General features: G+C 61.9%; 104 protein-coding genes, 1 tRNA gene and 1 other RNA gene (2 of these 106 cut by a window edge). 66 read left to right on the forward strand and 40 right to left on the reverse strand.

Annotation, left to right across the window (positions count from 1 at the left end):
• The 5 genes from C1J04_RS06430 to C1J04_RS06450 all read left to right on the forward strand — a co-directional run.
• Positions 1-236 carry the final stretch of a hypothetical protein gene (locus C1J04_RS06430; protein WP_254693855.1) on the forward strand. It extends 619 nt beyond the left edge of the window, so 236 of the gene's 855 nt are visible here — the last part of the coding sequence; the start codon falls outside the window, past its left edge; its stop codon occupies positions 234-236.
• Between the two features lie 75 nt (positions 237-311).
• On the forward strand, positions 312-2,066 hold the full coding sequence (locus tag C1J04_RS06435) for a glycosyltransferase family 2 protein (RefSeq protein WP_009826445.1): 1,755 nt from the start codon (positions 312-314) through the stop codon (positions 2,064-2,066).
• A 118-nt stretch (positions 2,067-2,184) separates the two neighbouring features.
• Positions 2,185-3,630: a hypothetical protein gene (locus C1J04_RS06440; protein ID WP_009826446.1), complete on the forward strand. Its 1,446-nt coding sequence runs from the start codon at positions 2,185-2,187 to the stop codon at positions 3,628-3,630.
• Positions 3,630-4,439 carry a hypothetical protein gene (locus C1J04_RS06445; RefSeq protein WP_254655160.1) on the forward strand — a complete coding sequence of 270 codons (810 nt, stop codon included), beginning with the start codon at positions 3,630-3,632 and terminating at the stop codon, positions 4,437-4,439. The genes C1J04_RS06440 and C1J04_RS06445 overlap by 1 nt, the downstream gene beginning before the upstream one ends.
• The gene (locus C1J04_RS06450; protein ID WP_009826448.1) at positions 4,436-6,736 is read left to right on the forward strand and encodes a sulfatase-like hydrolase/transferase; all 2,301 of its coding nucleotides are present in this window, start codon (positions 4,436-4,438) and stop codon (positions 6,734-6,736) included. Before C1J04_RS06445 ends, C1J04_RS06450 begins: the two co-directional genes overlap by 4 nt.
• A 43-nt stretch (positions 6,737-6,779) precedes the next feature.
• Here the strand turns inward: C1J04_RS06450 and C1J04_RS06455 are convergent, their stop codons facing one another.
• Genes C1J04_RS06455 through pcaC form a run of 4 tightly spaced genes read right to left on the reverse strand, consistent with a single transcriptional unit; the run spans position 6,780 to position 9,316 of the window.
• Positions 6,780-7,610: a 3-keto-5-aminohexanoate cleavage protein gene (locus C1J04_RS06455; protein WP_009826449.1), complete on the reverse strand. Its 831-nt coding sequence runs from the start codon at positions 7,608-7,610 to the stop codon at positions 6,780-6,782.
• Positions 7,603-8,208 carry a protocatechuate 3,4-dioxygenase subunit alpha gene (gene pcaG, locus C1J04_RS06460; RefSeq protein ID WP_009826450.1) on the reverse strand — a complete coding sequence of 202 codons (606 nt, stop codon included), beginning with the start codon at positions 8,206-8,208 and terminating at the stop codon, positions 7,603-7,605. Before pcaG ends, C1J04_RS06455 begins: the two co-directional genes overlap by 8 nt.
• Entirely contained in the window at positions 8,208-8,939 is a 732-nt protein-coding gene (gene pcaH, locus C1J04_RS06465) for a protocatechuate 3,4-dioxygenase subunit beta (RefSeq protein WP_005852220.1), read from the reverse strand. Before pcaH ends, pcaG begins: the two co-directional genes overlap by 1 nt.
• Positions 8,936-9,316, reverse strand: coding sequence for a 4-carboxymuconolactone decarboxylase (gene pcaC, locus C1J04_RS06470; protein ID WP_037954272.1), 381 nt, complete (start codon positions 9,314-9,316; stop codon positions 8,936-8,938). The genes pcaH and pcaC overlap by 4 nt, the downstream gene beginning before the upstream one ends.
• Here pcaC and C1J04_RS06475 point away from each other — a divergent pair.
• The 5 genes from C1J04_RS06475 to C1J04_RS06495 all read left to right on the forward strand — a co-directional run bounded on the left by C1J04_RS06475 (position 9,315) and on the right by C1J04_RS06495 (position 14,148).
• Complete coding sequence (locus tag C1J04_RS06475; RefSeq protein WP_009826452.1) at positions 9,315-9,551, forward strand: hypothetical protein; 237 nt, start codon at positions 9,315-9,317, stop codon at positions 9,549-9,551. The two genes, pcaC and C1J04_RS06475, sit on opposite strands and share 2 nt — an antisense overlap.
• Positions 9,551-10,663 (forward strand): S-(hydroxymethyl)glutathione dehydrogenase/class III alcohol dehydrogenase, encoded by a 1,113-nt coding sequence (locus tag C1J04_RS06480; RefSeq protein WP_005852224.1) that lies wholly within the window; start codon positions 9,551-9,553, stop codon positions 10,661-10,663. Before C1J04_RS06475 ends, C1J04_RS06480 begins: the two co-directional genes overlap by 1 nt.
• Positions 10,664-10,839: 176 nt before the next feature.
• Positions 10,840-11,298 carry a (2Fe-2S)-binding protein gene (locus C1J04_RS06485; RefSeq protein ID WP_005852225.1) on the forward strand — a complete coding sequence of 153 codons (459 nt, stop codon included), beginning with the start codon at positions 10,840-10,842 and terminating at the stop codon, positions 11,296-11,298.
• Between the two features lies 1 nt (position 11,299).
• A complete protein-coding gene (locus C1J04_RS06490) occupies positions 11,300-13,540 on the forward strand; it encodes a xanthine dehydrogenase family protein molybdopterin-binding subunit (RefSeq protein ID WP_009826453.1) in 2,241 nt (746 codons plus the stop codon).
• Positions 13,537-14,148, forward strand: coding sequence for a hypothetical protein (locus tag C1J04_RS06495; protein WP_009826454.1), 612 nt, complete (start codon positions 13,537-13,539; stop codon positions 14,146-14,148). Before C1J04_RS06490 ends, C1J04_RS06495 begins: the two co-directional genes overlap by 4 nt.
• Here the strand turns inward: C1J04_RS06495 and C1J04_RS06500 are convergent, their stop codons facing one another.
• Positions 14,149-15,663, reverse strand: coding sequence for a malonate--CoA ligase (locus C1J04_RS06500; RefSeq protein WP_037954275.1), 1,515 nt, complete (start codon positions 15,661-15,663; stop codon positions 14,149-14,151).
• A 155-nt stretch (positions 15,664-15,818) separates the two neighbouring features.
• Between C1J04_RS06500 and C1J04_RS06505 the strand changes: the two genes are divergently transcribed.
• The 5 genes from C1J04_RS06505 to C1J04_RS06525 all read left to right on the forward strand — a co-directional run bounded on the left by C1J04_RS06505 (position 15,819) and on the right by C1J04_RS06525 (position 21,365).
• Positions 15,819-15,892: transfer RNA gene (locus C1J04_RS06505), tRNA-Gly, on the forward strand.
• A 137-nt stretch (positions 15,893-16,029) separates the two neighbouring features.
• Positions 16,030-17,829, forward strand: a complete 1,800-nt coding sequence (locus C1J04_RS06510) for an ABC transporter transmembrane domain-containing protein (protein WP_009826456.1) — start codon at positions 16,030-16,032, stop codon at positions 17,827-17,829.
• Between the two features lie 25 nt (positions 17,830-17,854).
• Complete coding sequence (gene lysM, locus C1J04_RS06515) at positions 17,855-18,328, forward strand: peptidoglycan-binding protein LysM (RefSeq protein ID WP_005852234.1); 474 nt, start codon at positions 17,855-17,857, stop codon at positions 18,326-18,328.
• Positions 18,329-18,546: 218 nt separating this feature from the next.
• The gene (locus C1J04_RS06520) at positions 18,547-20,424 is read left to right on the forward strand and encodes an acyl-CoA synthetase (protein ID WP_009826457.1); all 1,878 of its coding nucleotides are present in this window, start codon (positions 18,547-18,549) and stop codon (positions 20,422-20,424) included.
• A complete protein-coding gene (locus C1J04_RS06525) occupies positions 20,421-21,365 on the forward strand; it encodes an alpha/beta hydrolase (RefSeq protein ID WP_009826458.1) in 945 nt (314 codons plus the stop codon). Before C1J04_RS06520 ends, C1J04_RS06525 begins: the two co-directional genes overlap by 4 nt.
• Before the next feature lie 9 nt (positions 21,366-21,374).
• On the opposite strand, the gene C1J04_RS06530 is transcribed toward C1J04_RS06525, so the two are convergent.
• The 6 genes from C1J04_RS06530 to C1J04_RS06555 form a co-directional block, all read right to left on the reverse strand.
• Positions 21,375-22,211: an alkaline phosphatase family protein gene (locus tag C1J04_RS06530; RefSeq protein ID WP_009826459.1), complete on the reverse strand. Its 837-nt coding sequence runs from the start codon at positions 22,209-22,211 to the stop codon at positions 21,375-21,377.
• Between the two features lie 69 nt (positions 22,212-22,280).
• Positions 22,281-23,918: an ABC transporter ATP-binding protein gene (locus C1J04_RS06535; protein ID WP_009826460.1), complete on the reverse strand. Its 1,638-nt coding sequence runs from the start codon at positions 23,916-23,918 to the stop codon at positions 22,281-22,283.
• A complete protein-coding gene (locus C1J04_RS06540) occupies positions 23,915-24,730 on the reverse strand; it encodes an ABC transporter permease (RefSeq protein ID WP_009826461.1) in 816 nt (271 codons plus the stop codon). Before C1J04_RS06540 ends, C1J04_RS06535 begins: the two co-directional genes overlap by 4 nt.
• Positions 24,731-24,863: 133 nt before the next feature.
• Positions 24,864-25,820, reverse strand: coding sequence for an ABC transporter permease (locus C1J04_RS06545; protein WP_005852247.1), 957 nt, complete (start codon positions 25,818-25,820; stop codon positions 24,864-24,866).
• 14 nt (positions 25,821-25,834) lie between these two features.
• Positions 25,835-27,439 (reverse strand): ABC transporter substrate-binding protein, encoded by a 1,605-nt coding sequence (locus C1J04_RS06550; protein ID WP_009826462.1) that lies wholly within the window; start codon positions 27,437-27,439, stop codon positions 25,835-25,837.
• 132 nt (positions 27,440-27,571) lie between these two features.
• The gene (locus C1J04_RS06555) at positions 27,572-29,566 is read right to left on the reverse strand and encodes a CocE/NonD family hydrolase (protein ID WP_009826463.1); all 1,995 of its coding nucleotides are present in this window, start codon (positions 29,564-29,566) and stop codon (positions 27,572-27,574) included.
• A gap of 367 nt (positions 29,567-29,933) precedes the next feature.
• On the opposite strand from C1J04_RS06555, the gene C1J04_RS06560 reads away from it, so the two are divergent.
• From C1J04_RS06560 to C1J04_RS06575, 4 genes are all read left to right on the forward strand, one after another.
• Positions 29,934-33,407 carry an Ig-like domain-containing protein gene (locus C1J04_RS06560; protein WP_009826464.1) on the forward strand — a complete coding sequence of 1,158 codons (3,474 nt, stop codon included), beginning with the start codon at positions 29,934-29,936 and terminating at the stop codon, positions 33,405-33,407.
• Between the two features lie 135 nt (positions 33,408-33,542).
• On the forward strand, positions 33,543-34,850 hold the full coding sequence (locus C1J04_RS06565; RefSeq protein WP_009826465.1) for a TolC family protein: 1,308 nt from the start codon (positions 33,543-33,545) through the stop codon (positions 34,848-34,850).
• Positions 34,847-37,069 (forward strand): ATP-binding cassette domain-containing protein, encoded by a 2,223-nt coding sequence (locus tag C1J04_RS06570; protein ID WP_009826466.1) that lies wholly within the window; start codon positions 34,847-34,849, stop codon positions 37,067-37,069. The genes C1J04_RS06565 and C1J04_RS06570 overlap by 4 nt, the downstream gene beginning before the upstream one ends.
• Positions 37,066-38,256, forward strand: coding sequence for an HlyD family type I secretion periplasmic adaptor subunit (locus C1J04_RS06575; RefSeq protein ID WP_005852257.1), 1,191 nt, complete (start codon positions 37,066-37,068; stop codon positions 38,254-38,256). The genes C1J04_RS06570 and C1J04_RS06575 overlap by 4 nt, the downstream gene beginning before the upstream one ends.
• Before the next feature lie 60 nt (positions 38,257-38,316).
• Here the strand turns inward: C1J04_RS06575 and dtd are convergent, their stop codons facing one another.
• From dtd to C1J04_RS06625, 10 genes are all read right to left on the reverse strand, one after another.
• Positions 38,317-38,763: a D-aminoacyl-tRNA deacylase gene (dtd, locus tag C1J04_RS06580; protein WP_009826467.1), complete on the reverse strand. Its 447-nt coding sequence runs from the start codon at positions 38,761-38,763 to the stop codon at positions 38,317-38,319.
• A 1-nt stretch (position 38,764) separates the two neighbouring features.
• Positions 38,765-39,439 (reverse strand): nitroreductase family protein, encoded by a 675-nt coding sequence (locus C1J04_RS06585; RefSeq protein WP_005852262.1) that lies wholly within the window; start codon positions 39,437-39,439, stop codon positions 38,765-38,767.
• The gene (locus C1J04_RS06590) at positions 39,436-40,566 is read right to left on the reverse strand and encodes a TFIIB-type zinc finger domain-containing protein (RefSeq protein WP_009826468.1); all 1,131 of its coding nucleotides are present in this window, start codon (positions 40,564-40,566) and stop codon (positions 39,436-39,438) included. The genes C1J04_RS06585 and C1J04_RS06590 overlap by 4 nt, the downstream gene beginning before the upstream one ends.
• A 66-nt stretch (positions 40,567-40,632) precedes the next feature.
• Complete coding sequence (locus C1J04_RS06595) at positions 40,633-41,187, reverse strand: cytochrome b/b6 domain-containing protein (RefSeq protein ID WP_009826469.1); 555 nt, start codon at positions 41,185-41,187, stop codon at positions 40,633-40,635.
• A gap of 42 nt (positions 41,188-41,229) precedes the next feature.
• Positions 41,230-42,348 (reverse strand): SPFH domain-containing protein, encoded by a 1,119-nt coding sequence (locus tag C1J04_RS06600; RefSeq protein WP_009826470.1) that lies wholly within the window; start codon positions 42,346-42,348, stop codon positions 41,230-41,232.
• A gap of 33 nt (positions 42,349-42,381) precedes the next feature.
• Complete coding sequence (locus C1J04_RS06605; protein WP_050766222.1) at positions 42,382-43,341, reverse strand: DUF2927 domain-containing protein; 960 nt, start codon at positions 43,339-43,341, stop codon at positions 42,382-42,384.
• Between the two features lie 26 nt (positions 43,342-43,367).
• Positions 43,368-44,543: a toxic anion resistance protein gene (locus tag C1J04_RS06610; RefSeq protein ID WP_009826472.1), complete on the reverse strand. Its 1,176-nt coding sequence runs from the start codon at positions 44,541-44,543 to the stop codon at positions 43,368-43,370.
• 36 nt (positions 44,544-44,579) lie between these two features.
• Entirely contained in the window at positions 44,580-45,467 is an 888-nt protein-coding gene (locus C1J04_RS06615; RefSeq protein ID WP_009826473.1) for a 5-bromo-4-chloroindolyl phosphate hydrolysis family protein, read from the reverse strand.
• Positions 45,468-45,470: 3 nt separating this feature from the next.
• The gene (locus C1J04_RS06620; RefSeq protein ID WP_005852271.1) at positions 45,471-45,701 is read right to left on the reverse strand and encodes a hypothetical protein; all 231 of its coding nucleotides are present in this window, start codon (positions 45,699-45,701) and stop codon (positions 45,471-45,473) included.
• 97 nt (positions 45,702-45,798) lie between these two features.
• On the reverse strand, positions 45,799-46,806 hold the full coding sequence (locus C1J04_RS06625) for a pseudouridine synthase (protein ID WP_009826474.1): 1,008 nt from the start codon (positions 46,804-46,806) through the stop codon (positions 45,799-45,801).
• Between the two features lie 63 nt (positions 46,807-46,869).
• Between C1J04_RS06625 and C1J04_RS06630 the strand changes: the two genes are divergently transcribed.
• The 3 genes from C1J04_RS06630 to C1J04_RS06640 are packed head-to-tail and all read left to right on the forward strand — an operon-like array spanning position 46,870 to position 48,383.
• The gene (locus C1J04_RS06630) at positions 46,870-47,325 is read left to right on the forward strand and encodes a nucleoside deaminase (RefSeq protein WP_009826475.1); all 456 of its coding nucleotides are present in this window, start codon (positions 46,870-46,872) and stop codon (positions 47,323-47,325) included.
• A 6-nt stretch (positions 47,326-47,331) separates the two neighbouring features.
• Positions 47,332-47,952 (forward strand): DUF5671 domain-containing protein, encoded by a 621-nt coding sequence (locus tag C1J04_RS06635; RefSeq protein ID WP_009826476.1) that lies wholly within the window; start codon positions 47,332-47,334, stop codon positions 47,950-47,952.
• A complete protein-coding gene (locus C1J04_RS06640; RefSeq protein ID WP_009826477.1) occupies positions 47,949-48,383 on the forward strand; it encodes a hypothetical protein in 435 nt (144 codons plus the stop codon). Before C1J04_RS06635 ends, C1J04_RS06640 begins: the two co-directional genes overlap by 4 nt.
• Positions 48,384-48,389: 6 nt before the next feature.
• Here the strand turns inward: C1J04_RS06640 and C1J04_RS06645 are convergent, their stop codons facing one another.
• Entirely contained in the window at positions 48,390-49,082 is a 693-nt protein-coding gene (locus C1J04_RS06645) for a metal-dependent hydrolase (protein WP_009826478.1), read from the reverse strand.
• Positions 49,083-49,270: 188 nt separating this feature from the next.
• Between C1J04_RS06645 and gatC the strand changes: the two genes are divergently transcribed.
• From gatC to C1J04_RS06680, 7 genes are all read left to right on the forward strand, one after another.
• Entirely contained in the window at positions 49,271-49,558 is a 288-nt protein-coding gene (gatC, locus tag C1J04_RS06650) for an Asp-tRNA(Asn)/Glu-tRNA(Gln) amidotransferase subunit GatC (RefSeq protein WP_005852277.1), read from the forward strand.
• On the forward strand, positions 49,558-51,045 hold the full coding sequence (gatA, locus tag C1J04_RS06655) for an Asp-tRNA(Asn)/Glu-tRNA(Gln) amidotransferase subunit GatA (protein ID WP_009826480.1): 1,488 nt from the start codon (positions 49,558-49,560) through the stop codon (positions 51,043-51,045). The genes gatC and gatA overlap by 1 nt, the downstream gene beginning before the upstream one ends.
• 38 nt (positions 51,046-51,083) lie before the next feature.
• Positions 51,084-51,830 carry a hypothetical protein gene (locus C1J04_RS06660; RefSeq protein ID WP_037954279.1) on the forward strand — a complete coding sequence of 249 codons (747 nt, stop codon included), beginning with the start codon at positions 51,084-51,086 and terminating at the stop codon, positions 51,828-51,830.
• 5 nt (positions 51,831-51,835) lie between these two features.
• Positions 51,836-52,504, forward strand: coding sequence for an N-acetylmuramoyl-L-alanine amidase (locus tag C1J04_RS06665; protein ID WP_009826482.1), 669 nt, complete (start codon positions 51,836-51,838; stop codon positions 52,502-52,504).
• 100 nt (positions 52,505-52,604) lie between these two features.
• An RNA gene (rnpB, locus tag C1J04_RS06670) (RNase P RNA component class A) lies at positions 52,605-53,016 on the forward strand.
• A gap of 181 nt (positions 53,017-53,197) precedes the next feature.
• Positions 53,198-53,365 (forward strand): 50S ribosomal protein L33, encoded by a 168-nt coding sequence (gene rpmG, locus C1J04_RS06675; RefSeq protein ID WP_005852281.1) that lies wholly within the window; start codon positions 53,198-53,200, stop codon positions 53,363-53,365.
• Positions 53,366-53,492: 127 nt separating this feature from the next.
• Positions 53,493-54,182 (forward strand): VIT1/CCC1 transporter family protein, encoded by a 690-nt coding sequence (locus C1J04_RS06680; RefSeq protein ID WP_009826483.1) that lies wholly within the window; start codon positions 53,493-53,495, stop codon positions 54,180-54,182.
• 332 nt (positions 54,183-54,514) lie between these two features.
• Here the strand turns inward: C1J04_RS06680 and C1J04_RS06685 are convergent, their stop codons facing one another.
• Positions 54,515-55,291: a Bax inhibitor-1/YccA family protein gene (locus C1J04_RS06685; RefSeq protein ID WP_005852283.1), complete on the reverse strand. Its 777-nt coding sequence runs from the start codon at positions 55,289-55,291 to the stop codon at positions 54,515-54,517.
• A gap of 859 nt (positions 55,292-56,150) precedes the next feature.
• Between C1J04_RS06685 and C1J04_RS06690 the strand changes: the two genes are divergently transcribed.
• The 4 genes from C1J04_RS06690 (at position 56,151) to C1J04_RS06705 (ending at position 59,229) form a co-directional block, all read left to right on the forward strand.
• The gene (locus tag C1J04_RS06690) at positions 56,151-56,525 is read left to right on the forward strand and encodes a helix-turn-helix domain-containing protein (RefSeq protein ID WP_005852284.1); all 375 of its coding nucleotides are present in this window, start codon (positions 56,151-56,153) and stop codon (positions 56,523-56,525) included.
• Positions 56,526-56,594: 69 nt separating this feature from the next.
• On the forward strand, positions 56,595-57,389 hold the full coding sequence (gene hisN, locus C1J04_RS06695; RefSeq protein WP_009826486.1) for a histidinol-phosphatase: 795 nt from the start codon (positions 56,595-56,597) through the stop codon (positions 57,387-57,389).
• On the forward strand, positions 57,386-58,726 hold the full coding sequence (locus C1J04_RS06700; protein WP_009826487.1) for an 8-oxoguanine deaminase: 1,341 nt from the start codon (positions 57,386-57,388) through the stop codon (positions 58,724-58,726). The genes hisN and C1J04_RS06700 overlap by 4 nt, the downstream gene beginning before the upstream one ends.
• 68 nt (positions 58,727-58,794) lie before the next feature.
• The gene (locus tag C1J04_RS06705; protein ID WP_005852292.1) at positions 58,795-59,229 is read left to right on the forward strand and encodes a CAP domain-containing protein; all 435 of its coding nucleotides are present in this window, start codon (positions 58,795-58,797) and stop codon (positions 59,227-59,229) included.
• An 81-nt stretch (positions 59,230-59,310) separates the two neighbouring features.
• Here the strand turns inward: C1J04_RS06705 and guaD are convergent, their stop codons facing one another.
• Positions 59,311-60,603: a guanine deaminase gene (gene guaD / locus C1J04_RS06710; protein ID WP_009826489.1), complete on the reverse strand. Its 1,293-nt coding sequence runs from the start codon at positions 60,601-60,603 to the stop codon at positions 59,311-59,313.
• A 117-nt stretch (positions 60,604-60,720) separates the two neighbouring features.
• On the opposite strand from guaD, the gene mgtE reads away from it, so the two are divergent.
• From mgtE to C1J04_RS06730, 4 genes are all read left to right on the forward strand, one after another.
• Positions 60,721-62,124 (forward strand): magnesium transporter, encoded by a 1,404-nt coding sequence (gene mgtE / locus C1J04_RS06715; RefSeq protein WP_005852296.1) that lies wholly within the window; start codon positions 60,721-60,723, stop codon positions 62,122-62,124.
• Positions 62,121-62,681 carry a 5-formyltetrahydrofolate cyclo-ligase gene (locus tag C1J04_RS06720; RefSeq protein WP_037954281.1) on the forward strand — a complete coding sequence of 187 codons (561 nt, stop codon included), beginning with the start codon at positions 62,121-62,123 and terminating at the stop codon, positions 62,679-62,681. Before mgtE ends, C1J04_RS06720 begins: the two co-directional genes overlap by 4 nt.
• Positions 62,682-62,758: 77 nt before the next feature.
• On the forward strand, positions 62,759-63,571 hold the full coding sequence (locus tag C1J04_RS06725) for a TIGR00282 family metallophosphoesterase (protein WP_009826492.1): 813 nt from the start codon (positions 62,759-62,761) through the stop codon (positions 63,569-63,571).
• A gap of 151 nt (positions 63,572-63,722) precedes the next feature.
• Positions 63,723-65,495, forward strand: coding sequence for an SLC13 family permease (locus C1J04_RS06730; RefSeq protein WP_009826493.1), 1,773 nt, complete (start codon positions 63,723-63,725; stop codon positions 65,493-65,495).
• A gap of 79 nt (positions 65,496-65,574) precedes the next feature.
• Here the strand turns inward: C1J04_RS06730 and C1J04_RS06735 are convergent, their stop codons facing one another.
• On the reverse strand, positions 65,575-67,347 hold the full coding sequence (locus C1J04_RS06735; RefSeq protein WP_009826494.1) for an SLC13 family permease: 1,773 nt from the start codon (positions 67,345-67,347) through the stop codon (positions 65,575-65,577).
• A gap of 160 nt (positions 67,348-67,507) precedes the next feature.
• Here C1J04_RS06735 and C1J04_RS06740 point away from each other — a divergent pair, with 160 nt between their 5' ends.
• Complete coding sequence (locus C1J04_RS06740) at positions 67,508-68,248, forward strand: YebC/PmpR family DNA-binding transcriptional regulator (RefSeq protein ID WP_005852303.1); 741 nt, start codon at positions 67,508-67,510, stop codon at positions 68,246-68,248.
• Between the two features lie 143 nt (positions 68,249-68,391).
• On the opposite strand, the gene C1J04_RS06745 is transcribed toward C1J04_RS06740, so the two are convergent.
• The gene (locus C1J04_RS06745) at positions 68,392-68,631 is read right to left on the reverse strand and encodes a hypothetical protein (RefSeq protein ID WP_009826495.1); all 240 of its coding nucleotides are present in this window, start codon (positions 68,629-68,631) and stop codon (positions 68,392-68,394) included.
• 200 nt (positions 68,632-68,831) lie between these two features.
• Here C1J04_RS06745 and C1J04_RS06750 point away from each other — a divergent pair, with 200 nt between their 5' ends.
• The 8 genes from C1J04_RS06750 to C1J04_RS06785 all read left to right on the forward strand — a co-directional run bounded on the left by C1J04_RS06750 (position 68,832) and on the right by C1J04_RS06785 (position 78,042).
• A complete protein-coding gene (locus C1J04_RS06750; protein WP_009826496.1) occupies positions 68,832-69,428 on the forward strand; it encodes a LysE/ArgO family amino acid transporter in 597 nt (198 codons plus the stop codon).
• 37 nt (positions 69,429-69,465) lie between these two features.
• The gene (locus C1J04_RS06755) at positions 69,466-70,368 is read left to right on the forward strand and encodes a DMT family transporter (RefSeq protein ID WP_005852306.1); all 903 of its coding nucleotides are present in this window, start codon (positions 69,466-69,468) and stop codon (positions 70,366-70,368) included.
• A gap of 122 nt (positions 70,369-70,490) precedes the next feature.
• Positions 70,491-71,066 carry a choline-binding transcriptional repressor BetI gene (gene betI / locus C1J04_RS06760; protein WP_037954284.1) on the forward strand — a complete coding sequence of 192 codons (576 nt, stop codon included), beginning with the start codon at positions 70,491-70,493 and terminating at the stop codon, positions 71,064-71,066.
• Entirely contained in the window at positions 71,063-72,571 is a 1,509-nt protein-coding gene (gene betC, locus C1J04_RS06765; protein ID WP_009826498.1) for a choline-sulfatase, read from the forward strand. Before betI ends, betC begins: the two co-directional genes overlap by 4 nt.
• Before the next feature lie 64 nt (positions 72,572-72,635).
• On the forward strand, positions 72,636-73,820 hold the full coding sequence (locus C1J04_RS06770; RefSeq protein ID WP_009826499.1) for a choline transporter: 1,185 nt from the start codon (positions 72,636-72,638) through the stop codon (positions 73,818-73,820).
• Positions 73,821-73,877: 57 nt separating this feature from the next.
• Positions 73,878-75,329 (forward strand): betaine-aldehyde dehydrogenase, encoded by a 1,452-nt coding sequence (betB, locus tag C1J04_RS06775; RefSeq protein WP_009826500.1) that lies wholly within the window; start codon positions 73,878-73,880, stop codon positions 75,327-75,329.
• 261 nt (positions 75,330-75,590) lie between these two features.
• Positions 75,591-77,249 carry a choline dehydrogenase gene (betA, locus tag C1J04_RS06780; RefSeq protein ID WP_009826501.1) on the forward strand — a complete coding sequence of 553 codons (1,659 nt, stop codon included), beginning with the start codon at positions 75,591-75,593 and terminating at the stop codon, positions 77,247-77,249.
• A 106-nt stretch (positions 77,250-77,355) separates the two neighbouring features.
• Positions 77,356-78,042: a thermonuclease family protein gene (locus tag C1J04_RS06785; RefSeq protein ID WP_114865318.1), complete on the forward strand. Its 687-nt coding sequence runs from the start codon at positions 77,356-77,358 to the stop codon at positions 78,040-78,042.
• 4 nt (positions 78,043-78,046) lie between these two features.
• Here C1J04_RS06785 and C1J04_RS06790 read toward each other — a convergent pair whose 3' ends face one another.
• Together C1J04_RS06790 and C1J04_RS06795 are read right to left on the reverse strand one after the other, a co-directional pair.
• Positions 78,047-79,447 carry a helix-turn-helix domain-containing protein gene (locus C1J04_RS06790; RefSeq protein WP_009826503.1) on the reverse strand — a complete coding sequence of 467 codons (1,401 nt, stop codon included), beginning with the start codon at positions 79,445-79,447 and terminating at the stop codon, positions 78,047-78,049.
• A 71-nt stretch (positions 79,448-79,518) separates the two neighbouring features.
• A complete protein-coding gene (locus C1J04_RS06795) occupies positions 79,519-80,736 on the reverse strand; it encodes a multidrug effflux MFS transporter (protein ID WP_009826504.1) in 1,218 nt (405 codons plus the stop codon).
• Positions 80,737-80,914: 178 nt separating this feature from the next.
• On the opposite strand from C1J04_RS06795, the gene C1J04_RS06800 reads away from it, so the two are divergent.
• The 6 genes from C1J04_RS06800 (at position 80,915) to C1J04_RS06820 (ending at position 86,320) form a co-directional block, all read left to right on the forward strand.
• Entirely contained in the window at positions 80,915-82,447 is a 1,533-nt protein-coding gene (locus C1J04_RS06800) for an acyl-CoA carboxylase subunit beta (protein ID WP_005852320.1), read from the forward strand.
• Between the two features lie 62 nt (positions 82,448-82,509).
• Entirely contained in the window at positions 82,510-82,962 is a 453-nt protein-coding gene (locus C1J04_RS06805) for a DUF6497 family protein (RefSeq protein WP_083779636.1), read from the forward strand.
• 214 nt (positions 82,963-83,176) lie between these two features.
• Complete coding sequence (locus tag C1J04_RS19435; RefSeq protein ID WP_005852323.1) at positions 83,177-83,320, forward strand: hypothetical protein; 144 nt, start codon at positions 83,177-83,179, stop codon at positions 83,318-83,320.
• 99 nt (positions 83,321-83,419) lie between these two features.
• Positions 83,420-83,767: a hypothetical protein gene (locus C1J04_RS06810; RefSeq protein ID WP_005852325.1), complete on the forward strand. Its 348-nt coding sequence runs from the start codon at positions 83,420-83,422 to the stop codon at positions 83,765-83,767.
• 184 nt (positions 83,768-83,951) lie between these two features.
• Positions 83,952-84,158 (forward strand): hypothetical protein, encoded by a 207-nt coding sequence (locus C1J04_RS19550; RefSeq protein ID WP_009826507.1) that lies wholly within the window; start codon positions 83,952-83,954, stop codon positions 84,156-84,158.
• Between the two features lie 116 nt (positions 84,159-84,274).
• A complete protein-coding gene (locus C1J04_RS06820; protein WP_009826508.1) occupies positions 84,275-86,320 on the forward strand; it encodes an acetyl-CoA carboxylase biotin carboxylase subunit in 2,046 nt (681 codons plus the stop codon).
• 94 nt (positions 86,321-86,414) lie between these two features.
• On the opposite strand, the gene C1J04_RS06825 is transcribed toward C1J04_RS06820, so the two are convergent.
• Positions 86,415-86,876: a DUF4174 domain-containing protein gene (locus tag C1J04_RS06825; RefSeq protein ID WP_037954287.1), complete on the reverse strand. Its 462-nt coding sequence runs from the start codon at positions 86,874-86,876 to the stop codon at positions 86,415-86,417.
• A gap of 168 nt (positions 86,877-87,044) precedes the next feature.
• Between C1J04_RS06825 and C1J04_RS06830 the strand changes: the two genes are divergently transcribed.
• The 7 genes from C1J04_RS06830 to C1J04_RS06860 all read left to right on the forward strand — a co-directional run bounded on the left by C1J04_RS06830 (position 87,045) and on the right by C1J04_RS06860 (position 93,432).
• Positions 87,045-87,974 (forward strand): hypothetical protein, encoded by a 930-nt coding sequence (locus C1J04_RS06830; protein WP_037954644.1) that lies wholly within the window; start codon positions 87,045-87,047, stop codon positions 87,972-87,974.
• Positions 87,937-90,066: a methylmalonyl-CoA mutase gene (scpA, locus tag C1J04_RS06835; protein ID WP_009826511.1), complete on the forward strand. Its 2,130-nt coding sequence runs from the start codon at positions 87,937-87,939 to the stop codon at positions 90,064-90,066. Before C1J04_RS06830 ends, scpA begins: the two co-directional genes overlap by 38 nt.
• Before the next feature lie 69 nt (positions 90,067-90,135).
• Complete coding sequence (locus C1J04_RS06840) at positions 90,136-90,750, forward strand: VOC family protein (protein WP_009826512.1); 615 nt, start codon at positions 90,136-90,138, stop codon at positions 90,748-90,750.
• Complete coding sequence (locus C1J04_RS06845) at positions 90,747-91,232, forward strand: GNAT family N-acetyltransferase (protein WP_009826513.1); 486 nt, start codon at positions 90,747-90,749, stop codon at positions 91,230-91,232. Before C1J04_RS06840 ends, C1J04_RS06845 begins: the two co-directional genes overlap by 4 nt.
• Positions 91,233-91,264: 32 nt before the next feature.
• The gene (locus tag C1J04_RS06850; RefSeq protein ID WP_037944973.1) at positions 91,265-91,945 is read left to right on the forward strand and encodes a molecular chaperone DjiA; all 681 of its coding nucleotides are present in this window, start codon (positions 91,265-91,267) and stop codon (positions 91,943-91,945) included.
• On the forward strand, positions 91,945-92,970 hold the full coding sequence (locus C1J04_RS06855; RefSeq protein WP_009826514.1) for an endonuclease/exonuclease/phosphatase family protein: 1,026 nt from the start codon (positions 91,945-91,947) through the stop codon (positions 92,968-92,970). The genes C1J04_RS06850 and C1J04_RS06855 overlap by 1 nt, the downstream gene beginning before the upstream one ends.
• 42 nt (positions 92,971-93,012) lie before the next feature.
• Entirely contained in the window at positions 93,013-93,432 is a 420-nt protein-coding gene (locus tag C1J04_RS06860) for a hypothetical protein (RefSeq protein ID WP_009826515.1), read from the forward strand.
• A 6-nt stretch (positions 93,433-93,438) separates the two neighbouring features.
• On the opposite strand, the gene ppx is transcribed toward C1J04_RS06860, so the two are convergent.
• The 5 genes from ppx to C1J04_RS06885 form a co-directional block, all read right to left on the reverse strand.
• Positions 93,439-95,013 carry an exopolyphosphatase gene (gene ppx / locus C1J04_RS06865; RefSeq protein ID WP_037954289.1) on the reverse strand — a complete coding sequence of 525 codons (1,575 nt, stop codon included), beginning with the start codon at positions 95,011-95,013 and terminating at the stop codon, positions 93,439-93,441.
• A 179-nt stretch (positions 95,014-95,192) separates the two neighbouring features.
• The gene (locus C1J04_RS06870) at positions 95,193-97,367 is read right to left on the reverse strand and encodes an RNA degradosome polyphosphate kinase (RefSeq protein ID WP_037954292.1); all 2,175 of its coding nucleotides are present in this window, start codon (positions 97,365-97,367) and stop codon (positions 95,193-95,195) included.
• Positions 97,368-97,419: 52 nt separating this feature from the next.
• The gene (locus C1J04_RS06875) at positions 97,420-98,103 is read right to left on the reverse strand and encodes a hypothetical protein (protein WP_009826518.1); all 684 of its coding nucleotides are present in this window, start codon (positions 98,101-98,103) and stop codon (positions 97,420-97,422) included.
• 4 nt (positions 98,104-98,107) lie between these two features.
• Positions 98,108-99,187, reverse strand: a complete 1,080-nt coding sequence (locus C1J04_RS06880) for an AI-2E family transporter (RefSeq protein WP_009826519.1) — start codon at positions 99,185-99,187, stop codon at positions 98,108-98,110.
• Positions 99,188-99,335: 148 nt separating this feature from the next.
• Entirely contained in the window at positions 99,336-100,697 is a 1,362-nt protein-coding gene (locus tag C1J04_RS06885) for an FAD-dependent oxidoreductase (protein WP_009826520.1), read from the reverse strand.
• Between the two features lie 172 nt (positions 100,698-100,869).
• Here C1J04_RS06885 and proS point away from each other — a divergent pair, with 172 nt between their 5' ends.
• From proS to C1J04_RS06910, 5 genes are all read left to right on the forward strand, one after another.
• Positions 100,870-102,210, forward strand: a complete 1,341-nt coding sequence (gene proS, locus C1J04_RS06890; RefSeq protein WP_009826521.1) for a proline--tRNA ligase — start codon at positions 100,870-100,872, stop codon at positions 102,208-102,210.
• Between the two features lie 86 nt (positions 102,211-102,296).
• Complete coding sequence (locus tag C1J04_RS06895) at positions 102,297-102,809, forward strand: DUF2937 family protein (RefSeq protein ID WP_009826522.1); 513 nt, start codon at positions 102,297-102,299, stop codon at positions 102,807-102,809.
• A 175-nt stretch (positions 102,810-102,984) separates the two neighbouring features.
• Positions 102,985-104,232, forward strand: coding sequence for a lipoprotein-releasing ABC transporter permease subunit (locus C1J04_RS06900; protein ID WP_009826523.1), 1,248 nt, complete (start codon positions 102,985-102,987; stop codon positions 104,230-104,232).
• Positions 104,225-104,908, forward strand: coding sequence for an ABC transporter ATP-binding protein (locus C1J04_RS06905; protein ID WP_009826524.1), 684 nt, complete (start codon positions 104,225-104,227; stop codon positions 104,906-104,908). The genes C1J04_RS06900 and C1J04_RS06905 overlap by 8 nt, the downstream gene beginning before the upstream one ends.
• Before the next feature lie 82 nt (positions 104,909-104,990).
• Positions 104,991-105,737 (forward strand): calcium-binding protein, encoded by a 747-nt coding sequence (locus C1J04_RS06910; RefSeq protein ID WP_037954297.1) that lies wholly within the window; start codon positions 104,991-104,993, stop codon positions 105,735-105,737.
• A 6-nt stretch (positions 105,738-105,743) separates the two neighbouring features.
• Here C1J04_RS06910 and C1J04_RS06915 read toward each other — a convergent pair whose 3' ends face one another.
• Positions 105,744-106,178 carry a DMT family transporter gene (locus C1J04_RS06915; protein ID WP_009826526.1) on the reverse strand — a complete coding sequence of 145 codons (435 nt, stop codon included), beginning with the start codon at positions 106,176-106,178 and terminating at the stop codon, positions 105,744-105,746.
• Between the two features lie 37 nt (positions 106,179-106,215).
• Between C1J04_RS06915 and C1J04_RS06920 the strand changes: the two genes are divergently transcribed.
• Positions 106,216-106,701 carry a c-type cytochrome gene (locus C1J04_RS06920; RefSeq protein WP_254655162.1) on the forward strand — a complete coding sequence of 162 codons (486 nt, stop codon included), beginning with the start codon at positions 106,216-106,218 and terminating at the stop codon, positions 106,699-106,701.
• Here the strand turns inward: C1J04_RS06920 and C1J04_RS06925 are convergent.
• From C1J04_RS06925 to C1J04_RS06935, 3 genes are all read right to left on the reverse strand, one after another.
• The gene (locus tag C1J04_RS06925) at positions 106,698-107,378 is read right to left on the reverse strand and encodes a hypothetical protein (RefSeq protein WP_005852368.1); all 681 of its coding nucleotides are present in this window, start codon (positions 107,376-107,378) and stop codon (positions 106,698-106,700) included. The genes C1J04_RS06920 and C1J04_RS06925 overlap by 4 nt on opposite strands.
• A gap of 418 nt (positions 107,379-107,796) precedes the next feature.
• On the reverse strand, positions 107,797-108,270 hold the full coding sequence (locus C1J04_RS06930; protein WP_009826529.1) for a GIY-YIG nuclease family protein: 474 nt from the start codon (positions 108,268-108,270) through the stop codon (positions 107,797-107,799).
• The gene (locus C1J04_RS06935; protein ID WP_114865319.1) at positions 108,263-110,224 is read right to left on the reverse strand and encodes a DNA gyrase/topoisomerase IV subunit B; all 1,962 of its coding nucleotides are present in this window, start codon (positions 110,222-110,224) and stop codon (positions 108,263-108,265) included. Before C1J04_RS06935 ends, C1J04_RS06930 begins: the two co-directional genes overlap by 8 nt.
• 150 nt (positions 110,225-110,374) lie before the next feature.
• On the opposite strand from C1J04_RS06935, the gene C1J04_RS06940 reads away from it, so the two are divergent.
• Entirely contained in the window at positions 110,375-111,046 is a 672-nt protein-coding gene (locus tag C1J04_RS06940) for a dimethylsulfonioproprionate lyase family protein (RefSeq protein ID WP_009826532.1), read from the forward strand.
• A gap of 24 nt (positions 111,047-111,070) precedes the next feature.
• On the opposite strand, the gene C1J04_RS06945 is transcribed toward C1J04_RS06940, so the two are convergent.
• Positions 111,071-111,943, reverse strand: a complete 873-nt coding sequence (locus tag C1J04_RS06945; RefSeq protein ID WP_009826533.1) for an alpha/beta fold hydrolase — start codon at positions 111,941-111,943, stop codon at positions 111,071-111,073.
• Positions 111,940-113,216: the 3' portion of an alpha/beta hydrolase family protein gene (locus C1J04_RS06950; RefSeq protein WP_009826534.1), read on the reverse strand. Its footprint extends 16 nt past the window's final position; 1,277 of the gene's 1,293 nt are visible here — the last part of the coding sequence; its start codon lies off the right edge, out of view; its stop codon occupies positions 111,940-111,942. Before C1J04_RS06950 ends, C1J04_RS06945 begins: the two co-directional genes overlap by 4 nt.

Genomic DNA, 113,216 nt, shown 5'->3' on the forward strand with positions numbered 1-113,216 from the left:
AGTATGAAAAAGCCAGCGAACGCGAGGTGCTGTATCCGGTGCCGTTCCAGTTGAACGACATCTTCTATGACCCGCATGGCCGTGTCGAAGGGCATTTCACCGATCAGACGCTTTCGGTGCACCTTTATACCAATGGCACGAAACCGTGGTGGGAAAAGAACGAACCTCTGCCCGGTTCCTATGCCGCGCGGATGTGCGAGAAGATCGGGATCGACCCGTCCAAAGCACTGCGCTAAGCCGCGTTACAGAGGGCCTTTGCCATTAATCTGAAACCGCACACCAGCCGGCACGGCAAGCTGCTGGCCATCTCTATGATGAAGGATGAGGCGCCATTCCTGCTGGAGTGGTACGCCCATCACCTTGCCGTGGGGTTCACCAAGATACTCGTTTACACGAATGATTGTTCCGACGGCACCGATGACATGCTGATCCGGCTTGAAGAGCTGGGTCTGGGCTACCACCGGCGCAACGACATCCCCGAAGGGGTGAAGCCGCAGCCATCTGCGATGAAATACGCGCAGGCCGAACCCAAAGTCGCCGAGGCCGACTGGATCTTGATGTTCGATGCCGATGAATTCCTCTGCATCAACTATGGTGACGGCACGCTGGACCCGATGCTGGACGCGGCGGGGGATGCCAACGGCATCGTGATCACCTGGCGCATCTTCGGCTCTGGCAATGTGGTCGACTGGTCCCGCGATCCGGTGACCGAACAATACCTCTATGCGGCCCCGCCAACGTGGAACAAGGGCTGGGGCGTCAAGACGCTGTTCAAGTTCGACCCTGACAAATGGAAGATCGGCATCCATCGGCCGTCGATCAAGAACAAGCATCTGGAGACCGGCTTTCCCGACACTGTGAAATGGCTCAACGGATCCGGCCAGCCGATGGAGGATTACTTCAAGTTTCGCGGCTGGCGGTCGATCCGGCGCACCGTGGGCTATCAATGGGCGCAGATGAACCACTATGCGGTCAAATCGATCGACAGCTATGCGATCCGCAAGTTTCGCGGCAATGTGAACAACAAGAAAGACAAGTATAACGCCGACTACTGGTCGCTGCAGGACCGAAACGAGGTCTATGACGACAAGATCCTGCGCTATACCGAACGGCGCAAGCAGATCATGGACGAACTGCTGACTGATCCGGTTCTGTCGCGTCTCCATTATGCCGCCATCGAAAAGGTCGAGGCACGGCTTGAAGAATACCGCGCGACCGACGCCTATGCAGAACTGAAGCAATCGCTGCTTGAGGCATCCGAGGTGCCGATCACGCAGATCGTGGCCAAACCGCCCAAGGCCCGCGACCCCGAAGAGATCGCCAAGCTGATGTCTCAGGTCGAGAAAAACGTCGCCGACCGCCCCGCCGAGGAACGCCGTAGCGTGCCGGAAGCCGCGTTCGCGGATGTCGCAGAGGGCGGCGACGGGTTCGTTCCGGGCGACATTGACGTATCGGTTCAAACGGCGGTGGACTGGGTGCCCAACCACGATATCGCCCTGCCTGCGGATGTACGTATCTTTGCGCAAAGCACGCTCGAGCTTGTGATGCGCGGCAAATACCAAAGACGTATGGCGCGCATGACCGGGCGTATGGTCGAAGCTGGCCAAAAGGTGCTCGACCTTGGCGCGGGGATCGGTTTTCTGTCGATCCATGCAGCGCAAACGGTGTCAGAGGCGACGGTCCTCGCGCAGGAGGATAACAGCTCGCGGTTGGCGATCATGCGCGACGTGCTGGACCATAACGCGCTTGAACTGGGCGACCGTTTGTCCATGATCGACACGCCGGTGATCTGCGACAACGATGCCGAAACCCTTGCGCGGGTGAACCAGATGATCGCGGACCATCAGCCGGATGTGCTGCGCATCAGCTACGAGGAACTGGGCGGCAGATTGCTGAGCCGGGTGACGCTTGGTCCTGTGACGCGTGTTGTGTTGTTCGGGCCTGCCGTTGCCGCGTTCCACGCGCAACGGAGCAAGGTCAAAGACCCGAGCCTGTCGCCCGACCAGGACCAAAGCATGCCCGAGTTTGTTATCATCGAGCCAAAGCAGGCTGCCCATGCGACCTGAGACGGCTTTGCCGAAGGGGATGGCGGCTGCGGTGCTTTTGCCGCCTCGGGGATGGTGACATAAACGATGCTGAAGGGGGCGCGAAACGGCGCCCGACCCGCCAATAGGAACGTATCAAATGCCAGACCACGCCCCCAGTAAACGCGGTGTCCTTCTTCGGGCAAAGAACGGCGACGTGATCGGCTTTGACGAAACGGGCCTGCGCCTGAACCTCTCGGACAGCGTCATCGCCGACATCCACCGCCGCCTGCCTGCCGGAGGGCAGACGCTGCCCGTCGATGCGGCTGTGTTGGGCGATGTCGATGCGTGGAACCTTCGAGAGCAGGGGGAATGGTACGTGTTTGACGCGAACCTGCCCGGTGCCCAAGGCACGCGGCAATTCCGCCGCAAGATCACCGCTGCCCCGGACGCCAGCGCGCCTGATATCATTGCCGACACGTCGGGCGCGGTCTTTGGTGTTCTGGCCATCGGGGGCACGCGGCGGGCGGTGACTGCAGATGAAACACTGTCCTTCCCCTACCACGTGGTGACCACCGGTGATGACTTGGGGCCCGCTGGGGCTGCGGGGACAGAAACGCTGGCACCCACTGACCTGATGCAGCGCCTGACCGAACAGACCCGCGACAGCCTGATCGCCGACGAAATTCTGCGTCGCAGACACGCGGAGCACCGCGCCCTGCCATTGCTTTATGCGCGCACCGAAACCGACAGCAGCGCCAGCATCACCGCGTTGATCGACGGGGCCGCCTTTACCAGCTTTCATCAGACTGTCGCCAACCTTTGTGCCGCCGCGCGCGCATTGGGTAAACCGGCCAAGGTCCTGTCTGTGGGGCTGGATTTCACGCTCGAAGATGTTCTGAGCGCGGGGCCCGAATGGTGCGCCGCCATGCACGCGCTGATGCGCCGTATCACGGATATCTTCGCCGACCACGGATTGCGTAAGCCGCTATTTACAGCTGTCTTTGATGCAGGGACGCGGGATGTATCGGACTCGGACGTGCTGCGCGCGCAGTGGGATTTGGCATGGAACAAGGGCGGGCACGATCACGTCTACGCGGCACCGGGCTATATGTTCGCGCTGGATGAATTTGGCCGGCCCACAGATATCGCGCGGCTGCAGATGGCCGAGATGGAGGCCTGCGCGATCGAGGCGCGCAACAGCGACCAACCGTGGAACTGTCCCGTTCTTCTGCTGGCAGAGCGTGAGCCCGACAACCCCAGCGTGATCCGTTGCCGCGGGGAGGGGATGGGCCCCTTTGTGCTGGATGCCGCCGACCCGCTGAATGCCGGTCGTGCCTGTGGTTTCCGTCTGGAAGGGGACAGCGCCGGTGCCAAGATTACCAGCGTGCAGCTTGATGCCAAAGACCGTAACGATCTGCTGATCACCTGTGACAAGCCTCCGACGGGGGAGGGGCTGACGCTGTGTTATGCCATCGGGGCCGCACCCAGCGACGACGGGATGCCCGCCAATCGAGGGGCGCTGCGCGACGGGTTCTGCTATGCCAGTCGAACCGGCGCGATGTTACACCGTTGGGCGCTGCCAGCCGCGCTGCCGGTGCACTGATGGAAGATTTCACGCCCCTTTATGTCGATATCGACCTGCCCGAAGGTGTCTTGTTGCGCGATGATGCGGCGCAGGCCAGCGTCGTGGACGCCTGTCACCCCAATGATGCGCAGGCGATCTGGTATCACGCCCATGCCCCTGCGATGACCCTCAATACGCAAAAGGCGATCATCCAATGGGCCGCCGAGAACGGCCTCGGCACCCCCGCGCGCCCTGTCGATCCGAATGACGACAATGGCACGCTGCTGGAGCGCGGCGGGGTGGCATTCACGCGCGGGGTGAATTGCGGCTTTGTCGTTGATGCGGCACTGGTCGAGCAGGACTGCTTTTGCCTTGCCATCCGCGTCACGTCGCCCGACGCAGAGGCGCGTAGCCTCCTGACGGTGAACCCCGACGCCAGCGACAACTACCTGTTTCTCAGCGAAAGCGAGGGCCGGCTGATCTGGCGGGATGATGCGGGTATGGTCGAGGTTTCCATGCCCGCACCGGGCAAGGACTATTGGGTGCTGGCAGGTTTTGACAAAGGGCAGTTGCACCTGACCGCCGCACCGGTCGGGGATGTGTTTCCGATCCCGCAGAAGAGCATCCGACCAAGCGCTGAACTGGCGGCAGAGTTGAACGGTGTGGCTGATCTGTTCATCGGCTGCCGGTCCCACCGCAAGGGGATCCTCAAGACCCTGGGCACATCGGTAGTTCATGATGTGCTGATCTGGCTTGATCACGGTGCCAGCACGCCCGCCGCCCTTGAACAGGTCGCGCGCGCTTGCCGCTATGCCGAAGCGCCCCGAAACACAGGGGAACGCCCATGAGCTTTACCAGAACCGACACCGCTGGCGGCAATATCTGTGTCATCTGGATCGATGATATGATCGATATTTTCACGTGGCGAACGGCCTTCGGGCTGCAGATCAGCACGCCCAATATCGACCGCTTCATGTCCGAGGGGACGCGGTTTTCCAATGCCTATGCCACCGTGCCGCTTTGTGCGCCGTGCCGGGCGGAACTGGCGACGGGCTTGTCACCGTTTCGCACGGGGCTGGTCGATCTCAACCGGTTCTGGCGCGATATCTTGCCGCCAACGGCGGGCTGGCAATACGATCTGCGCCGCAACGGGTTTCGCACGTTCACAACGGGCAAGGTCGACAGCAACTACAAACCCATGCCCCATGAATATGCGCGCATCCTCTTTCATGAACAGCCTGAGGCAAAGGATGCGGGGCGGCGATCCAAGGTCAAGAAATACCTCGACAAGGGGCCGGGGATCGCGGGCGTGAACCATCCCGATGACGATGGCAGCCAAGATGACCGCTTCTACGACAATAGGGTGGCGCAGAATGCCATCGACTATCTGGATCGGGCCGACCCTGCGCGGCGGCACCTGATCCAGCTGGGCTTCAAGCACCCGCATTACAACCTGCAATGCCCCGACCGCTTCTATCAGCAGTATGATCCCGAGCAGATTGTCTGGCCCAATTCTGCCGCGCCGGAAGATTACTTTGGCCCGCAGGAGGGCATGGCCGTCTACGAGGCCGCCTATATCGCCAACGGTCCCTGGACCCCGGAGAAGGCGGGCGATCATGCGTGGCGACAGGTTGTACGCGCCTATTTCGCGGCCATCAGCCATGTGGATGCGGAAATCGGCCGCTTCATGGACGCCTTGCGCGGCTCGGACCTGGCGCAAAATACCACCGTCCTGTTGCTGTCAGACAATGGGTTCAACCTTGGCACCCACGACAGTTTTCACAAGATGAGCCAGTGGGACAGCGCCGCCCATGTGCCGCTGGGGATCTGGCACGCAGGCATGACGCAGGGCCGCGTGGTCGAGATGCCCGTATCGCTGCACAATGTGCCTAAGACAATCATGGACCTGGCAGGGCTGCCATACCGCCCCGACTGGACGTCGGGCCAAAGCCTGCTGCCGCTGATCGACGACAGTTTCGGATCGTATGACCATAGCAAGTCTCCGGTGACGAGCGTTTTCGGCACGCTATCCGTGCGCGCCGCCGATCCCGATCTGAGCCAATACCGCTACTTCCGCTACCCCAACGGCGAAGAGCATATCTATGATCTGGTCGCCGACCCCGGCGAGACGACAAATATCGTGGAAACGGCCCCGCTCGACGCGTTGCGCCGCACGATGGTGGATAATGCGCTCGACCTCGGGCTTGACCTGCGCGGGTTCGAGAACCCGCAGCGCGGGGTCAATGCGATGATGGCGCTGGACGGCTCTGTGGTGCTGGCAGGAGGCACGGCGGATAATGATTATTGGGCCTATGGGGCCAATGCCGAGAAGATTTCGGAAGATGAAGACGGCGGCAATGACACCTTGTGGTATATGGCGGGGCCAGATGACTATGTGCTGCATATGCCCGCCTATATCGAGAATATCCGCATCGCCACTGTCGTCGCCCGGGAAGAGCAAGACCCCTCGAAGGGCAAGCCCATTGCGGTTGTGGCGCATCCCGATACCCCGATGAACTTCGAAACCTCCGAAAGGGTCGCGGTGAATGTCCAAGGAAGCCGCGGGGCCGATGTGATGATCGGTGCAAAATACGCGGGCGCGACCTTCTATGGCGGTGCCGGCGACGATATGTTGATCGCCAAATCGGGGCGCGGCAAGGATGTGCACCTGTTCTACGGCGGCGCGGGCAATGACACGCTGATCGGCGGCAACGGGCGCGACATCCTCGACGGGGGCGCGGGCAACGACGTGATCCGTGGCGGGGCAGGGCGCAGCAAGATCTACGGCGGGCCGGGCAATGACGATATTTCCGACGGCGAAGGCGGGTCCGAAATCCACACCGGCCCCGGCCGTAACCGCGTGAAATCCGCAGGCGGGGATGATACGATCTATATCGGCAGCGGGCACAACACGATTGAACCCGGCAAGGGGCGTGCGACCTTCCACGTGGCCTATGGCGGCGTGACGACACTTACCGGATGGGAGGACGACTATACGCTCGACCTATCCGACTGGCCGGCCGCCCCGACCATCACAATCGACGAAGGCCGTGGTGCGGAACTGAGGCTCGGCGTCGCCGTCGTGCGGATCAACGCCGCCGTCAGCGCCAGTCAATTACAGTCGCAGATCCAGCAAAGCCGATGAAAGCGCTGTCGCCCGCCGAAAGCCCGGGGCGACAGCGGATGTCTTAGGCGCTGCGCAGCCCCAGAATGTCGCGCGCCTGCTGCCAGGTCGCCACGGGGCGTTCGTATTTCTCGCATAGATCCGCCGCGCGTTTGATCAGCGCCGCGTTGGATGGGGCGAGCGTGTTGCGGTCCAGACGCACGTTGTCTTCCAGGCCGGCCCGCGTGTGACCGCCCGCCGCAATCGCCCATTCGTTCACGACGATCTGGTTCGGCCCGATCCCTGCGGCACACCACGCGGCCTCGGGCGCGCGGGCCTTCAACTGCGCGACGTAGAAGTCAAAAACCTCTTTATCCGCGGGCATGGCGTTTTTCACCCCCATCACGAATTGCACATAAAGCCGCCCGAACAGCTTGCCGTCCTTGTGGTGCTGGATCGCCTGCAGGATGTGGCTCAGATCAAAGGCTTCGATCTCGGGCACAACCTCATGGGCGCGCATTTCGGACGCCAGCCAATCCACCAGATCCGGCGGGTTCTCGTAGACGCGGGTGGGAAAGTTGTTCGACCCCACCGACAGCGAGGCCATATCAGGCCGCAGCGACAGCATGCCGCCGCGCGCCTTGCCCGCACCTGACCGCCCGCCGGTCGAGAACTGGATGATCATCCCGGGGCAGTGTTTCTCCAGCCCCTCTTTCAACCGCGCGAATTTCTCTGGGTCAGAGGAGGGCGTCTCGTCATCATTGCGCACATGGGCGTGGCAGATGCTTGCCCCGGCTTCAAAAGCTTCATGCGTGCTTTCAATCTGCTCGGTAATCGTGACGGGTACGGCGGGATTGGCGGCTTTGGTCGGTACGCTGCCGGTGATGGCAACGCAAAGAATGCATGGATCAGACATCTAGGAACACTGTTTCTTTCTCGCCCTGAAGGTAAATATCAAACCGATAGACGCCATCGGCTTCTTTCTCCGCGATCAGGGTCGCAACGCGGTTTTGATGTTCAATACGGGTCAGCAACGGGTCGGCGCTGTTATCGGCATCGGGGAAATACATACGTGTATTCAAGCCGATATTGATCCCGCGCGCGACGATCCACAAGCTGATATGCGGGGCCATCATACGCCCGTCGGGAAAGGGCACGGCACCGGGGCGGATGGTGTCGAACTGCCATTCGCCGGTGTCATAATCGCCGGCCTTGCGCCCCCAGCCGGTAAAGTTCGGATCGGCGGCCCCACGGGGGTCATTGCCCGGATACAGCCCCGCCGCATCGGCCTGCCAGATCTCGACCAGCGCGTCTTTCAGCGGCGTGCCGGTGCCATCATAGATCGTGCCCTTCACCGTGATCCGTTCGCCTTTGGTCTCGGCATTGACCATACGCGCGCCCAGATCCTCGGGGTAGACGCCGGTGATGTCGCAGAAATTCGGCACGCAGCCAATATGCACATAGGGCCCTGCGGTCTGCGACGGGCTTTCTTTCAACTGGGTCAGCTCTTGCATCAGTTCCCCTCCATCCGGTTTTCAAACATGGTGGACCGGCGGCCCCTGAGCACGATGTCGAATTTATAGGCCCGCGCATCCATTGGCACGGTATTGTCCATGTCCAACGGCGCGATCAACTGCTCTACCGCGGCGCGCGACGGAATCGTCTGTACGATGGGGCATTTCCAGATCAGCGGGTCGCCCTCAAAATACATCTGCGTGATCAAGCGCTGCGCAAAACCCTGTCCGAAAACGGAAAAGTGGATATGCGCAGGGCGCCAGTCATTCACCCCGTTGGGCCAGGGGTAGGCACCCGGTTTGACTGTGCGCAGGCTATAGCCGCCGTTCGCATCGGTCACCGTGCGGCCGCATCCGCCAAAATTGGGATCGAGCGGGGCCAGATAGCCCTCTTTCTTGTGGCGATAGCGCCCCCCCGCATTGGCTTGCCAGAATTCGAGCAACACACCAGGCACACCGCGCCCGTTCTGGTCGAGCACACGACCATGCACGATGATCCGCTGGCCAATCGCCATCTCGCCCTCGGCGGCGTAGTTGAGGATCAGGTCATTATCCAACGCCCCCAGCATGTTGTGGCCAAAGACCGGGCCGGTCTGCTCGCTCAGCGTGGTATTCATCGAGATCAGCGCCTTTTGCGGCGACCGCACCACCGATGTCTTATAGGCCGGTGCCAGCGCGGGCGGGTGCCAGCTGCGGTCACGGTGAAAGAACGCTCCGTTCTGATCGGTCATTCGGCGGCTTCCATTTCCTGAAAGGTCTGTTTGGCGAGTTTAAGCGCATGGTTCGCCTTTGGCACCCCCGCATAAATGGCAACATGCTGGAACGCCTCGATCACATCGGATTTGCTGGCACCGGTATTGGCGGTGGCGCGGATGTGCATGGGGATTTCCTCGAAGTTGCCGGTCGCCGCCAGCAGTGCCAAGGTCAGCATCGACCGTTCGCGGCGGCTGATCTTGTCGCTGGCCCAGACGGTGCCCCAGGCGCTTTCGGTGATCAGACTTTGGAACGGCGCGTCCAGCTCGGTCTTGGCGGCTTCGGCGCGGTCCACATGGGCATCGCCCAAAACGGCGCGGCGGGTGGTCATACCGATCTCGGTTCGGTCGGCCATGTTCTTCTCCTCGGTCACGGTGGGTGTTCATTGTCGCGCTGCCGATTGGACAGGAAAAACACGCGGCGCGCAAACGCATATCCGCCCTTCCAAATGGCTGAAAATCCCGGGGGAGGGGCCGCAAAGCGGTGCCGGGGGCAGCGCCCCCTTAGGCCTGTCCGGCATCCCCCTGACCTTGACATCGCAGCGCTTTTTCGTCCTTTTGGCCGAAACAGCAAAAGGACGCTTCTTATGATGAAAACACGCGCCGCCGTCGCCGTTGCCGCAGGTCAACCGCTTGAAGTGATGGACGTAAATCTCGAAGGCCCCAAGCGGGGTGAAGTCCTGATCGAAATCAAGGCCACCGGCCTGTGCCACACCGATGAATTCACCCGTTCGGGCGACGACCCCGAAGGGATTTTCCCGGCCATTCTGGGCCACGAGGGCGCAGGCGTCGTGCTTGAGGTCGGCGAGGGCGTCACCACGCTCGAGGTCGGCGATCACGTGATCCCGCTTTACACGCCCGAATGCCGCGAGTGTGAGTATTGCCTGTCGGGTAAAACCAACCTCTGTCAGGCGATCCGCGTGACCCAAGGTCAGGGGCTGCTGCCCGATGGCACCACGCGGTTCTCGATGATGGATGGCACGCCGATCCACCACTACATGGGCTGTTCGACCTTCGCCAATCACACGGTCATCCCTGAAATCGCCCTTGCCAAGGTCCGCAAGGACGCGCCCTTTGACAAGATCTGCTATATCGGCTGCGGTGTGACCACGGGCATCGGCGCGGTGATCAACACCGCCAAGGTAGAGATCGGCGCGCGCTGCGTGGTCTTTGGCCTGGGCGGCATCGGGCTGAACGTCATTCAGGGCCTGCGCATGGCGGGGGCCGACCAGATCGTCGGCGTCGATCTGAACGACGACAAGGAAGAGACAGGCCGCTACTTCGGCATGACCGACTTTGTGAACCCCACCAAGGTCGAGGGCGATATGGTCGCGCATCTGGTCGAGCTGACCAAAGGCGGCGCGGATTACACCTTTGATGCCACAGGCAATACCAAGGTCATGCGGCAGGCGCTTGAAGCCGCGCATAAGGGCTGGGGGGAGTCGATCATTATCGGCGTCGCACCGGCGGGGGCCGAAATCTCGACCCGTCCGTTCCAGCTGGTCACGGGGCGCGTCTGGAAAGGCACGGCATTCGGCGGGGCCAAGGGCCGCACCGATGTGCCCAAGATCGTGGACTGGTACATGAACGGCAAGATCGAGATCGACCCGATGATCACCCACAAGCTGACGCTGGACCAGATCAACGAAGGGTTCGAATTGATGCACAAAGGTGAATCCATTCGCGCCGTCGTTGAATTCTAGGCGCGAATTCGTAAAACTTGCGACAAACGCCGTCCTCACGGGGGCGGCGTTTTATGTTTTCTGAAACCCCTCGTGACACGATGTTTTGACGTGAGGGCACGAGGGGATGCGGGATAGAGTGGGTTTACCACCCCGTTCCCGCTGGTATTTATAGAGTGAACGTCGGGAGACAAGGCATGAAACTTACAGTGAATGGCGTGACCCATGATGTGGACGTCGAGGAAGACATGCCCATGCTCTGGGTCTTGCGCGACGTTCTGGGGATCACCGGCCCGAAATACGGCTGCGGGATCGCGCAATGCGGGGCCTGCACCGTGCATATGGACGGGATCGCGGTCCGGTCGTGCCAGTTGGCTGCGGGCGATGTCGAGGGCGAGATTACCACCATCGAAGGGTTGGGCTCTCCGGCGGTGCGCCATGCGGTGCAGGAGGCCTGGATCGACCTGCAGGTCGCGCAATGCGGCTACTGCCAATCGGGGCAGATCATGCAGGCGGCCTCTTTTCTCGAGCTGAACCCGACCCCTACGGATGACCAGATTGACGCCGCGATGAGCGGGAACCTGTGTCGTTGCGGTACCTATCCCCGTATTCGCGAGGCGGTGAAATCCGCCGCGATCAAGCTCAAGGCGGTGTGATATGGGACGTGTGAAAACAATTGCGCGCCGAAGCTTCCTGATCGGCTCTGCCGCTGTTGCAGGCGGCGTCGTCTTTGGCACCTATCTTTACAAACGCGAGGGCGAGAACCCGCTGCTTGATGGGTTGAAACCCGGCGAAACCGCGATCACCCCCTACGTTAAAATCGACGCTCAAGGGATCACGCTGATCACGCCGCGCGCGGATGTGGGGCAGGGCGCGTGGTCGATGCAGGCGCATATGATCGCCGAAGAGCTCGACATTGACCCACGCAGCGCCAAGCTGTCGCCCGGTCCGGCGGATGCGATTTACTACAACGGCGTTGTCGGGGCAGAGGCGCTGCCGATCGCCGCGACCTCTGACACGATGCTGGCACGCGGCGGGCGCGGTGCGGTCGATGTCATGGGCAAGCTGATGGGGCTGCATATCACCGGCGGCTCGTCCACCGTGCCTGATATGTATGACCGCCTGCGCATGGCCGGTGCCGTCGCACGCGAGACGCTGATCAAGGCCGCGATGAAGCAGACCGGCCTGCCGCGTGACCAACTGGGGACAGAGAACGGCTGCATCGTGCTGCCCGATGGGTTGAAGATCGAATACATCGACCTTGCCAGCATCGCCGCCGAGATCGAGCCGGTACAGGATGTCACCCTGCGTGATCCGTCGGAATGGCGCTATCTGACCAAGCCGCAGAAGCGGACCGACATCGTGGCGAAATCCACCGGTCGGCAGATCTACGGCATCGACATGCAGATGGACAATATGGTGATCGCCACGACCCGCACCAATCCGGCGATTGGCGGCGGGCTGAACGGTTTTGACGCCGAGGCGGCACGCCAGATGCGCGGGGTCAGCGCGGTCTTGCCCATCACCGGCGGCATCGCTGTGGTGGCGGATAACACATGGCGCGCGTTTCAGGCGGCTCAGGCGGTTGAATGTGACTGGGGCCCGTCGCCCTATATCGGTGACAGCGCTGACCAGTTTGCCGCTGTGGCGGCCTCTTTCACCGACGATCACCGCGACAGCCGGTTCAAGGACGACGGCGATGTAGAAGAGGCGTTGCAAGATGCCTCGGTGGTCGAGGCGGAATACCGCATCCCCTATCTGGCCCATGCCCCGATGGAACCGATGAGCGTCGTGGTCAAGCTGACCGAGGGGCGGCTGGATATCTGGACCGGCACGCAGATCCCCCGTTTCGTCAAGGCGAATATGGCGCGGCTGACAGGGTTGGACGGGGATGACATCCACGTGCATGTGCTGATGTCCGGTGGCAGCTTTGGCCGGCGCCTTGAGGATGATTATATCGCCCAAGCGGTCGAGATCGCGATGCAGATGCCTGACACGCCGATCAAGATGATCTGGCAGCGCGAGGAAGACTTCACCCATGATTTCCCCCGCCCGCTGGCCATTGCGCGCGGGCGCGGTGCTGTGGCGGATGCCGGTATCGCGGCGTTTGATCTGTCGATCGCGGCCCCTTCGGTCGCTGAATCCTCGCTCGCAAGGTTGAACCAGCCCGCCTTCGGTCCTGATGTGGCGATTGTCGCGGGGGCCTGGGACCAGCCGTTCCAGATCCCCAACTACCGCGTCACCGGCTACCGCACGCCAGCGATGGTGCCCATTAGCTCTTGGCGGTCGGTCGGGGCGTCGGGCAACGGGTTCATGCACGAAAGCTTCATGGACGAGATGTGCCACGCCGCGGGGGTCGACCCGTTGCAAGAGCGGCTGCGCCTGTGTTGGCACGACGCATCGCGCAAGGTGCTGGAGGCCGTGGGCGAGATGTCGGAATGGGGCAGCGAACTGGGGCCGAACAGGGGCCGGGGGCTGGCCTTTACGCTGGCCTTTGGCGTGCCCGTGGCCGAGGTGGTCGAGGTCACCAACACCCCAGACGGCATCCGTATCGACAAGGTGTTCGTCGCCGCCGATGTGGGCCGCGTGCTGGACCCCGTGAACTTTGAGGCGCAGCTGCAAGGCGGTGTGATCTTTGGCTTGGGCCACGCGATGAACTGCGAGCTGACCTACCGCGACGGCGTGGCAGAGCAGGATAACTACCACGCCTTTGAGGGGATGCGCCTGCACCAGACGCCGTTGATCATGGTGCGCGGGCTTGAGAATGGCGACAAGATCAGGGGCATCGGCGAACCCGCCGTTCCCCCCGCAGCACCTGCTTTGGCCAATGCGATCTTTGCCGCGACGGGGCAGCGTATCCGCGAGCTGCCGCTGTCCAAGTCGATCGATTTTGTATGATCTCCCTTCGCAGGGCGATCATCGGCGGGATCATTGCGCTGGCCTACGCGGGCGGTGCTTTTGCGCAAGAAGCACCCGATCGCGCGGCGGCGCTGGCGGCGTGGGATGATATCCACACGGTCGTTTCGCATCCGCGCTGTACCAATTGCCACGTGGGCCCCGCTGGCGTGCCGCTCTGGGAGGGGTTGGGCCACGAGGAGGCTGCCGACCAAGCTCCCGTGCACGGCATGAACATCCTTGCCGATGAAAGCCGCATCGGGGCCGAGACGATGCCTTGCCGCACTTGTCACATCAGCGCCGCGTCAGAAAATACCGTCCCCCACGCGCCACCGATGATTGCGGACGCATGGCGGCTTCCCCCGATAGAGATGGCGTGGAAAGGCAAGACCAGCGCCGAGATCTGCGCACAACTGCGTGACCCCGACAGCAACGGTGCCTTTACGCCCGAAGACCTGTCCGATCACCTGCGAACGTCGGCCTTTGTTGCATGGGGCTTTGACCCCGGCGCAGGGCGCGCGGCGGCCCCCGGTAGCCTCCCCGAGATGCAAGAGGCGCTGGCGATCTGGGTGGCAGGCGGCACGCCCTGTGCGGGCGACCCGCACCCCTAGTCAGCCCTTGAACAGATCCGCATAGGTTTCGCGCAGCAGGTTCTTTTGCACCTTGCCCATCGTATTGCGGGGCAAGGCATCAACCAACACCAGCTTGCGCGGACATTTGAACCGCGCCAGCGATTGCGCGACGGTCTGCGACAGTGCTTCCAGGTCCAGATCACGGCTGCCATCGGCGACCAGAACACCAACCGGTGCCTCGCCCAGATCCCCATGAGCCACGCCGATCACGGCGCTTTCCAGCACGCCGGGTTGATCGTCCAGCACCTGTTCGACCTCTTTGGGATAGATGTTATAGCCGCCGGATATGATCAGATCCTTGCCGCGCCCGACGATCTGCACATAGCCGTCTTCGTCAATCAACCCCAGATCACCGGTGATAAAGAACCCGTCCGCACGCAGTTCAGCGGCGGTTTTTTCGGGCATCTGCCAATAGCCTTGGAAAACATTCGGCCCGCGGACCTCGACGACGCCGATCTCTCCCTGTGGCAGGGTCTCGCCGGTATCGGGGTCGCAAATCTTGAGCTCGACCCCCGGCAGGGGCGTGCCGACAGTCCCGCCGCGCCGCGGCCCGTCATAGGGGTTCGAGGTGTTCATATTGGTTTCCGTCATCCCGTAGCGTTCCAGAATACGGTGGCCTGTGCGTTCCTCGAACTGCTTGTGCGTTTCGGCCAGCAAGGGGGCAGAGCCCGAGATGAACAGACGCATATGCGCCGTCAACCCGGCGGTGAAGTCATCAGAGCCTAGCAAACGGGTGTAGAAGGTCGGCACGCCCATCAACGCGGTGGCCTGCGGCATGAAACGGATCAACTGATCGATGTCGAGCTTGGGCAGGAACACCATCGCGCCACCGCTGAGCAGCATGATATTGGTCGCCACGAACAGCCCGTGGGTGTGGAAAATCGGCAGCGCATGCAGCAGCACATCGGCCTTGGTGAATTGCCAGACCTCAACCAGCGTTTCGGCATTGCTCAGCAGGTTGCGCTGGCTCAGCATCGCGCCTTTTGATCGGCCCGTGGTGCCCGAGGTATAGAGGAAGGCGGCCAGATCCTCGGCCGTTCGGTCGACGGTCTCGAATGTGTCGGGCAGGGTGGCCGCCAGATCGCGCAGCGTGCCGCGGCCGGTGTTGTCCATCGTCTCTACCGCAGCACCGGCGGCGGCAGCGACCGGCGTGAGTTCGGTAACATCGGCGGGATCGCAAACCAGCAGCCGCGCGCCCGAGTTGCCGACGAAATAATCCACCTCGGACGCGGTGTAGCCGGGGTTGAGCGGCAAGAACACCAGCCCTGCCTGCACGCAAGCGGCATAAAGCGCCAGCGCATCCGGCGATTTGCCGACCTGCACCGCGACACGGTCGCCCGCTGTCAGCCCCTTGTCCGAAAACGCATTGGCATAGCGCGCGGCAGAGCGGATGAATTGGTCGTGGGTGATGGTGCGCCCGTCCGGCGGGATCAGGAACGGCGTGTTTTGCCCGATGTGGCGACCGAATAAAGCGTCGTAAAGCGGGTTTGGCATCGTCGTCTCCTTCTGACCTTTGGTAGCGCGGAATTTGCGCCATCGGCAGGGCCAGGTAAAGGGCGGCAAATGGCGCATTTTGATCTTTGCTGCATTTCGCGCGTGCAGACGGCCTTGACGACCCGCAGCGTATGACTTACCCCTCCTCCCGTAGCGCGGGCGTTGTGTAATGGTAAGACCTCTGCCTTCCACGCAGAAGACGCGGGTTCGATTCCCGCCGCCCGCTCCACTCCTTTCCCGACATCCTTTTGATTTTGGCTATTTGCGCTGGATCAATGCGCTTTTGTCGCAAGCGCCCTAGGGGTGCAGCCCTTGACCCCGCGCGATGTGCGGGCGATGACATGACAGCACTCCAAAGGATATCTCATGGCACGTACCCCGACGCCCGGCCCCGGCACCGAAGAACGCGAAAAATCGCGTGAGTTGGGGGCCCTGCGCGCGCTGCTGCCGTTTCTTGCGCCCTATCGCGGGCTCATGATCGCGGCCATTCTGGCGCTGGTGCTCACGGCGATGATCTCTTTGACGCTGCCGCTGGCCGTGCGCCGCGTGATCGATACTTTCGGCACCGGCGAGGCCGAATTGCTGGACCAGTATTTCGTTGCCGCCCTGATCATCGCGGCACTTCTGGCTGTAGGCACGGGGCTGCGCTATGCGCTGGTGACGCGCTTTGGCGAACGGGTCGTTGCCGATATCCGCAAGGCGGTGTTCGATCGCGTAATCTCGATGAGCCCGGCGTTCTACGAGAACCTGATGACCGGCGAGGTGCTGAGCCGGATCACCACGGACACCACGCTGATCCTGTCGGTGATCGGGTCGTCCGTGTCCATCGCGCTGCGCAATATGCTGATCGTGACCGGTGGGCTGGTGCTGATGCTGTTCACCTCGGCCAAGCTGACGGCGATGGTGTTGTTGATCGTACCGGCGGTAATTGTGCCGATCCTTGTTCTGGGGCGGCGCTTGCGGGTGCTGAGCCGTGAAAATCAGGACTGGATCGCGGCAAGCTCGGGCAATGCGTCCGAGAGTTTGGGCGCGGTGCAGACCGTGCAGGCCTTTACCAACGAGGCCGCCAGCCAATCGCAATTCGCGCAGATGACCGAGGCGTCCTATGATGCGGCGCAGCGCCGGATCAAGACCCGCGCGCTGATGACGATTATTGTGATCTTTCTGGTATTTGCCGGCGTCGTGGGCGTTTTGTGGATGGGCGCGCGGGATGTGCGTGCCGACCAGATGACCCCCGGTGCCTTGGTGCAATTCGTGATTTATGCCGTGATGGTGGCAGGCGGGGTCGCGGCGCTGTCCGAGATCTGGGGTGAACTTCAACGCGCCGCCGGTGCCACCGAACGTCTGGTAGAGCTGTTGCGGACCGAAGACACCGTGCAAGACCCCGCTGCGGCCATTGATCTACCCAGCCCTGTCGCCGGTCGGATTGCTTTTGAGGACGTGCATTTCAGATACCCTGCACGCCCTGATGTACAGGCACTGGACGGGGTCAACCTGTCGATCAACCCCGGTGAAACGGTCGCGTTCGTCGGGCCCTCGGGTGCAGGCAAAACCACGATCATCCAGTTGATTCTGCGGTTCTATGACCCTGCTTCGGGCCGGATCACCCTTGACGGGGTCGATCTGCGCGATGTTTCGCGTGCGGCCTTCCGCCGGTCGGTGGCCTTGGTGCCGCAAGATCCGGTGATCTTCGCCGCCTCTGCCCGCGAGAATATCCGCTTTGGCCGCCCCGACGCCACAGACGCCGAGATTGACGCCGCGGCCGAGGCCGCCGCCGCCCACGGGTTCATCAGCGCATTGCCCGACGGCTACGACAGCTATCTGGGCGAACGCGGGGTGATGCTGTCGGGCGGGCAAAAGCAGCGTATCGCCATCGCCCGCGCCATCCTGCGCGACGCGCCGGTGCTGCTGCTGGACGAAGCCACAAGCGCCTTGGATGCCGAAAGCGAACGCGCCGTGCAGGCCGCCGTGGATCGGTTGAGCGCGGACCGCACCACCCTGATCGTCGCGCACCGTCTGGCGACGGTGAAAAAGGCCGACCGCATTGTCGTGCTGGAAGCAGGGCGGATCGTCGATATGGGCACCCATGACGAGCTGGTCACCAAGGGGGGGCTCTATGCGCGCCTGGCGCGGCTGCAATTCACCGATGGCCGCACGGACGTATAAAAAACCTTGTGAATTTCACGGTTAAATGGAAACAATCACACCCGAATGGATCCAGAAGGAGAACAACATGGGTTTGTGGAGTTTCGTAAAAGACGCCGGCAAAAAAGTATTTGGCGGCGGTGATGATACCGAAGTCACCGGAGCCGCGCTTCAGGATGAATTGAAAGACCTCGGGCTTGATGCCGAAGGGCTCGATATTTCTGTCGAAGGTGACAAGGTCAAGGTCTCGGGCAAGGCGGCGAGCCAGGAGATGAAAGAAAAGGTCATTCTGGCCGTGGGGAACGTCGAAGGCGTTGCCGCGGTTGAAGAAGACATGGACGGCGGCGAGGGCGACGGCACCTTCCACACCGTTGAAAAGGGGGACACGCTTTGGGCTATCGCGGCCAAGACCCTTGGCAATGGCGCGCGCTATGAAGAAATCTTCGAAGCGAATAAACCCATGCTGACCCACCCCGATAAAATCTATCCCGGTCAGATGCTGCGTATTCCTGCCAAGTAATCGCACCACACATAGGGGGTGTGCCACGCGCTTTTACCCCATAAAAGAGAGCGGCAGGCGGCGTCTGCCGCTCTTTTTCGAGCCTTCCGTTGGGTCAGTGGGCTTGAACGCAGCGTTTGAGCGCCTGCAAATGCTTGCGAAAGCTGGAATTAGCAATCATCTTTGACAACAGGGAATAACGGGATGCGGGCAAACCGCACCACCAAGGGAGGAAAATAATGTCATTTGCCGGTGTAGAAGACCGTAACGCGATCGAAGCAGAAATGCCGTGGGCAGACCGCGACGTGCCCAAAACACTTTGGAGCATGTTGAGCGAAACCGCCGGAAAGTTTCCAAGCCACGACGCAATCAGCTACCAGATTTTCTCTGGGCCGAAAGATCACGCGGAAACCCTAAGCTGGTCGCAGCTGCGGGGTCAGGTGGGCCGTGCGGCCAATCTGTTCCGGTCGCTGGGTGTGGGGCCGACCGATGTGGTCGCCTATGTCCTGCCAAACTGTAACGAGACGGTCATCACGCTTCTGGGCGGTGCCGTCGCAGGGATCGCGAACCCCATCAACCCGCTACTCGAGGCAGAGCAGATCGGATCGATCCTGCGTGAAACCAATGCCAAGGTCGTTGTGACCCTGCGGCCTTTCCCCAAGACGGATGTGGCCGAGAAAACCGCCGAGGCGGTCAAGCTGGCACCGAATGTCACGACCGTGCTCGAAGTGGACCTGTGCCGCTATCTGACCGCGCCAAAGTCGTGGATCGTGCCGCTGATCCGTCCAAAGTTGAAGGTCACCAATCAGGCGACCTACAAGAATTTCAATTCCGAAATCGCCAAGCAACCGGCCGAGCTGACATTCGACGATCCGCAAGAGGATCGCGTCGCCTTCTACTTCCACACCGGCGGGACAACGGGCATGCCGAAAGTGGCGCAGCACAAGTATTCCGGCATGGTCTATAACGGCTGGCTTGGGCACACGCTGCTGTATACGGAAAACGACAACATCATGTGTCCGCTGCCGTTGTTCCACGTATTCGCCTGCCACGTGATCCTTATGGCCGCGGTGAAATCCGGTGCGCATGTGGTCTTCCCGACGCCTCAGGGCTATCGCGGGGACGGGGTGTTCGACAATTTCTGGAAACTGGTCGAGCGCTGGAAAATCACTTTCATCATCACTGTCCCTACGGCGATTTCCGCCAAGATGCAGCGCCCGATCAACGCTGATATCTCGACCGTGAAAACCGCCTTCTCGGGCTCGGCACCCTTGCCGCTGGAACTGTTCCGCCGCTTTGAAAAGGCCACCGGCATCACGCTGATCGAAGGCTACGGCCTGACAGAGGCGACCTGCCTTGTGTCGTCGAACCCGACGGACGGCGTGCGCAAAGTGGGCAGTATCGGCATCACCTTCCCCTATACGGATGTGAAGATTGTCAAAAGCACCAGCGACGGGCTGGTCGAGGCAGAGGTCGACGAGATCGGCGAAATCTGTATCTCGAACCCCGGCGTCTATGCGGGCAACACCTATACCGAAGCCGATAAGAACAAGGATCTCTACTATCAGGGCACGCACCTGCGGACAGGGGATCTGGGCCGTATCGACAGCGACAAATACCTCTGGATCACGGGCCGCGCCAAAGACCTGATCATCCGTGGCGGTCACAACATCGACCCCGCCGAGATCGAAGAGGCGCTTCTGGGTCACGAGGCGGTCGCCTTTGCCGGTGCCATCGGTCAGCCCGATGCCCACGCGGGCGAGGTGCCTTGCGCCTTTGTCGAACTGGTCGCAGGTGCGTCGATCACCGAAGCCGAACTGCTGGAGTTCTGCAAAGAGCACGTGCAGGAACGCGCGGCGCAGCCCAAGCATATGACCATCATGAGCGAGCTGCCCAAAACCGCCGTCGGTAAGATCTTCAAGCCCGACCTGCGCAAAAACGCGATCACGCGCGTCTATGACGAGACGTTGGAAGCCGCCGGTCTGCCCGCGCGTGTTGCCTCTGTCACCGATGACAAGAAACGCGGTCTGGTTGCGCAAATCGCCATGAACGGCGCAAGCGAGGCTGATGTCGGCGCGTCGCTGGACGTCTTTACCTTCGGTTGGGAGGCCGCGTGATCCAACCCGACTACCGCGTTCTACTGGATGAGGAAGTCTGGGCCTATATGGACCGCTCGGACAGTTTCTATCCACCGGACGCGGTGTCACTCACCATCGATCAGCAGCGCGCTGTCTATAACCGGATGTGCGCTGCTTTTCACCAACCCTACCCTGATGGGGTCCGCACATGGGACGTGGCCTTCGGCGGCGTCCCATGTCGCGTTTACGAGGTCGAGACATCCGATATCACGGTCGTCTACTATCACGGCGGCGGGTTTGTTGTTGGCGGGCTCGACAGTCACGATGATGTCTGCGCCGAGATTTGCGCCGCGACCGGCTACCGTGTGATCTCTGTCGACTACGCGCTCGCCCCCGAGGCCGTCTTTCCCGCTTGCTTCAACGACGCATGGGCCGCGTTTCAGGCGATTGCAGCTGCATATGACGGCGGGATTGTATTGGCGGGGGACAGTGCGGGCGGCAATCTTGCTGCTGCCGTTGCCCATACCGCGCGAGCATCTTTTCAGGGGCGCATAGCAGGTCAGGTTCTGATCTATCCCGGACTGGGCGGGGATCGCAGCAAGGGCAGCTATATCACCCACGCCAACGCGCCGCAGTTGACGGTTGCGGATATGGAGTTTTACCAGCAGGTGCGATCCGGTGGGACACCGCCTGTGGATGATCCACGCTACGCCCCGCTGCACGATACAGACTTTACCGACTTGCCGCCTACGGTGATCCTGATGGTCGCCTGTGACCCGCTGTCGAGCGACGGGGAAGCCTATGCCGCCGCGATCAACAGGGCGGGCGGGCAGGCCCATTGGCACGAGGCCGCGGGCCTTGTCCACGGCTGTCTGCGCGCGCGGGTGATGTCACGCAAGGCGGCGGCGTTCTTTGAACAGGTGACAGCGGCGATCGGTGCTGTCGGGGCAGGGGAATGGCCTGCGATCAGCACGGCCTAAGAAACGGCATCATTTCAGGAAAGACTGCGCCTTCATCGTATCGGCCACAGGCGCACCCAGACGGCCAAGGATCGTCGGCGCGAGCTGCAGCTGGTCGATCACCGTATCTTCGGACGGCCCTTCGGCATCGCCAAAGTAATACAGCGCGGTTTCCTGCTGCAACGCACTGCGTCCGCCGTGATGGCCGCGTTCGTCCTGCCCGTGATCGGCTGTGACGATCACCTCATACCCCAGGGCGCGCCATTTCGGGATGAAGGGGGCCAGCATCTCGTCCATGACGGCGCAGGCGTGGTCCATTTCTTGACAGTCGTGGAAGAAACGATGCCCCATGCTGTCTAGCGTGCAGGTGTGCAACATCCCGTAGTTCAGCCCGAACCGCAGCGCCAGATTGGTGAGAGAGCCAAACAGATCCACATCCGAAGGGGTCATCTGGTTCACCAGCCCGTAGCCGGTCATCGTGTGAAACCGCCCGTGGTTGATCGTGTCGCTATCGGGTTCATCATATTCCACGTCGCGCACATAGTCGAAGGGGTGGCGGTTGAAGAATTGCGACCAGAAAGAATGGGCCACGGCCCCTGTCACGCCGCCCGCCGCACGGGTCTGGGCGAAGACATCCTTGTGCTTTATCCGGAACACATTGCCGTTGCCGGTACAGCCATGTTCAGCCGGTGCCACACCCGTGTGTATCGAGGCATAGCAGGAGGCAGAGATCGACGGCAGCACCGCACGCTGAGTCCAGACCCGCGCCTCGCCACTATCGACCCAGCCTTCCAGATTGCCGAACAGCCGACGGAAATTGCGGTAGGGCACACCGTCGAGGATGATCAAAAGCAGCTTGTTCTTCATGTCGATACCTTTTCGGCGGGCCACAGTGCTTGTATTTGTCCGATACAATCCGCTGCGTTGCCCACAGGCTTAATTGCCAGCACTTTCCATTTTGCGATGTGCGATGGTTTCTTCCAGCCAGCCGATCTTCATCTCGGGGACAGAGCTCAGCAGCAGGTCGGTATAATCGTCAAAGGGCGGTGACAGCACCTGACTTTTGGTGCCATACCGCACCACTTCGCCCTGATACATCACAGCGATACTGTCTGCGATGGCTTTTACCGTCGCCAGATCGTGGGTGATGAACAGATAGGCGACATCCTCGATCTTTTGCAGGTTCAACAGCAGCTTGAGGATGCCATCTGCCACCAGCGGGTCAAGCGCGCTTGTCACCTCGTCGCAGATGATCAGCTTGGGCTTGGCGGCCAGCGCACGGGCGATGCAGACACGTTGTTTCTGCCCGCCCGACAGCTCTGCCGGATAGCGGTCCTGAAACCCGTCGCCCAATTCGATCTCGTCCAGCAGTTCCTGAATGCGCTTCTGCTTTGCCTTGCCTTTCAGCCCGAAATAAAACTCGAGCGGGCGACCGATAATGGTGCCTACGGTCTGGCGCGGATTCATCGCGGTATCGGCCATCTGGTAGATCATCTGCATCTCGCGCAGGTCTTCGATGGGGCGTTGCGCCAGGGCGGGGGCAAGCTCGCGCCCGTCAAAGGTGATCGTCCCGTCGCTTGGGGGCAGCAGGCCGGTGATCACGCGGGCCAGCGTGGATTTGCCCGAGCCGGATTCCCCCACGACAGCCAATGTCTGGCCCGGGTGAATATCGACGTTGATCTTCTTGAGCACGTCAAAATCCGTGCCGGCATAGCGGGCGGTGACGTTTTCGACCCGTAGAACAGGGGTATCGGTCGGTGTCTTTTCCTCGTGGCGGATCGACCGGACCGACACAAGCGCTTTGGTGTAGTCTTCCTTGGGCGCGTTGATGATCTGGTCAACGGTGCCGTATTCGACCATATCCCCTTGTTGCAGCACCATAATATGATCGCTGACCTGCGCCACAACCGCGAGGTCATGGGTGATATAGAGCGCGGCAACGCCGGTGGCGGCGATGGCTTCTTTGATGGCGGCCAGCACGTCGATCTGCGTGGTCACATCCAGCGCCGTGGTGGGTTCGTCAAAGACCACCAGATCGGGCTGCGGACACAGTGCCAGCGCGGTCATGCAGCGCTGCAACTGCCCGCCAGACACTTGGTGGGGGTAGCGGTTACCGATGGTTTCAGGGTCCGGCAGACCAAGCTTGCGGAACAGATCAACCGCGCGTTCCTCGGCCTCGGCCTTGGTAAACTTTTTCTGATAGATCGCGGCTTCGGTCACCTGATCCATGATCTTTTTCGCGGGGTTGAAAGACGCCGCCGCGGATTGCGAGACATAGGTCACCTCGGCCCCGCGTAGGCGGCGCACGGCGCGTAGACGCTCCTTGAGAATGTCGCGCCCGTTGACCCAAACCTCGCCGCCGGTGATCTCTACCCCGCCGCGGCCATAGGCCATCGCGGCCAGCCCGATGGTGGATTTGCCCGCGCCGGATTCCCCAATCAACCCCAGCACCTTGCCGGGTTGCAGATCAAAGTCGACGCCGTGCACGATTTTGATGTCAATCGGCTTTTCGCCGGGCGGATAGGCGGTCGCGCCGATTTTCAGGCCGCGTACCTTGAGAAGTGGCTCGGTCATCCACGGCCCCCTTTCAGCGATGTGGTGCGGTTCAAAATCCAGTCCGCAACAAGGTTGATAGAGATGCAAAGCGTGGCGATGGCATAGGCCGGATAGAGCGCCGCCTGAATACCATAGTTGATGCCTTCCTTATTCTCTTTCACGATGCCGCCCCAGTCGGCTTGAGGGGGCTGCACGCCCAGACCCAGAAACGACAGCGTCGACACAAAGAGCACCGCAAAGATAAACCGCAAACCCATCTCGGCGATCAGCGGCGACAGCGCGTTCGGCAGGGTTTCACGGAAAATGATCCAGCCGATCTTCTCGCCGCGCAGGCGGGCGGCCTCGACATAGTCCATCACGGTGATGTCCACGGCCACAGCGCGCGCCAGACGGTAGACACGGGTGCTGTCTAGCAGACCCATCAGGATAATCAGGATCGGCACGGTGGTCGGCATCACCGACAGCACGACAAGCGCAAAGATCAGCGACGGGATCGACATGATCAGATCGACAAAGCGCGAAATGGCTTGGTCGACCCAACCGCCGGAGACGGCTGCGAAGAAGCCCAGAATGGACCCCAGCGTAAAGCTGAGGATGGTGGCTGCAGTGGCGATAAAGATCGTGGTGCGCCCACCGTAGATCATACGCGACAGCAGATCACGCCCGATGCTGTCGGTGCCCAGCAGGAACTCCGACGACGAAGGCTCCCACACGTCGCCGACGATTTCAGCCATGCCATAGGGGGCGAGCCAAGGGGCAAAGACGGCCATGATGAAATAGACGCTGGTAAAGAACAGGCCGATCATGGCGGAGATTGGAATGTTTTTCATGAGTTCGCTCCCAAACAAATGAATGGGTCAACGTCAGGTGGCGATACGGGCCTGCGGCAGGGGGTCGCGTTGATGCGAAGCTGAACTGCGGCCCCGTGCGTCGCGCATTGCCTCGGGGGGAGATGCGCGGCGCTCATTTGGGATGCCTCAGGCGCGGGTTGGCAAGGATCGACACGATGTCGGCCACAAGGTTCAACCCGATATAAACGGCGGCAAAGATCAGACCGCAGGCTTGCACCACGGGCACGTCGCGCTTGGAGACGTGATCGACCAGATATTGCCCCATGCCGGGATAGGCAAAGACGACCTCTACCACCACGACGCCGACGACCAGATAGGCGAGGTTCAGCATCACCACATTGACGATCGGGGCGATGGCGTTGGGGAAGGCGTGCTTGCGGATAATCTTCAGCATGCCTAAGCCTTTAAGCTCGGCTGTTTCGATATAGGCCGATTGCATCACGTTCAGGATCGCGGCGCGGGTCATACGCATCATATGCGCCAATACGACCAGCGTCAGCACCATCACCGGAATGGCAATCGCGTTCAGCTTGGCCCCGAGGCTCATGCTGTCGTTGATGATCGCCACCGACGGAAACAGCCGCCATTTGATCGCCACCCAATAGATCAGCACATAGCCGATCATGAATTCCGGGATGGAAATCGTGGTCAGCGTGACGGCCGAAATCAGCTTGTCGGGCCAGCGGTCTTTGTAGCGCACGGCCAGCAGGCCCAGAAAGATCGCCAGCGGCACAGAGATTGCAGCAGCCCAGAAGGCGAGGAAAAGCGTGTTCTTCAGACGCCCGCCAAGGCTTTCTGCGATGTCGCGGCCATTGGTCAGCGCGGTGCCCAAGTCTCCTTGAAGCACGCCGCCCAGCCAGGCGAAATAGCGGGTCATGGCGGGATCGTTCATGCCAAGCTCTCGGCGCAGGTTCGCAAGCGCTTCGGGCGTGGCGGATTGACCTAAGATGGATTGTGCCACGTCGCCGGGCAAAATCGAGGTGCCTACGAAGATCAGGATCGACGCGGCAAAAAGGAGAAGAAGGCCCAACGCTAAGCGTTGGGCGATCAGTTTGACGATGGGATGCATAAGCTGGGTTTACCTTATGCGTCTTTGACCCAGCATTTGATCCCGGCTTTGTTGTTGGACAGTTCCGCGTTGGGATCTTCGACCCAGCCGCCGACATTGTTGGCAACACCATCCACAAAGTCGTTGAACATCGGCAGGATCAACCCGCCTTCGTCGCGGATCATCTGACCCATCTTGGAGTAGGTCTCTTTGCGCTTGGCCTCGTCCAGTTCGGCGCGGGCCGACAGCAGCATCTCGTCGAACTCGGGGCGTTTCCAGCGGGTGTCGTTCCAGTCCGCGGTCGACAGATAGGCGGTCGAATACATCTGGTCCTGTACCGGACGGCCACCCCAGTAAGAGGCGCAGAACGGCTGTTTGTTCCAGACCTCGGACCAGTAGCCATCGTTCGGCTCGCGTTTGATCTCAAGCGGGATACCGGCGGCTTTGGCGGATTCCTGGAACAGGGATGCCGCATCGACCGCACCGGGGAAGGCACCGTCTGCAACGCGCAGGATGATCGGGCTGCCATCGTGACCGGAGGCGGCGTAATGCTCTTTCGCCTTCTCGATGGAATGTTCACGCTGCGGGATCGATTCATCGAACAGCGGATAAGAGGCGTTGATCGGCATGTCGTTCCCGATGGTGCCGTAGCCGCGCAGGATCTTGTCGACCATTTCCTCGCGGTTGATCGCATATTTCAGCGCCAGACGCAGGTCGTTGTTGTCGAACGGTGCGGTGTCGACATGGGCGATAAACACATAGTGGCCTCGACCGGCAACGGATTTCACCGTCAGGTTGGGCGCGCGGCCCAGCAGGGCGGCAACCTTGGGATCAACGCGGTTGATCATGTTGACCTGACCCGACTGCAGCGCCGCCGTCCGTGCGGTGGCATCGTTCAGCACCAGCACTTCGTTATAATCGGTGTGGCCGCGGTTGTCGGCGTCCCAGTAGTTTTCGTTGCGCTTGAAGCCGTGGCGCACGCCGGGTTCGTCAACTTCCAGCGTGTAAGGGCCGGTGCCGATGCCCGCGCCGGGGTTGTCCATGCCGCCATCGGGCTGGATCATCAGGTGGTAGTCGGCCAGCAGGTAGGGAAGGTCAGCGTTGCCGACGCCCAGTTCAACGATGAAGTTGTCGCCATCGACCTTCATGTTCTCGATACCGCGCATGATGCCCAAGGCACCGGATTGGCTGTTTTCATCCGAATGGCGCTGCATGGTTTTCAGCACGTCTTCGGGTGTCATTTCCTTGCCGTTGTGGAACTGGATGCCCTTGCGGATCTTGAACGCCCAGGTTTTCGCATCGGCCGAGGCCTCGTAGCTTTCGGCCATGCGGTTTTCGATTTCCCCGTTGGGATCGACCTCTACAAGGCTTTCGTACAGGTGGCGCAGGTTGTTCAGCGGCACTTCGGAGGCGGTCAGCGCAGGATCGAGCGTATTGGTGGATTCACCGCCCGACGACCCGATTTTCAGTGTGCCACCGCGAATCGGTGCTTCGTGGGCTGCAGCCTGCGCGTGGTTCGCCAGCATCGAGTTGGCGACGGCGGCTGTCACGCCCAAAGCAGCGGCACGCCCGACGAATTCGCGGCGTGTCATAGTGCCCTTGGCCACTTGGCCGGTCATATGTTTCAGTTGATCATCCATGATGAGAACTCCCTGTTTTAGGTGATACTTCTGCGCATTGGTGCGCAGGTTTTTTTATTGACTGGTGGCACAACGTTAAGCATTTCGGCCCGTGTCGCAAGTGGTAATACCGGCGGCCATGTGACGAGTTTGTTACATAAAGTGTCGCTTAATGTCTTCCGTCACGTCGCGTTCATAGATCAATTTGTCGTTTTCGTACGCTTCAAGACGGGCCGTCAGATGAAAATGGGTCGCGTCCGACCACATCTGCGACCGGGTTTCTGTGCGCAGGATGATGTCGTCCCGCTCCAGCTCTTCGGTCCAGTGACAGGTGCCTTTTGCGGACAGCGGATCGTCGGGGTGAATGCGCCACACCTCCCGCGCGACAGAGCCCGCGATCAGCCCGTGATCGGCATCGCGCAGCTTGCCGAAGTCATCCTCGATGATCAGAGAGACGATGCCGGTGACGCGGTCGATCTCTTGGCGGCGAATGTGGTTTTCGGGGCTCAGGGTCTCTGTCTCCCACGGGGCGGCAGAGGTGGGCGGGGCAAAGCTGTATTCGTCCCCGCCGCTGGTCGGGCGTTGCGGCAGGTCGATCTGGCCGGACGACAGCGTGACCTCTGCCGCTTCGGGCGCAGGCCAGAGCAGGGGCCAATAGGCGGTAGAGATCGACACCCGCAGCCGGTGCCCCTTGGGGATGCGATAGGCGATGTGGTCAAGGTCCAGCGTGATGTCGGTCATGGCACCGGGCGCCATCGCCTGCGGATTTTCGGCGCTGTCGCGATGGGACAGGTTCAGCACGCCATAGGTAATCCGGGCCGAGGCCCCATCAGGGTGGATATGGTTCAACCGCACCGCGATCTGGCCCTGTGGTTTGTCGCAGGCCAGACGCAGGCGCAGACGCGGCGCGCCAAGGATATCCATCTGCTGCGCCAAGGGCCCGCTGTCAAAACAGACCGATAGTGCATCGTCTTGCCTCTGGTCGCCGGGCATTTCGGGGCCAAGCCAGATCGCACAATATTCCCCGCCATCCGCCCCGCAATGCGCGGGGGAGGCGACGCTGCGGTCCAGCGGGGCCGCGGTGTCTTGCAGGCCCTCATCCGTCAGATGCAACGTCTTGACAGGCAGATGCGATGTCGCGCCTGTGGGTTCGGTGATCCAGCGGCCGGGGCGTTCATGGGTCCACGTGGCAGGGCGCATGCCGTCCATCAGATACGCGCGATAATCGGGATCGTCCTCGACGCCCGTGTCGATCCCCTTGAGCCACCTATCCCACCAGCGCAGCGCCTCTTGCAGAAAGCCGATACGGGGTTCGGGGATGGCGAAATGCGGGTATTTGTGCACCCAAGGCCCAACGATCCCCTTTGCACCGGGCAAGGCTTCAACCAACTGCGGGACCGCGTTCTTGTAGGAATCGCCCCAGCCGCCAATCGCCAGCACTTTGGCCTTGAGCGCGCTATACTCCTCGATCACCGACCCTTGCTTCCAATAGGCGTCGCGTGATTGGTGGCGCAGCCAAAGCGCGGGGAGAAACGGTTCTGCCTCTAGCCGCTCCAGCCACATTTCGCGCCAGTCGGGGCGCAAGGCGGGATCGGGCGCGCGGCTGGAATAGGCCCACATCGTCGCCCCCCAGCCAAGGTTCTCGTTCAACAGGCACCCGCCCTTATAGTGGATGTCATCGGCAAAGCGGTCGACGGTGGAACATAGCGTAATCACCGCCTTCAGCGGCTCAGGCGCATGGGCTGCGACCTGCAGCCCGTTAAAACCGCCCCAGCTGATGCCCATCATGCCCACCGTCCCGCTGCACCAAGGTTGCGCGGCAAGCCAGTTGATCACCTCTATGCAGTCGGCCTGTTCTTGGGGCGTGTATTCATCCTCCATCACGCCATAGCTGTCGCCATTGCCTCGCATATCGACCCGCACGCAGGCATATCCGCGTTCGGCAAACCAAGGGTGGGTCAGCGCATCCCGTGCGGTGGTGCCGTCGCGTTTGCGGTAGGGAAGGTATTCCAGAATCACCGGCACAGGTGCGGTATCGGAATTTTCAGGCCGCCAGACTCGAGCGGAAAGCCGGCATCCATCCGAGAGGGTGATGCCCATGTCGGGGTCTTCGATCAGTGATAGCGGGGTGTTCTGGGCGGTATCCATGCCGCAAAGGTCAGGGGGGAGCCCAGTATTGTCAACCGTTTGCACGGGCTTGCGGTGTGGCACCCATGGGGATTTTTCCTGAGTGAAATGAGGTGGTTAATTATCTGGCAACGTTAACTATTATTAACGCTTTCCCGCAGTAGTAGAAACTGTGGCCGTGTTGCACTGTTGAAATAAGGCAAGAATGTGGCGTTCCACTTTAACCTTGGCTTTTATGTGTCTAAGCGGCTACCTTCTGCCTCAATAATACGTTTCGTTTTTTACGACGGACATAATCAGGCGGCTGCACGATGCGATCAACGCGTTGGCGGTCATAAAATTTCTCAGGTGTCGCGCGCAGAATGCGCACCGAGGTGGAGCAGATATTATGAAGACGATAGATTTCGTCGTTCGCGATCAAGCGGGCGCATTGCAGCGTGGCACGGTTGCGGAAAACGCAAACTTCCATGTTATCCAAGCGACATCAGGTCAGGAAATCTCGCTGAACCTGCGTCAGACCGATTTTCAATCGCATCAGCGGTCGGGCAACGATCTTGTGCTCACGCTGAATGACGGGTCGGTCATCACCATCGAGAATTACTTTAACGAAACCGGTGCCGCGAACCGCCTGTTCATTTCGTCAGATGGCTATCTGAACGAAGTCGCATTCGTCGAGGCCGAAGGTGGCGGGCTTTATGCGCAATACGGCCCGACCGAGCAGTGGGGCAAATGGAGCCCCTCTGACGATCTGATCTATCTGGGCCGCAGCGATGTGGCCTCTGTGCCGGGCGGTGTCATGCCGGGCGCGGGTGACGACGAAGTGTCGATGTTGGCGGCACCCTTGCTGGGCGGCGTCGTTGGCGGTGGTGGTGCCGCGGCAGCAGCCGGTGCGGCGGTTGTCGGTGGTGCAGCTGTCATCGGTGGCGGCGGCGGTGGCGGCAATGGCGGCAGCCCTTCGGTCGCCCCTCCGTTCGTGAATGAACCTGACGCAACCGGCACGGTCGGCGGCGACGGCGCGGTAGAGCAGGTCGTTGTCACTGGCGGCGGCGAGCCCGGATCGGATGTCGTGGTCACCATCGGCGATAAAGAAGTCACAACTACAGTTGGCGACGACGGCACATTCGAAGCCGTGTTCGAAGGCGATAACTTCCCCGACGACGGCACCTATGAAGCCGAGGTCGTTGTGACCACGGACGGCAATGAGATCGTGCTTGACGGGCCGAGCTTCGTCATCGACACCACAGCCCCCACGGTCACCATGTCCGAAGGCACGCAGAGTGTCGGCGACTTCTTTAACGGTGACTCCTTTGCGAATGGCGTTACGCTGACCGGGAACGGTGAAGCGGGCGCGACCGTTGACGTGACCGTCGCGGATGTCACACGCAGCACCACCGTCGGCGAAGACGGCACATGGTCCGTCACATTCGAACCCGGCACGCTGCAGGGGGGCGAATACGAGACAGAGGTGCTGATCAAGACCACCGATCAATACGGCAATACCTCCACCACCACCGAAACGCTGGTGGTTGATACCATCGCACCGACCGTCGCTGTGACATCGGGCACGCAATCCGTGGGCGACAGCTATAATGCCGCATCCTTTGGCAACGGTGTCACCCTGAACGGCACGGGGGAGCCCGGTTCAACTGTGCAGCTGACCATCGGTGGCATCACCCGCACCGCAACTGTGGGCGACAACGGCACATGGTCCGCGACATGGCAGGCGGGCACCTTGCCCGAAGGCGAATACGTCAGCGATGTCACCATCGTGACCACCGATGCTTTCGGCAACAGCTCCACCTCGACCGAGCAGCTGGTCGTTGATACCGTCTCTGAAGTCGCGATTGCGGCGGATACTGTCGAAGTTGACGGCGTGATCAACGCCGCAGAGCGTGGCGACGGCGTGACGCTGACCGGCACATCGCAGCCCGGGTCGACCGTTCAGGTCACCTTTGGGGGTGTGACCCGTGACGCGGTGGTTGACGCAAACGGCAACTGGTCCGCGGATTTCGCGGCCTCCGAAATCCCGACGGGCGAGACAACGGCGACAGTGACCGCAGTCGCGACCGATGCGGCGGGCAACACGGCCACCGCAACCGGCCAAGTCGATGTCGATACTTTGGTCAACAACCTTGCCTTCACCGGCCAGACCGGCGGCAGCGACGGGGTCGTGAACGCGGCAGAGGCGGCGCAGGGCATCGTGATGACCGGCACGGTTGAACCCGGTTCGACTGTTATGGTCCAGCTTGGCCAGGTGTCGCGTGCGGCCACGGTTGCGGCGGATGGCACATGGACCGTCAGCTTCGCCCCCAGCGACATCCCCGCAGGCACCTACACCAGCACAATGACCGCCACCGCCACCGACGCGGCAGGTAACGTCGACAGCGTATCGCAGTCTGTTTCAGTCGATACCGAAGCCGGTTCGCTGACCATCAGCCCGCTGCCCGTTGAGGGCGACGACGTGGTCAACGCGGCCGAGGCAAGCGACGGTGTGGCCATCTCGGGCACCGCCGATGCGGGCGCCGTTGTGCAGGTCACGCTGGCAGGTGTCACCCATACGGTTGTGGCAAATGGCAACGGTCAGTGGACCGCCTATTACGCCGCGGGCGAAGTTGCTCAAGGCGTCTATACCGCCGACATCACCGCAACCACGACCGACGCGGCGGGCAACAGCCGCAGCGCCTCTGATAGCGTGCGTGTGGACACCCGCGTCGACAATCTGTCGCTGAACACCGTCGAAGGCGATGACATCGTGAGCGGGGCAGAGCGTCTGGCGAATGGCGGCGTTCTGGTCACCGGCACCTCTGAAATCGGCTCGTCCGTGGTCGTGTCGCTTGGCGCGGCATCGGTGAACGGCGCGGTGGATGCGAATGGCAACTGGTCCGTCACCTTTGCGCCGGGTCAAGTGCCCGAGGGCACGATCAACACCACCGTTTCGGTCAAGGCAACGGATGCCGCGGGCAACTCTGCCACGGCAAGCCACGCGGTGCTGATCGACACGGTCGTGGATCCGCTCGACATGAACCAAGCGGGCGGTAGCGACGCTGTGGTCAGCGCACGCGAAGCCCGGACGGGCATTGATCTGAACGGTCAAGTCGAGGCGGGATCTAGCGTTGTGGTCAACTTTGACGGCACCAACTACACCGCGTTTGTGGACGGTGCTGGCAACTGGTCGGTCACGATCCCGCCTTCGGAAATCCGTCAGGGCACCTATGACGCCGACATCTCTGTCACCGCGACGGACCATGTGGGCAACATCGCGTCGATCACCGACACGCTCGCAATCGATACCTATGCGCCCGAAGGCCCCGTCATCGCGTCCTATACCCGCGACGGCGACGGTATCCGTGGCATCTCGACCGAGATCAGCCCCGATACGCTGGAGGTGCATCAGGTGAACGCAGACCGCTCCATCTCGGAAGTGGAATCGACCAGTTTTGACATCGACGCCATTGGCGAGCGGAACTTCCAGTTCGAAAGCAATGTGCCAGACGGGTCCGACCTGATTGTCACGGCCACTGACGCTGCGGGAAACTTTTCCGGCACGTATCTGGCGCTGGATGATGAAGCGGCGAACACGCAGTTGAGCCTGACTAACCCGAACCTGGGAAACTACAACATCGAAACCGTTGATCTGCAATTCGCCGAAGAGGCGCATCTGACGATCACGGAAACCGCGCTGGTCAACCTGTCGAGCAACACGAACGAGCTGATCATCGACGGGCATAACGACGACACCGTGACGATCACAGGCGCGGTACGTGGCGGTTCAGAGGTGCGTGGGGATCAAACCTATGACATCTATACTCTGGGCGACGAAGCCACGCTGATGATCGACAACGATATCAACGTCATCGTCTAAAGATTGCACCGCGCCCTCTGTTCAAGGGGGCGCGGTTGGCACACGCAGGCGGCAACGACCGCAGGCGTTTCCAGAATAAAAAACCGGCACGTTAAGGGCAGGATAATGAGGCAGAGTGTAAAACGGGCAGGGGGCATGTGCGCAGCAGCGCTGGCCCTATCCGGCTGCATGTCGGATTTCGGCAGCGGCATGGTGCCCGGTGACCTGATGCAATCTGACATCGTTACCCGGTTCCGCACCCCCGATGCCTCGCAGGCGATCAAACCCACCTACGCCGAAAAAATCACCGCAGACAGCCAGATCATCCAGGGTCTGGCGCTGCGGTCTTCTGTTCTGCCCGATGACACCGTGTCGGATCAGGTGGCCTCTGCCGTGCTGGCCGCCAACAGCCGTACCGCCGAGGCAGAGCTGCGCGCCGCCACCCTCCGCTCGGAAGCCGCCAGCAAGAACTGGTTGCCCAAGATCGGGCCGCAGGTCAGCCTGACATCCTTGGGGTCGCTGGCGGCCAATCTGGTGGTGGATCAGGTGCTGTTTGACAATGGCCGCCGTGCGGGTGAACGCGCCTTTGCCGTGGCCGATGTCGAGGTCGCTGCCGTGTCGCTGGCGCAAGATACGAACGACCGCGTGGCGACCGCGCTGAAGCTCTACACCAATGCGATTGAGGCGCGCGATACCGCCGCGCTGAACCGTGTCGCGCTTAAGGATATGACGCATTTCGAATGGGTGATGCAGGAACGGGTCAAAGGCGGCGTGTCCGATGTGTCCGACCTGACGATCCTGCGCCAGAAGCTCCTTGAGATCCGCGCCACGCTTGATGCCTCCGTCGAACGCGAAGCCACGTCAATGTCCGAGCTGAACGCCATGTCGATCCGCCCGCTGGATACGCTGCACGGCTTGCCCGAAGTGCCCGTGAACAGCTTTGCCGGTGCGCCTTTGTCCGTGGTGCGTGCCGAGGCCGAAAAGACCCGCGCCATCGCCGCCGCCAAGGTGGAACGCGCCGGACTGCTGCCGGGGCTGTCGGCGGGTGCGACCATCGGTGAAGGGGGCGGCGCAGGGCTGAGCCTTGAATCGGATCAGCTTCTGGGTCTGGGCACCAAAGCCTCGCTTGATGCCTCGGCCATGGCCGAGGAAACCGCGACCCGCAAGGTCCGGCAATCGGTCGAGGATGCCAACCGCGCGCTGCGCCGTCTGGAGAAACAGCTTGCCGCCAAGACCCGTCAGGCCACCGAGGCCGCGACCCTTGCGGCACAGGCCAAACGCAACCTTGACCTGTTTCAGGAACAATATGACGCCGGTCAGCGTCAGGTCATGGATGTTGTCGGCGTCTACGAGACCTATTCGCATCAGCAGCAGTCGCAGATCAGCCTCAAGTACGAGGCCGTGCGTCTGAAGATCGAGATGGCGCAGATACAGGGCGTGTTGGCGGACGGGAGCGCGATTTGACCCAGAAGCCGACCTTTACGCTGACAATCACCAACGGCAATCAGGGTCGGATGGCGGCGGCGGATGCAGCCCGGCCCAAGGCAGAGAACGCCAACCGCCCCGAAGACCGACTGATGGCGCGGGCCAAACTGGCCGCGACCTATGCCGGACTGCTGGGCGTCACCACCGCGCCACGCGACATCTTTGAAATCGTCGCCACGGCCCCCTTGCAGGGCAATGATCCGCAGGTAGAGGCCGAAGCACTGGCCCGCGGGATGGAAAGCGCCGGACTGGTGACACAAGTCAGCCGGGCGCGGGGGATTTCCAAGGATATGTGGCCTGCGCTGGCCTATATGACCTCGGGGCAGGTCTTGCTTGTCATGGGGCAGCAGCGTGGCGATCTGATCCTGTATGACACAACTTGCACCGACAATCGCGCGATGGTGCCGATCAGCGACTTCAAACCCTTCTTTGCGGGGCTGATTCTGCGGGCCGAAGCCTCCCTGAAAACGGTGGCCGAAACCCATAAGACCGATGGCGCGCCTGCGCATTGGTTCTGGGGGCAGTTTCCGCGCTTTCGTCGCCAGCTGATAGAGGTCGCGACGGGGTCTTTCGTGGCCAACCTGCTGGCCGTCGCTGTGGCGCTGTTTTCCTTGCAGGTCTATGACCGCGTGATCCCGCATCAGTCCGAAGCGACGCTTTGGGTGCTCGCCGCCGGTGCGGGGCTCGCGTTGCTGATGGAAGCTTTCCTCAAGATGGCGCGGGCGCGTCTGATGGATGGGGCAGGGCGGCAGATCGAGCTGTCGGTGCAGGACATCCTGATGCGCCGGTTGCTGGGGATGCGGTCCGACACGCGCGGCCAAGCCCCGAACCAGCTGTTTTCCGCGATGCGCGAATTCGGGTCGGTGCGTGAATTCTTTACCGCGTCGACCATTGGCACGATCGCGGATATTCCCTTTATCTTCGTGTTCCTCTTCCTCGTGGCCAGTATTGCGGGGAATGTCGTCTGGGTGCTGGTGCTTGGCGGTATCCTGATGCTTGTGCCGGGGTTCTTTCTGCAAAAGAAAGCGATCCAACTGACGCAGGAGACCCAAGGCGCGTCGACCAAATCCTCGCGGCTGCTGCACGAGGCGATATTCGAGCTTGATACGGTCAAGACCCAAAGAGCAGAGGACCGCGTGCTGCGCCTGTGGACCGAGCTGAACACCCTGTCGTCCGTCAAATCGTCAGAACAACGCAAGCTCGCGTCCTTCCTCACGTTCTGGAGCCAAGGGGTCCAGCAGGCCACCTATGTCGCGGCGGTCATCGTGGGCACCTATCTGGTGTTTGCGGGGGAATTTACCGTGGGGTCGATCATTGCGGTCGGTATCCTGACGGGCCGGACGCTGGGGCCGCTGACGCAGCTGTCGGGCACGATGGCGCGGTGGGGCAATGTCAAAGGCGCGCTTGACGGGCTTGACGCGATTGTCGCCGCGCCGCAGGACACCGCAGAGGGGCGCACCTATCTGCGCCGTGAAAAGCTGAAAGGCCAGTTCGAGCTGCGCGACGTGATCTTCCGCTACGAAGATGACGGCGCACCGACGGTGGACATCAAAGCCATGTTGATCCAGCCGGGGCACCATGTCGCCGTGCTGGGGGCCAATGGATCGGGCAAATCGACACTGCTGAAGATGCTCAGCGGGCTTTATGCCCCGACCGAAGGGCGTATTCTGGTGGACGGCACGGAGCTGGGCCAGATCGAGCCGCGCGACCTGCGCCGGCTGATCGGCTATCTGGGACAGGACGTGCGCCTGTTCTCGGGCACGCTGCGCGACAACCTGAACCTCACCATGCTGGAACGCGACGACGACCGCCTTCACGCAGCCCTTGATTTCGCAGGGCTGGGGCCGTTCGTGCGCAACCACCACAAGGGGCTGGACCTAGAGATCAAGGACGCAGGCGCGGGCCTGTCCATCGGGCAGCGTCAATCCATCGGTTGGGCGCGCCTGTGGTTGCAGGATCCAGCGATCTGCCTGCTGGACGAACCCACAGCAGCGCTGGACCAAAGGTTGGAGGCAACGCTGGTCTCGCGGTTGCAAAGCTGGATGGCAGGGCGCACTGCGATCATCGCGACCCACCGCGCCCCGATCCTTGCGCTGACCGAACGCACGCTGGTGCTGCAGGATGGCCGTATGACCATTGACGGGCCCAAGGAAAAAGTGCTTGCCCATCTGGCGGGACAGAAGGGGCACGTCGCATGAGCAGTCTCAGCACCACGCCACTGGGCGCGCAGATGACGGGGCAGATGCGCGGGCCGTCCATGGTGATCTGGCTTTGCGGCGCGTCGGTGCTGGTCTTCCTGCTGTGGGCTGCCTTTGCATGGGTCGATGAAATCGTGCGTGCCGAAGGATCGATGATTTCCAGCTCGCGGCCCCAGATCATCCAGAACCTTGAAGGCGGGATTCTGGCAGAGCTTGCCGTGGGCGAGGGCGATCACGTGGAGAAGGGCGACGTGTTGGCCCGTCTGCATGGCACCCAGTTCCAATCTGCCGTGGACGACCTGCGCGACCAGATCAGTGCCTTTGAAATCCGCCGTCTGCGCCTGGAGGCAGAGCTGGCCGGCCAGTACGACTTTGACGTGCCCGACGCCTATGCCACGCGCACGCCCGATATCGTCGCCTCTGAGCGGGCATTGCTGAAAGCGCGGCAATCGGACTTTGTCTCGCGCTCCGAAGGGGCGGGGCGGGTGCTGACCGAGGCGTTGAAAGAGCGTGAGCTGCTTGAGAACATGCTCAAGAAAAAGATCGTTTCGCTGATCGAGGTGACGCGCGCGCGCAAGACCCATGCGGATGCGCGGATCAAGCTGGACGAGATCGTCACCGGCACAGAACTGGAGCGTGCGCAGGAATATTCCGATGTGCTCAAAGAACTGGCGACGCTGAAACAGAACCTCAAGGCGAGCACGGACCAGTTGAACCGCACCGTCCTGGTCAGCCCCCTGCGCGGCATCGTCAACAACCTGAGCGTGACCACCATCGGCGGCGTCGTACGCCCGGGCGAGGAGATTTTGCAGATCATCCCGTTGGACGAAGAGCTTTTCGTCGAGGCCCGCGTCAAGCCCGAAGACATCGCCGGCGTGCGCCCCGGGCAAGAGGCGACGGTCAAGCTGTCGGCCTATGACTATACGATCTACGGCACGTTGAAAGGCACGGTCAAATTGATCTCGGCCGATACGTTCAAGGACGAACGATCCCGCGCGCCGGATGGGGATCCGCACTATAAGGTCACGTTGCAGGTGGACACCGAGCACCTCACCCCGCGGCAGGCGTCTTTGCAGATCCGACCCGGCATGCAGGCAAGCGTGGAGTTGCACACAGGGTCAAAGACGGTTTTGCAGTATCTGTTGAAGCCGCTTTACAAGTCCAAAGAGGCGTTTCGGGAGCCTTAGGCGGGACAAGGGGGGCTGTCTGCCCCCCTGACCCCCCGAGGATTTTTTCCATTTGGAAGATCAGGGGTTTTCTGTGTCGAGCCAGAGGGTGACGGGGCCGTCGTTGGTGAGCGCGACGGACATATCGGCCCCGAATGAACCGGTTTGGACATGAATGCCGAGGGCGTCGACGCAGGCGACGAAATCTTCGTATAGCGTTTTGGCCTGATCGGGCTTGGCGGCGCGCGAGAAACCGGGGCGGGTCCCGCGGGAGGTATCGGCGGCAAGGGTGAACTGGCTGACAATCAGCGCGCTGCCGCCCGTATCCGGCAGGCTGCGGTTCATTTTTCCAGCATCATCCTTGAACAGACGCAGTTTGGCGATCTTTTGTGCCAGTCCTTGCGCGGTCGCATGTGTATCGTCGGGCATGGCGCAGACGAAGATCAGCAGCCCGTGTTCGATGTGACCGATGATCTGGCCGTCGACAGTGACGGAGGCGTTGCTGACGCGTTGTAGCAGTGCGCGCATATCAGGATTTCCAATCGATGATGTCTTCAGGGGTGGCCCGTTGCGTGCGGAACCGGTTGATCGGTGCCGCGTCATCCGCATAGCCAAAGGAAATCGCGCAAAGGATCAGGCGGTCTTGCGGCAGGTCGAAATGCTGTCGCACGGTGGGCGCATAGGCAGCGATGGCGGCCTGGGCGATGGTGGCCACTCCAAGCGCCGTAGCCGCCAGGGTAAAGGCCGTGACAAAGCCGCCGCTGTCCATCGCCCCGTAGGCCCCAAGCTCAGCAGGGGAGGTCACGATCGCCACATGGGGCGCGTCAAACAAGGCATAGTTCCGCATCATCTGCGCCATGCGGCCCGCATGGTCCGATTTCTCGATCCCGACGGCGTCATACAGCTGGAACCCGCAGGTCCGCCGCCGGTCGCCGTAGACGCCGCTGTAAGAGGCCGGCCAGTCCAGATCGGGGGCGGGGGGTGTGCCCTTCGCAATCTCTAGCGCCAAAGCGTCGCGGAAGCGGTCGGTCGCGGCCCCTTTGGTAACGGTGAGCTGCCAAGGCTGCGCATTGCACCACGACGGCACGTGGCGCGCCGCGTCGACGATACGGGTGATGATCGCGTCGTCGACCGGATCGGGGCGAAAGGCGCGGCACGAAGAACGCGCGCGCAGGATGTCGGTGAATGTATCGATCTGCGTCATTTCTGGAGCGCCATAAAATAGCCAACGACCCCGGCGACAATCAGGCCAAGGATCACGGCAAAGGTGATTTTCACAGCGGAATAGGGGCGTTCGCCCTGTACGCTGCCTGTGCGGCCGTTGACCACAAAACGATAGGTCTTGCCGCGGTACTTGTAAGCTGCCAGCCAGACCGGCAGCAGGATATGTTTGAATGTCACATCGCTGACCTGCGTCTGGATATTGTGGATGCGCTGACGGTCGCCGCCGATATCAAAACGCACATCGCGCTGGATCATCGCGTCCATCACCTCGCGTGCCTGTGCATAGCCTTCATCAAGCGTAACCGCATAGGCTTCGGCGCGAAAACCGGCGAGGTATTCCGGGGCATAGGGTTCAAGGGCCGCCAGATCCCACGGGGCCAGCGCATCGGTGAACCGTTTGGGGAGCGATTTCGACGCCAGCACCAGCACATCATCAAAGAACCGCGCCACCCGACCCGAGGTCGCCCGCCAGCGAATTTTCGGCACCTGCTGCTGCACCCGCTTGCCGTCGCGCATCACGGTTTGGGTGACGTAATAGACCGTGCCCCTTTCGCCCGAATAGCTGGAGCGCGTGTCGGCGTCATAGGTCCAGTAGGGCACATAGATGCCTTGCATCTTGCGGCCCTTGCGTGCGTATTCCTGCAGGCCATTGGGGGCAAACCACAGGCTGCCCAGCCAGTCAGTCATGGCATCGCGTGCTGTATCCTCGGTCAGGCCAAAGGGCAGCACGGCGCGGGGTTTGATATGGCGGTTCACCCCGGTATCGATCACCACAGGGGTCGCGCAGAACGGACATTCGGTGGCGTGTTTGCCGGGGGCGAACTCTACCTGTGCGGCGCAGTTGGGGCAGGTTGTGACCCGTGTATCCTCCATCTGCGATTGGGGGAGAGCGCTGGCCAGTGCGGCCTGGAAATCCAGCTCGGCGATAGGGGTATGCAGGCCGCGCGTGCCTGAAATATCTTCGGTATTGCCGCAGTGGTCGCAGACCAGCAGATATCTTTCGGGATCAAACCGCAGATCGGACCCGCAGGTATCACAGGGGAACCGGTGTTCCTCGGTCGGTGTGGGGGGCAGGTCGGGGTCGTCAAAGCCGGTGCTGGCGGGCATAGAGCTGTCCTTTGGTCAGGCCTGCCCCAGACATAGGGCAGTGCGCCCCCTGCCGCCAGAGCAGGGTCACAAAAAACGGTGCAGCACTTTAGGGGCCATGATGCGCAGGGCGTTGTCGTGCAGGCGAAGGTGACGCCAGATGTGAAATGCGGCATGGGCCAGCGCGATGCCTGCAAGAGCGTAGAATTCGATGCTGTGGATCAGCCCGACGAGGTCGTTGGCGCGCGGCATATCAAGGGGCACGGCAATCGGGACAATCCCGCCGGCCCAAAGCTGCACGGTAGAAGTCACCCCGATCAGCAGCCCTGTGAGAGCGACGCCAAAGATACCCCAGATCAGGGTCTTATGCAGCGCCGGATGCAGCCAGCGGGCCCAGCCCCGAAGCTTGGGGCCGGGGCGCCCCAGCAGGCCGCGCTGCATGTAAGACACCCACCACAGCAGGGCCGCGCTGACAAAGACCAAGCCCATGACCGAATGGAACCGCACCGCCGCAGGCCCGATCCGCGCCACATCCGCCGGCTGCACCAGCAGGAACCAGATAAACAGCGGCACCATGCCCCAATGCAAAAGCTTCATCAGGGTCCGACGGTGGGGCAGCAAGGGGCGACGGCGCGGGGTCATAGCCTAGACACGCGCCTTGCCCGTTCCAAGTTTCACAGAGCCTTACGCAGGCGGCGGCGGGGGCGGCAGCACGGTAAAGAGCTGCGCCAGCTCGGCCACATCGTCTGCTTTAAGCCAGCCATCCTGACCGGGGGTCCAGACATAGGTCTCGCGGGTCAACCCGCCATCCGTGGCCATGCGGCCCAATGCGGCCTTTGAAAACGGGCCCTTGGTCTGGCCGTTCTCTGCCAGATGCCAGACCTTTTCAGGATGCGGCGGGGGCGGGGGCGTCTGTGCAGCGGGGGCCGCAGCCGCGGGGCGCGGGCCCCACGGGCCTGCCTGCGCGGCGGCGGCCTGGCCCATCTGCATGCCCAATCCGGCGCCCAGACCGGTCTGCATTGCTGCGCCGGCGGCGCCCTCGCGGCCCAATGCCTCTGCCGCCTGGAACTGCGTGAACTTGTTCAAATCCCCGATCACCCCCATCGACGACCGTTTGTCCATCACCTCCTCCACGGCGGGGGGGAGCGAGATGTTTTCGATATAAAGTTCGGGGATGGTCAGCCCGTATTCTGCAATGGTGGCCGAGATTTCGGTGCTCACCAGTTTGCCTAGTTCACGGGTGTTGGCGGCCATATCCATGACCGGAATATTGGACAGCGCGATGCTGCGCGAGAATTCCTGCACGATGATATTGCGGATCTGATAGCTGATCTCGTCCATGGTGAATTCACCATCGGTGCCGACGATTTCGGTCAGGAACCGCGCGGGATCCGACACTTTGACAGAGTAGGTACCATATGAACGCAGGCGCACGGGGCCGAACTCGGGGTCGCGCACGATGATCGGGTTCTTGGTGCCCCATTTCAGATCGTTGAAACGGGTGGTGTTGACGAAATAGATCTCGGATTTGAAGGGGCTTTTGAAGCCGTGATCCCAATGCTGCAGCGATGTCATGATCGGCATGTTGTTGGTTTCAAGCATATAAAGGCCGGGCGTGAACACATCGGCCAGTTGACCTTCGTGGACAAAGACCGCCGCTTGCCCTTCGCGGACCGTCAGCTTGGCCCCGTATTTGATCTCGTGGCCTTCGCGCTCGAACCGGGACACCATCGTGTCGCGGGTGTCGTCCGTCCAATGGATAACGTCGATGAATTGGCCAGAGAGAAAATCGAGAATACCCATGTCTTGGTCCTTTCGGGGGAGGTCGGTGGCGGGTTAAACGGGCCCGCCGATCAGTTCGAACGCGATCTTGCGGGCCACGGGGGTTGCCTCTTCGGCGGTCATGCCGGCGTGCAAGCGCGGGTCATAGAGCATTTTCAGCAGCAGCTCGTCGTGACGGGTGAGCAGCGCGAATTCATCGTCATCATTAAAGATCGACGGGCGTGCGGTGGGGCTGTCGTTGGCAAGGCCAAGGCCCTGCGCAAGTTCTTCATGGATGCACGACAGCCGCATAAGCGAGGGGTTCTCGGCACGGATGACGGCGACGGCAGCGGTATAGGTGCTGGGGTCCGCGCCACCGGCATAGGCGGCGACGATGCAATAGGTATCGCGGCGCAGATCGCTGAGCGCGGCAAGGCTTTCGGCGGTCACACCGGGGATGCGTTCGGCGGCTTGGGCAAGGGCGGCGGGGCGGTCATCCTCGCCCGCGATGATCACCATAAAGTTCGGCTTGCCGCCCACGGTGATGGAATGCTGCGTCGTGGCGGCGAGGCGGGTGGCATAGTCGCGGATCGAGGCCGCATCGCGGTCGCGCTCGGACGGGGGAACGCTGTCGCCAAAGACGACCTCCATTCGGACGGGGCGTTCCCAGCGGCGCATGGGGGTCTTATCGCCCCGTCCGGTCAGGGTGGCGTTATATTCGTTGTAAAAAGCGATCTGTTCAAAGTTGCGCACCAGCATGTCGGCGGTAAAGGGCGTGTCCTGCCCCCCACCATCCCGGCGCAGCAACCCTTGGCTCAACTGGGCCTGCTGCACCTGGTTGAAATAGCTGCGCAGCTTGGCGCTTTTTTGCGACGTGGGCTTGGCCACCACGGGGGGCGGTGCCGGCGGGGTGTCGGGGCGCGCGATGGGTTTCAGCGTCGGTTCCACAGGGGGCTGCGGGGTGCAGGCGGCCAGCGCGGCGACCACAGCCGCCGTGCCGATCCATCCTGTTCGCCCCAACCGTTGCCATACCATATCGCGCGCTCCAGGTTGTGACGGGGTTATGCCGCAGGGGACGCGGGCTTGGCCGCTTTGGCAGAGGCCAGCGTGTCGCGCAGATTGGCCTCCATCTCTTGCAGGTCTTTCTCGGCAGAGGCACGGCGCGCCTTGCCTTCGTCGGCGATCTGCAGCGATTCCTGAATGGTCCCGATCAGGTCGGCATTGGCCTGTTTGACGGCCTCGATGTCGAAGACGCCGCGTTCCATCTCGGTCCGGATGACCTTGTTGCTTTCGCGCAGGTTCTGCGCGTTAGAGGTCAGCAGCTCGTTCGTCAGGTCATTGGCGTCACGTACGGCGGCGGCGGCTTCGACGCTGCGCTGGATGGTGACCGCCTGCGCCAGCTGGGTTTCCCACAGCGGCACGGTGTTCACGAGGGTCGAGTTGATCTTGGTCACCAGCGACTTGTCGTTTTCCTGCACCAAGCGGATCGAGGGGAGCGATTGCATCGTCACCTGACGGGTCAGTTTCAGGTCATGTACACGGCGTTCGAGATCGTCCCGCGCGGCGCGGATGTCGCGCAGTTCCTGTGCGACCATGACCTGATCCGCCTCTGGTGCGGCGTCGACCTCTGCCTGTTTGGCGGGGATTGTGGTCGCGTCAAGCTCTGCCAGCTTGGCCTCGCCCGCGGCGATATAAAGCGCGAGCTCATCATAGAACTGCAGCGTCTTTTCGTACAGCATATCAAGGGATTTGATATCCTTGAGCAGGGTATGTTCATGGGTCAGCAGCTCGTCCGTGACGCGGTCGATCTGACCCTGTACCTTTTCGAACTTGGCGGTGAATTTGGCAAAGGGGGCCGCGCGGCCCAAAAGGCGCTCCCACCAGCTGCGATCACGGCGCACGTCCAGCTCGGACACGGAAAAGCCGCGGATGGTTGTCACGATCGTGCGCAGGCTGTCACCGGCAGGGCCCACATCCTTGTTGCGCACGTCCTGCAACATCGCCTGACTGATCTCCTGCAGCTCGGCCTGTGCGCCGGACCCGAAACCGATGATCGACTGCGTGTCGCCCATGTCGATCTCTGCCATGCGGCTTTTGATCTCTGCCGATTGTGGCGCATCGGCTTTCTCAAGCGAGACGACGGCATCCGCAGGGGCGGGGTCGGGCAGGATCTGCGCGTTGACCTCTTCCACCAACGCTACGGATTGGGTCGCTTTGTCACGAACGGTATCAGACATGTTTCAAGTATTCCTATGCTCTTGGGGCGGGGCGCGTCAGTCGAGACGCACGCCTTCTCGGGAAAGCCGCTCGCGCAGCACGTCGATTTCGATGTTCAGGTCGGTCTTGTCTTCCAATAGCGATTTTTGGGTGCGCGCGGCAAAGTTTTTGTCCAGATCATCGAGCAAAGCCAGATAATCGGCGCGTGCCTGCGCATCGCCGGTGCTGGCGTAGATATCCGCAAACTTGATTGTCGCGTCACGCGCGCCCAGCAGATAGACCGACAGGTATTTCCGCGCACCGGTCAGATCACGTGGATCATCCTGCACGGTGCGGATCAGGGTGCGCGCGGTGTCCTGAAACTGCGCCAGCCGGTCGCGCGCCTTGCGATCGCCCGCGCGTGCAATGGCGGTGTTCATCGCGGCAAGGTGTTTTTCCGCCTCGTCCACGACACGGGCAACGCGGTCTTTCTGGAAGCTGTCCACGCCCTCCATCCCTTTGGATGTCAGCGGATCGATGCCAAAGGCCGACACATGCAGCCCCATCGCGGCCAGCGCATAAAGCACAGGGGCCGCCAGTCCGGGGTCATTCTTATAGGCTGCAAGCGCCACGCCGGCACCGGTCAGAAGGCTGGCGATGATCTTGCGCGGCAGGGCGGGACGTTCGGCAACCTTGCGCGCGGTATAGGCGGCTTCGGCTTTCAGCCCCTCGCGCAGCATCCATGCGGCACCGGTCAGCGTCGCCGCCGCCAGCAGCCCCAATGCAAGCCCCTGCGCCCCGTCGTTCAACGACATGAACACAAGCGGAATGGCGGGGATGAACAAGATTTTGGCCCGCCCGCTTGCGGGGTCGACCTCTATCCGTTTGGCACGGGTGCCCTGCGGAGGCGGCGTGCTGCCGTTCGTGTCATGATTGCTGTATTTACCGCCAAAGCGCTGCGCCATGGATCAAAGCCCCCCGAGCCAGCCGGTAGAGACACCGAACAGCAAGACAACAAGCGCGGCATAGGTGATTTTCTGAAACGGTGTCGGTGCCATGGGGCGATAAACCTCCTGTCCATGCGCTGGTGTCGATGCACGACGGCCCGCGTCCAGAATCCTTGCGATGATTGTCACCAAAACGGCGACAAACGCAACAATCAGCGCCAGCGTGGCGACAAAGACAAGCAATCGACCCATCGGACCTTCCTTTGCACGACATATAGTCGCAGTGCCCGCCACCCGCTAGGGTCACGCACGCAAAAGTAGCGGCCAAAGGGCCGTAAACCCACAGAAATCAGGGTTTACGGGTGGATTTTACGCGGGTGCCGAACTTGCGCGGCGCGGGGTCGGACGCGGGGCGTGCGGGCTTGGACTTGCCATAGCCGGGCTTGGGCTTGCCGGGGATGGTCTTGCCTGTCGCGGTCTTGTCACCCGGTTCCTTGGGCAGGCCGGGGCGACCGGGGCCCGGCTCTCCGGGTTTGCGGGCCTTGCGCTTGATGATGCGCGCGGGCTTTTTCTTGACCGCGGTGCCGGTGGTATCGGCAATCTCGAGGCCCAGCTGGTCACGGACCACCTTGCGCTTGAGCTCCTCGACCTCGCCGGTTTTCAGCTCGCCAAGCTGGAACGGGCCATAGCTGGTGCGGATCAGCCGGTTCACCGACAGGTTCACCGCCTCCATCGCGCGGCGGATCTCGCGGTTCTTGCCTTCGCGCAGCCCGACGGTCAGCCAGGCGTTCGCCCCTTGTTGCCGGTCCAGCGTGACCGTCATCGGCTGAAAATCCTCGCCATCGACGGTGATGCCCTTGCGCAGCGGTTCGAGCATATCGTCGGTGGGGCGGCCATTGACGCGCACGCGGTAGCGGCGCAGCCAGCCGTTCGAGGGCAGTTCGAGGCGGCGCTTGACCTCGCCATCATTGGTGAGCAGCAGCAACCCTTCGGAGTTGAGGTCAAGCCGTCCGATGCTCATGACGCGGGGCATGTCTTCGGGCAGATCGTCAAAGATCGTGCCGCGGCCCTTTTCGTCGCGGTTGGTGGTGACCAGCCCCGTGGGCTTGTGGAACAGCCAGACGCGGGGTGGTTCGGGCTCGCCCACCGGTTTGCCGTCGACGGTGATCGCGTCCGAGGGCGTCACGTTCAACGCAGGCGAATCGATCTGCGCACCGTTGACGCGCACGCGACCGGCCTCGATCATGCGTTCGGCCTCGCGGCGACTGGCGATGCCGGCACGGGACAGGACTTTGGCAATGCGGTCACCGGGAGGGGTGCCGGATTTCGGGGGCTGGGAGGGTGTATCTGCGCTCATACTTCAGCGCTTACCCTGTTTCCCGCGCTTGCGAAAGGGCGGCGTTTGCGGGCAAGAGAGGGCATGAGCTTTACGTCCTATATGTCCCAAGCGCTGGAAGAGGCCCGCGCCGCCGCTGCCCGTGGTGAAGTGCCCGTGGGCGCGGTCATCGTGGCGCCCGACGGACAGGTCGTCGCGCAGGCGGGCAACCGGACGCGCGAACTGAACGATCCCACCGCCCATGCCGAGGTGCTAGCGATCCGCGCTGCCTGTGCGGCGGCGGGGTCCGAAAGGCTGGGCGGGCATGCGCTTTATGTGACGCTGGAACCCTGCGCCATGTGTGCCGCCGCGATCTCTGCCGCGCGGGTGGCACGCTTGTACTACGGCGCGTCAGACCCCAAGTCTGGCGGTGTGGCGCAGGGGGCGCGGGTGTTTTCCCACGCGCAATGTCACCACGCCCCCGACGTCTATGACGCCATCGCAGCGCCCGAAAGCGAACAGCTTCTAAGGGCGTTTTTTGCAGAGAAACGAAAAGGATAGACCCATATGGCCCGACGGGACGAGCTGAGCATTTTCGTGCGCGACGCCTTGGCTGCGGGCAAGTCACGGGCCGAGATCACAGCCGCACTGACCCATGCGGGCTGGCGCAGCGCCGAGGTGCAGGACGCGCTGAACGGCTGGGACGAGATGCCGTTCTCTCCGCCCATTCCGCGGCCTGTGGCGACGGTGTCTGCGCGGGACTTCTTTACCTATGCGCTGACGTTCTGCGTCTTGATCCTTGGCGCGTTCAATCTGGTTGTCGTATTACAGGCGCTGGTCGATGTGGTCTTTGCCACGGGCGACGGCGGCAGCGACCGGTCGATCCGCTGGGGTGTTGCGGTGTTGATCGTGACCGGACCGATGTATCTGTGGCTGACCTTGCGCGAGCGGCGGAAACTGGCGCGCGACCCTGCGCTCTACCGCTCTGCGATCCGCAAATGGATGATCTACATCGGCCTGCTTTTGGCGGCGCTGACGATGTTAGGGGATTCGATTGCCACCATCTATGCGCTGCTGACCGGTGACCTGACGGCGCAATTCCTGCTCAAGGCGCTGGTGGTGCTGGTCGTCGCCGGGGGCATCTTTGCCTATTATTTGCGCGATCTGCGCGAAGAGGCTCCGGCGTGAACAAGTTGCTGCTGATGTGTATGTCTGTGCTGGTCGGTGGTGCCATCATTGGCGGCCTGGTCGTGGTGGGTGGCCCGCAGCACGCAAGGCTCGCCCAGCAGGACAGTCAGCGCCTAAGCGATCTGCGGACCTTGCACACGCATCTGATGTGCCTTGGTCACCCGCGCAAACCATTGCCGCAAGCGCTTGCGGATGACAGCTATTGTCCCGGCACGCGGCCCGGTCTGCGCGATGTGCTGACCCAAGGCGACCCTGCAACGGGCGCGCCTTACGCCTATCACCGCCTCAGCGATACCGCGTTCGAGGTCTGCGCCACACTGGCGCTTGATCCGGCAGAGGCGCGCAAAGCTGCGTTTGATCAAGACACCATCGCCCTGCGCGCCAACCACACCCTTTGTTTCATCGGGGATCGCGCCGGTTCTGTGAACTAGGCCGTTTTACAGGCTGATCGGTTTAAGCACCTCGGGCTCGATCACATCGACGCCGGGCAAGCCGTCGATCAGTACCTGTGCCGATTGTTCAAGCGCGTCGAAGGTGCGGTAGTGGCAGGGGATGACGGTCTTGAAGTCAAAATACCGTTTCGCCGCATAGGCCGCACCGGCCATATCCATAGTGAAATGGCCGCCCGCGCTCAGGATGCCGATATCGGGTTTGTGGTAGTCGCCCATCCAATCCATATCCGCCATAATATCCGTATCGCCCGAGACATAGATCGTGCGGCCTTCGCCCTTGATCATAAAGCCGATCTCGGCCCCCATATAGACAGGCCCCGCGTCCCCATCGACGGAAGAGGAATGCGACGCAGGGACCATTGCTACATCGACCTTGCCGCAGCGGATAGTGCCGCCTTTGTTGAAACCGGTGGTGTTTTCCACGCCCTGCGCGCTGAAATAGCTCATCAGTTCGACCATGCCTGCAACCGGCGCGCCTGTTTTCTCGGCCACCATCTTGAGGTCCTGAGTGTGGTCGAAATGCCCGTGGGTCACCAGGATTTGCGTGACGCCTGCCAGAGCGGCCTCGTGCTGCGCGTCGTCCAGCATCGGATTGCCGGTGAGCCAGGGGTCGACCAGCAGAATCTGATCCTCGATCTCGATGCGAAAGCTGCCGTGGCCAAGCCAGATGATATCCATTTGGGTCTCCCTTATTCCGTGTCTTTAGCGGACTGTAGCGCGTGATGCCGCTTTGGGGAGCCTCCGGCGGGAGTTTATTTGGCAAAATGAAGGATCAACCGGCGCGATTGCGGGTCAGAGGCAGCCCCCAGACTTGCGGGGGCGGGCAGGGGGCGATAAACGGCACCCAATCAGATGAAGGAGCGCCCATGTCCATTGACGAGTCCACAGCCGCACGGGTGGCGAAACTGGCCCGCATCAAGGTCGAACCCGACGCCTTGCCCGCGCTGGCGCAAGAGTTCAACAATATCCTCGGCTTTATCGAGCAGTTGAACGAAGTCGATGTCGACGGGGTAGAGCCGATGACATCGGTCACGCCTCAGGTGTTGAAAAAGCGCGAGGACGTGGTGCGCGATGGCGACCAGCAGGCCAAGGTGCTGGCCAATGCGCCCGACGCGCGCGAAGGATTTTTTGCGGTTCCGAAGGTGGTTGAATAATGGCTGATCTGAATAAACTGGGCCTTGCCGATGCACGTGACGCGCTGCGCAAGGGGGATGTGACCTCGGCCGAGCTGACGGCGGCATGTCTGAGCGCGATCGAGGGCGCGGGCGCGCTGAATGCTTTTGTCCACCACACCGGTGATCTGGCGATGGATCAGGCCAAGGCAGCCGATGCGCGGATCAAATCCGGCGATGCCCCTGCCATGTGCGGTCTGCCCATCGGCATCAAGGATCTGTTCTGCACCAAAGGGGTGCCGTCGCAAGCTGCGTCGCGTATTCTTGAAGGCTTCTTGCCCGAGTATGAAAGCACCGTATCGCAGAACCTGCTGGACAGCGGGGCCATCATGCTGGGCAAGCTCAACATGGATGAATTCGCGATGGGATCGTCCAATGAAACCTCCGTATATGGCAATGCCGTCAACCCGTGGCGGCGTTCGGGCGATGAGACAGCGCTGACACCCGGCGGATCTTCGGGCGGGTCGGCGGCGGCTGTGGCGGCGGATCTTTGTCTTGCGGCCACCGGCACCGATACCGGCGGATCGATCCGCCAGCCTGCGGCCTTTACCGGCACCGTGGGGATCAAGCCAACCTACGGCCGCTGCTCCCGCTGGGGCGTCGTGGCCTTTGCCTCGTCGCTGGATCAGGCGGGCCCGATGACCAAGACCGTGCGCGATGCGGCGATCATGCTGGGTGCCATGGCGGGGTATGACCCCAAGGACAGCACCTCTGCCGAGCTGGCGGTCCCTGATTTCGAAGCCGCCTTGACCGGCGACATCCGTGGCAAAAAGATCGGCATCCCGCGGGAATACCGCATCGACGGTATCCCTGCCGAGATCGACAAGCTGTGGCAGGACGGTATTGCCATGCTGCGCGATGCCGGGGCCGAGATCGTTGATATCTCTCTTCCGCATACGAAATACGCCTTGCCTGCCTATTACGTGATCGCACCGGCGGAAGCCTCGTCGAACCTCGCCCGCTATGACGGGGTGCGCTATGGTCACCGCGCCAAGCTGGACCACGGCGACGGCATCACTGAGATGTACGAAAAGACCCGCGCCGAAGGCTTCGGGGCCGAGGTGCAGCGCCGTGTCATGGTCGGTACCTATGTGCTAAGCGCGGGCTTCTACGACGCCTACTACAACCGGGCGCGCAAGGTCCGCACGTTGATCAAGAAAGACTTCGAAGACGCCTTTGCGGCCGGTATCGACAGCATCCTGACCCCGACCACGCCCTCGGCGGCCTTCGGTCTGGGCGAGATGACGGATACGGATCCTGTGGCGATGTATCTGAACGACGTCTTCACGGTCACCGTGAACCTCGCGGGGCTGCCCGGTATCGCATTGCCCACTGGCACCAGCGAGACCGGCCTGCCGCTTGGCTTGCAGCTGATAGGCCGCCCATGGGAAGAGGCCGATCTGCTGTCTACCGCCTATGCGCTGGAGCAGGCGGCGGGCTTTGTAGCCAAGCCGCAGAAATGGTGGTAAACCCCCGCCGATAAACCAGAGCAGATAAAGCAGGTCCGATGATGATACGTTGTTCAATTGTTGCAGCCTTGGGGCTCGCCCTGGCGGCCTGCCAGCCCGCAATCCCCGACAGTGGACGGGGTGTCGGTTTTGACGGGTCGTTCGACGCCGCGCAATCCCAGCGGGATACAGCCCTGGCAGGCGGGGCGGTGGCAACGATGCCAGCACCCGCCACGGTGGACGCCACGCCGCTGGACACTGTCGATGATGGCTCCGCTGCGGCGACGGCTGCAGAAACGGCACGTATCCTGGATGCCACGCGCCCCGGTGGGCTTGGCAATGATGCCGCGACCAATTCCGGCGTAGCCCCTGTGAACGCCAGCCCATCCAACCCTGCGCCACCGGTGCTGGGGGCAGGGGGAATCTCGCAAGAGAACAACTTTGACGCCGTGGCCGATGAGCGCAGCATCGAAGGCGACGCGGCCCGCATCGCGGCCAACCGCGCGCAATACCGTGTGGTGCAACCCGAAGCCCTGCCGGACCGCGCCGATGCCGGGCCCAATATCGTGGCCTATGCGTTGCAGAACAATCACGCCGTCGGCACCCCGATCTACACCCGTCGGGGGTTCAACAAGCAGCGCAAATTCGCACGGGCCTGCGCCCAGTATTCGCACCCGGATCAGGCGCAGATCGCCTTCCTCAGTGCGGGCGGCCCTGAAAAGGACCGCTCTGGCATGGACCCTGACGGCGACGGATACGCCTGCAACTGGGACCCGAGCCCCTATCGCAAAGGGGTGCAGGGCTAGGCCCTATGGCAGACGCGCCTGACCGCTACCTTTCCCCGAACCATGGGCCGCGCCGCAACGGGTTGCGGCCCTCTTTGATCGTGCTCCACTATACCGCGATGGACAGTGCAGAAGCGGCCTGCGCACGTCTTTGTGACCCTGCGGCCGAAGTCTCCGCCCACTACCTGATCACGGGCAAGGGCGAGACTGTACCACTCGTCCCGGAAGACCAGCGTGCCTGGCATGCCGGAGCGGGGGGATGGCAGGGTCGCGATGACATCAATTCACGCTCTATCGGGATAGAGCTGGATAACCGCGGAAATCACCCCTTCTCCGAACCGCAGATGGCCACGCTTGAAACCCTGCTGCGCGGGATTATGCAGCGGTGGTCGATCCCGCCCGAAGGGGTCATCGGCCATTCGGATATGGCCCCCGGACGCAAGATCGACCCCGGACCGCGATTCGACTGGCCACGTCTGGCGCGTCAGAACCTTGCCGGCAAAGGCAGTCGGTACGCGGAAAACGACCCCGGATCCGACCCCACGCCGGCTGCCTTTATCGCGGCGGCACATGCGGCAGGCTACACCGCCACCGATGATATTGACCTCCTGCTGCACAGCACGCGTCTGCGGTATGCCCCCTGGCGCAAGGGGCCGCTCTGCGCCGCGGATATGACCCTCGGGCATGATCTCTAGCACCACACCCTTTTCCAAATGGTTAAAATCCTCGCCGAAGGCATCGCGGCGGGTGAAACTGATTGACCCCACCTGAAGTTAAGCGCTAGGCGTGCAGCGCGCGGAAGGCTGGATGGCCGCGGTCTTGGCAACAGGGTCGAGGAAAGTCCGGACTCCCAGAAGAAACGGTGCCGGGTAACGCCCGGGCGGGGTAACCCGACGGAAAGCGCCACAGAAAACAGACCGCCGCTTCGACGGGTCGGGCAACCGATACCACCGGGGAGGTAAGGGTGAAACGGTGCGGTAAGAGCGCACCGCGGAGGTGGTAACATCTCTGGCAAGGCAAGCCCCACCGGGAGCAATGCCAAATAGGGACCGCGCGCCGCGTCTGGCAACAGGCAAGGCGGGGCCACTTCTGCCCCAGCAGGTCCGGGTTGGCAGCTGTAGCTGTGCAGGCAACTGCATGGTCAGAGGAATGGTCATCCCCTGTCGCAAGGCGGGGACAAAATCCGGCTTATAGGCCTTCCGCGCATAATCATGGTCTTTACCCCTGTTCTTCGGGGGCTTGGTCCGGAAAACTTCAATTTTTCCGGTTCGTTTGGGCCATGGGCAGGAAATAGCGGTTGACTCAGGCGCAGGCGTGACTAGAACCCAAAACTCAGGATTTCACGAGCGGTCGATCAGCGGCCTGCTCGTCGTTGCAGGAGAACGACTATGGCGAAGCCAACCACGATCAAGATCCGTCTGAACTCGTCCGCGGGCACAGGCCATTTCTACGTAACCAAGAAAAACGCACGTACCATGACCGAGAAAATGGTCATCAAAAAGTACGACCCCGTTATTCGTAAGCACGTTGAATACAAAGAAGGCAAGATCAAGTAAGATCTTACCGTCGACGCGATATGAAGGCCGCGCCTCGTGCGCGGCCTTTTGCGTTTTTCTACCTCGGACATGGGAACAGCCCCGCTGTCGCGGCTAAGTACCGGATGTGATCGCAAGGAGACGGGCAATGCCCAAAGAAGGCCATTACATCAACCGGAGCAACTGGTTGCGCGCCGCTGTACTGGGGGCGAATGACGGGATTGTTTCCATCTCTAGCCTTCTGGTCGGCGTTACCTCAGCGGGGATGGCGACCGGAAATGTCGCCCTGACCGGTTTCGCTGGATTGACCGCTGGCGCGCTGTCCATGGCCGCGGGGGAGTATGTCTCTGTCTCGGCGCAGGCCGATGTGGAAGCCGCCGATCTGGAGCGTGAGCGTATCGCGCTGGAGGAAGACCCAGACTACGAGCTGGAAGAGCTTGCCGAAGGGTTGGAGAACCGCGGCGTCGATGCCGCGCTCGCCGTTAAGGTTGCCACGCAGATGACCGACCACGACGCTCTTGGTGCGCATGCGCGCGAAGAACTCGGTATGTTTGGCCTGGCAGGGCAGGCGAATCCGCTGCAGGCCGCCGGGGCCTCCGCGCTCGCCTTCGCTCTGGGTGGGGCCTTTCCGTTGATTGCAGCACTTGTCGCCCCTGCCGGGTATGCTTTGATTGCGATTGCCGTGACCGCTGTGCTCGCTCTGGCACTGCTTGGCGGCGGCGGTGCGCGGCTTGGCGGTGCGCCCATGCGTTCGGCGATTATCCGTGCGGTGGTCTGGGGCGCGCTTGCGATGGCCGTGACCGCTGCGTTGGGGCAAGCCTTCCACGTTGCGGTTTAGCTTGGTCGGGGGTGAGCTGGCGCCTAAGCTGAGACCTTCGAAATCATCACTTCTGTGAGCATTTCGAGAAGAGGTTCGCTCCTCTGCGGGTGTGCTTTTCTGCGCGCCCGACTGGAAGACGTACAGTCGCAAGGTCGTGCCAGCACGCTTGTTGAACCGAATGTTACTGAAAAGACTGCTTAGATGGATCGCAGTTAAGCGGAAGCGTCGCGGGCAGATTAGGTAGTCGGGCCGACGGTTGTGATAGCGCCTAGGGCAAAAGAAAGCGCCCACCGAACAGATGTCGATGGGCGCTCGTTCTTAGGTATTTCCCCGCGTCGTGGGGCAGTCTGTTATTCGCGGTTGCCGAACAATTGCAGCAACATCATGAACATGTTGATGAAGTTCAGGTACAGGCTCAATGCGCCCATGATACCGGACTTCTGCAGCCATTCTTGGTCACCGTGATGTGCATGTGCCAAGTAAGTGTTCTTGATGTTCTGCGTGTCATAGGCGGTGAGGCCAGCGAAAATCAGAACGCCGATAGCCGAGATCGCGAACACCAGGGCAGGGGAGGCGAGGAAGATGTTCACGATCGACGCAACAACCAGGCCGATGACGCCCATGATCAGGAAGCTACCCCAGCCGGAGATGTCCTTTTTCGTGGTGTAGCCCCAAAGCGAGAGGCCCGCGAAAGCGATCGAAGTGATCAAGAAAATCTGGATGATCGAATAGCCCGTAAAGACCAGAAAGATCGAGCTGATCGAAACGCCCATGACGGCAGCGAAAACATAGAACAATGTCTGCGCAGTCGCGGCCGAGATTTTATTCATCGCGGCACCCAAGCCGAAGACAAACGCCAAAGGTGCAAACATCACAACCCATTTCAGCGGCGACATATACAGCGCGGAACCGAAGGAGGTCAGGTATTTGTCAGTGCCAATCTGCGCAACCGCGCCCGAAGGATCGGTCGTCACGGCCAGGCCGGAAATGGCCCAAGCCGCTGCAAAGGTGATCAACATGCCAATCGACATGGTGCCATACACCTTATTCATATGGGTGCGCAGCCCTTCATCGATAGCGGCGGCGCGGGATCCGGCCGCAGACCGGATGGTGTTCACGTCGGCCATGAATATCCTCCAAATAATAGACGTGTTGCAAAGTCGGTTCTCCGACCTCGGTATTGGGTCAAATATCGGCACACACGTCTTTGTTTTCAAGAGCTTTCGCATCCAATTCTAGCGCAGCGGACACTATTGGCGTTTTGCTTTGCCAAATGTGGCGCAACATAGGCATTTCTACCGTCGGAACACGCAGCCTTTCGGTTGCACATCTGCGTGTCCGTGATGAATGAGCTAAAGAAAAAATATGAAGATTTTCCTAACGCGTTTGCGAATTTTGCGTCGCGGCACTTTGCCGCGCCGTTCTCGCGGCTCTGAACGGTATTTTAAGGTTTAGACTGCAAGCCTTTTGCCCATGAAAAGGATGATTCTTCCCTGTGATATGCGCAATTGTGCCGTAACGTTTTCGTTATTAGCGCAAATCAGGCGGTATTTGGGTGCCGTGAGCAAAACATCGCGCACCCGCGCAGAATGTAGTGGCGAAGCTGAGGGACGGGGCTATCTTACTGACAAATATGGTATTCTTGAGCGTGAGAGGAGCAGGTCTCAATGTGTTGGAAATGCTGACACACAGCATTGCGGCGAATTTATGGTGCTCGGCTCAGGTAAAAAGTTTTGCGAGTTCCCGAACGCTTGCTACGTTCAATTCTCGTATAAGGGGTATTTTTCTCGCGGAAACAACGCTTGATTAAGTGCTGGCGCTGATTGGAATGATAACTGAACGTATGTCCATTTTCATTTTATTTGCGCATAGTGAGTATATTTGCAAGTAGCACGTTTTGTCGGAAATGACCACGTGAATTGGTCACTTCCTCTCCACAAATACAAGCGTCGAAATTATGGGCGCTGAGTTAGAAAGAAGATCGTGATGCCTCATAAAGTAGATGTTCATGTTGGTCAGCGAATACGGCAGCGCCGTTGGCTGACAGGCATGACACAGCAGCGCTTAGCAGAACTTGTTGGCATAAAATTCCAGCAAATCCAAAAGTATGAAACCGGTGCAAACCGTGTCAGCGCGTCCAGACTTTGGGACATCGCCTTTGCCCTGAACGTGGACGTTTCGCATTTCTTTGAAGGTCTGGAAGCCGAAAAGCCTCAGCCCGAAAAGGCCTTGGACAATATCCCCGCCGATCTGAGCGGCGATAAAGAGGCGATGGATTTGATCCGCTCTTACTACGCGATCCCCGAAAACCAACGCCGCCGCCTGTTCGAACTGGCGCGTGTCCTCAGTGATGTGGCTTAACCTTTAGCGGGAAGTGTTATCTTGCAAGGATCTGGCGAAAGTGTCAGATCGGTAGCTATGATACCAAATATGCACTCCGATCCCGATATATTGCGTGTGGGCCATTTGCTGGCGGACGCCGCCCGTGCCGCGATACTTCCCCATTTTCGTCAAGCAGATCTGATTGCGGACAACAAATTCCAGTCCGGCTATGATCCCGTCACTGAAGCCGATCGTGCGGCCGAACGGGCCATGCGCGATATCTTGGCACGCGAACGCCCCAACGACGCCATCCTAGGCGAAGAATATGGGACTGCGGAAGGGACGTCCGGGCTCACCTGGGTTTTAGACCCCATCGACGGCACGCGGGGTTTTGTCTCCGGCACGCCGACCTGGGGCGTGTTGATCGCGGTCAGCAATGCGGATGGGCCGTTTTTCGGGATCATCGACCAACCCTATATTCGCGAGCGATTTGTCGGGCACAGCGGCCAAGCCGAGGTGTCGGGCCCGTCTGGCGTTCATCCGCTACGGACACGTGGGGCGCGTGCACTGTCACAGGCGACCGTTTTCACTACTTTCCCAGAAGTCGGGACGACATCCGAAGGTGCCGCCTTTGCCGAGGTGGCGCGACATGCGCGTTTGGCGCGCTTTGGGATGGATTGCTATGCTTATGCTTTGGTGGCCTCGGGGCAGGTCGATCTGGTCATCGAAGCGGGCCTGCAACCCTATGATATTCAAGCGCCAATCGCCCTTGTCCATGCCGCCGGTGGCGTCGTTACCGACTGGGATGGCGGCCCCGCCCATCATGGGGGACGTGCCATCGCGGCGGCCAATGCCGATATTCACGCCGAAGCTTTAGAGTTTGTTAGGAATTGTCCGATATGACCGAACTGCTGATACGCAACGCTGATTATCTTTTGACGATGGATGAGACGCGGCGCGAATTGGTATCGGCTGATGTTTTGCTGCGCGATGGGGTTGTCGTGGCGGTGGGACAAAACCTGACAACTGAAGGGGAGGTGGTAGAAGCATCAGGGTGCGTTGTGACGCCAGGGTTGGTGAACACCCATCATCACCTGTATCAAAGTCTGACGCGGGCGGTGCCGGGCGGGCAGGACGCGCTGCTATTTGGCTGGCTTAAAACGCTTTATCCGATCTGGGCGCGGTTTACGCCGGATCACATGTATGTCTCGGCTCAGGTGGGGTTGGCAGAGCTTGCCTTGTCCGGCTGCACCTTAAGCTCGGACCACCTGTATATGTATCCGAACGGCAGCCGGTTGGAGGATACGATACACGCCGCGGCAGAGATCGGCGTGCGGTTTCAGCCCACGCGCGGCGCGATGAGCATCGGGGAAAGCGACGGTGGGTTGCCACCTGATGCTTTGGTGGAACGCGAGGCTGCGATACTGGAGGATTGCATTCGTGTGATCGACGGTTTTCATGACCCATCGGCCTCTTCCATGTGTCGGGTTGGGATCGCGCCCTGTTCGCCCTTCTCGGTAAGTCGGGACCTGATGCGGGACGCAGCGCTGTTGGCGCGGGAGAAAGGCGTGATGCTGCATACGCATCTTGCCGAGAACGACGAGGATATCGCCTATTCATTGGCGCAATTCGGCTGTCGTCCGGGTCAATATGCGCAGGATCTGGGCTGGGTCGGGCCCGATGTATGGCATGCCCATTGCGTGAAGCTCGACCCGAGCGAGATCGCGCTATTCGCGCAGACCAAGACTGGCGTTGCACATTGCCCCTGTTCGAACTGCCGCTTGGGCTCGGGGATCGCGCCCCTTCGTGCGATGCGAGATTCCGGGGTTCCCGTAGGGCTCGGGGTAGATGGATCCGCAAGCAATGACGCCGGTAATCTTGTCGCGGAGGCTCGGCAGGCGATGCTTTTGCAGCGCGTTGCTGGCGGGGCGGATGCGATGAGCGCCCGCGAAGCGCTCGAGATTGCCACGCGCGGCGGTGCAGACATCCTGGGCCGCCCCGAATGCGGGCGGATCGAGGTGGGGGCGCGTGCAGACATCGCCATCTGGGACGTGAGCGGGATTGAAAGCGCCGGGAGCTGGGATCCGGCAGCGTTGCTGCTCGCAGGGCCGACAACAGTCCGCGATTTGCTTGTTGAAGGGCGCAGCGTCGTGCGGGACGGGCAGGTCGTGACCATAGATCTACCCGCGCAGATCGCGCAGCAAAACAAGCTCGCGCGGGCGCTGCGGGACGCGATATAAACACGCATAGCTCTATCTCGGGAGGAGGTAGAGGCGCGGGTAGCGCGAAGGCGGGGGGAGTTGACAGTATGAATATTCTGCGAAGGCTGGCTTTGGCCGTGGCTCTGTTGATTGCCGCGATATCGCCTTTGCGCGCCGACCCACAGGCGGTTCAGATGTTGAATGCCATGCGCGCGCAGCAGGGGGTGGCCCCGCTGTCCTATGCACCACGGCTAGAGGCCGCCGCACGGGCACATGCGCTGGACATGGCGCGGCACGGGTATTTCGCGCACACGGGGCGCGATGGGTCTGGTGTCGGCGATCGGGTGCGGGCGCAGGGCTATCGCTGGTGTTACGTGGCCGAGAATCTTGCCAAGGGGCAGGGGGATCTGACGCAAGTCATGCGGGGATGGGCGCAGTCGGCGCCGCATTACCGCAATATGATGAGCCGGAATGCCACGGGTTTTGGCCTGTTTCAGGGGCCGGACCGGATTTGGGCAATGGTTCTGGCCGCACCCTGTTAGGATGGGCCCGAAGCCGTGCCGCAAGGCGCGCCTGCGGGACGCGCCGCGGGGAGTTTAAGGGCAAAATGAAGGAGGCTGGCGTCAGCCTCGGCGCACCCCGTTGACCCAGACGTCGCTGATGGCGCGGTCATCGCCCATCATGATTGTGGCGAAAAGCTGATCCCATATGCTGTGCGCATTGTCGCTGCGCTGCTTGATCGCGGGGGTGGAGGCGAGGTCGAGCACGGTGATGTCGGCCTCGAAGCCTTCGGCGAGTGTGCCGATCTTTTCGTGCAGATGCAGGCTGCGGGCAGAGCCGGCGGTGGCAAGCCATATCAATTGCGCCGCATGGGTGGGGGTGCCGCGCAGTTGACCGATCTCATAGGCTGCAGCCATTGTGCGCAGCATCGAGAACGACGATCCGCCGCCGGTGTCCGTGGCCAAGCCAATCGGTATCTGCTGCGCGGCGATATGCGCCATGTCGAACAGTCCCGATCCGATGAAGGTGTTCGAGGTGGGACAATGCACCACCGATGCGCCGCTGTCCGCAAGTCGGTCGATCTCGCGCGGGGTCAGGTGGATGGCGTGGCCAAAGACGGCGCGATCGCGCACCAGCCCGTGTTCCTCGTAGGTGTCCAGATAATCGCGGGCGTGGGGCACAAGGTCTTGGACCCAAGCAATCTCGTCGATCTGTTCGCTCAGGTGCGTCTGCATCAGGCAGTCGGGGCGCTCAGTCCAGAGCGCACCCAGGGCCGCGAGTTGCTCCGGCGTCGAGGTCGGCGTGAAACGGGGCGTAATCGCATAGCTGGCGCGGCCTTTGCCGTGCCAGCGGTCGATCAGCATCTTGCTGTCGTCATAGGCCGATTGCGCCGTATCGCGCAGCCCGTCGGGGGCGTTGCGGTCCATGCAGGTCTTGCCCGCCACGATCCGCTGACCACGCTCTGCTGCCGCGTCGAATATCGCGTCGACGCTGGTGGGGGCGATGGTGGCGAAAGAGCAGACGGTGGTCGTGCCGTTGGCCAGAGTCAGATCCAGATAGCGACCGGCGATGTCGCGGGCATAGGCGGGGTCTGACAGGCGCATTTCCTCCGGGAAGGTATAGCTGTTGAGCCAGTCGATCAGCCGTTTGCCCCAGCTCGCGATGATGGCGGTCTGCGGATAATGCACATGGGCGTCCACAAACCCCGGGCAGATCAGCCGCTCGCCATAGTCCTGCACCGTCGCCTGCGGGTGCGCCTTGCGCAGGTCGGCGCCGCGGCCCACGGCCTTGATCTGCGCGCCTTCAATCAGCACGCCACCGTCGCTGTCGATATGAACCGTCTCCTCCCACGGGTCAGAGAGGGGATTGCCCGTAAACCGGAGCGTTTGGCCGAGGAGGAGTGTTTGTGTTTTCATGCCGCCTGTCTAACCGCAGCCCGCCGTGCCGACAATCCGATAGCGCAGGGTTCCGCGCCATTGTATCCGCGCTGTGGCACGCTTATGGTCTGCGCAAAATCGCAAGTGGGGGCAGCCATGGTTGACGACGCACAGGAACTTGAACTCTCCCCCGACGCCGAGGATGAAGGCGAGGCATATCGGCTGAACAAGAAGGCCGTGGCGTCCATTCTCTATGCGGTGGAAATCGATGACGCCGCCAAGCTGACAGAGCTGATGGAGCCGCTGCACGCGGCCGACATCGCCGACCTTCTGGAACAGATCAGCGCCTTTGAACGGACCAAGCTGATCCGGCTGTATGACCGCGAGTTCGATGGCGAGATTCTGTCGGAGCTCGACGAATCGATCCGCGAGGAAGTCGTTGCGATTCTGACGCCCGAGGTATTGTCGGACGCCGTGCGCGACATGGACAGCGATGATGTTGTCGATCTGATCGAAGACCTTGAAGATGCGCAGGCCGAGACCATTCTGGGGGCCCTAGAAGATGCGGACCGGGTCGCTGTCGAACAGGCGCTGACCTATCCCGAATATTCCGCTGGTCGTTTGATGCAGCGCGAAGTTGTCATGGCCCCTGAACACTGGACCGTGGGCGAGGCGATCGATCACCTGCGCGCCACGCCCGAGGAAGACCTGCCGGACCAGTTCTATCACATCGTCATGGTCGATCCGCGGTTGCACCCTGTGGGCAATGTCACCCTTGGCAAGCTGATGCGGTCCAAACGCGCCACCCCCATGCGCGACATTCTGGAGGATACGTTTCAGGTCATTCCCGCCCTGCGAGACGAGGGCGATGTCGCCTATGCGTTCAACCAGTATCACCTGATCTCTGCGCCGGTCGTCGATGACGAGGGGCGTTTGATCGGGGTGATCACCATTGATGACGCCATGTCGGTGCTGGACGAGGAACACGAAGAAGACATCCTGCGTCTGGCCGGTGTTGGCGAAGGGTCGCTGTCTGACCGTGTGATCGAGACAACCAAGCAGCGATTGCCCTGGCTGGCGGTGAACCTGGTGACGGCCATCGCGGCCTCTATGGTGATTTCGCAGTTCGAGGCGGCGATCGCGCAGATCGTGGCGTTGGCGGTGTTGATGCCCATCGTGGCCTCTATGGGGGGGAATGCCGGTACGCAAAGTCTGACCGTGGCCGTGCGCGCCATCGCGACCCGGGATTTGACCGGATCGAACGTCTGGCGCGTGATCCGGCGTGAATGTCTTGTGGGGCTGGTGAATGGCCTGATTTTCGCGATCATCATGGGGATCGTCGGGATCCTGTGGTTCGGGTCACCCGCGCTTGGCTATGTGATCGCCACGGCGATGGTGATCAATATGGTCGTGGCGGGGCTTGCGGGGACGGGCATCCCGATCCTGCTGGAACGTTTCGGCGTGGATCCGGCCCTTGCCTCTGGTGCTTTTGTGACGACGGTGACGGATGTCGTGGGCTTCTTCGCCTTTCTGGGGCTGGCGGCGGCGGTCTTGCTGTGACGGATATGGCGGCGGTCAAGGCGGCAGCGCGCAAGGCGGCCTTTGCCCGTCGCAAGCCGCTGTTTGATGGTGCCAACGCCGCGCAAGCCGGCTATCTGAGCGAAGTGCTCGCGGGGTATCGCGGCGTCCCGCTCTCCGGTTTTCTGCCCATCCGTACAGAGATTGACCCGCGCCCCGCCATGGCCGAGGCGGCGGCCCACGGCCCCGTGGGCGTGCCGGTGATCATGGGCGCGGCGCAGCCTTTGCAGTTTTCGCGCTGGACCCCGGATACCCCTTTGGTGGACGGTGCCTTTGGCGCTCAGATCCCCGCAGTCGAGGATTTCTTTGACCCGGAAATCGTGATTGTGCCCCTGCTGGCGTTCAACCGCGCTGGTGGGCGTCTGGGGTATGGCGGCGGGTTTTATGACCGCACGCTGGAACAGCTGCGTGAGCGGCGGGCGACCTTGGCGATCGGTTTCGCCTTTGCGGGCCAAGAGGTTGACGACCTGCCGCTTGAACCCACCGACCAGCCGCTTGATCTGATCGTGACAGAGACGGGCGTGATCGAGATCGCCTAGGCGCGCCCGCACCCCGCGCGCAAAAACCGCAGCCCCGCCCCTTGCCCTCGGGCGCTGCGCAGCCTAACGCTTGGGGCATGAAAATACTCTTTCTCGGCGATGTCATGGGCCGCGCGGGCCGCCGCGCAATCAGCGAAAACCTTCCCCGTCTGCGGACGGAATGGAAGCTGGATTTTGTGGTGGTGAACGGTGAAAACGCCACCTCTGGCATGGGGCTGTCTGGCAGCCACGCCAAAACGCTGCTGGACGCAGGGGCCGATTGTCTGACCCTGGGCGACCACGCCTTTGACCAAAAAGACATGCTGAGCTTTATCGAACAGGAGCCGCGTGTCATCCGGCCGCTGAACTTTTCGAAAAATGCACCGGGCAAGGGCGCGCGACTGTTCACCGCCAAGAACGGGCGCAAGGTGCTGGTCACCCAAGCGCTTGGTCAGGTCTTTATGAAACGCCCCTTTGACGATCCGTTCTCGGCGCTTGAGCCTGTGCTCAAGACGCACCCTCTAGGCGGCATGGCATCGGCGGTGATTGTCGATATGCACTGCGAGGCGACCTCGGAAAAGATGGCGATGGGGCATTGGTGTGATGGCCGCGCCAGCCTTGTTGTGGGCACGCATACCCATGTGCCCACGTCTGACGCGATGATCCTGCCGGGCGGGACGGCCTATCTGACAGATGCAGGCATGAGCGGCGATTACCATTCGGTGATCGGCATGGAGAAAACGGAGCCGTTGCGCCGCTTCATTACCGGCATGCCCAAAGACCGCTTCACCCCCGCCAACGAAGAAGCGACCCTATCCGGCGTCTATATCGAAACCGACGACCGCACCGGCAAGGCGACCCGCATCGTGCCCGTGCGTCAGGGCGGCAAGTTGCAGCAAAGCGCGCCCTGACCGCGTTGCGGCTGGCACGATCTAGACCCGTATCCGGAATAGCGCAGGGCAGGCGCATCTGACGCTTGCCCCAAGGCGACGCTTGCCGTGGACGTTGCAATCAACGACACTGCAGTCTGATTTTCATCTGCCCAAGGCCGGATATACCTGAATGGACTTTCTAAACCTGTCGGATAGCACCTCTGCCATCCTGGCATTGACCGTCGTTGTGATCATGTTCGTCATGTTCCTGCGCGAATCCCTCCCGACCGAGGTCGTGGCCCTATCGGGGGCGGCCATCATGCTGGCGCTTGGCATCTTGCCCTATGACGATGCGCAGGCGGTGCTGCAGAACTCTGCCCCCTGGACCATTGCCGCGATGTTCATCGTGATGGGCGCGCTGGTACGCACGGGCGCGCTGGATGTGCTGACGCGCATGGCCGAACGCTATGCCAAGACGCATCCGAAAACGGCGGTGGTGGGCGTGATCGTGGCGGTCATGGCGGCCTCGGCGGTGATGAACAACACGCCCGTGGTGGTGGTGATGATTCCGGTCGTGGTGCAGCTTAGCCAGACGCTTGGCACCAAAGCCTCCAAACTGCTGATCCCGCTGAGCTATGCGGCGATCATGGGCGGCTCCCTGACGCTGATCGGGACCTCGACCAACCTTCTGGTGGACGGTGTCGCACGGTCGCAAGGGTTGGAGCCGTTTGGCATTTTCGAAATCCTGCCCATCGGTCTGGTCGTCTGCGCCTGGGGCCTGATCTATATGGCCGTCTTCGCCCCCAAACTGCTGCCCGCGCGCGACAGTATGGCGAATATGCTGTCCGACCGCTCCAAGATGAAGTTCTTCACCGAAGCCGTGATCCCGCCCGACTCCAACCTGATCGGGCGCGAGGTGCTTGACGTGCAGCTGTTCAAACGCGAAGGCGTGCGGCTGATCGACGTGGTGCGCGGCGATCAGTCGTTGCGCCGCGATCTGGCCAGTGTCGAACTGCGGGTCGGCGACCGTGTGGTTCTGCGGACCCAGATGACGGAACTGCTCAGCCTTCAGGCGAATAAAGAGCTTAAGCGCGTCGATCAGGTCTCGGCGGTGGAAACCTCGACCGTAGAGGTGCTGATCACGCCGGGCTGCAAGATGGTGGGCCGCACGCTCGGCGCGCTGCGTCTGCGCCGACGCTATGGGGTGTACCCTTTGGCGGTACACCGGCGGAACCAGAACATCGGTCGTCAGCTTGACGACCTCATCGTCAAGGTCGGTGACACGCTGCTGCTCGAAGGCGCGATGGAGGATATCCAGCGCCTTGCCTCGGATATGGATATGGTCGACGTCTCGCAGCCGTCCGCACGGGCCTTCCGGCGTGGCCATGCCCCGATCGCCATCGCGGCGCTGGTGGGGATCGTGGTCTTGGCCGCGCTGAACGTCGCGCCGATCCTGCTGCTGGCGGTGCTGGCCGTGGCGTTGGTCCTGGTCACGGGCTGTATCGACGCGGAAGAGGCCTTCAGCTTTGTCGATGGCCGGCTGCTGGCACTGATCTTCTCGATGCTTGCGGTCGGGGCAGGGTTACAAAACTCCGGCGCGATCAGCCTGATCGTTGACAATATCGCACCCTTCCTCGGCACGCTGTCGCCTTTCTATGTGATCTTCGCGGTGTTCCTGCTGACGACAACCCTGACAGAGATCGTGTCGAACAACGCGGTGGCGGTGATCATGACACCGATTGCCATCAGCCTCGGGTCCGCACTTGGCATGGACCCGCGCCCCTTGGTCGTGGCGGTGATGATCGCGGCGTCTTGCGCCTTTGCCACCCCCATCGGCTACCAGACCAACACGCTGGTCTATGGCCCGGGCGGCTACCGTTTCACCGACTTCATGCGCATTGGTATTCCGCTCAACCTGTCGATGTCGCTGCTCGTCTCCATGATGATCCCGCTCTTCTGGTAGCACCGTTCCCGCGCTTCCAAATGGCAAAAATCCCGGGGGTCCGGGGGCTGGCCCCCGGCTCCTTCCCTTGGCTCTGCCCCTAAAGCGGCCAGAAGACCAGAATAGCCGGAATGGACACCGCGACGACGATGATCTCGAGCGGCAGCCCCATGCGCCAGTAATCGCCAAAGCTATAGCCCCCGGGACCAAGGATCAGCGTGTTGTTCTTATGTCCGATGGGCGTCAGGAACGCGCTCGATGCGGCGACGGCGACCGCCATCAGGAACGGGTCAGGGGAGACACCAAGGCTTGCCGCCATCTGGATGCCCACGGGGGCGGCTACGATGGTGGTGGCGGTGTTATTCAGCACATCCGACAGGGTCATGGTGACCAGCATCAGCACCGTCAGCACCACCCATGCGGGCAGCCCTTGGGTCAATCCGACAAGCGCACCGGCAATCAGCTCCGTCCCGCCAGAGCTTTCGAGCGCCGCCCCCAACGGGATCATCGACCCCAGCAAGACGACGACGGGCCATTCGATATGAGTGTAAAGTTCCGATAGCGGGACGATCCGCGCCAGCACATAGGCGATTACGACCAGCCCCAAGGCGACGGGCAGGTAGATCAACCCAAAGCTCGCCGCCGTAACCGCGCCGCCAAACAGGCCGATGGCCAGCCAGACCTTGTGGTTTTCGGTCACCGCCAACCCGCGGTCGGCAAGGGGCAGCACGCCCAGCCATTCGACCACATGGGACGCGGTATCGCGCGGCACGAGCAGCAGCAGAATATCCCCCACCTGCAGCTCGGTCTTGCGCAGTTGCGAGGTGATGCGTTTGCCGCGCCGCGATACCCCCAGCAGCACGGAGCGCTGCCGCCACGACAGGCCAACCGCCTGAGCCGACCGGCCGTTCAGCCGGGAATCGCTGGTGACCACGACCTCGATGATCTCGACCCCTTCGCCATCGGCGCGCAGGCGGTCTTCGCGGTCGGCGTCTGCGACATGCAGGTCCAGCGTGCTGCGAAATTCGTCCAGCGCGTCGGGCGTCGCCTCAAGCACCAGCGCGTCGCCTGCGCGCAGGGGCAGGTTGCGTGACTGGCCGTAGCGGCGCTTGCCGTCCCGGATCACCCCCAGCATGGCGACATCGGCCTTCTCGGCTGCGTCCTGAAGCTCTGCCAGACGTTTACCAATCTGGGCATTGCCTTCGGGAATTGTCAGCTCTGCCAGATAGGGGGACAGGTCTTCGGGGCCCAGCACGTTATTCTCGCGCTGCGGGATAAACCGCCAGCCGATCAGCGCGACAAAGGCCAGCCCCGCCGCCGCCGCTATCCCGCCCACAGGGGCGAAATCGAACATGCGGAACGGTTCGCCAAGGGATTCCTGTCGGATCGAGGCGATGATGATATTGGGCGGCGTCCCGATCAGCGTCGCCATGCCGCCAAGGATCGTGGCAAAGCTCAGCGGCATCAGGCTCAATCCCGGGGATCGCCCGGCTTTGCGGGCGGTCTGGATGTCGACCGGCATCAGCAGCGCGAGGGCCGCGACGTTGTTCATGAAGGCTGACAGCACCCCGCCGATGACCCCCATCAGCGTGATATGCCCGCCAAGGCTACGCGAGGCATCGACCAGCGTGCGCGTGATCAGCAACACCGCGCCAGACCGCGTCAGCCCCGCCGATACGATCAGCACCAGCGCGACCACCAGCGTCGCAGGGTGACCAAAACCCGCAAAGGCATCCTTGCTGTCGACCACCCCCAGCACCACGGCAACCATCAGCGCGGCAAAGGCGACAAGGTCATAGCGGAACCGCCCCCACAAGAGCATGCCAAACACGGCGGCAAACAGGGTGAATAGGATGATTTGATCGGTGGTCATGGGGGCGTACCTTGCGTGAACTGCGACCAAAGCCCTAGCAGCCGCCCGCACGCCTGTCTGCCCCAAACCCAGCCATACCGCGCGCGTGCGCGGTGGCTTGTTCAGGCGCGTGGGCTGCCGTATAGAGAGCCAACCGAGAACTTTAGCATATGAGGTCACCATGGCAGGTCACTCAAAATGGGCAAATATCCAGCACCGTAAGGGCCGTCAGGACAAACTGCGCGCCAAGGTGTTTTCCAAGCTCTCCAAAGAAATCACCATCGCGGCGAAGATGGGCGAACCCGATCCGGACAAGAACCCGCGTCTGCGTCTTGCGGTGAAAGAGGCCAAGGGCCAGTCCATGCCCAAGGACAACATCGAACGCGCGATCAAGAAAGCCGTCGGCGGCGAGGGCGAGGATTACGAAGAAATCCGCTATGAAGGCTACGGCCCTAATGGTGTTGCCGTCATCGTCGAGGCGATGACCGACAACCGCAACCGCACCGCATCGACCGTGCGGTCCACCTTCACCAAGAACGGTGGCAATCTGGGCGAGACAGGCAGCGTCGGTTTCATGTTCGACCGTAAGGGCGAAATCACCTATCCCGCCAGCGTTGGCGATGCCGACACCGTCATGATGGCCGCCATCGAAGCGGGCGCGGAAGACGTCGAAAGCTCGGATGACGGACATGTCATCTGGTGCATGGATACCGACCTGAACGATGTCAGTACCGCGCTAGAGGCCGAGTTGGGCGAATCCGACAGCACCAAGCTGGTCTGGCGTCCGACCACCACGACCGAAATGGATCTGGAAGGGATGGAAAAGCTGATGAAGCTGATCGACGCCCTGGAAGACGACGACGACGTGCAGCGGGTCACCGCGAACTTCGAAGCCTCTGACGAGGTGATGGAGCAGCTGTAACATTTACGCCCCGCCAGCGACCCACGTCGCGGCGGGGCTTTGCTTTGGCGGGTGACGGGTGCGTCACGCGCCCGCGAGACTCAAAAAAACCGCCCTAGCATAGCTGCGGGGCGGTTTTTTTGTGTCAGCGTTTGGGGCCGAATTTATCCCAAAAGGCGCGCCATGCGAAAAAGACCACCCCAGGCCGGTTTGGTCGTTGTGTCGCGCACGCGCTGCTGCGAGATAGAGGCGAGGACGCGTTTGACCTCGTTCAGGTGCCCCAAGGCCTTTGATCCGCCTGCGCTTGCCTGAACGCTCAGGATCTTGGACTGTGTGTGCAGGGCTGCTTCGATAAGCGCCAATTCATCTTGGCTGATTTCCAGCTTCTGTTTGTCGTCGAACATGACATTATTCCTTGGTTGTATGCGGATCAGATAGGCGCTGTATCTGTGGTTCGCTAGTAGTAACGGGCCCAATCACGCAAATGTTTCGCGGCCGCAACAATAAAGTTGGGGTTGCAGGGGATGAAAATTTATTTTTGGGTGGGGCCCGGCGGTGCATCTTGCCCGAGACCGGCCCAGATTCCCGACGGAGCTTTTGACATATGACCGCCTTCTTTCCCGGCTTTGCCTTGGGCCTGACCTTGATTCTGGCGATCGGGGCGCAGAACGCCTTTGTCTTGCGCCAAGGCTTGCGGTTGCAGCATGTCTTTTGGGTCTGCCTGACCTGCGCCTTGTCAGATGCGGTGCTGATCGCCGCAGGGGTGGCGGGGTTCGGTGCGCTGGCAACGGCGGTGCCGTGGTTCGAAACGCTGATGCGCTACGGCGGGGCGGCGTTCCTGATCTGGTACGGCTTCCAGAACGCGCGATCGGCTTGGCAGGGCGGCCATGCGCTGGCCGCTGACGGGGCCGCGCAAACCAGCCTGCGCCGCACGATCCTGACCTTGCTCGCGCTGACCTGGCTGAACCCGCATGTCTATCTTGATACCGTCGTGCTGCTGGGGTCTATCGCCGCGCAATATGACAGCCGCCTTGCCTTCGGGGCAGGTGCGGTCACGGCGAGCTTTGTTTTCTTTTTCAGCCTGGGCTATGGCGCGCGCCTGTTGGGGCCGTTTTTCAGCAAGCCGCGCAGCTGGCAAATTCTGGATGGTGTGATCGCGCTGACCATGTGGGCGATTGCTTTGAAACTTCTGCTGATGTGACCTTGCCCTTGGGGAAGGGTTGGGGAATGTTGCGCCCATGACAACTGCCCATCCCCAACGCCCCGTCACCGGTATCTTCTGGATGGTCGTGACCGGCCTGTGTTTCATTTGCGTGACCGCCTTGGTCAAACATATGGGCCCGCGCCTGCCGTCCTCCGAAGCTGCTTTTATCCGTTATGGCTTTGGCTTGGTGTTCCTGCTGCCCGCGATTGGCGCGCTGCGCGAGGCGAAGCTGTCGCGCCGCCAATGGGCGCTTTTTTCGGTACGCGGCGGGCTGCATGGGGTGGGCGTTATCCTGTGGTTCTACGCCATGACCCGTATCTCTATCGCCGAGGTGACGGCAATGAACTATCTTGCTCCGATCTATGTCACCATCGGGGCCGCGCTGTTTCTGGGCGAGAGCTTGGCCCTGCGCCGGATCATTGCGGTCGTGCTGGGGCTGGTCGGGGCCGCGATCATCCTACGACCCGGGTTTCGAGAGCTGACCGGCGGGCATTTCGCGATGCTGATCGCGGCGGTGGTGTTTGGTGGGGCCTATTTGCTGGCCAAGGTGCTTGCGGATGAGGTGCGCCCGTCGGTCGTCGTCGCGATGATGTCGCTGTTCGTGACGCTGTTTCTGGCCCCCTTCGCGCTTGCCAACTGGATCACCCCCACGTGGGAAGAGATCGGAATCCTCGCCGCTGTCGCCTGTTTTGCAACCGCAGGCCACTATACCATGACGCTGGCTTTTGCCGCAGCACCGCTGACGGTGACCCAGCCGGTGACCTTCCTGCAACTGGTCTGGGCCACGGCGCTAGGTGCTGTCGTTTTTGCTGAACCCATTGATATCTGGGTCGTTCTTGGCGGGGCGGTGATCCTTGGGTCGGTGACGTTTATCACATGGCGCGAGGCGATGCTGAAACGTCAGATTACCCCCGCCACGCCGGCGACGAAATTCTAGCAACGCCGCGGGCTGGAAAATGACTAAACCCTGAGTTGATCCGCGCTCAGGTTTTTATTGACTTGTCAGTCAATGAACGTAGGTTTGATGGCCAGACGCTATCAAACCACTAAGGATTCTTTATGCCCAAAGTCGGAATGGAGCCTATTCGCCGCGACGCCTTGGTCAAAGCGACGATTGCCGAAATCGGTGCTGCCCAGTCACTGGATGTGACGGTCGGCCAGATCGCGCGCCGCGCGGGGATGTCCTCGGCGCTGGCGCATCACTATTTTGGGGGCAAGGACCAGATCTTTCTGGCGGCCATGCGCTATATCCTGACGGAATACAGCGCCGAGGTCCGCCGCGAGCTGCGTCTGAACAAATCCCCGCTGGGACGGGCCGAGGCGATCATCCGCGCGAGCTTTGAGGAAAGCTATTTCGATCCGGCAACGGTCAGCGCCTGGATGACGCTCTATGCCTCCTCGCGGACCAATACCGAAACCTACCGTTTGCTGGTGGTGTATCAAAAGCGGCTGCGGTCGAACCTGACCTATGCGCTGCGCCCGATCTCGAATGATCCGGCGGGGGATGCCGATACGCTGGCCGCCCTGATCGACGGGCTTTACCTGCGCGCCGCCTTGTCGGACGAGGGCAGCGCCCGCGCCGCCAGCGACCGCGCCCTGTCGGTGCTTCATATGCTGGTGGAGCGTGCGAAATGACCCAACCCAATATCCTGATCCTGATGGTCGACCAGTTGAACGGCACGCTGTTTCCCGACGGCCCAGCTGACTGGCTGCATGCCCCGAACCTCAAAAAGCTGGCGGCGCGGTCGACGCGGTTCAAAAACGCCTATACCGCCAGCCCGCTGTGCGCGCCGGGGCGGGCGGCGTTCATGTCAGGGCAGCTCCCGTCGGCCACGGGCGTCTATGATAACGCGGCTGAATTCCCGTCCAGCGTGCCCACCTACGCCCACCATCTGCGCCGCGCGGGCTATCAGACGTGCCTGTCGGGCAAGATGCATTTCGTCGGCCCCGATCAGCTGCACGGGTTCGAGGAACGCCTGACCACCGATATCTACCCCGCCGATTTCGGTTGGACGCCGGACTATCGCAAGCCGGGGGAACGCATTGACTGGTGGTATCACAACATGGGGTCGGTGACCGGCGCAGGTGTGGCGGAAACCAGCAACCAGATGGAATATGACGACGCCGTGGCCTATGAGGCGACGCGCAAGATTTACGACCTGTCCCGCGGTCTGGATCCGCGCCCGTGGTGCCTGACCGCCAGCTTTACGCACCCCCATGACCCCTATGTCGCACGCAAGAAGTACTGGGATCTGTATAACGATTGCGACCACCTGCTGCCCGAGGTGCCCGATCTGGGGTATGAAAATCAGGACAACCATTCGAAACGTATCTTTGACGCGAACGATTGGCGCAGTTTCGACATCACCGAACGCGATATCAAACGTTCGCGTCAGGCTTACTTTGCCAACATCAGCTATCTTGACGACAAGATCGGTGAGATCCTGCAAACGCTAGAGGACACGCGCCAAGAGGCGATCATCGTCTTCTGTTCGGACCACGGCGATATGCTGGGCGAGCGGGGGCTTTGGTTCAAGATGAGCTTTTTCGAAGGGTCGTCCCGCGTCCCGATGATGATCGCCGCCCCGCAGATGGCACCCGGTTTGCAAACCACGCCGGTCAGCAATATCGACGTGTGCCCCACCGTCTGTGATCTGGCAGGCGTGTCCATGGACGAGGTGATGGAATGGACCACGGGGCAATCGCTGGTACCCATGGGGCAGGGGGTGGAACGCACCGAACCCGTTGCGATGGAATACGCGGCAGAGGCGTCTTACGCGCCGATGGTGTCGCTGCGCTACGGCAAGTGGAAGTTCAACCGCTGCACGCTTGACCCGGACCAACTGTTCGATCTGGAAACCGATCCGCACGAGCTGACCAACCTTGCCGAAGAACCTGCCCATCAGGGCACGCGGCTGACCCTGTCGGCCAAGGCCGACGCCCGCTGGGATCTGGCCGCCTTCGATGCCGATGTGCGCAAAAGCCAGGCCCGCCGCTGGGTCGTCTACGAGGCGCTGCGCAAGGGCGGGTACTATCCGTGGGATCACCAGCCGCTGCGCAATGCGTCAGAGCAATACATGCGCAACCACATGGATCTGAACGTGCTGGAAGAAAACAAACGTTTTCCGCGCGGCGAATAGAACGACCGCCCAAGGGCGTGCGGGCAACCAAACCAATAATGCACCCCCAACACGGAGGGACACAATGTTAACGACCATCATTTCGTTCGGGGTCATACTGGCTTTGGGCTTAACTGTTTTCTGTACGATCAAGTGGTGGAACCTGCCGCTGACCGGCGTGACGCCGGTGCCGCTGTTCACCTTTATCGCGATCCTCTTCACGTCGGGGCTGGATGTAGGGCTGATCATGTTCCCTCTGGCCTTCGACTTTCCGCTTTATGCGGATACGGCGACCGAGCCGGCCTATGGGTTCACCAACCCGCTGGCGCTTGAATTCGGGTTCTGGGGGTTTCTGATCTGGACGTTCTACTTCCTGACGACCTTCTATTTCTGTGCCATCGAGCCGCGGGTGAAGTTCTTTGAAATCCCCGCGATCAAACTGCTGAACAACATCGTGATCATCACCACCTGCGCCTTCACCGGTGCGTTGTTCCTGATCTATATGCCCTATTACATCGCCGAGGTCGGCGACGGAGAGACGATCCTGCCGGTCTTCTACCTGATCTGCTTCCTCGTGATCCTGATTGCGGCTTTCAGCTCCACCGATCTGAAGTTCGTGCGTGTGCTGTCGGTCAGCTCGACCCTGCTGTTTCTGGCGTTGATCGCTTACATGTGGCTGAATGCCGGCATGGGATTGGGCGAATTTGCCTCAACGGCAAGCAACCTTGGCGGCTATTTCGCGAATATCCACAAGTTCATCATCCCGCTGACGGATTACCACGAATTCTACCTGTTCTGGTGGTTCGCCTGGTCGATCATGATCGGGCAGTTCGTCAGCCGCTTTGTCGGCGGGCTGAAGACATGGCAACTGCTGGCGTCCTTGCTGGTATTCCCGTCGATCCCCTTGGGCTTGTGGTTCTCGGTGCTGTATTACTACCACCTGAACGGCATCGGCACCGCGGGCTTCCCGAATTGGGCCATGACCATCGTGGGCATCGTGTTCGTGATCAACTCTTTCGACAGTCTGATCCGGCTCTACACCGATAACCTCAACTTCACGACCGAACGCTTTGGCACTGTGTCTTATGTGCTGGCCAACGCCATCGGCCTGTTTGTGCTGACCCTGCTGTTCCAAAGCCAATGGCTGCAGATCCAGTGGGTCGGGACCATCGTGATCGGCATCTACCTGCTGGCGCTTGGCTATATGTTCTTTGTCAAACGCCGTCACCTGCACGGGCTGGATGGCAACGCCAATATCCCAGCCGAATAACCCTTAAACCTAAGCGGCCCCGCCATACGGGCGGGGCCCAACCGAAAAGAGAGACCTATGCAAACGCAACCCACCGCCAGCCATTTCATCAACGGCGAATATGTCGAAGATACCAACGGCACCCCGATCGAGGTGATCTATCCGGCCACGGGCGAGGTCATCGCGACCGTCTATGCCGCCACGCCGGAAATCGTCGAGAAAGCCATCACCGCCGCGCGGGACGCGCAGGCTGCTTGGGCCGCGATGACCGGCACCGAACGGGGCCGTATCCTGCGCCGCGCTGCTGACATCATGCGCGAACGCAACCACGATCTGTCGATCCTCGAGACGTATGACACCGGCAAACCCTATCAGGAAACCTCGGTTGCGGATGCGACCAGCGGTGCCGATGCGCTGGAATATTTCGGCGGTCTGGCGGCCTCGTTGACGGGGGAGCATATCCAGCTGGGCGAAGACTGGGTCTATACCCGCCGGGAACCGCTGGGGGTGTGTGTTGGCATCGGCGCATGGAACTATCCGACGCAGATCGCCTGCTGGAAAGGCGCACCGGCGCTGGCCTGCGGGAACTCGATCATCTTCAAACCGTCCGAGACGACGCCGCTTTGCGCGCTGAAAGTCGCGGAAATTCTGGTAGAGGCAGGGCTGCCCGCCGGTCTTTATAACGTTGTGCAGGGCATGGGCGAAGTGGGGGCCTCCCTCGTGACAGACCCGCGCGTCGACAAAGTCTCGCTCACCGGTTCTGTGCCCACGGGCCGCAAGGTCTATGCCGCGGCTGCCGACGGCATCAAACATGTCACGATGGAACTGGGCGGCAAGTCCCCCATGATCGTGTTCGAGGATGCCGATATCGAAAACGCCATCAGCGGCGCGATCTTGGGCAATTTCTACAGCTCGGGTCAGATCTGTTCGAACGGCACCCGCGTCTTCGTGCACCGCGACATCAAAGAGGCATTCCTGAAACGCTTGGCCGAACGTCTGGACACTGCCGTGATCGGCGACCCGATGGACCCTGACACCAGCTTTGGCCCGATGGTGTCAAAACGTCAGATGGAGATCGCGCTTGGCTATGTCGAAAAGGGCAAGGCCGAAGGCGCGCGTCTGGTCTATGGCGGGGCAGCAATCGACCGGGACGGATTTTACATGCAGCCCACCGTCTTTGCCGATGTGACCGACGACATGTCCATCGCCCGCGAAGAGATTTTCGGGCCGGTCATGTCGGTGCTGGATTTCGAGACCGAGGCAGAGGTGATGGCCCGCGCCAATGCGACCGAATTCGGTCTGGCCGCCGGTGTGTTCACCAAAGACCTGTCCCGCGCGCACCGCGTCGCGGCGGGGTTCGAGGCGGGCACCTGCTATATCAACACCTACAATGACGCGCCGGTCGAAGCTCCCTTTGGCGGCATGAAAAATTCGGGCGTGGGGCGCGAGAACTCCAAGGCGGCGATTGATCACTATAGCCAGTTGAAAACCGTCTATGTGCGCATGGGCGATATGGAAGCGCCTTTCTAGGGCGCTGATCAAACGCTGCGCTGACGCGCATGCGATAGATGGGCGCGCATCCGGCCCGAGCTTTCCTTCGGCAACATAGGGGGGCTTGGGCAGGGCGTGCGGGAATATGCTGAGAGGTGCTTGAGGGATCGGTCTGATCCTCAAGTCACCTCGTTAATGTTGGGATGCGAGTCTTGCGCGCGTCAAGGACAAGCCGCGCCGGGGGCGCGGGGCCTGCGGCCTCCTTGACCCGCGCAAGACTCACGGAAGGAAGGCGATAGGATGGAAGCTGAATTTATTATCGTAGGGGCAGGCAGCGCGGGCTGCGCGATGGCGTACCGCCTGGCCACGGCAGGGCGCAAGGTGATGGTGATCGAACATGGTGGCAGTGATGCGGGGCCGTTCATCCAGATGCCGGCGGCGTTGTCCTACCCGATGAACATGAAAACCTACGACTGGGGGTTCCAGTCCGAACCCGAACCGCATCTGAACAACCGTCGTCTGGCGACCCCGCGTGGGAAGGTGATCGGCGGATCGTCGTCGATCAACGGGATGGTCTATGTGCGCGGGCACGCGATGGACTATGACCACTGGGAAGAGCAGGGGGCCGACGGCTGGGGCTATGCCGATGTGCTGCCCTATTTCAAACGCATGGAAAGCTGGCACGACGGCGGCCACGGGGGCGACCCCGACTGGCGCGGCACCGATGGCCCGCTGCATGTCAGCCGTGGCCCGCGCGAAAACCCCTTGTTCGAAGCCTTTGTCGAGGCGGGCAAACAAGCGGGATACGAGGCGACCGACGACTATAACGGCGAGAAACAGGAAGGCTTCGGCCCGATGGAGCAGACGGTCTGGAAGGGCCGTCGCTGGTCCGCGGCAAACGCCTATCTGCGGCCCGCGCAAAAGACCGGCAACGTCGAACTGGTCCGCGCCTTGGCGCAGCGGATCGTGATCGAAGACGGTCGCGCTGTCGGCGTCGAGGTGCTGCGCGGTGGCAAGACCGAGGTGCTGCGCGCCAGCGGCGAGGTGATCATCGCGGCGTCCTCCATCAACTCGCCCAAGCTGTTGATGTTGTCGGGCATCGGCCCTGCGGCCCATCTGGCAGAGCATGGTATCGAGGTGATCGCCGACCGCCCCGGTGTTGGCCAGAACCTGCAAGACCACCTTGAGCTGTATATCCAGATGGCCGCCAGCCAGCCGATTACGCTGTACAAGCACTGGAACATCTTTTCCAAGGCCGTGATCGGCGCGCAGTGGTTGTTCACGAAAACCGGCATGGGCGCGTCGAACCAGTTCGAAAGCGCGGCCTTCATCCGGTCGAAGGCGGGGATCAAATATCCCGATATACAGTATCACTTCCTGCCCATTGCCGTGCGCTATGACGGGCAGGCCGCCGCCGAAGGGCACGGGTTTCAGGCGCATGTGGGGCCGATGCGGTCGACCTCGCGCGGGTCTGTCACGCTGGCCTCGGGCAATCCGGCCGACGCGCCGAAGATCTTTTTCAACTACATGTCGCAGGACAAGGATTGGGAGGAGTTCCGCACCTGTATTCGCCTCACCCGGGAGATCTTTGCGCAGGACGCCTTCAAACCCTTCGTCAAACACGAGATCCAGCCGGGGGCCGATGTGCAAAGCGACGAAGAGCTTGATGCCTTCATCCGCGAACATGCCGAAAGCGCCTATCACCCCTGTGGCACCTGCCGCATGGGCCGCGCCGATGACCCGCAGGCGGTGGTCGATCCGCAGGGCCGTGTGATCGGGGTAGAGGGGCTGCGCGTCGCCGACAGCTCGATCTTCCCGCGGATCACCAATGGCAACCTGAACGCCCCGTCGATCATGGTGGGCGAGAAAATCTCGGACCATGTGTTGGGGCTTGATCCATTGGCGGCGGCGAATGACGCGCCCTGGATCCACCCCGACTGGGAAACCGCGCAGCGCTAAGGGGCTGGCCCCTCCCTTGGTCGAGAGGCCACAAGTGTTAACGAAAGTTAACCTTAGTTAATATCTCTGGTTGATTGGGGCGTGGAAACGCCCCAATCAACGGGATATGAAAACCATCCTTCATTCATGTTTCGCCGCGGCGCTGGTCGCCGTTTTCACGCAACCCGCTGCGGCGGTCGAACCGCGCCTGACGGGCGAGATCCGGGTGATCGACGGCGATACGATCGCATTGGGTGAGACGCGGATCCGGCTTTTCGGCATCGATGCGGTCGAAGGGGACCAGCCTTGCCGTGCCTCGGATGGGCGCGTGTTGAACTGCGGCGCTTGGGTGACGGCGCAGGTGCGCGCCACCTATGACGGACAGCGGGCCGACTGCCAGCGGGTGGATGCCGACCGCTATGGCCGGATTGTCGCGCGCTGTGCCGCCTTGGGGCAGGATATGGGGGAAGCTTTGGTCTCGGCGGGGCTGGCCTTTTCCTACGCGCGCTACAGCCGCGCCTATGTCGCGCGTGAAGCGGCGGCCAAGCGGGCGGGACGGGGGGTACATGCCTATGAGACGCAGCGCCCCGATGCCTATCGCAAAGCCTCTAAAGCAGCGCCAAAGCCCGTTGCGTCATCGGGGCCGGGCGGCTGTGTGATCAAGGGGAATGTCAGCAGCAAGGGCACGCGGATCTTTCACGTGCCCGGACAGCACGACTATGATCGGACCGTGATCCGCACCGACAAGGGCGAACGCTGGTTCTGCAGCGCGGCGCAGGCGCGTGCCGCCGGATGGCGGGCGGCCAAGCGGTAAGCGGTCAATCCACCTGATAGGGCAGCACGTCGCGCAGGTTCGGGTCCACCACCAGCTGGCGTTCCAGCGGCGGCACAGAGCGCTGGTGGCAATGTTTACGTTCGCAAATACGGCAAGATATGCCGATGGGTTCAAACGCCGAGGCGCGGGTGGTGTCCATCCCGTCGGCATAGACCAGCGCGGGCGCGTGGCGCACCTCGCACCCGAGTGAAATCGCATAGCGCCGCACGGGCGCGCCAAACCGCCCCGCTGGCTTCGAGATGTCCCGCGCCAACGAGATATAGCGTACCCCGTCCGGCGTTTCGGCCAGCTGGCGCAGGAAGCGGCCCGGCGTTTCAAAGGCGCTGTGCACATTCCACAGGGGGCAGGCTCCGCCGAACCGCGCGAATTGCAGACGGGTGGCCGAATGGCGTTTGGTGATCGTGCCCGCCTGATCCACCCGGACAAAGAAGAACGGAATCCCCTTTGACCCGGGGCGTTGCAGCGTCGACAGCCGATGCGCGACCTGTTCGATCGACGCCCCGAAATCAGAGGCCAGCACCTCGAGGTCGTGGCGGCAGCTTTGGGCGCGCTCCAGAAACCGGGCGTAGGGCATCAGGGCGGCCCCGGCAAAGTAGTTCGCCAGCCCCATCTTCGCGATGTCACGGGCCGCAGGGCTGTTGAAACGCGCGAAATCCAAGGTTGCCTCAAGCAGGTCGTTCTGACGCACAAGGGCGACTTGCAGCAACATCTGGAACGTCTGTGTGGCCTGCGAGGCGCGGGCCGAGACATGCAATACGCCGCTGGCCGGATCATAGCGGCGCAGGGCATCTGTCTCGTCGAAGGCGACGGTGATGCCGGCGCTGGACAGCGCCTTTAGCGTGGTGTCGCGCAGGCTTTGGCCAGTGCCGGTGTCGCGGGCGAAATACTCGGCGGCGCGGTCCACGGCATCCAGATAATTGTCGCAATAATGGAAGAAGTCGCGCACCTCTTCCCACGGGCTGGGGGAGGGGCGGGCATCTTCGCGGCCCAAGGCTTCGTCCAGATAGGCCAGCCGTTCCTGGGTCTGGCGGTGGCTTTGGTGCAGCTTGATGAACGCCCGCGCCAACCCCGGCGCGTTGGAGGCCGCAAGCTGTACATCGGCCAGCGGCAGCACATCGCCCTCGAACACCGGATCGGACAGGACTTCGCGCATGTCGCTGACCAACCGTTCGCTGTCCCCGCTCGACAGTTCGGTGACATCCATCCCGAATTCAGACGCCAGTGCCAACACGACCGTGGTGCTGACAGGTCGGTTATTGTTCTCCATCTGGTTAAGGTACGGGAGGGATACGCCAAGGCGCGCGGCAAATTCTTTCTGGGTATGAGCCAGATTGGTGCGCAGCTCGCGCAGTTTTGCGCCAGCGTATAGCTTTTGGATCGCCATCGGGGTGGGGCCTTTGCAAAGTTACCGGTTCTGCAAACCGTATCTTTGCAAACTAACGGCGGCAAGGCCCGTCAGGCGATACCAAGCGCCCGTTCACGGCGGATCACGACCAAGATCGACGCGACGCCCGCGACGGCGGTAGCCAGCATGATCCAGAGCAGCGGATAGGCTCCGGTTTCTTCGCTCAGCAGGGCACCGGCCAAAATGCTCAGTCCCGCACCACCGCCAATCATGATCGCGCCGCCAAGCCCGGATGCCGTGCCCGCCAGATGCGGGCGCACCGACAACAGGCCCGCGGTGGCGTTGGGGATGCACAGCCCGTTGCCAAGGCCCACCAGCGTCATCATCCCGAAGAACGACAGCGGCGATCCATAACCCAGCAGGAAGATCATCATCGACACCGACCCGCCAATCGCATTGGCCAGACAGCCCCAAAGCACCAGCGTGTTGACGCCGACCACAGTCGCTTTGCGGGCCGTGATAAAGTTGCCAAGGAAATAGCCCACGGCGGGTGCGCCGAAATAGATGCCAAGCTCGGCCGGTTCCATGCCGAAAACGACGCTGCCGACGAAGGGCGCGCCGCCAAGGTAGGCAAAGAACGCACCCGAGCAGCAGGCCGCCGCCATGGAGTACCCCCAGAACCGCGGAGAGCCGAGCAGCTCGGGGTATTCGGCGAATTGCTGGGTCAGCGTGCGCTCTGACGCGACGTGGGTCTCGCCAAGGTCGAACCATGTGATCGCCAGTACCAGCGCCCCGATCCAGAACATCGCCCAGAAGGTCGCCTGCCAGCCGAAGGATTGTTCCAGCAACCCGCCCACAGCGGGGGAGATCATGGGCACCAGCGCCATGCCCATCGTGACATAGCCGATCATCGAGGCGGCTTTATCCTGGGCGAACATATCGCGCACCACTGCGCGGCTCAGCACCATCGACACGGCGACGATGGCCTGCACGCAGCGGAAGGCAAGGAACACAGCCGTCGTGGGGGCGTAGATACAGCCCACCGTCGCGACCATATATATCGCCAACCCCCATAGCAGCACATTGCGGCGGCCCAGATTGTCCGAAATCGGGCCGATCAGCACCTGCAATACCGCGCTACACAGCAGATAAAGCGGCACGGAAAGCTGCATCACAGAGTAATCGGCGTCGAAATATTCAGCCATAGCGGGAAGGCTTGGCAAGAACATATTCATCGCCAGCGCCCCGATCCCCGAAAGAAGGATCAGCGTGGAAATATGCGGGGGGGATGTTTTATCCAGAAAACGGACGGGGTTATCCTTGATCATTGCATATCAGTATGCCTGCGGTTGCATCTTGTCTATCCAGAACCATACGGTAACCGAACGATTTGCAAGTTTTCAATTAGCAGATGCGTGGGTGTATAGTTTTTGCAAATTTGCAAAAATGCTCTTTGGTTCGCGCGGGGGCGGCGTTACGGTGGCGGAAATCTTATAGAGGTGCGTGATGAAAGATATTCTGGAACAGCTTGAAACCCGCCGCGACGACGCCCGACTGGGCGGAGGGCAAAAGCGCATTGATGCGCAACACGCCCGTGGCAAGCTGACCGCCCGCGAGCGGATCGACCTGTTGCTTGATGATGGGTCGTTTGAAGAATTCGACATGTTCGTCACCCACCGCTGCACCGACTTCGGGATGGAGCAGCAAAAACCCGCAGGTGACGGCGTTGTCACCGGTTGGGGCACGATCAACGGCCGTCTGGTCTATGTCTTCAGTCAGGATTTCACGGTCTTTGGCGGATCGCTGTCCCAGACCCACGCGCAGAAGATCTGCAAGATTCAGGATATGGCGATCCAGAACGGTGCGCCTGTCATCGGGATCAACGATTCCGGCGGTGCGCGTATTCAGGAGGGCGTCGATAGCCTCGCGGGCTATGCCGAGGTGTTCCAGCGCAATATCGAGGCCTCCGGTGTGATCCCGCAGATCAGCGTGATCATGGGGCCATGTGCGGGCGGGGCGGTCTATTCCCCTGCGATGACTGACTTTATCTTCATGGTTAAAGACACGTCCTATATGTTCGTGACAGGCCCTGACGTGGTGAAAACCGTGACCAACGAACAGGTCACCGCAGAGGAATTGGGCGGCGCGACGACGCACACGCGCAAATCCTCCGTCGCGGATGGCGCGTTTGAAAATGACGTCGAAGCACTGGCCGAGGTGCGTCGTCTGGTCGATTTCCTGCCTGCCAACAACCGCGACCTGCCGCCTGTGCGCCCCTTCTTTGACGAACCCGACCGGATCGAGGCGTCGCTTGATACATTGGTGCCCAGCAACGCCAACACGCCCTACGACATGAAAGAGCTGATCCACAAGCTTGCGGATGAAGGCGACTTTTACGAAATTCAGGAAGACTTCGCCAAGAACATCCTGACCGGCTTTATCCGTATCGAAGGGCGCACCGTGGGTGTGGTCGCGAACCAGCCGATGGTGCTGGCGGGCTGCCTTGATATCGACAGCTCGCGCAAGGCGGCGCGGTTTGTGCGCTTCTGCGATGCGTTCGAAATTCCGATCCTGACGCTGGTGGACGTGCCCGGCTTCCTCCCCGGTACGGGGCAGGAATATGGCGGCGTGATCAAACACGGTGCCAAGCTGCTGTTCGCTTATGGCGAAGCGACGGTGCCGATGGTGACGGTCATCACCCGCAAAGCCTATGGCGGCGCGTATGACGTGATGGCGTCCAAGCACCTGCGGTCCGACTTCAACTACGCGTGGCCCACAGCCGAGATTGCCGTGATGGGGGCCAAGGGCGCGACAGAGATCATCCACCGTGCCGATCTGAACGACCCCGAAAAGATCGCACGCCATACCGCCGATTACGAAGAGCGTTTCGCGAACCCCTTTGTGGCGGCAGAGCGTGGCTTTATCGACGAGGTGATCCAGCCGCGGACCACGCGCAAGCGGATTGCCCGCGCCTTTGCCTCTTTGCGCAACAAGAAAGCCGCGATGCCTTGGAAAAAGCATAACAACATCCCGCTCTAACGTCGTTTAATCCATATCCCTCGCGGTGCCTTTGTAGGTGCCTCGAGGGGCAGGAGACCGCTTTGGTTACCGATCACCCCTCTCTTTCCGCGTCTTTGCCCTACGGTATGCATCTAGCGGGTGCGGCACTGAAGTGGCTTGCGGTTTGCGCAGCTTTCGCCACGGCCCCTGCCGCGGCGCAGCCCGTTGAGGTGCCGTCGGACGAAAGCATCGAATTGCAAGAGGTGCTGATAGACGAGGTGGGCGTGCAGACATGGCTGCGCTTCCGTTTTGTTGCCCCTTATATCGCGCGCGATACGGGCGCTGTGGACTTTGCGCAGGTTGGGGCCGATATGACCTATCTGTGCGACGCGCTGGCCATTCCCTACATGGCGCAACATGCGCTGGACGGAGAGGTCATCGTGATCTCTTTGGCTGATCGCGTCACGGAATTCGGGGTGTCCGACCCCGATGCCACACAGTTTTTCGAGGCATTTCGCCTGAGCAACGACACCTGTATCTGGGAGGGCCTTTGATGCACCCACAACATCTTGCGAGCGCTGCGGCACCAGCGCGCCGAACTGCGGCTTTGGCGTCACATCTGGCCGCATTGGAAAGCGCACCGTATGCAACGCCAATGAACTGCGATAATGTCGCGGCGGGGAATACCGACGTATTTCTTACTTTAACATCGGGGTCTGATTGGCATGAGGCAGTGCCGGGCCCTTTAAACAGTGACAGGAGACTTAGATGTCCAAGAGCATCACAATGCTGGCCGCATTCGGCCTTATCGCAGCCGTTGCGGCATGCGCACCCAAGCAGCAAGAAGAATATGTCGTGGTCGCACCCGAGCCCATCTCGGTTGAGCCAGTGTACACAGGCAAGTACAAGTAATGCTTGTCGGGGACAGGCCTTTGCGCCTGTCTCCAACCCCTCTGCGGCATGTAACGCAGGGGTAGCACCGCGCATCGCCCTCGCAGTCTGGGGGGTATCATGCTGAAACATCGCGGTTTTCCGGGGCGTATGCCCGGATCAGACTATCAATTCGTTATCCGTCGCGCCAATCCGCGTGGGGTCACCCCGCTGACCCGTCGCGAACGCCGTTCCGACCGCAAGGCGGCGGACCGTCGCGTTGACACGGCCTTTATGCGCGCGCTGTGGGAAGCCTTTGGCGACCAGCCGTTCGAAAGGGGCAATCTGGACGCGGGCCGCTTGTCGTGGCTCTTTGGTCGCGAGGTCGTCGCGGTAGACGACCCCTTTGACCCAGCCGACTATGACGCGATGCTGGTCATCAACGAAGCCCTTGCCCGGGCGTCTTTCCCCGACGCGTTCGAGGATTGATCATGCGCGTCGCCCCCTTCCTTTCGGCTGGTTTTCGCCACGTGCACGGCATGTTGGGCGGTAATTTGCCCGTTGGGGCAGGGGCGCGCGCCGTTATTCAAACCGCGGTGGAACCTTCTGCGAAACCATGCGTTTATCAGTATCACATCACGAATAACGCACGATCAATAAAAGGTTTAATCCCATGTCCATCAAAACAATTCTTTTCGCCGTTACTGCCTCCGCTGGCCTTGCTGCATGCGGTGACACACTGGGCGAACAAGCGCTCGGCGGTGGTGTCGTGGGTGCCGGTGCTGCAGCCGTCACAGGCGGTAGCCTCGCGCAAGGCGCGGCCATCGGTGCCGGCGCAAACGTACTGGCGTGCCAATCCGGCGCAGTGCGCTGCCAATAATCTGACATCTGCCGCGGCCTCGGGTCGCGGTAGCTGTAGTGCCAAAGATTTTGCCCCGCTCAGCCGCGTGCTGATGCGGGGTTTTTCCGTTCACTCAAGACCAAAAGGGACAGTCGATGTTCAATAAGATCCTGATCGCCAACCGCGGCGAGATTGCCTGCCGCGTTATCAAGACCGCCAAGAAGATGGGCATCGAAACCGTCGCCGTCTATTCCGACGCTGATGCGCAGGCGTTGCACGTCCAGATGGCCGATGAGGCGATCCACATCGGCCCGCCTGCCGCGAACCAGTCGTATATCGTGATCGACAAGATCATGGACGCGATCAAGCAGTCGGGCGCGCAGGCCGTACACCCGGGCTATGGCTTCCTGTCCGAGAACGCGAAATTCGCCGAGGCACTAGAGGCCGCTGGCGTCGCCTTTGTCGGCCCCCCTAAGGGCGCGATCGAGAAGATGGGCGACAAGATCACCTCCAAGAAAATCGCGCAGGAGGCCGGTGTTTCCACGGTCCCCGGCTACATGGGGCTGATCGAAGACGCGGACGAGGCGGTGAAGATCTCGAACGAAATCGGCTATCCGGTGATGCTGAAGGCCTCTGCCGGTGGCGGCGGCAAGGGGATGCGTATCGCATGGAACGACGAAGAGGCCCGCGAGGGGTTCCAGTCGTCCAAGAACGAGGCCGCCAACAGCTTTGGCGATGACCGTATCTTTATCGAGAAATTCGTCACCCAGCCGCGCCACATCGAAATTCAGGTGCTTTGCGACGCCCACGGCAATGGTATCTATCTGGGCGAACGCGAATGTTCGATCCAGCGCCGCAACCAGAAGGTCGTGGAGGAGGCCCCGTCGCCTTTCCTTGACGAAGCCACCCGCAAAGCAATGGGCGAGCAATCCGTCGCCTTGGCGCAGGCCGTTGGCTATACCTCTGCCGGTACGGTCGAATTCATCGTGGACGGCGACAAGAACTTCTACTTCCTTGAAATGAACACCCGTCTTCAGGTGGAACACCCCGTGACCGAGCTGATCACCGGTGTCGATCTGGTCGAACAGATGATCCGCGTCGCCAATGGCGAAAAGCTGACCATCACCCAGGACGACGTGAAACTGACCGGTTGGGCGATCGAAAACCGGCTCTATGCCGAAGATCCATACCGCGGCTTCCTGCCCTCCATCGGGCGTCTCACGCGCTACCGCCCTCCGATGGAGATCGCGGCGGGCCCCTTGCTGACCAACGACAAATGGCAGGGCGATGCGCCTGCGGGTGACACGGCTGTGCGTAACGATACCGGCGTCTACGAGGGCGGCGAGATCTCGATGTATTACGACCCGATGATCGCCAAGCTGTGTACATGGGCACCGACCCGCGCCGAGGCGATTGAACGCATGCGCGTGGCGCTGGATAGCTTCGAGGTCGAAGGCATCGGGCACAACCTGCCGTTCCTCTCTGCCGTGATGGATCACCCGATCTTTGTCGAAGGCAACATGACCACCGCCTTTATCGCCGAACAATACCCCGACGGCTTTGACGGGGTAGAGCTGCCTGAGGCGGAACTGCGTCGGATCGCGGCGGCCACGGCAGCCATGCACCGCGTCGGAGAGATCCGCCGGACTCGCGTGTCGGGCCGCATGGACAACCACGAACGCAAGGTCGGCACCGCCTGGAACGTCGCGCTGCAAGGCCAGTCGTTTGATGTGGAAATTCAGGCTGATCCAAAGGGCGCGACGGTGACCTTCGACGACGGCACTGCGCTGCGCGTCGCGGGCGACTGGACACCGGGCGACCAACTGGCCGAGATGACCATCGACGACGCACCGCTGGTGTTCAAGGTCGGCAAAATCTCTGGCGGGTTCCGCGTGCGGGCCCGTGGCGCGGATATGAAAGTGCATGTGCGCAACCCGCGTCAGGCCGAACTGGCCCGTCTGATGCCCGAGAAACTGCCGCCCGACACATCGAAAATGCTGCTGTGCCCGATGCCGGGTCTGGTGGTGAAAATCGATGTAGAGGTCGGCGACGAGGTGCAGGAAGGCCAGAACCTCTGCACCATCGAGGCGATGAAGATGGAGAACATCCTGCGCGCCGAGAAGAAGGGCAAAGTGTCCAAGGTCAATGCCGCAGCGGGGGATAGCCTCGCTGTGGATGATGTCATCATCGAATTCGAATAAGCGCCATGCCAGCCGTTGCCATCATGGGATACAACACGGCGCTGCGGGGGATCCCTTCGCAGCACCGGCCCATATTGCAGCGGCTGGTGGCTGTTCAATCGAAGATTTTACCCGACTTTTCCTTGGCTTCGCGAATTTCGCGTTGCCGGATGGTCATTTTGTCGATGCTGCGGGTGATTTCGCGCACATCCCAGGGGCGGGGCTTGCGCAGCTTGATCCCGCCGTCTTTGCCCACCAGCACCAACATGAACCCGCGCGGCCGCATCCGCAGCCGCAACGGGCTGCGCGCGCCCGGATCGGTATCGGTCAGGACGATCACGTCACGTTCGATCAGGTCTTCAGGCTGCTCGCGCAAAAGCTCCATCTGGGATTGGAAGGCGGGGTCATCCTCGCTGTCCGCAAAGACCAGAACCGGTCTTTTTTTCCAGTGGAATTCACTCAAATCTTCCATATCTGCGGGCAGGAACAAGCCGGGAACCTCGGGTTCCGTGGCCGTTTGCGCCCCCGCCGAGACCGCAAACAATCCTGCAAAAACAAGGGCTATCACTGGTTTCATTTTGTCTCCTGTCCGTACAGATATAAGCTTGCGCGACGCGATTGCGATGCACAACCGGACATCTGCGCATATTAAGCACTCTGCAACAGGTTTGCGGGCATGACTGTGGCTCAAACTCTTAGTGGGCCGCAGTGGCTGGCCCCCGTTCAAGGATTGGGCAAGCAGATCATGGATATTCTTCTTCACGTCGGTGCACACCGTACAGGAACCACCAGTTTTCAACGCTATCTGGCGGATCACGCCGATCCCATTGCGGCGCAGGGCACCTGCGTCTGGGGGCCACGTCAGACCCGTGGCGGGCTGTTTGCGGGGCTGTTCCCGGCGTCGGGGATGCTGGCCTCGGGGCCGAATTTGGTAAACGGGCGCGTGTCGCTGCTGATGGGCAAGGCGCGGGACCTCGGGGCGGATCAGCTGCTGATCTCGGACGAGAATATGATCGGATCGGCGCGCCATTCGGTGCGCAGCGGGCGGCTGTTTCCGGCCATCGGCGAACGTATGGCGCGGTTCGGGGCCAGCTTTGGCGGGCGCGTGACGCAGGTGGTGCTGACCATCCGGCAGACGGACCATTGGTGGGCCTCTGCGCTGGCCTATACCGTGGGGCGCGGGCATCCCGTACCGGACGCCGACCAGATCGCCCGCATCGCCCATGACCGGCGCGGCTGGCGCGATGTCATCACCGATCTTGCCTGCGCCTTGCCCGAGGCGAAGATCAGCATCGCCCGCTATGACGATTACGCTGGCCGCCCCGATGCGCTGTTCACGCAGCTCACCGGCCGTGCCGCCCCCGCCACCACCCAAGGCTATTGGCTGAACCGCCGCCCGGACGAGGCCAGCCTGCGTGCGCAGATGGGCCCTGCCGCGGCAGGGCTGCGCAGCGACGGGCTGGGCAACTGGCACCCCTTTAGCGACGCGCAGGCCGCGGCCTTGCGTGAAACCTATGCGGACGATCTGTTCTGGCTGACAGCCGGTGCGGATGGTCTTGCCACCCTGACAGAGACCTCAACCGCCCCAAGAGCCGGCACAAGCTGGCCAGACGGCGATAGAAGAAAAGGACACCACCATGACAGCGGACAAAGAAAACTGGCGCAATCTGGCTGAGGCGGAGCTGCGCGGGCGTAGCCTCGATGATCTGACGTGGCACACGCTGGAAGGCATTGATGTCAAACCGCTTTATACCGCGGAAGACACCGAAGGGCTTGACCATCTGGGCGGCATCCCCGGCGAGGCACCCTTTACCCGTGGGGTGAAGGCGACCATGTATGCCGGCCGCCCGTGGACGATCCGCCAATATGCGGGTTTCTCTACGGCAGAGGAATCGAACGCCTTTTACCGCCGCGCCCTTGCGGCGGGGCAGCAGGGGGTGTCGGTGGCCTTCGATCTGGCCACCCACCGCGGCTATGACAGCGACCACCCGCGTGTAGAGGGCGACGTCGGCAAGGCGGGCGTGGCCATCGACAGCGTCGAGGATATGAAGATCCTGTTCGACGGTATCCCGCTCGACAAAGTATCGGTCTCCATGACGATGAACGGCGCGGTGATCCCGATCTTGGCGAATTTCATCGTCGCGGGCGAAGAGCAGGGGCATGATAAATCCGTGCTCTCGGGCACCATTCAGAACGACATTCTGAAAGAGTTCATGGTCCGCAACACCTATATCTATCCGCCCGAGCCCTCGATGCGGATCATCGGGGATATCATCGAATATACCTCGGACCACATGCCGAAATTCAACTCCATCTCGATCTCGGGCTACCACATGCAAGAGGCGGGGGCGAACCTTGTGCAGGAACTGGCCTTTACCCTTGCCGATGGCCGCGAATATGTGCGCACGGCGATTGCGGCGGGTATGGATGTGGACCGGTTTGCACCCCGGTTGAGCTTCTTCTTCTGCATCGGCATGAACTTCTTTATGGAGGCCGCGAAACTGCGCGCGGCGCGTCTGCTGTGGTCGCGGATCATGGATGAATTCAAACCGAAGAACCCCAAATCCTCGATGCTGCGGACCCACTGCCAGACCTCCGGCGTGAGCCTTCAGGAACAAGACCCCTATAACAACGTGATCCGCACCGCCTACGAGGCGATGAGCGCGGTTCTGGGCGGCACGCAGTCGCTGCACACCAACGCCCTGGACGAGGCGATTGCCCTGCCCACCGATTTCTCCTCGCGCATTGCGCGTAATACGCAGTTGATTTTGCAAGAAGAAACCGGCGTTACCAATGTCGTCGACCCGCTGGCCGGCAGCTACTATGTCGAGAAGCTGACCGCCGATCTGGCAGACGCCGCATGGAAGCTGATCGAAGAGGTGGAAGAGCTGGGCGGGATGACCAAGGCCGTCGCCTCGGGCATGCCGAAACTGCGCATCGAAGAAGCCGCCGCCACGCGTCAGGCCAAGATCGACCGCGGCACCGAGGTGATCGTCGGGGTCAACAAATACCGCCGCGAGGTCGAGGACGAGATCGACATTCTGGATGTCGATAACGTCAAGGTGCGCGACAGCCAGATCAAGCGTCTCGAAGCGATCCGTGGCGCGCGTGACGAAGACGCCTGCAAAGCCGCCCTGGCCGAGCTGACCCGCCGCGCCGCAGAGGGCGGAAACCTGTTGGAAGGGGCGGTCGAAGCCGCCCGCGCCCGCGCCACCGTAGGGGAGATCAGCATGGCGATGGAAGAAAAATTCGGACGTCACCGCGCCGAGGTCAAGACATTGGCCGGCGTCTATGGCGCGGCCTATGAGGGCGACAGCGGCTTTGCGGAAATCCAGAAGTCGGTCGAGGATTTTGCCGAAGCCGAAGGCCGCCGTCCGCGTATGCTGGTGGTCAAGATGGGTCAGGACGGGCACGACCGCGGAGCCAAGGTCATTGCGACCGCCTTTGCCGATATCGGGTTCGACGTGGATGTGGGGCCGCTGTTCCAGACCCCCGCCGAGGCCGCGCAGGACGCCGTGGACAACGACGTGCATGTCATCGGCATCTCGTCCCAGGCCGCGGGTCACAAAACGCTCGCCCCACAGCTGATCAAGGCGCTGAAGGATCAAGGGGCCGAGGATATTCTGGTCATCTGCGGCGGCGTCATTCCGCAGCAGGATTACAAGTTCCTCAAGGATGCGGGGGTCAAGGCGATCTTCGGGCCGGGGACAAATATCCCCAATGCCGCGCAGGATATCCTGAAACTGATCCGTGCCGCACGCAGCTAAACGGGCGCGAGGGGGCTGTCTGCCCCCTCACACTCCCCCGAGGATTTGAACCATTTGGAAGCAGGACCAATGATCGAACTGGACCATCTTGCCGTCGCGGGCGAGAGCCTGAAAGCCGCGTCCGACATGGCCGCACAGGTGCTTGGGGTGCCGTTGCAACCGGGCGGCGCACATGCGGTGTTTGGCACGCATAACCATCTGCTGGGACTTGCGGATGCGCTGTATCTGGAGGCGATTGCCGTAGACCCCGACGCGCCTGCGCCTGCCTATGCGCGCTGGTTTGATCTGGACCGGTTCAACGGCCCGGCGCGGCTGTCCAACTGGATTTGCCGCTGCGATGATCTTGAGGCGGCGCTGGAAGCCTTGCCCGAAGGTTATGGCGCGCCGGTGGCGTTGCAGCGCGGGGATCTGCGCTGGCGTATGGCGGTGCCGGAAACCGGTATGCTGCCCTATGACAATTGCGCCCCTGCCTTGATGCAATGGGAAGGCGAGGCCCATCCGACCCAGCGGCTTGATGCCTCTGGCTGTCGTCTGCTGACATTGACGGTCCAGCACCCGCAGGCAGAGACGTTGGCGGCAACGCTTGCCCCGATCTTCACCGATGCGCGCGTGGTGTTCGAGGTCGGGACACCGGCGCTGTCTGCCCGTTTTGATACGCCTGCGGGCCGCGCTGTACTGGCATGATCATCCGGCCTGCAAAGGGCAGTGACGCCGGTGTGGTGGCGGCCCTGTGGAATGTGATGATCACGCAAACGCTGTTCACCTTCACGTCGCAGCCCAAGACCGGTGCAGAGGTCGAGGCGCTGATCGCCGGTCGCGCGGGGCAGTTCTGGGTGGCCGACGCGGAGGGTGTCGCCGGTTTCATCACCTACGGGGCCTTTCGCAGCGGGGTGGGGTATCGCGATGCGGTGGAGCATTCGATCGTGCTGGATGCCGCAGCACAGGGCGCGGGTGCCGGCCGTGCCTTGATGCAAACCGCCTGTGATGCGGCCGTCGCACAGGGGCGGCGCGTCATGGTGGCGGCGATCAGCGGGGCCAATCCGGGTGCCGTCGGCTTTCATGCAGCGCTCGGGTTTGACCACGTGGGCAGGATGCCGCGCATCGGGCAGAAGAACGGGCAGCAGCTTGACCTAATTTTGATGCAGAAAATGCTGACGCCCCGCTGACTTCCCCGGCGCTGCCCCGTATGGTGGGCGTCATGTCTATTTGGTCTCGCATCACCGAAGCTTTGTCAGCGCTCACCGCCGGTGAGGGGCTGTCGGCTGTTTTCGACCGTCTGCGCACCCCGCCAGAGCGGTCGGTGGCCTTTACCATTGCGGTGATCGCGCTTGGGGCCAAGATGGCCAAGGCCGACGGGCAGGTGACCCGCGACGAGGTTACCGCCTTTCGCGAAGTGTTCCAGATTGCCGAGGCCGACCAGCAGGGGGCGGCGCGGGTGTTCAATCTGGCACGGCACGATGTGGCCGGGTTCGAGGATTACGCCGCGCGCATTGCGCAGATGTTTGCGGACCAGCCAGAGACGTTGCATGACCTGATCGAAGGGTTGTTCCACATCGCCATGGCCGACGGCATGTACCACCCGAACGAGGATGCGTTTCTGGTGCGGGTCGCGCAGATCTTCGCGATGGATGACAGCGATTTTGCCTCGCTTCGGGCGCGGTTCGTGCCCGATACCTCGCCGTTGCCCCATGCGGTTCTGGGCATTCCGCCCGATGCCTCGCTTGAAGAGGGGCGCGCGGCCTGGCGCAAGCTGGTGCGGGCCAATCACCCCGATGCTCTGGTCGCCCGCGGCCTGCCGCAAGAGGCCATCGCCATGGCCGAAAAACGCATGATCGACATCAACCGCGCGTGGGAGACCTGGTCAGGCAAGGCGCAGTAATGCGGATCGCGACCTATAACGTCGAATGGTTCACCGGTCTGTTCGACGATGAGGACCAACTGTTGCTGGATGACGGCTGGTCGGCGCGCCACAATATCACCCGTGCGCAGCAGGCGCAGGCTTTAGGCACTGTGTTTCGCGCGATGGATGCCGATGCTGTGATGGTGATCGAGGCCCCTGACCAAAGCCGCAAACGCGGCACGGTGGCCGCATTGGAACGCTTTGCCGCGCATTTCGATCTGCGCACCCGCAAGGCGGTGATCGGCTTTGCCAATGACACGCAGCAGGAAATCGCGCTGTTGTTCGATCCCGACCGGCTGTCGGCCACCCATGCGCCCGGTGGTGCGGTCGGGCAGGGGGATGCGCCGCGCTTTGACGGGACGTTGGACATTGATCTGGATATCGACGCGCGCGAGGATCATGTCGTCTTTTCCAAACCGCCGCTCGAGCTGGATATCGTCACCCGCGAAGGGGTGGCATTTCACATGATCGGCGCGCATCTGAAATCCAAGGCCCCCCATGGGGCCAAGACGCCGCAGGATGCGCTGCGCATAGGGATCGCCAATCGGCGCAAGCAGCTGGCGCAGGCGATCTGGTTGCGTCGGCGGATCGATGCGCGGCTGGACGATGGTACGCCGCTGATGGTCTTGGGCGATCTGAACGACGGGCCGGGCCTGGACAGTTTCGAGGATCTTTTCGGGCGGTCCTCGGTCGAGATTGTGATGGGCCACCGGCAGGATCGCGCGCTCGTCGATCCCCATGCGACCCGCGCCTTGGGCCAGCGGATCGGGGCGATGCCCACCACGTCACGCTTCTGGATCGCGCCCGAAAAACGCTATCTGCAGGCGCTGCTGGATTACATCATGATCAGCCCTGCCCTGACCGCGCATCGGCCGCAGTGGCGCATCTGGCACCCGTTGGACGACCCCGAATGCTGGGGGGATGCCACCTTGCGCGACGCCTTGATCACGGCGTCGGATCACTTTCCGGTGACGATTGATCTGGACCTGTCGACGCGCCTTTGATCCCGCTTTCATCACAAGATGAAATAGGGCAGTCTTCGCCGCATGAGACAGTTTCTTTTGACCACCACCCTGATCTGCCTGTCCAGTGTCGCCGTGGCGCAGGAGCAGGAAAACGACGGCTCCGGCTTTTCCTTGATGGAACGCGGGGCGCGGGATTTCTTTGACGGTATGAAGAAAGAGATGGCCCCCGCGTTGGAAGGACTGGGCGAGTGGGGGCGCAAGGCCAGCCCCGCGTTGCGGAATTTCATTTCCGAGATGGGGCCCGCCTTTACCGATCTGCTGGAAGAGGTCGAGGATTGGAGCGTCTATGAGCCGCCCCAAAAGATGCCCAACGGCGATATCGTGATCCGCCGCAAGCCAGACCCCGCGCCGGAAGATGACATGCCCGAAGACAAGACACCTGAGGAAACGCCGCCCCCGCCCGCGATCTATCTGGACGAGGTGCCGCAGATCGACCTGTAAGACAGGCTATTTCTTGCAGGTCTTAAGCTGGACCTCGGCCCCCAGGGACAGGGCGAGGGAATTCAGCCGCGCTTCGGCGACCTCTCCGAACAGGGGCATCATGTCGTCGGTCAGCCACAGCTCCAGCAGCTTTTTCTTGGGGAACCAGCGCAGATGGCCGCGCTCTTCCTCGGGGTTCATCCACAGCATCGCGCCAAAGCGCATGGCCTTGCCCAGAATCTCGGCCTCTAGCCGGGTCTTTTCATCGACCATTTCATAGAGGTCTTCGAAACGGGTATTCTCGCGTTTGTTGGAATAGCGGTGCAGCAGCGCCAGCCCCAGATAGATCCGTTCTGAATGCTTCAGCCCGCCCAGATTCGCCCGTGTTGCGTTGTCAAAACAGACCTCGGCGCGGTAGTCGGGATGCGCGCGCCAGCTGACGTCGTGCAGCAGGCAGGCGGCCTTCACCAGCCGTTTGCGTTGCGGCGGTGCGGATTTATAGAGCGGCAGGATAAAGTCGAACAGCGCCTTGCCGAACCCCGGCGTGCGCGCGTCCTTGGCTTCGGCAAAGCGGCAGGCCTCGATCAGCGGGTCGCGGTCGCGCAGGCGTTGGGGCATCTGTTCATACAGCATCCCCTCGCGGATCCCGTAGCTGGAGATCGCGATATCCTTTGGTTTGAAGGTCTTGACCAGCCGCGACAGCACTTCGGCGGCAAAGGGCACCAACGCCATCCGGCTGGAGGAGACGCCGCTGATCTTGCGCAGTTCTTCATGGTCGCTGGTCTGGATGTGTTTCACCGTCTCGCGGACGGATTTCGGGGTCATCCGGTATTCATGCAGCACGTGCAGCGGGTAGCCGCGGCGCACCATGTCGATGCGCGCGATGGCACGCCACGAGCCGCCCACCAGAAACAGACGGTCGCGCTGTGCGCCCATCTTTTCGGCCAGCCCTTCGATCACCGTCTTGATCTGCGCCTGCCGTGCCTTGGCACCGCCCTTGATGTCGCGCAGTTTCAGCGGCCCAAGCGCCGAGGTCACCCGTTTGCCCACGCGCCCGCCCGAGATTTCCGCCAGTTCCATCGACGACCCGCCGATGTCGCAGACCAGACCAAAGGCACCGGGCCAGCCCAGCAAAACACCCTGCGCTGACAGCCGCGCCTCTTCCTCGCCGTCGATGACCCAGATCTTCAGGCCCGTCTCGCGCTGCACCTCGTCGCAGAAATCACGCCCGTCGCTGGCGTCGCGCACGGCGGCGGTGGCGACGACGGTCAGCTCGGACAGGCCCATGCCCTGTGCCAGCTTGCTGAAGCGGCGCATGGCAGAGAGGGCGCGGACCCGGCCCTCGGGCGATAGATGGCCTGTTTCGGCCATGCCTGCCCCAAGGGCGCACATGATTTTTTCGTTGTAGAAATAGGCAGGCGACCGCGCGGCCCCGTCAAACACCACCAACCGGACAGAGTTCGACCCCACATCGACCACGCCCACACGCGCCAGCGCACGGGCCGATGGGTCTTGGAACAGGGGTTTGCCGAACAGGCCCAGATCAGCGACGCCCGTTTCGGGGACGGGAGAGGGCGGAGGGGTGTCGGTTTTATCTGCCACGGACGCTCCTGCGGGGGCCTTTGTTTGGGGGGCAAGTTGGCCCAGCCGGCCCGCCGCGTCAATCGTTAACGCAAACGGGCACGTGAAAAACTCCGCCGCGATGGGGGGATATAAACGCCAGCGGGAACGCAAGCGGACAGATGCGCCTTCGGCGAGAGTTTACAGGCAAAATGAAGCGGTTAGTCTTCGGTATGGGTCAGTTTCGGGACGTCGGATGCGCCCGCCGTGCCACGCCCGGAGAGAGAGGGGTTCTCCATGAAGAAGCGGTGGCAGTTGAAGGCGAAGGTGCCTTCTGCAATCTCGGGGCGGGCAAAGCTGCCATCGGGGGACATGACCCAGCTTTGCGCCACATCCGCAAGATTGGCGGCCATGACCTGACTGGTGATCTGCGCCTTGACGGTGGGGTTCTCGATCTCGACCAGGGTTTCGACGCGGCGGGTCAGGTTGCGGCCCATCCAGTCGGCGGAGGACATGAAGACCCGCGATTTCTTATGCGGCAGCCCGTAGCCATTGCCAAAGCAGACGATGCGTGAATGCTCCAGAAAGCGCCCGACGATGGATTTCACGCGGATGTTTTCGGACAGCCCCTTGATGCCGGGGCGCAACCCGCAGATGCCGCGGATCACCAGGCTGATCTTCACCCCTGCCTGGCTCGCGGCGTAAAGCGCGTCGATCACATCCGCATCCACGATGGAGTTCATCTTGGCCCAGATCTCTGCCGGTTTGCCAGCGGCGGCATGGTCGGCCTCGGCGGCGATCATCGCCAGCAGGCGCGGCTTCAACGAGATGGGCGAGATGGCGAGGTTGTCCAGCGTGTCGGGTTGCGCGTAGCCCGACAGGTAGTTGAACACTTTGGTCGCGTCGCGGCCCAGCTTCTGGTCACAGGTGAACAGCGACAGATCGGTATAGATCCGTGCGGTGATCGGGTGATAGTTGCCCGTGCCATAATGGGTATAGGTGACCAGTTGATCGCCCTCGCGGCGCACCACGGTCGAGATCTTGGCGTGAGTCTTGAGGTCGAGAAACCCATAGACGACATGTGCGCCCGCGCGTTCCAGCCGGCGCGACTGGCGGATGTTGGCAGCCTCGTCGAAACGCGCCTTGAGCTCGACCAGCGCGGTGACGGATTTCCCGTCTTCGGCGGCTTCGCACAGCGCCTCGACAATGGGGCTGTCGCGCGAGGTGCGGTAAAGCGTCTGTTTGATCGCCACCACATCGGGATCGCGCGCGGCCTGTGCCAGAAAGCGGACCACCATATCGAAGGTCTCGTAGGGGTGGTGCAGCAGCATGTCCTTGGACCGGATCGCGGCAAACATATCGCCTTCGTGGTCGGTCACGCGTTCGGGGATGCGCGGGGTGAATTGCGGCCAGAGCAGATCGGGGCGGCTATCGGTCACCAGTTCGGACAGGTCGTTGATGCCGATCATCCCGTCCAGTTCGATCACATCCTGCGGGCGCACGCCCAGTTCGGCCATAACCACGGATTTCAGCTTTTCGGGGGCACCGGCGGAATGGGTCAGGCGCACGACCTCGCCGCGGCGGCGGCGTTTCAGGGCGACCTCGAATTCGCGCACCAGGTCTTCGGCCTCTTCCTCGACCTCAAGGTCGCTGTCACGCAGCACGCGGAATTCGAAATGCGCCTTGAGCTTGTAGCCCGGAAACAGCCCCGGCACCTTGAGCACCAGCAGATCTTCGAGCGGCAGGAACCGCAGCGAGCCTTCGGCGGCGGGCAGGGCGACGAAACGGTCGATCTGCGCCGGGATCGGCAGCAGCGCCTGAAGGGGGCGTTTGTCGCTGGTGCGTTCCAGTTGCAGCGCCAGCGCGTAACCGGTGTTGGGGATGAAGGGGAAGGGGTGCGCGGGATCAATCGCCAGCGGGGTCAGAACCGCAAAAACGCGGTGCAGGAATACATCGTCAAGATAGGCCAGATCGGCCGCGTCCAGATCAGCGGCGCGTTCGAGCATGATGTTCTGGTCGTCCATCTCTGACATCAGATCGACCAGCACGCGCTGTTGTTCGGTCATCAGCTTGCGCGCGTCTTCGTTGATCAGCACCAGTTGCTGGGCAGGGGTCAGCCCGTCGCTGGCGGGGGTGGTGTTGCCCGCCTGAGCCAGCTCGCGCAGCCCCGCGACACGCACGGTATAGAATTCGTCGAGGTTGCCTGCCGAGATCGACAGGAAGCGCAGGCGTTCCAGCAGCGGCACGCGGGGGTTCTTGGCCTCTTCGAGAACACGCCAGTTGAACCCGAGCCAGCTGAGCTCGCGGTTATAGAAACGACCGGGGCCGGTGATGTCCAGTTCGGGCATATCCTGCGGCGGAACGAAGGCGGATTCGAGAAAGTCAGCGTTTGTCATGACGGCCTTATGGCGTTGCATTGTAATGGGTTTGTGACGAAATCTGAGAAGATTATCGCGCGGCGTTAAACCCATTGTCCAGCACTTGTGCCGCCAGCGCCCGTGTCACCGGCTTTTGTTGCGCCAGACTGGCGGCATCCAGGGCCGCGACCAGCTCACCCGCGGCTGCGAAAGACCGGTCCATACGCAGCAGCAAATAGGGGATCACATCGGGTTTGGGCGTCAGCTGGCGGTCGGCCAGCAGCTTGGCCATGACGGCCGTGAGCAGGCTGTCATCGGGCGCTTCAAGTGCGGCCGCCGTCGCCGCGCGCATACGGCTGGTCAGATCAGGCAGATGCAGCCCCCATTGGGGCACCGCCGGGGTGCCGGTCAGCAGCAGGCTATGGCCTTCGGCCAGCACCAGATTGTGCAGGTGGAAAAGATGCGTCTCGGCCGCATTATCGCCTGCGATGTCGGGGACGTTCTCGACCGCCAGCGGGCCTTGCGCCAGCGCGGGGATATCGCCCGTGGCAATGTCGCGCGCGTCGATGATACCTGCGCCGGACAGATTGGCCCAGACATGCGCCAGATGGGTCTTGCCTGATCCGGGCGGGCCGGTCAGCACCATCTTGCGCCCCGCCCAGGCCTGCCAGCCCTCGATCATGGCCACGGCAATCGCGTTGGACGGGGCGACGAAAAAGTCGTCCCGTCCCAGTGCCGGGCGGCTGGGAAGGTCAAGTCCAAGCTGTTGTGCCATCGTGTCAGTCCGCCGTTTCGTCCAAGGTCTTGCGCTGCGTGCCCTGATATAGCGAGCTTTCGACATATTGCTCGGTCGCGAAGCGTGCAATCACGCCAAGGGCGGCGGCAATCGGCACGGCGGCCAGCATGCCGACAAAGCCGAACAAAGAGCCAAAGACCGACAGCGCGAGGATCAGCCAGACCGGATGCAGCCCGACCGAATTGCCCACCAGCTTGGGGGTGAGGAAGTTGCCTTCAATCATCTGGCCGAGCACGAAGATGCCCGCCACCATCCCGATCGAGAACCAATCCCCCCAGAACTGGAACAGCGCCAGACCGATGGCCAAGGCTCCGCCCAAAACCGCGCCGAGATAGGGGATGAAGGTGACCAGACCCGCGATAAAGCCCACCACAAGGCCGAATTGCAGCCCCACCAGCATCAGCGCGATGGCATAATAGGCCCCTAAAATCAGGCAGACGGTGCCCATGCCGCGGATGAACCCCGCCAGCGTGCGATCGATGTCACGCGCAAGGCGACGGATCACCGGCGCGTGGTCGCGCGGCAGCAAGCGGTCGATCTGGGCGACCATACGGTCCCAGTCCAGCAGCAGATAGACGGCAACCACCGGCACGATCACAAACAGCACCATCACGTTCAGCAGCGACGCCGCCGAGGAGATCGCCGTGTTCAGCACCTCTCCGCCGCGTTCCTGAATGGTCGACCCGATAGAGTTGATCGAGCTGCGCAGGGTCGATCCTTCGTCCAGCAGGGCGGGGAAACGTTCGGTCAGGAAATTGGTGAAATTGCGGGTCAGCTCGGGGGCGACCTCGAACAGGTTGACGGCCTGATTGATCAAGGTCGGGATCACCAGCAGCGCCATCAGCACGAAGATCAGCAAGGCGACAAGCGTGATCACCATCGTGGCCATCGCGCGGCTTAGGCCCATGGCTTCAAGCCGGTCGGCCACGGGATCCAGGAAATAGGCAATCGCCGCCCCGATCAGAAACGGCAGCAGCACGTTACCGGTGAACCACAGGAACACCAGAAAAATCGCCCCCGCGACACCCCAGTATTTCATCTGATCTCTGATAGGCAGGCCCATGCCGCATCCTCGCATTCTGGTTTCGGTCGACATTGCGCAACGGGGCCGGTTTTTCAAGGCCCGTGGTGAAATGGATCGGCAGCACCCGCCGATAGGGCAGGTGCCTTCGGCGAGGATTTAGAGCCATTTGGAAGCGGGCGTGGCGCGGTCAATACAGGCGGACGCCCTGATCTTGCAGGGTTTTTTGCACGGGCTCCAGCGGCACGGCTTCCAGCGGGCAGCCCGAAGCCAGCGCGATGGCCGCCGCGACGCCCGCGCCTTGGCCCGCCACCGTGCAGCACGCCATGTTGCGCGTGGCGGCATGGGCGATTTTATCGCCGCCGATGGCGCGGCCCGCGACGAGCAGATTCTTCACCCCTTTAGGCAGCATCGCACGGTAGGGGATATGCATGTAGCGTCCCGTGGTGGGGATGATCAGCACGCCGTAGCCGTCGATGAACTCGGGGTAGATGCCGATACTGTCGTCAAAACGGGCCTGCTGGCGCACGTCGGTTTCGGTCATGTTGTAGACCGCGTCGATCTTGCGCGTATCGCGGATGCCGATGCTCATGCCGAAATTGCGCAGCCGCGCGGTCTCGCAGCCCGGCGTATAGGCCTTGAGCGCGTCAATCGCATGCATCGCCTGCGCGCGGCCCTCGATCTCGAAGCGGGTCATGCTGTCGGGGTCGGTGCCGTCGCATTCTGCAAGGTGGACGAGGTTCATATAGGTCATCTCGCCACTGTCATGCACAGCGCCCCATGTGCCCCCGATGGTATTGAGGTTGGCGGGCATGCGCCCGTCGCGGATGGCCTGGGCAAAGGGTTTGGCCAGAAACGGAGAGAACATCGCGTCTTCCTTGCCATCGGTTTCGACCACCCATTCGCCCGTGGACCAATTGGCGTAAGTCTGCGGGTCGGCCTTGACCCCCGCCATGAAGGCCGCCTTATCGACGCCCGCGATGTGGAACATGACCGAGGCGGCCTGCATCTCTTCGACCGGGGTCTTGTAGGTCGGGGCACCGGCACGGTGGGCGACATCGGCGTCGCCCGTGGCATCGATCACGATTTTGGCGAGGATCGCCTCGCGGCCCGCTTTTGATTCGACGATGACGCCCCGGATCGTGTCGCCCTCCATGATGGGTGCTGCGAACTGGCGGTGCAGCATCGGGTGGATGCCTGCTTCGGTCACCAGCCGGTCAGCGACAAGTTTGAACCCCTCGCTGTCCAGCTCGTAGCTGAGCGATTGGGATTCAGGGCTGGCAGCCCCCATCGCCTTGGCGCGTTCCTCGAATTCCCAGCCGATGCCGCCGGCCTCTATCGTCTGTTCATGGCGGTACCAGGCAAAGCCTTCGACACCGACCACGGTGATATTGCCGCCAAAGCAGCCGAACCGGTCGAGCAGCGTCACCTCTGCCCCGGCGCGGGCGGCGGCAAGGGCCGCGGCCAGACCACCGGGGCCGGAGCCGATCACCAGCACGCCAGTCTCGTGGATCACAGGGGTTTCGCGCGCGGGCTCTAGGATCAGGGTCATGGGGCGTTCTTTTTGTTTTGTGCCGCTGACAACAAACGCGTCTGTGCGCCGAGGGTCAATCGGTTGCGGGACGCGGGACCTGGTGCCCCGCTGTTGGTGCCCCGTCTCTTCGTGATTGTCTCGGCGCGGGGATTATCATAGTCAGGTGCCAATTCACTCTGAGAGGATCATCATGCGTCTGTCCCGTTATTTTTTGCCTGTGCTCAAGGAAAACCCCTCTGAGGCGCAGATTGTCAGCCACCGGTTGATGCTGCGGGCGGGCATGATCAAGCAATCGGCGGCGGGGATCTATTCGTGGCTGCCGCTTGGCTTCAAGGTGCTGCGCAAGATCGAAACCATCGTGCACGAAGAACAGCAGCGCGCGGGCCACATCCCGATGCTGATGCCGACGCTGCAATCGGCGGACCTGTGGAAGGAATCCGGCCGCTTTGACGCCTATGGCCCCGAGATGCTGCGTATCAAGGACCGTCAGGACCGTGACATGCTGTATGGTCCCACGAACGAGGAAATGATCACCGATATCTTCCGCAGCCACGTCGGGTCGTACAAGGACCTGCCGATGACGCTGTACCACATCCAGTGGAAATTCCGCGACGAGGTCCGCCCCCGTTTCGGCGTGATGCGGGGCCGCGAGTTCCTGATGAAGGACGGCTATACCTTTGATCTGACAAAAGAAGACGCGCTGCACGCCTATAACCGCCATCTGGTGACCTATCTGCGCAGCTATGAACGCATGGGGCTCCAGGCGATCCCGATGCGTGCGGATTCCGGCCCGATCGGCGGCGACGATACGCATGAATTCCTCGTGCTGGCGGAAACCGGCGAATCCGAGGTGTTCTATGACAGCCAGATCACCGAGCTGAAGTTCGGCGACCGCGAGATCGATTATGATTCCGTCGACCAGTGTCAGGCCGTGATGGAGGAGTTCACCTCGCGCTATGCCCGCACGGACGAGACCCATGACGAAGCGCTCTTTGCCGAAGTCCCCGCCGAACGCCAGCGCAGCGCGCGCGGGATCGAAGTGGGGCAGATCTTCTATTTCGGGACGAAATATTCCGAACCGATGGGGGCGACCGTACAGGGGCCCGATGGCAAGCCTGTGCCGGTGCACATGGGGTCGCACGGCATCGGCGTCAGCCGTCTGCTGGGCGCGATCATCGAGGCGTCGCATGACGACAAGGGCATCATCTGGCCCGAGGGCGTGACGCCGTTCCATGTGGGGATTGTGAACCTCAAGCAGGGCGACGAACAGGCGGATGCGGCCTGTGACGCGCTGTATGCCAGCCTGCAGGCTCTGGGTCTGGACCCGCTGTATGACGACACCAAGGAACGCGCGGGTGGCAAGTTCGCGACGATGGACCTGATCGGCCTCCCATGGCGGATCACTGTCGGGCCGCGGGGGCTGAAAAACGGTGTGGTCGAGCTGACCTCGCGCCGCACCGGCGAAAGTGAAGAGATGACGCCCGAGGCCGCGGTCGAAAAGATCGCCGGGATTTATCGCGGTATCGCTTAACCTTTAACGACAGGCCTTGGAACGAGGGGCCTTGAAAAACGGGGGCGGATCATGAAGCGCTGCACAACGGACCTTTGGGGCGTTTCATGATCCTGCGGGCGCTGACCCTTGCTGGCGGTGTGGCGGGCGCGGCGGTGACCTCGCAATTCCCCGAATACTCTCAGCAATATTTGCAACGGTTGGGCGGGGCGGTCGATGCGCTGCACGAGGTCGTTGCCGATTTCGATGCCAGCGCCCAAGCCGTCGGCCTGTCGCGCAGCGATGCCCTGGCGCAGATGACCGGCACCGCGTTTATGGAGCGGCGCCGCGCCGATATGGCCGCGACCTTTGCCCGCTACGAGACATTGCAAACCGCCCTGACCCGATTGCAGGGGCAGGGGCCTTTCATGCGCGCCTACCACCTGCCGCAGATGTCGGACCCGCAGATCGCGGGGGCAGCGTGGCAGGCGTTTCAGCCCGCCGTACCGTTGAACTTTGCCGGGGTGGTGTTTGCTGGCGTCGGTTTTGTCGCGGGCGGCTTGGGGCTAGCGATGCTGCTGCGACTGTTACGCGCCCCGTTCCGGCGGCGCGGTGCCCGCATACCGGCGCAGGGCCGCTGACACGCACGCCTTTACCTGCGGTACAAGCTGCCGCGCGACCACTCCTCGCTTGACCCTATTCCTAGCTTGACCCGATGCGCCGAAACCGCGAGGTTGCGCGCGATTGATCCCAGATCGGAACCATCCCTTGGCCAAACCAGTATCCTCGACACCGCCCTTCGCCCCTTTTGAATGGATGATCGCCTGGCGCTATCTGCGTGCGCGTCGCGCCGAAGGCGGCGTGAGCGTGATGACCTGGATCAGCTTGATCGGGATCACGCTGGCGGTTTTTGCCCTGATTGCGACCCTTGCCGTGCGGTCGGGCTTTCGGGCTGAATTTGTCGATACGATCCTAGGGGCCAATGCCCATGTGACCGTGTATAATATGGCGTCGGTGGATGAGAACGGCGTGTCCCAGACGGGGATACCCGATTACACCGAGATGGCCGCGCGTGTGGCCCAGGTGCCGGGCGTGACGCAGGTGGCCCCTTTGGTGCGCGGTCAGGTGATGGCCAACAAGGGGCAGGCCAACGCGGGGATCGAGATTTTCGGCATCGAGGCCGCCGATCTGGCCAATATCCCGCGCATCGCCAACCCCGAAACCGCCGATGGCGATCTGGCCGATTTCGAACAGGGCATCGCCATCGGGTCCGGCGTGGCACAGGCGCTGCGGGTCGGCTTGGGCGACACGATCAAGATCATCTCGCCGAACGGGGTGAAAACCGCCTTTGGCACCTCCCCCCGCGTGAATGGCTACGAGGTGACCTATATCTTCTCGGCCGGGCGCTATGACATCGACCGCACCCGCGCCTATCTGCCTCTGGCCGAGGCGCAATCCTTCTTCAACCGCGAAGGCGTCGCCGACGAGCTTGAGGTGATGGTCGAAAACCCCGATAGCGTGGATGATCTGACCGTGCCGCTGCTATCCGCCGCGGGGGAACGCGGCCTGATCTGGACATGGCGCGATGCGTCGGGGTCGTTTCTGAGCGCGCTGGATATCGAGGACCGCGTGATGTTCGTGATCCTCAGCATCCTTGTCTTGATCGCGGCGATGAATATCGTCTCGGGCCTGATCATGCTGGTCAAGAACAAGGGGCGCGACATCGGGATCCTGCGCACCATGGGGCTGAGCGAAGGGTCAATCCTGCGCGTGTTCTTCATCTGCGGGGCCTTCACGGGCATCATCGGCACCGCGATGGGGGTGATCCTTGGCTGTCTCTTCGCGCTCTATGTCGATCAGATTTTTGCCGTCGTGAACTACATCTCGGGGGGCAACGCATGGGATCCATCGATCCGCGGCATCTACTTCCTGCCCGCCAAACTGCAATTCGGTGACGTGATGTCGGCTATCGGCCTGTCGCTTGGCCTGTCCTTCGTCGTCACCATCTTCCCCGCGCGCCGTGCCGCGCGCATGAACCCAGTCGAGGCGCTGCGCTATGAATGATCCTGTTTTGCGGCTCTCGGGGATTGGCAAATCCTACAACCCCGGCCAACCGAACGAAGTCAACGTGCTGCGCGGCATCGACCTGACCGTCGCCGCCGGAGAGGTCGTCGCACTGGTCGCCCCCTCTGGCGCGGGCAAGTCAACGCTGCTGCATATCGCGGGTCTGCTCGACACGCCCGACACCGGCACGGTTGAAATCGGCGGCACCGATATGACAGGGCAGTCCGATCGCAAACGCACTGGCGTGCGGCGGCGCGATGTGGGGTTTATCTATCAGTTCCACCACCTGCTGCCTGAATTTTCTGCGCTGGAAAACATCGTGTTGCCGCAGCTGGCAAACGGTGTCTCGCAGTCCGAGGCGCAGACCCGCGCGCTGTCGCTGTTGGAGGAGGTCGGTATCGGCCACCGCGCCGACCACCGCCCTGCGGCGCTGTCGGGGGGCGAACAGCAACGGGTCGCTTTCTGCCGTGCGCTCGCCAATGCGCCGCGGCTGCTGCTGGCGGATGAACCCACAGGCAACCTTGATCCGACCACCTCGGATCAGGTCTTTGCCGCGCTGATGACGCTGGTGCGGGGCACGGGGCTGTCGGCGGTGATCGCGACCCATAACCTTGAGCTTGCCGCGCGGATGGACCGCCAGATCCGGCTGGAGGCAGGGCAGCTCGTCGCGCTTTAAGGCGGCTGCCTTAATTTATCCTTACCCAGACCCAACGGGCGCCACGAGCAGGGGGCAAACTGTGTCAAAACAGGATGCTGCCATGTCACCTTTGCTCGTCATGCTCTTTGCCGCTTTCGGCCCCATGCTGGCCGTGTTTGACCCGTTTGGCGAGGATACGGAGGATGAGGTCGAGGACGAAGAAATCCCCATCGGCATGCCCGATATGGGGACGACCACGGGCGCAGGCATGGACGATGCACTGACCCCCGACCCGGCAGAGCCTGAAGCCGACGCGCCAACCGCCACGCCGACCGACGTGCCGACCGCGGAGGATCCAGCGGTCGAGACGATCGACGACACCGCGCAACCCCCCGAGGACGACACACAGTCGCAAACCGGCACGGCGGGGGATGATACATTGCAAGGCACCGACGGGCGCGACATTCTGTTTGGCGGGCAGGGTAATGACACGCTTTCGGGCGGGGTCAACGCCCAAGACGGCAGCGACGACGGGGTCGCGGACGAGCTGATCGGCGAAGACGGCGACGACAGCCTGCGATTGGGGGCGAATGACACTGGCATCGGGGGCACGGGCGCGGACAGTTTCACTGCGATCTACGGCGCCACAGGCGGGATCACGGTCAGCGATTATGACGTGGGCACCGATGCCCTGATTGTCGAAACCGACGATGAAAACGCCTCTGTCACCGATCAGACCGTCGCGGATGGAGAGTTGACGGTCACGCTCAGCACAGGGCTCACCATCACCCTGCCGGGGATCGAAAACCCCTTGGCGGAGGATGAAATCCTCTTTGTGCTGACCAACCCGCTACAAGACGCGGCGTGATCGGCCTCAGGCTTGCTGGGTCAACCAGACACCGGCACACATGAGGGCAATGCCAGCGGCCCGCGTTGCCCCCAAGGGCGACACCTGGGCGCCGAACAGCCCGAAATGGTCAATCGCCGCGGCGCTGAAAAGCTGGCCCACCAGAACAAAGAACACCGCGTTGCCGACCCCGAAATGCGGCGCGATAAAGGTGATCGACAGGATGTAGAAGGCTACCAGAAATCCGGCCAGCAGCAGATGCTTCGGGGCCGCGGGGATCTGCGCAAACCCTTGCCGCCCCACCAGCATCGCGACCAGCAAGCTGACCGAAAAAGCCACCACAAACAGCACCGTAGCCGCTGCCGCAGGGGATCCGATCCGGCTGCCAAGCCCCGCGTTCAACGCGGCCAGAACGGGAATGCCAACCCCGGCCAAAAGCATCACAACTGCATAATGCGCCATGAGTATTCCTAATCTTTCCCGTTTCTTGATCCAGATCATGGCGAAGAGCCCCGCCAAGGGCAAGCATCCCCGTGACCTACCGGAGGATCATATGATGAAAACCATAATCGCCCTCGGCGTGCCGCTGTTTCTGGGGCTGGCTGCCTGTATGCCCGCACAGACCCCGCCCGAGGCCCCCGACCGCGCGGAAGGGGCGGCGTTTTTTGCCGAAAACTGCGTGCAATGCCACGGGCTGAACGCCCAAGGGGCCGGCGCCGCGGCCAAGGGCCTTCGCCCACAGCCCCGCGACCTGACCCTACTGGCGCGCGACAATGGCGGGCGGTTTCCGCAGACCAAAACGCTGGCCTATATCTACGGCGACCCTGCAGGCGATGCTACAGACAGCCACCTGCAACGGGTGATGCCACACTTTGGCGAGGGCATGGCGCTGGATCTGGTGCCTGTCGATCTGGATGGCCAGCTGACGCCCACACCACGGGCGCTGGCGGGGCTGCTGGTCTATCTTGAAAGCATCCAGCGTTAACTACAGATCCCGTTCACCTCGACCCCGTCCCAGGGCATACGCACCGCATAGGGCCGGCTTTGGGGCAGGGGTGCTACGGGCATCTCTTGCGAGATCAGCGCATGCAGCCTTTTGGTGCGCGGTGCCTGCGGGTCCAACGCGCGACAGCAGACGAATTCCTCGACGATAGAGCCTTGTTGTTCAAAGGCAAAATCCAGAAACTTCGGGTCGCTCTCCAGATCAAAGAGATACGGGTCCGCCCCGCCGCCATGTTCAAACGCCGCACGCAGCGGCGAATAGCCCGTCGTCTTGCGGTTCTGCCACTGCCAGATATGGGTCAACTCATGGGCAAAGATCATCGCCGCGATCAGCCCGATCCGGTCGGGATAGTCGGGCAGGTAATCGTCCAGATACCAGTCTTCGTCAAACAGCACCGTATTCCACAGCGCCACGGCGGCGGGTTTGGTGGTGATCACCTCGCCGACCTTTTCGGGCGGCAGGATACGTTCGCGACAGGTCGTGCGCGGCCGCGCCTTGCGCGTCATCGTCACCCCCCGCGAGGGCGACCCGTCATGAAGCCGCACCTTGGGGTAATTAAGCGTATCCCCCATGATATCGCCCGCGAACAGCAGCTCATTCTGGGTCAACGGCCGCCCGCAAGAGGCAAGAAACATGAGGAGGATGAAGGCTCGGATCATGGCGAAACGTTGAGTGAAAGCGCAGTGCGGATCAAGCGGTATTTTTGACACGAGGCCTGTGTTGAAATCGTCCGAGGGAAGGTTTCAGGGGCGAACGGGCGGAGCGGATATCCTGCGGAACAGATGTTAAGGGCCGCGCCTGACCCTGGGGCGGAGGCCGTCTTGCAAACTGTCCGGGGGACAGTTTGAGGCTGGAGCGGTCGAAGACCAGGGGGCACGAAGTGCGCCCTCCCGTCGGGAGGGTCGGGCGCGGCCCGAGGCGTGGCCTCGGGCGATCGCGTGATACCGAGGAGAAAGCAGTTCAATTCCGTAGGCGGTCCACAGCTTCTTTTCTGTCGAAGCGCCTTCCCATAGGTGAACGGGGTATGTGCCGAACGCGCATGCGATAAGGTTAGGGAAGTTGTTTAGGAAGGACCTCTTAATGAGAGTCAAAGCCGGTCAGTTCAAGATCAAGCTCAATGGTAGTATACAGTTCCAGTAAATATTGATCGATGGGATCAGGAACTTCTAGAAACTTGAAGCTCATTTTTTTTATCAAGGCGATTTCAGAAATGAATGTTTTTCCGTATACGGCGTGATTTACGATTTCCTGCCTACTATTGCGCGATGAGTAAGTCGCTTTCGCAATTTCGCCATGTTTTGCTCTGGTGCGCTTCAAGGCGAACGAAGCTGAGTTATGCGATCTCGTAACATGCGCTCGAAGGCGCCCTTGAAGGTTGCGAGTGCGGCCGACATAAACTGGTTCTCCGGCCTCATACAGAATGTAGATTCCGGATTTCCCTTTATCCTGGGCGCTTGCTCGGAACATCTCTAGTGGTTCATTCATCAACAAATCGAACAAAGCGGGTATCTTGCTTGTGTAGTCCACAAACGATTTTCGTTCCTCAAACATCCAGCTCCTCCACAAACTGGGCGTTCTCCTGGATATACTGGTAGCGCAGCTCCGGTTTCTTCCCCATCAGACGCTCGACCAGATCGCCGGTCTCTCCGGGCATGTCTTCGTCGACGGTGACGCGGATCAGCTTGCGGGTGGTGGGGTCCATCGTGGTCTCTTTCAGGTCTTTCGCGTCCATCTCGCCCAGACCCTTGAACCGTTGCAGATCGATCTTGCCTTTGCCGCCCAGGCCTTTCTCGAGCCACATGTCCTTTTCCGCATCATCCGCCACATAGACGCGCTTGGCCCCTTGGGTCAGACGGTAAAGCGGCGGACAGGCGAGGTAGAGGTGCCCGGCGTCGATCATCGGGCGCATCTGGGTGTAGAAGAACGTCATCAGCAGCGCCGCGATATGGGCCCCGTCGACATCCGCATCGGTCATGATGATGATCTTGTCATAGCGCAGGTCATCAAGGTTGAACTTCGTGCCCATCCCGACGCCAAGCGCCTCGCATAGATCGTTGATCTCGGCATTGGTGTTCAGCTTGCTCGACGCGGCCCCCAACACGTTGAGGATCTTGCCCTTCAGCGGCAGCAAGGCTTGCGTGTTCCGGTTGCGCGCACCCTTGCCGGACCCACCGGCGGAATCGCCCTCCACGATGAACAGCTCGGTGCCTTCGCGGGTCTTGGAGGTACAGTCGGTCAGCTTGCCGGGCAGGCGCAGCTTTTTCGTGGCGGTCTTGCGCGCGGTCTCTTTTTCCTGACGGCGGCGCAGGCGTTCTTCGGCGCGCAGCACAAGGAAATCAAGGATCGCACCCGCGCTTTTGGTATCCGCCGCCAGCCAGTTGTCAAAGTGGTCGCGCACGGCGTTTTCCACCATGCGCTGCGCGTCCACAGTCGCCAGACGGTCCTTGGTCTGGCCCACGAATTCAGGCTCGCGGATAAAGCAGGACACCAGCGCACAGCCGCCGGTGATCAGATCGTCGCGGGTGATGGTGCCGGCTTTTTTATTGCCGACCAGCTCGCCGTAGGCTTTTACGCCTTTCAGGATCGCGGACCAAAAGCCGGCCTCGTGGGTGCCGCCTTCGGGTGTGGGGATGGTGTTACAATAGGACTGGATGAAGCCATCGCGCGACGGCGTCCAGTTGATCGCCCATTCGACCTTGCCCGGTGCGTTGAACTTCTCGCGGAAGTCGACGGTGCCACCAAAGGGATGCTCGGCGTAGGTTGTCGACCCTTTCAGCGTTTCGTTCAGATAGTCCGACAGGCCGCCGGGGAAGTGGAACGTCGCCTCTTGCGGGGTGTCGCCGTCCTGCTGGCCGCATTTCCACCGGATTTCAACGCCGGAAAACAGATAGGCTTTGGACCGCGCCATCGTGAACAGCCGCGCGGGCTTGAGCTTGAGCGGGCCAAAGATCTCTGCATCGGGGTGGAAGGTGACAGCCGTGCCGCGCCGGTTCGGGGCCGCGCCGATTTTCTCAAGCTTGCCTTGGGGGATGCCGCGCGAAAACTCCATCGCGAACAGCTCGCGGTTGCGCGCGACCTCGACCCGCAGGTGATCCGACAGCGCGTTGACCACGGACGACCCCACGCCGTGCAGACCGCCCGAAGTCTCGTACGAATCGCCCGAGAATTTGCCGCCCGCGTTCAGCGTGCAAAAGATGATCTCCAGCGCCGATTTGCTGGGGTCTTTGGGGTGCGGATCGGTGGGGATGCCACGCCCGTTGTCACGCACGGTGACATGGCCGTTTTCATGCAATTCCAGCTCAATCCAGGTGGCATGGCCCGCGACGGCCTCGTCCATCGAGTTATCGATGATTTCCGCGACCATATGGTGCAGCGCGCGATCGTCCTTGCCCCCGATGTACATGCCGGGGCGCAGGCGCACGTGCTCCATATCCTCAAGAACCTGGATCGAAGAGGCATCATATTCCTTGGCGTTGCTCTGCGCACCGGAAAGAAGATCGGACATGTAGGGGCCTGCCTGTCTGTTGCTTTTGTTGAGCCTCCCACTATGCCAGAGCGCTATGGTCGGGGGAAGGGCGGATGACGTCGCAATGCGGTGTTTCCTGTGGCTGTGCCTTTGCTATCATCGCTGCAAGAAACCGTTGGAAGGCTTGCTATGACGTTTGACACCGTTACCCCCACCACCCTGCGCGATGTGCCCGACTGGCGCTATATGATGCAGGAATGTGACGAGCTTTATCGCTACCTGCCCGCGGGCGGCAGCGACCGGATCAAAAGCCATCAACGCAAGGCGCGCGAGGCCATCGCAAGGCTGCTGCGGGGCAATGCCGAACTGCGGTTGCAGCCGCGTGCGGAAAAGCCCGTCACCGCCCATTTGCGCCGCGCGCTGGACGAGGGCAAGCAGGGGGCCTTGGCCCCCGCGGTCCGGGCGCTGGATGCCGTGGCCCATGACCTCAGCTGGCAATACGGCTACGAGAAAGTCCCCAAGGGGCTGACCAACAGCTACGCCTATGCCGAACTTGCAGGAGCGCAGGGACCGGTGGTCAGCCATGATATCATTCTGGGCGTGGTGCTCTTCGCGCCGGGCTGCACCTATCCGGCCCATGCCCATAAGGGGATCACCGAAAGCTACGTCTGTCTGTCAGGCGCGGTGTCCGAGAACCATCAGGGCGTCTATGTGCCCGGTTCGATGATCTTTAACCCGCCCGAACATCTGCACCGCATCACAGTGGGCGACCGCGAACCGGCGCTTCTGGCCTATGCGTGGATGGGCGATCCTGCCGATCTGCACCAGCAGAAAATGGTCTTTACCCGCGCCCGTAAATAACGCGCAGGACGGGGCAGGCGTGGCCTAAAGCCAGTTCAATATGGCCTCCGCCACCTCTTGCGGTTTTTGGTGGTGTAGCCAGTGATCCGCGCCCTCGATGGTGACGCGGGTCAGGTCAGGGGCGTAGTCCTCAAGCCCGCGGGTCGTCTCGGGCAGCAGCGCGGTATCATCGGTGCCCCAGACCAGCAGGTGCGGGCAGCGCACCTGCAACCGCGCCGGATCAAAGCTCAGCGCGTCGTCAATCGCCTCGCCCTCGGCCCCCAGTTTCAGCGGAGAGGCGCGGTACCAGTTCACCATCCCGCGCAGCCCCGCCGCATCGCGCCACGCTGCCTTGTAGCCCGCCAACGTCTCGCCCTCTAGCCAGCTCATATCCATATGCGCCGAGAACAGCCCCATCAGCCTGTCGAAATCATCCGCGGCCAGAATATCCTCTGACCCCTCACGGCGCAGGAAATGGATGTATTGCGACGCATCGGTCTGCGCACCGCCCTTGGCAAGCTCGCGCTGGAAGGGGGCGGGGTGGACGCCGTTCATGATGATCAGTTTCGATACCAGATCAGGCCGCCCGATGGTCAACGCATAGGCGACAGAGGCCCCCCAGTCATGGCCCAGCAGGATCACGGGGTCGTCCCCGATCAGCGCCGCCATATCCGACACCAGCTTCGATGTCTTATACTGCTCTACCTCGGCGGGTCGCCAGCTTTGCCCATAGCCGCGCTGGTCGGGGGCAATGCAGTGGAACCGCTTGGCCAGCAGCGGGGCCAGATCGTTCCACGCGCCCGAATACTCGGGAAAGCCATGCAGCATCAGCAGCTTGGGCGCGTCCTCATGGCCCCAGTGGCGGATAAAGAAAGGATTGCCGTTGATCCGGCGGGTTTCGGTCCCATGGGCGGTCATGTCGTCTTCCTTTTCGGTTTGTCCGGGGCGGGGCCGGCGGGCAAATGCTCCAGCCGCAGCCCTGCGGCGGAGCCCGGGGCGAAACCGGGCCAGTCAGCCCCGTCCAGCATCCCGGCGGTGTCGTCACCGCGCAGATGCATCCCCATGAAGGCGGCCGCATAATGTTGCGCGATGTTGTTCATGCGCAGCGTGTCCCAGACCGGATCGGCATAGTGCTGGAACGGTGCCCACCCCAGCAGATCCGAATGCGCCCAGCTTTCCAGCGGGGCAGGGATCGGTGCGGCGGCATTATGGCCCGCGTTGATAAAGCTTAACAAATAGCGGTCGCTGGCGCAGCCGGTGAAGAGGCGGCGCATCGCGGCATAGTCTGATACATCATCTACGGTGCCGGCCATCATGAACAGCGGCGTGTCCATCTGCGCCAGCCCACCGGCATCCCACATCGCCTGCCCGTTGCCCCAAGGGCCGATGGGCATGATCGCGCACAGCCGCGGGTCGCGCAGGGCGGCGTGGGTCTTGGACCCCGCAAGATGCCGCGCAAGGCTGTCGCCCTCGGGCGCGCGGGGATGCTGCAACGCCGTCTCGGCCAGACCGGCTCCGCCAAAGATCATCGCCCCGTAGCCGCCCATGGAATAGCCGATCAGCCCGACGCGGCGACAATCCACCAGATCGCCCAAGGGCCCCGTCAGCGCCTCCATCGCGTCAATCACCGCGCGCTGGTCCAGCGGACGGTTCAGCAACGTCACCCCGAAGGCCTGCTGATCGTCATAGGTACTGCCCGCGTGATCCGGTGCCGCCACGACAAACCCTTGGCGCGCAAGGGATTCCGCCAGATGGCTCAGCAAAAAGCGGTTCCCGGGATACCCGTGCGAGATCACGATCAACGGCGCAGAAATTCCCGCGGCGACAAAAGCCTCGCGGCAGGCCGACCCGTGCAGGACAGTCGGCGTCACCCCGTCGCGCAGCAAGGTGGCATAGGACGTCCCCGCACCCGTGCCCTCGGCCGTCGGATACCAGACCTCTAGCGTCAACTGGCGCGTGTCGGACACAGCGGCGGTCAGGGTGGTCACGCCAATGGGATGGGGGCCACGCTGCGCCAGCGCTGGCGCGTCGGGGCGCAGCAGATCGATGCGGTTGTGCAAGGCGGTATCCTCCCAACTTCGGTGTCGCGACTGTGGCGCGGCCAGCCGCAGGGTGCAAGCCCGCCCGACGACGCAGACAGCCGCGCTGCCTTCCCCTAGGTCATCGGCTCTTTCCCTTGCGGGCGGGGCGG

The organism is Sulfitobacter sp. SK025, from assembly GCF_003352105.1.
GTDB classification, from domain to species: domain Bacteria; phylum Pseudomonadota; class Alphaproteobacteria; order Rhodobacterales; family Rhodobacteraceae; genus Sulfitobacter; species Sulfitobacter pontiacus.

Bases quoted from the DNA above. Each gene is read 5' to 3' on its own strand.
- C1J04_RS06705 (WP_005852292.1), top strand. From the start codon at position 58,795: ATGAATATTCTGCGAAGGCTGGCTTTGGCCGTGGCTCTGTTGATTGCC.
- C1J04_RS06930 (WP_009826529.1), bottom strand. From the start codon at position 108,270: ATGTTTGAGGAACGAAAATCGTTTGTGGACTACACAAGCAAGATACCC.
- dtd (WP_009826467.1), bottom strand. From the start codon at position 38,763: ATGCGCGCACTGCTACAACGCGTCAGCAACGCCTCCGTCACTGTCGAC.
- C1J04_RS06850 (WP_037944973.1), top strand. From the start codon at position 91,265: ATGTCTATTTGGTCTCGCATCACCGAAGCTTTGTCAGCGCTCACCGCC.
- C1J04_RS06560 (WP_009826464.1), top strand. From the start codon at position 29,934: ATGAAGACGATAGATTTCGTCGTTCGCGATCAAGCGGGCGCATTGCAG.
- C1J04_RS06450 (WP_009826448.1), top strand. From the start codon at position 4,436: ATGAGCTTTACCAGAACCGACACCGCTGGCGGCAATATCTGTGTCATC.
- C1J04_RS06840 (WP_009826512.1), top strand. From the start codon at position 90,136: ATGATCGAACTGGACCATCTTGCCGTCGCGGGCGAGAGCCTGAAAGCC.
- C1J04_RS06625 (WP_009826474.1), bottom strand. From the start codon at position 46,806: ATGAGCGCAGATACACCCTCCCAGCCCCCGAAATCCGGCACCCCTCCC.
- C1J04_RS06660 (WP_037954279.1), top strand. From the start codon at position 51,084: ATGATGATACGTTGTTCAATTGTTGCAGCCTTGGGGCTCGCCCTGGCG.
- C1J04_RS06700 (WP_009826487.1), top strand. From the start codon at position 57,386: ATGACCGAACTGCTGATACGCAACGCTGATTATCTTTTGACGATGGAT.
- C1J04_RS06905 (WP_009826524.1), top strand. From the start codon at position 104,225: ATGAATGATCCTGTTTTGCGGCTCTCGGGGATTGGCAAATCCTACAAC.
- C1J04_RS06545 (WP_005852247.1), bottom strand. From the start codon at position 25,820: ATGCATCCCATCGTCAAACTGATCGCCCAACGCTTAGCGTTGGGCCTT.
- C1J04_RS06755 (WP_005852306.1), top strand. From the start codon at position 69,466: ATGACAACTGCCCATCCCCAACGCCCCGTCACCGGTATCTTCTGGATG.
- C1J04_RS06620 (WP_005852271.1), bottom strand. From the start codon at position 45,701: ATGGGTCGATTGCTTGTCTTTGTCGCCACGCTGGCGCTGATTGTTGCG.
- C1J04_RS06575 (WP_005852257.1), top strand. From the start codon at position 37,066: ATGAGCAGTCTCAGCACCACGCCACTGGGCGCGCAGATGACGGGGCAG.
- scpA (WP_009826511.1), top strand. From the start codon at position 87,937: ATGACAGCGGACAAAGAAAACTGGCGCAATCTGGCTGAGGCGGAGCTG.
- C1J04_RS06725 (WP_009826492.1), top strand. From the start codon at position 62,759: ATGAAAATACTCTTTCTCGGCGATGTCATGGGCCGCGCGGGCCGCCGC.
- C1J04_RS06770 (WP_009826499.1), top strand. From the start codon at position 72,636: ATGTTAACGACCATCATTTCGTTCGGGGTCATACTGGCTTTGGGCTTA.
- C1J04_RS06615 (WP_009826473.1), bottom strand. From the start codon at position 45,467: ATGGCGCAGCGCTTTGGCGGTAAATACAGCAATCATGACACGAACGGC.
- C1J04_RS06915 (WP_009826526.1), bottom strand. From the start codon at position 106,178: ATGGCGCATTATGCAGTTGTGATGCTTTTGGCCGGGGTTGGCATTCCC.
- C1J04_RS06550 (WP_009826462.1), bottom strand. From the start codon at position 27,439: ATGGATGATCAACTGAAACATATGACCGGCCAAGTGGCCAAGGGCACT.
- C1J04_RS06855 (WP_009826514.1), top strand. From the start codon at position 91,945: ATGCGGATCGCGACCTATAACGTCGAATGGTTCACCGGTCTGTTCGAC.
- C1J04_RS06925 (WP_005852368.1), bottom strand. From the start codon at position 107,378: ATGATCCGAGCCTTCATCCTCCTCATGTTTCTTGCCTCTTGCGGGCGG.
- C1J04_RS06910 (WP_037954297.1), top strand. From the start codon at position 104,991: ATGTCACCTTTGCTCGTCATGCTCTTTGCCGCTTTCGGCCCCATGCTG.
- C1J04_RS06920 (WP_254655162.1), top strand. From the start codon at position 106,216: ATGGCGAAGAGCCCCGCCAAGGGCAAGCATCCCCGTGACCTACCGGAG.
- C1J04_RS06750 (WP_009826496.1), top strand. From the start codon at position 68,832: ATGACCGCCTTCTTTCCCGGCTTTGCCTTGGGCCTGACCTTGATTCTG.
- C1J04_RS06530 (WP_009826459.1), bottom strand. From the start codon at position 22,211: ATGAAGAACAAGCTGCTTTTGATCATCCTCGACGGTGTGCCCTACCGC.
- C1J04_RS06685 (WP_005852283.1), bottom strand. From the start codon at position 55,291: ATGGCCGACGTGAACACCATCCGGTCTGCGGCCGGATCCCGCGCCGCC.
- C1J04_RS06485 (WP_005852225.1), top strand. From the start codon at position 10,840: ATGAAACTTACAGTGAATGGCGTGACCCATGATGTGGACGTCGAGGAA.
- C1J04_RS06455 (WP_009826449.1), bottom strand. From the start codon at position 7,610: ATGTCTGATCCATGCATTCTTTGCGTTGCCATCACCGGCAGCGTACCG.
- C1J04_RS06605 (WP_050766222.1), bottom strand. From the start codon at position 43,341: ATGGTATGGCAACGGTTGGGGCGAACAGGATGGATCGGCACGGCGGCT.
- proS (WP_009826521.1), top strand. From the start codon at position 100,870: ATGCGTCTGTCCCGTTATTTTTTGCCTGTGCTCAAGGAAAACCCCTCT.
- gatA (WP_009826480.1), top strand. From the start codon at position 49,558: ATGGCTGATCTGAATAAACTGGGCCTTGCCGATGCACGTGACGCGCTG.
- hisN (WP_009826486.1), top strand. From the start codon at position 56,595: ATGCACTCCGATCCCGATATATTGCGTGTGGGCCATTTGCTGGCGGAC.
- mgtE (WP_005852296.1), top strand. From the start codon at position 60,721: ATGGTTGACGACGCACAGGAACTTGAACTCTCCCCCGACGCCGAGGAT.
- C1J04_RS06895 (WP_009826522.1), top strand. From the start codon at position 102,297: ATGATCCTGCGGGCGCTGACCCTTGCTGGCGGTGTGGCGGGCGCGGCG.
- betA (WP_009826501.1), top strand. From the start codon at position 75,591: ATGGAAGCTGAATTTATTATCGTAGGGGCAGGCAGCGCGGGCTGCGCG.
- C1J04_RS06885 (WP_009826520.1), bottom strand. From the start codon at position 100,697: ATGACCCTGATCCTAGAGCCCGCGCGCGAAACCCCTGTGATCCACGAG.
- lysM (WP_005852234.1), top strand. From the start codon at position 17,855: ATGGAAACAATCACACCCGAATGGATCCAGAAGGAGAACAACATGGGT.
- C1J04_RS06820 (WP_009826508.1), top strand. From the start codon at position 84,275: ATGTTCAATAAGATCCTGATCGCCAACCGCGGCGAGATTGCCTGCCGC.
- C1J04_RS06665 (WP_009826482.1), top strand. From the start codon at position 51,836: ATGGCAGACGCGCCTGACCGCTACCTTTCCCCGAACCATGGGCCGCGC.
- C1J04_RS06680 (WP_009826483.1), top strand. From the start codon at position 53,493: ATGCCCAAAGAAGGCCATTACATCAACCGGAGCAACTGGTTGCGCGCC.
- C1J04_RS06600 (WP_009826470.1), bottom strand. From the start codon at position 42,348: ATGGGTATTCTCGATTTTCTCTCTGGCCAATTCATCGACGTTATCCAT.
- C1J04_RS06745 (WP_009826495.1), bottom strand. From the start codon at position 68,631: ATGTTCGACGACAAACAGAAGCTGGAAATCAGCCAAGATGAATTGGCG.
- guaD (WP_009826489.1), bottom strand. From the start codon at position 60,603: ATGAAAACACAAACACTCCTCCTCGGCCAAACGCTCCGGTTTACGGGC.
- C1J04_RS19435 (WP_005852323.1), top strand. From the start codon at position 83,177: ATGTCCAAGAGCATCACAATGCTGGCCGCATTCGGCCTTATCGCAGCC.
- C1J04_RS19550 (WP_009826507.1), top strand. From the start codon at position 83,952: ATGTCCATCAAAACAATTCTTTTCGCCGTTACTGCCTCCGCTGGCCTT.
- C1J04_RS06845 (WP_009826513.1), top strand. From the start codon at position 90,747: ATGATCATCCGGCCTGCAAAGGGCAGTGACGCCGGTGTGGTGGCGGCC.
- C1J04_RS06740 (WP_005852303.1), top strand. From the start codon at position 67,508: ATGGCAGGTCACTCAAAATGGGCAAATATCCAGCACCGTAAGGGCCGT.
- C1J04_RS06935 (WP_114865319.1), bottom strand. From the start codon at position 110,224: ATGTCCGATCTTCTTTCCGGTGCGCAGAGCAACGCCAAGGAATATGAT.
- betB (WP_009826500.1), top strand. From the start codon at position 73,878: ATGCAAACGCAACCCACCGCCAGCCATTTCATCAACGGCGAATATGTC.
- C1J04_RS06435 (WP_009826445.1), top strand. From the start codon at position 312: ATGATGAAGGATGAGGCGCCATTCCTGCTGGAGTGGTACGCCCATCAC.
- C1J04_RS06480 (WP_005852224.1), top strand. From the start codon at position 9,551: ATGAAAACACGCGCCGCCGTCGCCGTTGCCGCAGGTCAACCGCTTGAA.
- C1J04_RS06440 (WP_009826446.1), top strand. From the start codon at position 2,185: ATGCCAGACCACGCCCCCAGTAAACGCGGTGTCCTTCTTCGGGCAAAG.
- C1J04_RS06565 (WP_009826465.1), top strand. From the start codon at position 33,543: ATGTGCGCAGCAGCGCTGGCCCTATCCGGCTGCATGTCGGATTTCGGC.
- C1J04_RS06795 (WP_009826504.1), bottom strand. From the start codon at position 80,736: ATGATCAAGGATAACCCCGTCCGTTTTCTGGATAAAACATCCCCCCCG.
- C1J04_RS06690 (WP_005852284.1), top strand. From the start codon at position 56,151: ATGCCTCATAAAGTAGATGTTCATGTTGGTCAGCGAATACGGCAGCGC.
- C1J04_RS06945 (WP_009826533.1), bottom strand. From the start codon at position 111,943: ATGACCGCCCATGGGACCGAAACCCGCCGGATCAACGGCAATCCTTTC.
- C1J04_RS06730 (WP_009826493.1), top strand. From the start codon at position 63,723: ATGGACTTTCTAAACCTGTCGGATAGCACCTCTGCCATCCTGGCATTG.
- C1J04_RS06585 (WP_005852262.1), bottom strand. From the start codon at position 39,439: ATGACGCAGATCGATACATTCACCGACATCCTGCGCGCGCGTTCTTCG.
- C1J04_RS06475 (WP_009826452.1), top strand. From the start codon at position 9,315: ATGTTCTTCTCCTCGGTCACGGTGGGTGTTCATTGTCGCGCTGCCGAT.
- C1J04_RS06595 (WP_009826469.1), bottom strand. From the start codon at position 41,187: ATGACCCCGCGCCGTCGCCCCTTGCTGCCCCACCGTCGGACCCTGATG.
- C1J04_RS06520 (WP_009826457.1), top strand. From the start codon at position 18,547: ATGTCATTTGCCGGTGTAGAAGACCGTAACGCGATCGAAGCAGAAATG.
- C1J04_RS06510 (WP_009826456.1), top strand. From the start codon at position 16,030: ATGGCACGTACCCCGACGCCCGGCCCCGGCACCGAAGAACGCGAAAAA.
- C1J04_RS06870 (WP_037954292.1), bottom strand. From the start codon at position 97,367: ATGACAAACGCTGACTTTCTCGAATCCGCCTTCGTTCCGCCGCAGGAT.
- C1J04_RS06735 (WP_009826494.1), bottom strand. From the start codon at position 67,347: ATGACCACCGATCAAATCATCCTATTCACCCTGTTTGCCGCCGTGTTT.
- C1J04_RS06900 (WP_009826523.1), top strand. From the start codon at position 102,985: ATGATCGCCTGGCGCTATCTGCGTGCGCGTCGCGCCGAAGGCGGCGTG.
- C1J04_RS06445 (WP_254655160.1), top strand. From the start codon at position 3,630: ATGGAAGATTTCACGCCCCTTTATGTCGATATCGACCTGCCCGAAGGT.
- C1J04_RS06500 (WP_037954275.1), bottom strand. From the start codon at position 15,663: ATGCCAAACCCGCTTTACGACGCTTTATTCGGTCGCCACATCGGGCAA.
- C1J04_RS06490 (WP_009826453.1), top strand. From the start codon at position 11,300: ATGGGACGTGTGAAAACAATTGCGCGCCGAAGCTTCCTGATCGGCTCT.
- pcaG (WP_009826450.1), bottom strand. From the start codon at position 8,208: ATGCAAGAGCTGACCCAGTTGAAAGAAAGCCCGTCGCAGACCGCAGGG.
- gatC (WP_005852277.1), top strand. From the start codon at position 49,271: ATGTCCATTGACGAGTCCACAGCCGCACGGGTGGCGAAACTGGCCCGC.
- C1J04_RS06830 (WP_037954644.1), top strand. From the start codon at position 87,045: ATGGATATTCTTCTTCACGTCGGTGCACACCGTACAGGAACCACCAGT.
- betC (WP_009826498.1), top strand. From the start codon at position 71,063: ATGACCCAACCCAATATCCTGATCCTGATGGTCGACCAGTTGAACGGC.
- C1J04_RS06630 (WP_009826475.1), top strand. From the start codon at position 46,870: ATGAGCTTTACGTCCTATATGTCCCAAGCGCTGGAAGAGGCCCGCGCC.
- rpmG (WP_005852281.1), top strand. From the start codon at position 53,198: ATGGCGAAGCCAACCACGATCAAGATCCGTCTGAACTCGTCCGCGGGC.
- C1J04_RS06535 (WP_009826460.1), bottom strand. From the start codon at position 23,918: ATGACCGAGCCACTTCTCAAGGTACGCGGCCTGAAAATCGGCGCGACC.
- C1J04_RS06825 (WP_037954287.1), bottom strand. From the start codon at position 86,876: ATGAAACCAGTGATAGCCCTTGTTTTTGCAGGATTGTTTGCGGTCTCG.
- C1J04_RS06590 (WP_009826468.1), bottom strand. From the start codon at position 40,566: ATGCCCGCCAGCACCGGCTTTGACGACCCCGACCTGCCCCCCACACCG.
- C1J04_RS06555 (WP_009826463.1), bottom strand. From the start codon at position 29,566: ATGGATACCGCCCAGAACACCCCGCTATCACTGATCGAAGACCCCGAC.
- pcaH (WP_005852220.1), bottom strand. From the start codon at position 8,939: ATGACCGATCAGAACGGAGCGTTCTTTCACCGTGACCGCAGCTGGCAC.
- C1J04_RS06635 (WP_009826476.1), top strand. From the start codon at position 47,332: ATGGCCCGACGGGACGAGCTGAGCATTTTCGTGCGCGACGCCTTGGCT.
- C1J04_RS06875 (WP_009826518.1), bottom strand. From the start codon at position 98,103: ATGGCACAACAGCTTGGACTTGACCTTCCCAGCCGCCCGGCACTGGGA.
- pcaC (WP_037954272.1), bottom strand. From the start codon at position 9,316: ATGGCCGACCGAACCGAGATCGGTATGACCACCCGCCGCGCCGTTTTG.
- C1J04_RS06940 (WP_009826532.1), top strand. From the start codon at position 110,375: ATGACGTTTGACACCGTTACCCCCACCACCCTGCGCGATGTGCCCGAC.
- C1J04_RS06790 (WP_009826503.1), bottom strand. From the start codon at position 79,447: ATGGCGATCCAAAAGCTATACGCTGGCGCAAAACTGCGCGAGCTGCGC.
- C1J04_RS06495 (WP_009826454.1), top strand. From the start codon at position 13,537: ATGATCTCCCTTCGCAGGGCGATCATCGGCGGGATCATTGCGCTGGCC.
- C1J04_RS06880 (WP_009826519.1), bottom strand. From the start codon at position 99,187: ATGGGCCTGCCTATCAGAGATCAGATGAAATACTGGGGTGTCGCGGGG.
- C1J04_RS06810 (WP_005852325.1), top strand. From the start codon at position 83,420: ATGCTGAAACATCGCGGTTTTCCGGGGCGTATGCCCGGATCAGACTAT.
- betI (WP_037954284.1), top strand. From the start codon at position 70,491: ATGCCCAAAGTCGGAATGGAGCCTATTCGCCGCGACGCCTTGGTCAAA.
- C1J04_RS06785 (WP_114865318.1), top strand. From the start codon at position 77,356: ATGAAAACCATCCTTCATTCATGTTTCGCCGCGGCGCTGGTCGCCGTT.
- C1J04_RS06540 (WP_009826461.1), bottom strand. From the start codon at position 24,730: ATGAAAAACATTCCAATCTCCGCCATGATCGGCCTGTTCTTTACCAGC.
- C1J04_RS06800 (WP_005852320.1), top strand. From the start codon at position 80,915: ATGAAAGATATTCTGGAACAGCTTGAAACCCGCCGCGACGACGCCCGA.
- C1J04_RS06860 (WP_009826515.1), top strand. From the start codon at position 93,013: ATGAGACAGTTTCTTTTGACCACCACCCTGATCTGCCTGTCCAGTGTC.
- C1J04_RS06645 (WP_009826478.1), bottom strand. From the start codon at position 49,082: ATGGATATCATCTGGCTTGGCCACGGCAGCTTTCGCATCGAGATCGAG.
- C1J04_RS06610 (WP_009826472.1), bottom strand. From the start codon at position 44,543: ATGTCTGATACCGTTCGTGACAAAGCGACCCAATCCGTAGCGTTGGTG.